Genomic DNA, 115,343 nt, shown 5'->3' with positions numbered 1-115,343 from the left:
GACCGATGGCACGTCTGGGACAACCTGGCCGATGCGGTCGAACGTAGCGTCGCTCAGCACCGCACGGCCCTGCCCGCCGCATCGGCCCCAGACACCGACGACGCAGCCCCGGCCAGCCAGAGCCCTCGCCGCGAGCAGATCAAGCCCGAAAGCTCCGCACCCGTCACCCCAGAGCAGCGGACAGACCGCTGGGCAGTGCGAGCCCGCGAACGACACGGCGCGGTGCATGCCTTGCTCAATGACGGACTCGGAATCAACGAAATCTGTCGGCGGCTGGAGCTCGCGCGCGGCACCGTCCGCCGGTTCGCCCGAGCGGCCACAGTCGAGGAACTGCTGGCTCGCAACGGCACCGGCCGACGTCTCAGCCTCCTGGTAGAGTTCAAGCCCTACCTGCGCCAACGCTGGAGCGCCGGCTGCACCAACGCCACCACGCTCTTCACTGAGATCACCGCACGCGGCTACCGGGGCGGACCGACGCTGGTCCGCGACTACCTGCACCAGTTCCGCACCGCCACGCACATCCCACATCCACCACGCAAACCCCCGTCGGTTCGCCGGGTCGTCGGCTGGATCATGAGCGACCCAGCAACCCTCGACCCGGTCGACCAAACACGCCTTGATGCCATCCTCGCGACTAGTCCGCCGCTAACCGCTTTGGTCAGCCACGTCCGCGCCTTCGCGAGCATGATGTGCTCGCTGCGGGGCCAAAACCTCGAGCAATGGATGAAAGCCATCGAAGCCGACGACCTCCCAGCGCTGCGCTCGTTCGCCAAGGGGCTGCGCCGCGACCAGGATGCGGTCACCGCTGGCCTCACCCTGCCCTGGAACAGCGGAGTCGTCGAAGGCAACGTCAACCGGCTCAAAATGCTCAAACGGCAAATGTTCGGCCGCGCCAAGCCCGACCTCCTCCGCAAACGCGTCCTCCTCACCAACTAAACGAATCACGGAAACCGTGCCAGAACCCGAATTCGGACCCGGCTGTTCCGGGTGAACCGTGACCCACCCTGGTTTGGTTGTTTAGTCGTTGGTCTTCGTGGCCGGTGGGACGCGGCCGAGGGTCTCGGTCTTTGAGGCGGTAGCTGTCTCCCTTCATCGAGATCACCTCGGCGTGGTGGACCAGGCGGTCGATCATGGCCGCGGTTATCTAACCCCTCAGATTGACTGTCCACGATGTACACGGTCGTGGTGGCCGGTCTCCCGAGTATCTGTTGTGGGCGGATTATCTTGCTGCGTCTATGACGGAGTCTGTGAGGGTGCAGCGGGTCGTGATGCCCTCGGGCACGGAGTCGGCGACGGTTCTGGCCGACGGTGTGGTCGTGGATTCGGCGGACCGGTTCCTGGCGCATCTGACGGCGATCGATCGTTCGCCGAACACGGTCCGCGCCTATGCGCACGATCTGCGGGACTATTTCGACTTCCTGACCTGCCGCGGTCTGCAGTGGGATGAGGTTGTGCTGGAGGATCTGGGCCGGTTCGTGACGTGGCTGCGACTGCCGGTCGAGGCCCGCGACGGGCGGGTGGCCATGCTGCCGTGGGTGGAGGCGAACCTCTCCGCGACGACGGTGAACCGGAAGCTGTCGGCGTTGGCGTCGTTCTACGAGTTCCACCAGCGCCACGATGTCGAGCTCGGTGAGCTGTTGACGCGGTGGCGGCCGGGCCGTCGGGGCGGGTCGTGGCAGCCGTTCCTGGCGCACCTGGGCGCCCGGCCGGAGCGGCATCGCGCGATCTCGCTGCGGGCCGAGCGGCGCCCGCCGCGGGCGTTGAGCCAGGCGGAGATGACGACGCTGATCGACTCCTGCGACCGGTTACGAGACAAGTTTCTGCTGAGTTTGTTGCGGGACACGGGGTTGCGGATCGGCGAAGCGTTGGGACTACGACACGAAGACGTTGATGCCCGTCGTCGGCTGGTGGCGGTCCGGCCGCGGGAGAACGTGAATCGGGCGCGTGCGAAGACGTGGTCACGGGAGGTTCCCGCCGACGGCGGTCTGTTCCGTCTCTACAGCGACTATCTGCATGAGGAATATGGGCTGCTGGACTGTGACTACGTGTTCGTCAATCTCTGAGGCGCTCCGGTCGGTGCGCCGATGAGATACGCCAGTGTCGACCGGCTGGTGCGTCGGCTGCGGGAACGCAGCGGGATCGTGTTCTCGCCGCATCTGTTCCGGCACAGTTACGCCACCGGATTGCTGCGCCGCGGGGTCCCCGCCGAGGTCGTGCAGCACCTGCTTGGGCACGCCAGCATCAGCACGACCGTCGACACCTACTCCCATCTGGGCGTCGAAGATACCCGCCGCGCCCTGGTCGCGGCAGGATTCCTCGACCAGCCAGCCACGACGGAGCCGACCTCATGAGCCAGCTGGCGATCGGACGACGAACGGAGAGGGGCACAGGGACGCGGTACGACCTGGCGGTGATCGGCTCGGGCGGGGGCGCGTTCGCAGCGGCGATCGCGGCCCGAAACAAGGGCCGCACGGTGGTGATGATCGAGCGCAACACCGTCGGCGGCACCTGCGTCAACACCGGATGCGTGCCGTCGAAGGCGGTGCTGGCCGCCGCCGAGGCCCGCCATGTCAGCCTGGACGGCCGGTTCCGCGGCATCAGCGTCACCCCGTTCGGCGTCGACCTGCCCCGCCTGATCGACGCGAAGCGGGGCTTGGTCGACTCGCTGCGGGCGGAGAAATACACCGACCTGGCCGCCGAGTACGGCTGGGACGTCCTCGAGGGAACCGCCACCTTCGCCACCGACGAGCACGCCGACCCGGTGTTGCGGGTCGGTCTCGCCGCCAGGGGCACGCAGGCCGTGGTGGCCGAGCACTACCTGATCGCCACCGGCTTGACCCCGTGGGCACCTCCGATCGACGGGCTCGCCGAAGCTGGCTATCTGACCTCCACCACCGCGATGGAACTCGACACGCTACCCGCGTCGATGATCGTGATCGGGGGCAACGCGATCGGCCTGGAACAAGCCCAGCTGTGGAACCGGCTCGGCGTCCAGGTGTTCGTCGTGGAGGCGTTGGATCGGCTGGCGCCGTTCGAGGAAGCCGAGATCTCCGAGGTGATCGCCGAGGTGTTCGCCCGCGAAGGCATCGGCGTGGTCACCGGCGCTACCGTCACCCGCACCGACCGGGACGACACCGGCTACCGGGTGACGCTGACCGGCACCGACGGCCAGCCCACGCAGCTGCGGGCCGAGCAACTGCTGGTGGCCACAGGCCGCCGCCCGGTCACCGCCGGCCTCAACCTGGACGCGGTTGGGGTCCAGACCGGATCACGCGGTGAGGTTGTGGTCGACGAGCACCTGCGCACCGACAACCCCCGCATCTGGGCGGCCGGGGACGTCACCGGCCACCCGCAGTTCGTCTACGTCGCCGGAGCCCACGGCACCCTCGTGGCCGACAACGCATTCGACCACGCCGGACGGACGCTGGACTACCGCCACCTGCCGCGGGTCACGTTCACCAGTCCTGCGATCGCCTCGGCCGGGGTGACCGACGCCCAGGCAGTCGAGCAGGGCTACGCCTGCGAGTGCCGGGTCCTGCCGCTGGAGTACGTGCCGCGGGCGCTGGTCAACCGCGACACCCGCGGCCTGATCAAACTCGTCGCCGACCGCGGCACCGGCCGCCTGCTCGGCGCGCACGTGATCGCTGAGGGCGCCGGGGACGTGATCGCCACCGCCGTGTACGCCCTCGCGAATGACATGACCGTGCAGCAGATGGCCGACCTGTGGTGTCCGTATCTGACCATGGCCGAAGGCATCAAACTCGCCGCGCAAACCTTCACCCGCGACGTGTCAAAACTGTCCTGCTGCGCATCCTGACCGAACGATTCGCCCGCACCACGCCGGGTAGTCACTGCCTGAACGGACGCGACGCATCGGGGAGGAGTTCTTGTGACAAGCACAATCCGGGGCTTGGCCGACGATCTGGCCCTTGGGCCACTTCGGGGTATGCGGCGACGAAGGTGAAGGAACCAGTCAGCATGACGCTCTACCGGTGACGCCTTGTTTCTCGTATCCGGTGACCTGACCGGGTCGGACTTCTCGCGGACCGCGACCGCCGTGTGCTCGTCGGCGCATGGGCGGTCGCGCCACTGGCGGCCGAGTGGATCCACCAGGCCGCCCTGGTCGTCCGCGCCGCCGTTCCCGTCAGCGAGGGATGCTGCTCGTAGCGCTGGACGGCGCGCCGCTGCAGCCACCGCGCGCACCGCAGGCAAACCCGATCTCGCGATGCTGTCCCAGGCGAACCAGCTCCGCCTCGGGGTACTCGGTGCCGCAGCACCAGCACCCGGTCGCCGAAGCCCGTGCCTGTTCAGGCTGCGCCGACACCAGGATCACCTCCAGCCCCGCAATGATGTGCGCTGAGACCACCATCCCACTAGATGCGGCTATCCGGCTGCGGGTCTATGCTGTGCGAACGGACTGGCTCGGCGGTCGTGCCGCAGAGCTCCCGGACATCCTCTCTGCTTCGACGGCGAGCTCTGCGTGCCGCGCCTGCTGTCTACCAGTCGTCCGTCAGGAGACATCTGTTGACCAGCTACAGCGTTCTGCCCTCCGGTCCCCGCGCCACCGTCATTGCCACCTGGCCCGGCGAATGGTCCGACCACAGTGTCAAGGTCACCACCCTCGCCGACACTCACCAGGCCAGCGAACTCGCGCACGTCCTCACCCGCCTCTCGGAAGGGGCGTGGGACGCCGCCGCCTGGCTGGACACGTACTCCGCGATCGAGGCCGGCGTGACCACGCTCATCGACCAACTGCGCGCACCGGCGGACAAGATCAATGAGATCCACCTGCCCGAAGGCGGTTACCGGCACACCGACCAGTGGAGCTTCACTGACGTCAAGGACCTGCTAGCGACCGAACTGCCCGCGTCCGTGAACGCGTTGACCCGCGCCCAGCGGCTCACGATCGCCGACGAACTGTCCTCTGACGCCGCCAGCCGCACGCAGGCGTTGCGTCTCCTGCCGACCGGACAGGATCCCGCCGCGACCTCCCGTGCATGGCAGATTTGCGAGGTCACCCGATCACTGCGCAACGGCCAAACCGGTCCGCTCCCCGAAGGTGCCGCCGCGTGGTTGGTCAGTGGCTGGGGACCTGATCGCTCACCGGCCGAGCGGTGGGCGGCCCGCGATCGGTTGGTGCGTATCGAGCAACTGGTCTCCGCGTGTCAGGCGCACGGCGGCCGGGCAGCGGCGGAAGACGACCCGATGCTCGCCCACCTCGTGGTGCGGTACGCCGTGGAAATGGTCGACGACGAAGTCTTCTATGTTTCCGTGCACGACGGACATCGCAACTCGTGGGATACCAGCCCATACGCACCGATGACCGTCACCCGTGCCGGTAATCACCACCGTGAATCGGAGATCCTCGGCGCGCTCGACCCGACCGACGACGACGGATTCGTCCGGACGCTCGGTGAGTGGACCCGGCTCGTGCCGTACCACCGCTGACCGGCCTGCCATTTCAAACGATCAAGCCGCCAGCGTGCATGCGTCGGAGTCTCTCGGATTCGATCTCGTCCTCGGCCAACTCGACTGTCGCGTCCTCCTCGGCTTCAGAGCGCACAGACCCGCAAGCCGCCGTGCCCTCTCAGCGCCAATTCCGGTCACGTGCGCCGCGTGTCGGCGGAGATCGGCCTCGGGTCGATCGCCGGGTGCTCGGCCCGCCGCGCCTGTCCTACATACGCCGGTTGCCGGGGCTGCGGGAGGGACGTCATACTCGCGTTTGGACGAACTCGAATCCCCGGTGACGGACTTGCTGTCGTAAGCCGACCAGCCGTCAAGGTCGGTGCTGAGCCGGATAAGCCAACCTCGCAATTGACATCGCCGGCAGCGGTGATGTGTCACTGACGCGGCCAGCTTGGATCCATCCCTCGAAGGTCTCAATCCTGCTGGATGCCTGCGGCGATGGCATCTACGTTGGCAAGCAGAGTCTTCACCGCGTTGGTTTGTGCTGCCTCGCGTCGGTAGGCAAGCTGTACGTCGAGCGACCACCGTGGCAACGTGAGCGACAACTCGACGATAGTTCCAGCCCGCAGTGAATCCACTGCCGCGAATTCAGGAATGATTGCCACATAATCCTGTTTGATCGCCAACTCGATCGCGACTGAGGGTAGTCCAAGAAGTTGGACCGGACGTTCCGGCGGTCGTCGCGGATATTCGAAGATCTCGGCAAGTATATCCGCGTCTGGATTCCAGCGATAGACGGCAATCCGTGAGGTACTTAGCGCGTCGATACCTACCGAAGGTTGCTCGGCCAACGGATGTCGGGGATGGCTCACGGTGAGCAGTCTGGAGCGGCACAAGTTGTGCGCCGTGATGCTTGCCGGAAAAGCCTGATTGATGACCAGTCCGATATCCGCTGTTCCATCCAGTAAAAGGTCGATTACTTCACGACTGTGGGCGACTCGGCAGTGCGCTTGTAACGACGAATCGCTCAAGATCTTGAGTACCGGTGGGAAGAGTTCCGTTCCGAGGCTGGCGGGCGCGGCAAGAATGAGCCGGCTGGACGCCTCGGTTCCCACTGCCTGGTGAGCCTCGCCGAGTAAGTCGAGACAGCGACGTGCGTAAGGCACCAGTCGTTCTCCGGCTGGGGTAAGCGTTGACCCGCGGGCTGTGCGTGCGAACAACTGCGTCGTCAGTTTGTGTTCCAGCGTGGCGATGCGTGCGCTCACGGAGGGCGTCGCGAGTCGCAGTTCCCTGGCCGCTGTGCCGAAGCTTCCGGCGCGGGCAACGGTGAGGAATACAACGAGATCGAATGTTTCCAGGCTCTCATGAGCAGCCATAGGCCCAGCCTAACACTGGCGACAGGGAGATGCCACCTACCGCGCCAGCGTACACGCTGCCATGCTGGCGAAACCCGCGCGAAGTCTATATAGGAGCACCTAACGGGCAGATCGGAGACTCCGATGGCAAAGCGTTCTCCTCGATTGAAAACACTGATGGCAGCGGCGCTATCGCTCGCGCTGGTCAGTACGTCCTGCGGGACCAATTCCGGGGCCGTTGGTTCGGACAATTCTGCGGGCCTGCCGACCACTTTGGTGGTCGCTACGGGTGATTACAAGGTTCCGACGAGCTTCTTGAACAAGAAGGGCGAGCTGGACGGGTTGAACGTGGACCTCACCAGGGCGTTGGGCCGTCGGCTCGGCGTCGAGATGAAGCTGGTGGCCGTTCCGTTCGACGCTGTGATTCCCGGTATACAATCCGGCCGGTTTGACACCGCTCTCTTCAATGTGAGCGATACGCCGGAGCGGCGCGCGGTCGTCGACCTTGTCGACTACGCGCCATCGGGCACTGTGATTGTGACACGAAAAAATGATCGTAAGGGAATCACGGCCAACCCACTTACTCTATGTGGCCGGACAGTCGCGGTGAAGGCGGGGCAGACCGAGTTCAATATCCTAAACAAGGACGTGTCGCCGAAATGCAAAGAGACGGGCGAACCTGCGATCAATTTCCAGACTTTCAAGGACGACAACGGCTTGGAATTCGCCGTGGAGACTGGGCGTGCTGACGCCTTCCTCGGGGGCACCACGGTGACGCCCTACTTCGTCAGCAGGAACTCTGACACGTTCGAGATCGTGGGCAAACTGCCGATTGCGCTGGATCCGCTGGGTATGCCGTTCGCGAAGGGGCGCGATGACCTGGTGGGTGCCGTGCTCGCTGCATGGAAGGAGATATGGCAGAGCGGCGAGTACGAGCGGATCGCGAAGAAGTGGTCACTGCAATCAATTGTTCCAAACGATATCTCGTTGTTCACCGTGAACGGGGGCGACAAGTCATGACATCGCTTACCGAAAGCCGGGAGACGTCGCTCGACCGCGATCGGGCTACCGCCGAGGACTTCGAGGTCAAACCGGGCCTGCATATCGTGCGGTGGGTCGTGGCGGGCGTGGTTCTCCTCTTTGCTGCGCAACTGGTATACGGCGCGGCGACCAATCCTCGGCTGTCCTGGGATATCGTGGCCGACTACTTCTTTGACCCGCAGATACTTGATGGCCTGCTCGTCACCTTGGGATTGACGATGGTCTCACAGGTGCTTGCAACTGTCATCGGGCTCACCGTGGCGCTCATGGCGCTGTCACACAATCCGGTGCTCGTGGCGGTCGCTCGCCTCTACGTCGCTGTGTTTCGGACAGTTCCCACGATGGTGCAGATGTTGTTCTGGTACTACCTTGCGGCCGTCGTACCAGTCTTGTCGATTGGCATCCCATTTGGTCCGGACCTTGTCACACTCGACACAAACTCGGTAATGACTCAGTTCGCAGCGGCATTGCTCGGTCTCGCACTTGGCGAGGCAGCGTTCTTGGCGGAGTACTTCCGTGGTGGAATCATCTCGGTACCGCGTGGGCAGATCGACGCAGCTGCGGCTTGTGGACTGAAACCGGCGTGCACATTCCGCCGCATCGTGCTTCCGCAGGCGCTCAGGGTGATCCTGCCTGCCTACGGCAATGCCATGATTATTAACATCAAGAACACCTCGCTAGTCTTCGTAATCGGGGCCGGCGACTTGATGACGCGCGCGCAGCTCATCTACTCCCAGAACTTCCAGCAGATTCCGCTCTTGATTGTGGTCAGTGGCTGGTACATGGTGATCGTCTTGCTGCTCACCTGGCTGCAACGTCGTATCGAGGTTCGGTATTCACGGGGTTACGGAGATCGCCCGGGGCCCGGCAGAGTGCGGTCCTGGCTCCGTGGGAGCCTGAGGACGCGGCCGAGGAGCGTGCGATGAGCGGAAGTATTGTGGTTCGTGCCATTGGCGTTCATAAGTGGTACGGCGATGTGCACGCGCTACGCGGCGTCGATCTCGATGTCCCCCGAGGAAGCGTGGTTTGTCTCCTCGGACCCTCAGGCTCAGGTAAGAGCACCCTTTTGCGTTGTATCAATCGACTGGAAGTACCGACTTCCGGCGGTGTAGAGATCGAAGACCGTTGTATCGGCTACAAGCGCGAGCGGGGACGTCTCCGTCCGTGCAGTTCACGGCGTCTTGCCGCGCAACGTCGCTGCACCGGGATGGTCTTCCAGCAGTTCAACCTGTTCGCGCACATGACGGTTCTGCAGAACGTGATGGAGGGCCAGACAAGCGGTCTGGGTACGCCGAAGGCGCAAGCCCGTGAGCGCGCGTTCGAACTGCTGGATCGCGTTGGTCTTGTGGACAAGGCCGACCATTACCCAGGGCATATCTCCGGAGGTCAGCAACAGAGAGTTGCGATCGCGCGTGCTCTCGCATCGAATCCCAAGGTGCTGCTTTTCGACGAGCCGACCTCGGCGCTTGATCCTGAACTCGTGGGTGAGGTCCTCGCAGTGATGCGATCGCTCGCGCAGGAGGACGTGACGATGATCGTGGTGACCCATGAGATCGAATTTGCGGCAGAGGTCGCGACGGAAGTGCATTTCATGTGCGATGGATCAATTGTCGAGAGCGGAAATCCGCGCCAGGTGATCGACGCGCCACAGCAGGAGCGCACACAGTACTTCCTCGCTCATATGAGGAACCGTCGCAGTGCGGACACAACAGCATAGAAGTCGCGGTGAGGAAATACCACGACAGAAGGGGTTGGAAGCAAGTTGACCATTTCAGATCTGGCGAGTTGGAGCGTTGCGAATTCCAGGGCGCGACGCTGCAAACGGTGGTCGCTATATTCGGCAGAAATCATCGACCTGACCGTCGCCGAGATGGACCTGCCGGTGGCGGAACCGATCATGGCGGCCGTCCGCGACGCGGTTGATCGCCAAGCCTTCGGGTATCCGCTCCCCGGGCACGACAGCGAGTTGCCGGCCGCCGCAGCGGAGTGGCTAACCACACAAGGTCTGCCGGTACAACCTGAACACGTCAACCTCATTTCGGATGTCATCAAGGGGATGGTGCTTGCCCTCAGGCATTTCGCTCCCCCGCATACTCCTATCGTGGTTATCACGCCTACGTACAGTCGTTTTCTGGACGCGGTCGAGGCGGCGCAACGGCAGGTGATAGAGGTGCCGATGCTACTCGGCGAGAATGGCTACATCCTGGATGTTCCGGCGATCGAGAAGGCTCTTCGGCAGGGCGCGCGGACCGTGCTGCTGTGCAATCCGAGTAATCCTGTGGGTCGGGTCTTCAACCATAGCGAGCTAGCTGAGCTCAGCGTGCTCGTAGAGCGGTTCGGCGCACGCGTCATCAGCGACGAGGTGCATTCGCCCCTTCGGTACGGGACGAAGTTCGTGCCTTACGCGAGCGTAAGCTCGGCGGCAGCGGAGCATTCGATAACACTGACAAGTGCTAGCAAGGCGTGGAACATCCCAGGACTGCGTTGTGCGATCATGGTGCTAACGAATCCGGCGGATCAGCTAACCTGGGACGTATTGCCGCGCGCGTCAAAGGGTGGCATCTCGCCTCTCGGGATCGAGGCGTCTACCGCTGCCTTCACACAAGGGCAGCCATGGTTGGACGAAGCGATCAAATTGCTTGACGTCAACCGGCTGGCAGTCGACGACTATCTGAATGCGGCCGGGTTGGGGCGGGTCATGTGTATGCCGGAGGCAACCTACCTCGCCTGGTTCGACCTACGCGAGTTCGGCCTTCCGGACCCACAGCGCTACCTCATAGAGACCGCCGGTGTGGCTACCACTAGCGGTGACGAGCACGGCGTCGGCGGCGCTGGATTCGTCAGGGTGAACTTCGCAACTCCCCAGGCCGTCCTACTGGAGGCGTTGGAACGGATGACAAGCGCGCTACGTAGGTCGCCGACCCGGAACTCGTCCTGATTGCCCGCAGGCTGAATGATTGACCTCCCCCTGGGCTCAGGGTTGTCGGTCGCGGCAATGTCGAGTACCTGTCGACCGGGCTTTGGTGAGTGGCTGGCCCCTGTGTCGGAGCGGTGACGAACAGAGATGAAACTCCGATGGAAGGAACGGTGTGTCGTGGTGGAATCGAATTTTGCCAAATCGGTAATCGGCGATTTGCGGGTGCATCTCGTGCGATTGCCGGGTATGACGAACGTCTTCCGAGAGGAAGCCGCGATTGTCGAAGTCCAGACAGAGGACGGGGTCAGCGGTTGGGCAGAGGCGAATGGCCTGCTGCTCGCGCTCAAGGCGCACGTAGAGGCGGACCGTCCGCATCCACGCGACCGCGGCCCGCGGGCCGCGCTGGTGGGCCAGCAGTTCGCTGATGTCCTTGCCGCGGTAGACGCGCTCCGCAGCAACACCACGTTGTCTGGACGTTCCGGCCTCGGTCGGGTAGCCAATGGCGCGATTGAGACGGCGCTGTTCGATCTCGCCGGTCGACTCGACGGCGTGCCCGCCTGGCAGCTACTTCTAGGACCGGCCGAAGGTCCCGAGCAGCACGTCATTACTCCCTATATCACGATCTTCAATCGCGGCAGCTACCCCGATGTGGTTGCCAAGGCGAAGGACGATATCGATCGTGCCAGGAGCTTCGGGTACCGACATTTCAAAATCGAAGCAACCAGTTACAACACCGACGAACGTCAGGCGGTGACGATTGTTGATGAGGTGCGCTCCCACGTCGGTGACTCCGTGACGTTGTTCGTCGATAATGTTTACCGGTGGGCCGAGTATACCGCGGGTGCGGAGGCCGCGAAGGCGTACAAGTCATTGGGCGCCGAGTTTCTGGAGGATCCTTTTCTGCCGGAGCAGTGGGAATGGTGGCGGCGGCTTCGAGACGAGGTTGGTCTGCCGCTCGCGACGGGCGGCGGTATGGAAACGCTGGAACGCTTCTTAGCGCAGATGGAGTTCGCGAACACGGACATCGTGCAACCAGGCGCGCATGTGGCCGGCTTGCTGGGGGCGCACGAGGTAGCGCAGGCGGCGGCGAAGCGGGCCAGGAGTATCACGCCTTTTGGCGTATCGGCAACAACGCTCGCAACTGGCGGTGCGCTCCACTTGGCCGCCGCAAATCCGAACGTGAAATACATCGAGTACGCTCCGGCGAATCTGTTTCGGGTACTGCGTCTGAGGTCGGACGTAACACCCAACGAGCCGGAATTGCGGCCCGACGGCACGTTCCTGGCGCCCAATACGCCGGGTATCGGAGTCGATTGCGACACGGATGCGATCGACAAGTACCGGGTGTCGGGGTAGGCAGCTGGCGGACGCTAGGGGTAGGGGCTGGGGGTTAATAGCCGCAGGGCCGCCGGGTGTGTCGACACCTGGCGGCCTTTGCGTCCGTACGCCGGTGCGTACCTGGCCGGATCTGCGTCGGACACGGGCCCGAGCGGATCCCAGGAGAGGCAGGGCGTCCGTAGTAGTCGCAGCAATGGCCCTCAGCCTCGACCCTGCGTTTTAACAAGGGGCGGAATCGAGAGGGCGGCTGTCCCGTTCCTGCATCCCGGCGACCACGTTGGCGGTGAGCCGGGAGACCGTTTCGTTGCCCCAGTAGATGGTGCTCCGGCGCCGATTCGGAGATGGGTCCGCGTTGACGTGTGCGGCCAGTCCGCCGGGGTCGGTAAACTTGAGCGCTCAATCCGCCCAGCGTAGCGCGGCACAATCGGCTCGAATTCGTGGTAACGGCTGTCGGAGAGCTCAGGGAGATACCGAAGGGCTACCTGCGTGCCTGGGGCTAGGGCGGTATCCGTCACCCATGAGAATTGGCCGAGGGGCTCACGCGCGGGCAGACCGCAATACGCCTGCGGCCCAGCGTCGTCGCCGAGCTGCACTACGACATCAATCTGCGTGTGTGCTCGGGCGTTGGATGAGCGAACCGACACCCAGCTGGCGCCTTCACCGCCGATCTGGATGCGGCGACAGGTCGCCCTCGGCGCTATCGCCACGTCGCTCGTCGCGGTTGGCCGCTGAGGGTCACGCATACGGGTGGCTGAGCTACTCTGAGGCAGGCCGTGACGGCTCCTTCGACTCGAACGTCACCGTGGTGGACTCCAGCGCGGACCCGTCCTTCGCCCGCCTCGAGCGTCGATCCGATACACCTCATCGGCGAGTACCCGGAAGGAGCTACAGGGTGAGGAAACGGTGCGAGATGCCAGGCCGCCCGCCGCGAGTGGCGCGATCGGATCGTCGGCTGGAGGCGGCACCCTCGCTGCGTAACCCTCAGTAGTTATCCTCCAAGTGTATTAACTCGATGTGGTTAATGCTTGGCTGAGCATTGCCCGCGGCGACAGTGCCAGGTATCCAGAGAGATCAGAGGTGAACCGCATTCTGGGAGACCGATGGTGCTCGGTGGAGCTGTTGAGCTGCGGTTATTGTGTGAACGATGCAGGTGACCGTTGCCACTGTGTCCCGTTGGGTGGCGGGAACAGGTGGTAATCGGGCGGCGGGTCGCCCCACGCTCGGGCGAAGGCGTGGTCGGCGTTGCATCACTGCGGCAATAAGCGAATCTGGCTGTCGAGATAATCGTCCGTTGGTTGCGGGAATCTCGGATCGGTCCCCCTTGGTAAAGGCACGTCTCGCCCAGGCGTGTCGTACTGCTCCGCCGGCGGGTGGAGTCGCGTGTGAACGAGGGGGGAATGTGCGGGCTTTCAACGCTTTTGCGGAGGCGGTGCATCGCTGGCGGAAGTCACGCGGCATGTCTATGGAGGAGGTAGCCCGCCATGCTGGCTACAGCCCCAGCTATCTGTCCAAGATGCTTCACGGCCGTAGGCGGTTGGTGCCAGCAGTGGTCAGCCAGATCGAGACCGTCCTCGAGACCGGAGGTGAGCTCGCTCGTATCGCTCAAGAACAGGAGGGGCTGTGGCCTCCGCTGATGCCGCGGCAGCTACCACCTGCGCCTCCGGACTTCGTTGGGCGTGAGACGTACCTGCATCAGCTGAATGCAGCGCTGCTGGCCCCGACACGACCTGGCGCATCAGTCGTCGCCGTGATCGAAGGCGGGGTATGGGTGGGCAAAACGGCCCTTGCGCTGCACTGGGCCGCTCAAGTCGAGGGCCATTTTCCCGGAGGCGCGCTGTACGCGGACCTGCGCGGGATCGCCCCTGGCGCTCCGGTGGACGGGGGCGAGGTGCTCGATGCGTTTCTGCTCGCGCTGAGCGAGAAGAGCGACTCCCTGCGAGGGACGCTCGACGAGCGCGCGGCCCGTTACCGTTCATTGCTGGGGACCCGGCCGGCATTGGTAGTCCTGGACAACATCGCCGACTACAACCAGGTACGCCATTTGCTGCCAGGCGCGGGCAGCGTGGCGCTTCTGACTAGTCGCGAACACCAAACCGAGGTGCTGTTGCACAGCGGCGGCATACGCCTAGACCTGCCGCCGCTGTCCTCGGACGAGGCTATGACTTTGCTACGGCGGCTCATTGGCGACGCACAAGTTGAGGCTGACCTCGAGTCGGCTACGACACTTGTACGGCGCTGTGGTGGACTTCCGATGGCAGTGTTCATGGCGGCCGAGCGCGTGCAACGGGGACGCCTGGTGAAGGTCGCCGCTGAACTCTCGGGCGAGGAACGGCTGGACCTACTCTCATCCCACTCGGATGCGTCGGTCAACCTGCTTGGTGCGCTTGACCTGTCTTATCTCGCACTGACTCCACGAGCACGACGTGTGTTCAGACTTCTCGGCGTCGTGCCCGCAACACTCAGCGTCGAGGCCACGGGGGCCCTCGCCGCATTGCCGCACGAAACGGTCCGAGAGGTCGTGGACGAGCTGCGCAACGCGTACATGCTTGAGGAATCCCGCGCCGGCCGACTGCTGATGAATCAGCTTCTTCGCGACTACGCCCAGCGGAGGGCTCGTGACGAGGACCGTGCGGTTGAGGTGGAGCGCGCATGTGACCGTGTGCTGCGCTGGTACCTGAACTCTGCGTGGCACGCTGGCAATGCCCTGGCCCCCAATTGGGCGGGCACGGCCTTGGCCGCCCATCTAGATGACACCGGTATCGCGCCGCTGACCTTCGACGATAGTGGCTACGACGGTGCGCTCGCCTGGTGCGAAGCCGAGCTCACCACTGCGCTCTGTATCGCCGACCAGCTCAGGGGGTCAGTGCCTGACGCGGTCTGGCAGCTTCCCACGTTGTTCCTGCCGTACTTCTATGTCGCCAAGCTATGGAACATCTGGCTGACGGCTGCCACCCGTAGTCTCGACGCCGCGCGCCGCAATGGGCTGGTGCACGGTGTTCCGTGGTGTTTGCATAGTCTTGGTCGGGCTCGGTACGAGATCGGCTGGGCCTCAGCGGCTGCGAGCAACCTGGCCGAGGCGCTGCACCTGCACGTCCAACTGGCTGACGATGCCCGCGTTCGCAGCTGGGTCGCTTTCACGCTCGGGTCAGCCTACCGGCGGCTAGGTCGCACGGAGGAGGCTCGCGGCTGCTTTCTGAAGGCTGACGACACCTTCGCACAACAAGATTTCGACTTCGGACGCGCCTTCACATGTGCCGCCCTTGCCAGCATATACCAGGAATCCGGCGACATCTCGCTGGCCATCGACACTGCGCGGCAAGCGGTCGACTTCGCGGCCGAAGTCCCGTCCATACCAGTGCTCAGCCTCGCTCGCCACCACTACGGGATGCTTCTCCTCGAAGGACAGCGTTACCAAGATGCGGTTGAGCAGTTCGATGCCGCGCTCAACCTGCGCCGCAAAAGCGGCGAACGTTGGGGCGAAGCGGAGACAAGCATCGCCCGTGCCGAGGCACTGACCGCGCTCGGTTTCACCAGCCAAGCACGTGCTTGCTATCGCGAGGCCGACGGCATTCTCACCTCTCTGGGGGACCCGAGGGCGCTCGATGTCGAGGCACGTATTGCCGCCCTGGAACTAGACGGTGATGCCTGCGGGGAGGCCGGCGCCTAACTCTCTCTTCAGCCTGCCGTCCGATCTCTTAGGTGCTCGTCGCGTGACATTGAGTCGATACTTGTGAGAGATCGGTCATCGCTCATACATCCGTTCTTGAAAATGATTTTCTGCTGGACAGAAGGGACCTAAAACAGGACAAGAAAAAGGACACAACTGTCCTCGCGGGAGCCTTCCATCGCGTGTGGAGTCAGGTCACAGTGGAGTGATGCGAGTTCACCACGATCGACGCCATCGGCGCAGCCGGGGGGTCGTCGGTGTCCGTCAAGCTCGCATCCGCCATACCTCCGCAGCGGCGATCGCGCATGGGTTTGGTCGCGTCCTTTGCCTTCCGGAGGGGTACAATCGATGGTGCATTTCCTCCTCGTCTGTGCTCACGCACGTCATGTCGGGCACGTCGACGACAGCGTTCTCGGCGAACTGGTCGCCAACCCACAGTCCATTCCGGGCTACGTCTGGTGCGATCACTGTCTCCGATGGCAGCCTGTCAGGGAACTCATTCTCGACAGGTCCACGGTCGCGCCAAGCGATCGTGCTGACGAAGGTGTGTTTACAGCAGACGCCGACCACGCCTCGGAGTGGACCGCGCCCGCTGGCTCTGCGCGCGATAAGCCGAAAGAGTGAATCTCATGATAGTTCGTGCGTCCGCGCGGCACGGGTTATGACAGTCGATTCGTCATTGGCGCCTCGAAGACCGGACGTCTCGCGGTGCGGGCGCGGTCCCGATCAGGCATTGGCGAGGAGGTGCATCGTGTCGCTCATGCCGTGGACGCTCGGTGTCTCGGGTGTGCTGACCGGTCTGGTGGCGGTCTGGGTGGCCGAGCGCTCGGCCGGAGCTCAGGGAGGCTCCGAGGAGCGGCAGCGCAGGGTAATCGCGGTGGCTGCGGCGTCGACGGCGTTGGCCGTGCTTTTCGCGATCGGTCGGGCGCGCTTCGGTGGCACCGTGCCAGTGCTGTTGGCGTGGTGCTGGGTGTGCGCGCTCGGAACGATTCTTGCCCTTGTCGACTTGCGGTGTCGTCGCCTTCCCTTCACTCTGCTCGCGGCGTGGGCGGGTGGTTGCCTGGTGTGCTTCCTGGCGGCCGCTGCCACCACGGGTCAGTGGATGAATCTGCTCTTTGCCGCGACCTCGGGTCTTGTTGTTCTGGTCGCCGCGCTGGTGGCGCAGGGATGGGCGCCGGAGCATACGGGTGGCGGGGATTCGGCACTGTACGGAGCTATCGCGGTATTCGTGAGCTGGTGGGGCTGGGCCGGGCTTCTGCGCGGATTGCTGTGGGCAAGCGTCGCGACGGCTGCGGTGGCGCTTGCTGTCGCCGCAGTGCGGCGGAGCAGAAGGGCACGTTTTCCGGCGGGCCCATCGCTGATCGCTGGCGCTTTGGCGAGCGTGCTGAGTGCGTAAAGGGGCTGGCGTTGAAGCAGACAATGGAGGGTAACCTGATGATCGTCCATGCTCGTCGTTGGTCGCAGCGGCTCGGCACTGCGAGCTTCTTGCTGGCTCCTATACTCGTGATGGGATGCAGCGGTACTGAGGAGTCCCGTCCGCAAGCCCCATCGCCGGAGATGTCGGCGCCGCAGGCGAGCACGCCGTTTTCGTCGGCACCGAACCAGCGTCAGGCGGTCGAGCAGGCGTACATCCAGTTCTGGCCACTCTCGTTGCAGGTGGCGCAGCGGCCGGAAGAGAATTGGCGTGACGCGATGTCGGCTGTTGCCGTGGACCCACAACTGTCCATCACGCTCTCGTCGATGCGCCAGCAGAAGGCCGCGGGGATCACCACCTACGGAGAGGTCACAGTGCGGATCACTTCAGTGGTGGTCACCGGAGACTCCGCGAAGGTTGTGGACTGCCAGGACGGTTCGCGCGCAGGACAGGCTGATGCGGCTACAGGTGACAAGAAAACGGTTGGTGTGGCAAGGATGCCTGTCCACGCAACGCTAGTACGCGATGCTTCAGGTGGGCAATGGAAGGTCTCCAAGATTGATTTTCCGGGGGGTGCGTGCTGATGATGTGCCCCGTCCGACTGGCTGTGCTCACGAGCTGCGCCGTCACGGCTGGCGGGTTCCTGTCACCCAGCCCGGTCGCGGCCGATGAACCGCATGACGATGGACAGGTCATCGTCACTCCGGTCGACCCTTACGGACGCTACTCCCAGCCAGGCGTGGACATGCGGGTGTTGGAGAACCAAGGCCAAGCACCTCTCCGGCCCGGCGGGCCGCGCACGACGCCGAGGGGCTCCGATACGGACAGTCGAGCAGCGACGAGGTCTGTTGGAACGGCGACTTCCCCAACCGGCATCCCGCCGGGGTGCGTCCTGGGCGGGTTTGGAACTGGCGCCGGTTCCGGCGGTATTCAGCCGGGCGGCAGTACGGTCGGACTGCGATGCCTTCCACCGCTGCCGGCGGACGACCTCGCCCCACCTGGTCAGGAGCCCTCACGACGACCGCCGACACCGGCCCAGTTGGCGGCAAGGGCATTTGAACAACTTCGACTACCGCTTCCAGTGCCGCGGCATTCACCGGACATACAATTGCCGGATGGGCGAAGGGCCACGATCGTCGGCGAACACACGTGGATATGGACGGCGCCAGCCGCATGGAAGCCCGCAGTCGAGCGCGTACAGGTCGGCGCGGTGTGGGCCGAAGTGACGGCCGTCCCTACCGGAATGACCTTCGATTCGGGTACAGGCGGTTCGATGACCTGCACGGGTCCAGGAACACCGTATGATCGCTCGTACGGGCTGCATGCTGCCAGCCCAGATTGTGGCTTCGTTTACACCCGCTCTTCGGTGGGACAGCCGAATGATCAGACCAGTGCGGAGTGGGCGATCCAGTGGTCGGTGAGCTGGGTCGGATCGGATGGAACTGTTCCGGTGGGTGGGGACTTCCCGCAGATGCTCTCCCGGGAAACCGCCACGTTCGCGGTCGCCGAGGTTCAGGCGCTGCGCGCGAACTAGCACTGACATAACCGCATTCTGCGACGTATGGGGTTCTCGCATTCTGCGGAAATAAAGGAACCGAATTTCCGGAATGGGGAAGGAACTACCCCTATGGGTACTGCTGCGTCTTTTTCCCGGCTGTCACAACCCGGTGGAAGTGACTCGGTCGTCGCTGAGCAGCCTGAGGACGGCGATGGCCCGAGAGTGCCACGGAGGCGACGCTGGTGGCTGCTGGGCGTCGCGGTGGTGCTGGCTGCCGTGGTCGCCTTCGGCAACTACGCGTTGATCGCGGGACAAGACGAACGAGTCGATGTGCTGGTGCTGACCCGGGATGTCGGGTGGGGCCAGCGGATCGGCGAGGCCGATCTCGGGGTGGCGAAAGCAGTCCCGGACCAGCCATTGTCCTCGATCCCGGCCAGTGACCGAGCCGGGATCGTTGGGCGTGTCGCTCGCTCGAGGCTGCCCGAGGGCAGCGTGCTGGCGCCAGGCCAAATTTCCGCGCAGCCAGTTCCCGGACCGGGTGAACGGTTGATCGGGCTTCCTGTGAAGCCAGGGCACCTGCCTGCACGGGGCTTGTTCCCCGGTGATCTGGTTCAGGTCAGCCCTGTATCGAGCGGCGCAGGGACCGATGCAGGACTAGCGCCGGCGAGCACGGCCGGACCGTTTCGCGCGCGGGTATTGGGCGTCGGCCCGCCAGACTCCACCGGCGCAGTCACCGTCGATGTCGTCGTAGGCGCGGCCGCCGCGCAGGCCGCGACGAGTGCCTCCGCAGGCCAGGTCGTCATGGTCCAGCTCGGCCCCGGCGCTTAGAACAACTGACTGTCTGGAGAGGGCGGTGAGAGAGTTGGCAATGATCACGATCGTTTCGGGCAAGGGTGCGCCTGGCGCGACCACGACAATTGCGGCACTAGCGGCCGCCTGGCCCGCGCCAGCATTACTGGCCGACTGCGACCCGGCCGGGGGCGACCTTGCACTGGGCTGGCTGGGCCAATGGGTTATCGACGGCACTATCCGTACGGACCGCGGTGTCTTGTCGCACGCCACGGTGACACGGCACGCGACAGCTGGTGACCCAGCGACACTGATCGCGCACGTTCAGGCAGTGCCTCCAGCTCGGCATGTTGGACTACTGGCTGGGCTGACTGCGCCGGGCCAGCACACCGCTGTCGGCACCCCGGGGTGGACACGCCTGACCGTGGCGCTGGCCGCGTTCAAGACTGCGGCCGGCCGCCCCGCAGACGCGCTGGTCGACCTCGGCCGCTACAGCGCTGCCACGCCGTGGCCGTTGCTGCTGGCGGCGGATCTGGTCCTGGTGGCGGTGCGCCCGACCCAGCGCCACGTGCTGGCTGCGCGCCCAGTGCTGGCCGAAATCGCCGAACGGATCGCGCCGGAGCGACTGGGACTGGCCGTGTGTGCCGCGACGCCCGCGGGCACCCGTGAAGTCCGAGCGGCATTGGCTCGAGAGGTCGCCGTCGAGGTTCCCGCAGACGAGCGGACAGCGGCGGCGTTCTCCGACGGAGTAGACGGAGGCGCGTTCCCACGTCGCTCGTCGTTGCTGCGCAGCGTGCGTCGCGCGGCGCGCAGACTGCACGGCACCCACCACACCTACTCGCCCGCCGAATTGCGCAATCCGGACCTACCGGCTTCGGAGACCCTGTTCCCCAGAGGCGAACGATGACGATGCCGCACAATGGATACCGCTCAGCCAGCGGCCCTACCGACTACCCGTATCCGGCGACCCTGGCGCTGCGACACGGCCTTGCGATGGGAGCCGGGGCAGCGACGCTGCCAGCACCCGGGGCCCCGCAGAACGACACGCCGGACGGACGACTCGACCCGCAGGCCGTCCGGGCGATCCGGGAATCGGTCGCCGCCCGGCTGGAACGGGTCGCTGCGGGCGAGTCGCATCTGGATACGTCTCTGTCGGCTGAGGAGCAGCAGGTGCGGATGCGCGCCTACGTGGCCGAGGAGGTCGCGGCCTGGGTGCAGCGCCGCGCCAACGCAGGCCAGGCGCCTATGCCGGTCGATGACGAACGCCGGTTGGTCCGTGCCGTGGTTGCCGCCCTGTCCGGGTTGGGCGCGCTGGAGGAGCTACTGGAACGTGACGACGTGGAGAACATCCACGTGCACGGCTGCGACCGTGTGTTCCTGGAGCTGGCGGACGGTTCGGTCGAGCATTCGCCGCACCCGGTGGCCGACACCGACGCCGAGCTGGTGGAGATGCTCGCGGCCATGTTCGCCCGCCAGGGCCAGACCTCGCGCGAGTTCAATGCCGGGCGCCCGTTGGGGAACCTCCGCATCGGGGCTGGTGGCCCGCTGGGTGCCCGAGTTGCGGCGGTGATGGAGGTGTCCGACCGGCCGCGGGTGGCGATCCGCCGCCATCGCCTGGTGGATGTCGGCCTCGACGACCTCGTGGCGAACGGCACCCTTGACCCGCTGCTCGCCTCGTTCCTGCGTTCGGCGGTGAGTGTGGGGTGCAACATGATCGTCTCCGGCGGCCCAGCAGCTGGCAAGACCACCCTGCTGCGCGCGTTGTGCGCCGAGATTCCGGCCTTTGAGCATGTCGTCACCGTCGAGGAGGAATACGAACTCGGCCTCCATATCAGCGCCCGCCCGTTGGTCACACCCCTGGAGGCGCGTCCGGCCAACTCGGAGGGGACCGGGGAGATTTCCTTAGACGACCTACTCAAGCAGACGCTGCGTCACTCGCCGAGCCGCGTGATCGTCGGTGAAGTCCGGGCCGGCGAAGTCACCGCGATGCTCCGTGCCTTGGGCAACGGAGCCGCTGGCGGCATGTGCACGCTGCACGCCACGAGCGCGTCGGCGGTGTTCGACCGGATCGGCGCGCTCGGACAGCTGGCCGATCCACCGCTGGCAATCGAGGCTGCCCATCAGTGGACCGCCTCGGCCATCGACCTCGTCGTACACGTCTCCCGCACCGACCAGGATCACCCTGGAGGGTGCCGCCGGGAGCGGTTCGTCTCCGAAGTGATCGAGGTTGGGCCAGTCGGCGATTCTGGCCGCCCGGATACTACCCGCATCTTCGCACCACGTCCGGCCGATGGGCGTGCAGTTCCGGCCTACGCCCCGAGCCGTGACCTTGTGGAGCGCCTGGAGCGGTACGGCTTCGACCGCAATGAGTTCGACACCGCCGGCGCAGGCACCTGGCAAGGCGCCGGCTTCCCGGACGGAGGCCGACGATGACGAGTGTGTGGTCGGGACTGCTCGGCGTGGCCACGGCGCTGGCGGTCGTCTGCGTGATCGTGGCGTTCCTGCCGCCAGGTGAAGTGAGCGACGCCGCTCGAGGAGCCACACCGCGGCGGGCTGGAAACTGGCGGCATCTCGTGGCGCGGATTCCGTTGCGCCGGGCTCTGCTGGCGCTCGCCGCCGGCGTGACCGTGTGGTGGGCCACCGGCTGGCCGGTTGCCACGATTCTGGCCGTTGCCGCGGCACTGGCTGTGCCGATCCTCGCCCGTGGACATAACGCGCGCTGGGTCATCGTGCGGCTGGACGCGCTCGCGGGCTGGGTACGGCGGCTCGCTGATATTCTTGCCTCCGGCTCAGGTGGTTTAGAACAGGCCATAGCAAGCTCGGCCCGCACCGCCCCCGAAGCGTTAGCCACCGAGATCGAAACCCTAGCGGTGCGGCTGCGCACCCGAGGCCTGGAATCCGCGCTACGCGCCTTCGCCGACGACGTGAGCGACGAAGCCGCCGACGAGGTTGTGCTGGCGCTCATCCTGCGTGCCCGCGCGGGTGGACGCGGGCTGGTCGACATCCTCGACGCCAAGGCCGCGGCCCTGGAACGCGAGGTCGTCGCCCGCCGCGACATTGAAGCCGACCGCGCGAAACCCCGCACCGACGTCCGCGCCATCCTCGGCATCACTGTGGTCTTAATGGCCGGCCTGGTGTTCTTCGCCCACGAGTTCCTGACACCGTTCAACAACCTGCGCGGTCAGCTCGTAATGACCGGGATCGGGGGTCTGCTGGGCGCGGCAGGATGGTGGATGCACCTGCTGACCCGTACCCGCCGCCCGGCCCGATTGTTAGGTGCGGCATCGCGCACGTCGGCCGGTGCAGCGAAATCGAAGCGCACCCTGTTCTCAGCGGCCCGCGCTAAGGCAGAGGTGTCGCGATGAATCCAGGCATCGTCGCCGCCGTGCTCGGTGCACTGGCCGGGCTGGCTGTCTTGTGCGTGATCCTGGCGCTGGTGCGACCGGCGCCAGTCAATGTCGCCGCCGCCGTCGCGCAGCTGGACGACCGCACCAGTCGCCGCGCAGACGGTACTCTGCCACGGGGGCGCTGGTCGACACGAATACAGCGACTGATCGGGTACTCGGCGCGGTCGTCGAATCGCTGGTGGGGAATCCCCGCCGCCGACCTAGACGTGCTCGACCAGACCGCCGACCGTTATGTCGCTCGACGGCTGGCGTGGGCCGGTGGTTGCACGGCGACCGTTCTCGCAGCGGCAGCCTTGGCGTGGTTCGCTGGGGTCGGCTTCTCCGGCATCATCGTGGTGCTGGCTGCAGTGGTGGCCGCTGTGGCGGGGTCGATGGTGCCGGTCCTAGCGGTGCAGGAGGACGCCACCCGCGCACGCGAGGAGTTCCGCCGTGCCATCGCCGCGTATCTCGACCTCGTTGCGCAGGAACGCGCCATCGGGCGTGCCCCCAGCCAAGCACTGGGCGAGGCCGCTGCGGTCGGAGAATCCTGGGTATTTGCCCGGATCAGCCGCACCCTCGGCCGCGCCATGCACGCCGGGCACACGCCGTGGGACGCCTTGTCCCGGCTGGCGAAACGGATGGGAGTGGTCGAACTTGCCGATCTGGCCGACATCCTCGGGACCGCTGCCGACGGAGCTGCCATATACACCACCCTGATCGCCAAAGCGGGTGCGCTGCGCGCTGCCGCGCTGGCTGCGGACAAGGCAGACGCCAACTCGCGCTCCCAACGGCTCGCACTTCCGGTGTCGCTGCTGTTGGTCGCGTTCCTCCTGTTGGTGATGTACCCGGCCATAATCCGACTGATGACGGGTGGTGGCTAGGCGAGTGGATGGTGTCGGAAACCGCTACGACACAAACGCTTCCCGTGCAACAGGAAGGAGGTGAACATCGATGACCAAGACCATGGACCGCTGTGTCAGTTCGGCCCGGAGCCACTCCGCGCAGCTTGCGCTCACGCTGGCTGGAATGGCGATGGTGCTGATCGCCACTGTGGAGAAGCGTTGTGAACGGGTGCGCGCGTCGGGCGATCGCGGATCGGAATCCGTGGAAAAGGCCGTGCTCGTCGCGATCGGCCTGGCGATAGCGATAGGGCTTGGGTTCGCCATCCGTGCGGCAGTGCAGAACTACCAAGGACAGATTAACTGAGGTCGCACACAGCTGCTCAGACCCACCGGGGCCGAGGCTCGCGAACCGGATCTAGTGCGCAACGGAGAAGGAGGCACAGGCCAGGATGGCTACCACTGAGGACATCGAACGCCGTGTCGAAGAGGCCGACGCTGCCCGGAGCGCGAAAAGGTCCGCCGCAGCACAGAGGGTCGGTCAACTCGCATCGCGTCGCGCCGAGATCGCGGAACAGCTCGGCAACATCGAACGCGAACTCGGCGACGTCGTTATGGAGTCCAGCGACGTCATCGAGATCGGTGAGCTCTCCACGTTCACCGACGTACCCGTCGCTGATCTCACCCGATGGCTGGAAAGCCGGAGAACGGTACGCCCCAAGCGAAAGAAGTCCACCGGCGGCTCGCCCAACACAAAGAAGGTCGCGAACCAGAAACCGGCAGCGCCAAGAGCGCCGACGAAGGGCTCCACACCGCAAGATCCTTTCCCAACGCGTGACGGAGCCACGAACCCGGCCGCAGAGATGAGGTGATGGCTCTTATGACTCCTGGCCGCGCGGCAGATCGTTCTGTATGGACACGGATGTGGGCTTTCTGCCAGGCACGAGTAGCTGATGACACCGGGGCGGAGTCGGTGGGACTGGCGGTTCTGTTCCCCGTCGTGCTACTGCTGATCCTCTTGGCTGTGCAGAGCGGTTTGTGGTGGCACGCGCATGCCGTGGCCGCCCAAGCTGCTCAAGCCGGTGTGGATGCTGGCCGCCCGGTCGGTGCTACGAACACGACGGCGGCCGCCGCGGCTCGCTCGTTCACCGACCGCGCCGGACGCAGCGTACTCACCGCACCCGAGGTCCACGCCAAGGTCACCGCGGAAACCGTCCGGGTCGCTGTCTCAGGCACCGCCGTTCGCCTGCTGCCCATCCCGAGTTTGGATGTCCGCGTCCAGGCAAACGCGCAGGCAACGAAGGAGCGTTTCACCGTGCCTGCTCTGACTGCGGGAGGTGGGTCGTGAGCCACGAAACCCGAGCGCACTGCGTCTGGGCGCGGCACTGGAGTGACGTGGGCTCGGTAAGTGTTGAAGCCGCCATCTTGGTACCCGCGGTGATCTTTGTAGGGCTGCTGATTGTTGCAGGCGCCCGGGTCAGTTCGGCGCAGCAAACGGTCGACAACGCCGCCACCGCCGCCGCGCGGGCCGCTTCGCTCGCCCGCGGTCCCGCCGCGGCACAGCAGGCTGGAACTCAAGTCGCCCGCGAACGGCTTGATCAAGAGGGACTCGCCTGCCAGGAATCGAGTGTGTCGGTCTACGCCGCCCAGATCGCTGTCGGCCGCGGGGGGCAGGTCCGGGCCAGCCTTACCTGCCGCGTCCCGCTCAGCGATCTCGCCCTGCCCGTCCCCGGCGGCACGCGAACAATCACCAGTACCTTCACAAGCCCTGTCGACCCCTACCGAGGCATCCCGTGATCATCCGGAGAACACCGCGCGATACCGGGTCGATCAGCCTAATGGCCGCGGTCCTGGTACCCGCGCTGCTGCTAGTCTTGGCTTTGGTGGTCGACGGCTCCGCGCGGCTGCGGGCCATCGCCCGTGCCGATGCGCTGGCCGCCGAAGCCGCCCGCGCGGCCAACACCGCTGTGGACACCCGAAGCTCGAGCGTCGGCATCGACACCGCCACCGCCGCCCGCACCGCGGCCGACTACTTGACTCGCGCCGGGCACCCCGGCCAGGTCACCATCACCGGATCCCGCGCCGTGCGCGTGACGGTCACGGTCACCGAGCCAACCACCACCGGGCTCCTCGGAAGCCGCGCCGAGGCCACCGGCACCGCCCTGGCCGAACTCGGCGTCGGAACCCGCACCGGCGACCTGCCATGACCACCGCACCAGCACAGCGGATTCGCGGGGCATTCGCCGCGCTGGCCTTGCTTGCCTTTATTGTTGGGATACCGTGCGGACTTCTCGCGCTTGGCGCCGATCCCGCCCGCCTGCTTCCCGACCATTGGCCCGACCCGGTTCCGATCGGCCAATGGCCCGAACGGATCTGGAACGCGCTGCGGTGGGCGTGGCTGACCGGCGACCTCGTGCTCTGGCTGGTCGTGGCGGTGGCGTGGGCCGGCTGGTTCTTGCTGACTCTTTCCGTCGTGGTCGAGTTGATTCGCCAGACGGGGCACGGTGTCCGTACCGCCCGCCGTCTGCTGCGCCGAGTACCGCGAGGCCGATGGATCGCCGGACTCGTGGCCGCCGTCCTCGTGGCCACCTCCGCCGGTACCGCAGCGGCATCGACGGCACCAGCAACACCAGTTGCGGCCACCGCGCCGCCATGGCCACACCAACACCCCGTCACGGCCGCACAGGTCTCCGCAACCGATCAGGCCGCGGAGATCGTCGAGAGCGCAACCACACCGGTTCCCGCGGCGGCGCGAACGGACGGCGCCGTGCCCTACACGGTGGTGCACGGCGACACCCTGTGGGACCTGGCCGAACGTCACCTCGGCCGCGGCACGCGCTACCACGAGATCATGCGGCTCAACCCCGTACTGCTCGCCGACAGGCCCGGAGACCTGGAACCGGGATGGACGCTCCTGTTTCCACCGGATGCCGTCGCCTTGCCTCGTCCCGCGGAGATCACCACAGCGAGCGGGCGCACCGTCACCGTCGAGCCCACCGACACGCTCTCGGCCATCGCTGAACGCGAACTCGGCGACCCAGACGCCTGGCACCCGATCTTCGACCTCAACGCCGGCCGCACCCAACCCGACGGCCGCGCGCTGCGCCACCCCGACCAGATCCTGCCCGGCTGGCACCTCGTCCTGCCCGCCCAAGCGGCACCACCACCCGCGCAGCCACCAGAGCAGCCCGCGACGCCACCGAACAGCCCGACACCCGCGCCCGCCCCAGAAGGCCCGGCTACCTCCGCCGAGCAGCCCGCCCCGCCGCACGCACCTCGAGGAGAACAGCCGGACATGCCCAAGGCACAGCCCGGAACCGGTATCGCACTGCCGACCGGCGCGTTCGTCGGCCTCGGACTGGCTGCCCTGATCACCCTCGCGATGATCACCGTCCGACTCCGGCGCCGCCGCTGGTACCACCCCGGCGCACGCGACGACGCTGACCCTGCCGGCCTCCCGGTCGTCCGCGCACTGCGCATCGCCCACGACACCACCGCGCCCCAGCCGGCCGACGACAACCCGGCCGCTGCGCCCGCACCACCTAGACACGCACGATCGGCCGACATCCAGACCCGCGACCGAGCCCAGGCCACGGTCCGCGCTGTGCTCCCGGCACCCCAGGACACCTCGCTCGGTGTACGCGACGGGCACGCCATCGCGCTCGACCTCGCCAGCACGCGGGGACTGGGACTCACCGGTCCCGGTGCCCACGCCGCCGCACGGGCCTTGATCATGACCCTGCTCGCGCAGGCCACCAGCGATGACCTCGACGCCATGATCGTGATGCCCGCCGACGACGCCCGCGCGCTCTTCGGACACGACCTAGCGGATCCCGTCCCGGACCGGCTCCTCGTCGTTGACGACCTGCCCGCAGCGCTGGCGACGTTGGAGGCCGAGCTGATCGCCCGCACCGACACCGGCGACCTCGCGCGGGACGACCCACCAGCGAACACAGCGTTTTCGAGCGGCGACACCGGACCTGCCGTGGTGGTAGCCACGCCCACCGTGGAGACGAACCGGCGTGCGCACGCCGTCCTCGACAACGGCGCGCACCTCGGTCTGGCTGGCGTGTTCCTCGGCCCCTGGCACCCCGGCGGCACCGTGCGCGTGCGCGACGACGGCACCGTCGAAGCGACCAGCCCCACCCTGAGCGATGACTTGGCCGGCACCCGACTGTTCACCTTGCCGGACACCGACGCCCGTGATCTGCTCGCACTCCTGCACGCGGCCGAACCCGGCAGCGACGACCCGATCCGAGACCGCACCGGCGCCAGCAGCGCCGTGGAAACGGGCACACAGCGGCAAAGCCGGGCCGAGAACACGACGGCGAGTGCCGAGCCACCCGTCTTCGAGTACGAGTTCGCTACCGAACCCGACGCCGCAGCCGTGACCCCACCGACGGAGACCGCCAGCGACAACCGCGGCGAGCACCCGACGACCGGACCGTCCGGACCGGCTGAATCGGAAACGACCGAGCCATCCCCGACGGAGGTCAGCAACCACCCACGCCCCTCGGCCGCCCGGCGCGACGACAACCCAACGACCGAGCCGCGCCCGGCCACAGAACCAGCCCCGGCCCCGCCGCTGCACCTGCAGGTGCTCGGCCGGCTGCACCTGACCAGAGCGAACCCCGAACCCCGTGACCTCATCGACGTCCTCGCTCCGCGGCAACGCGAAATCCTGGTCTACCTGGCGCTACACCGTGACGGGTGCCGACGCGAAGCACTCAGCGCCGCGCTTTGGCCGCACGCTCCCGGCGAACGCCCCTACAACAGCTTTCACGCGACCCTGTCTCAGCTACGCCGCGGCCTTCGCCGGGCAAGCAACGACGACACCCTCGACCTCATCGTCAACCAGGACAGCCGCTACCGGCTCGACCAGACGATCCTGACCGCCGACCTCTGGCGGCTCCAAGACGCCATCACCGCCAGCCGCCAAGCCTCGGCAATGGACGCCGTCGCGGCAGCGAACCGCGTCACCGAGCTGTACCGCGGAGACCTCGCCGAAGGCATCACCGCAGATTGGATCGACGGGCCCCGCGAAGCACTCCGGCGCTACGTCCTCGACGCGCTGAGCACCCTGATCCGCAAGACCAGAACCGACAGCCCCGAACAGGCACTCGCCCTGCTGGAACAAGCCCGCCAACTTGACCCCTACAACGAGGCGATCTACCGCGACCTCATGCGCCTACAAGCGCGACTCAACCAGCACGACAGCATCCCGCGCACCCTGGACTTGCTCACCACGTCGCTGGCCGAACTCGACCAACGCCCCGCGCGAAGCACCCTTAGTCTCGCAGACGCCCTACAACAGCCGAGAAATCACATATCCAACCGGCAAGCCAGCTAAGGGAACCTCGCAACTAACAAAGGAAATAGCCTCGATCTTATTGCGACCGACCAGTTTCCGGATCCTGTTCTACACGAGCCAACCTAGTTATACTGAGCTGGTTCCTCGCGGATGCTGAACGCCGTGACGTGAAATCATTCGTGCGTTTCCGCGAAGCAGCGGTGGCAGCCGCGGAGGCGATCCGCAGCACGACCCTAGGCCAGCACTCTGCCGCGTGTACAACCGGCACGGAGTCGGCCGCGAGCCCGTAGACCTGTCGCCCGTCCACGTTCCTATCTGCCTTCCTCTCCGTCTTCCTTTCCGGGCTCCTACTAGAGAGGAAGGGGCGCGTCAAAGCCTTGTTGCAGGCCAACGCTGGGCAACCCCTTCCTCCGTGTCGTCCGACTTCGGTGCCAGGCAGGCAGGTGAACAGTCGGCTTGGGTGGTGTGTTGGCTATCTGATGCTCGCACGACCTTCCGTCCGCAAGCCCTGTTCTGCTGTAGTCAGTCAGCTTCTCATTACCCTCCTTCTTTGCAGCCTTCCTTCCAATCTTCTTTTTGGTCGTAAGTGGTTACATGGCGCTTTCTGTCCCTTTTCTTGCACCGAAGATAAAACTAACGATACAGAAACATGACTCATAGATGTTGACAACCACATAAACGGCGGCTGCAAGTGGTGTGATTCGAAAACCGCAAGATATCAAAAGGGAAATTCGTACAGATTCCAAGCTGTGCGGGCGCGGGCGCGGGCGCGGGCGCGGGCGCGGGCGCTGGCTGCCGCTGTGCGGGTCCTTTTCTTCCTCTGCGTCTTCCCAGCTCAAGGGCCCGACCGGCACTGATCGGCGAAGGTCGACGCCGAGGGTAACGGCGAGATAACGGAACTCGGCTGGAGCTTGAAAGTGTCTAGGTGGTGTGTCAATCTAGACATGTAACCAAGACAGGCCGGCGCGGATGAGGCAGAGAAGGGCGTGAGGACCGGGACACGGCGTCCCGCGAGCGATCTCCTTCCTTTCTTCTCCTCAAAGGTTGGTCGTTGCGAACCATAAGACCCGCATAGCGCGGGCAGCGGCTTGGGCCGCGCGGACAGCAGCGAAACCGTGCAGGGCAGTAGTGGGGAACGACGCGTAGCCAAACGCGCATTTCTAGTCCGAGATGCGTAGTAACTGCGCTTGCAGCCCCGTTATGTGAATCCCTTGCTGTAGAGCGGAGTAGCGCGCATAAAAGGCATGCCTGCCAGAGGTGTGTCCCCAAGATAACTACATGGTGGTCTAGCACCGAAAAACGTCACAACGTGTGGGCGTCCGGATTGTGTAAAGCATTTGCCGACATTGAACGACACTCTCTCAAGTGCGTCGCGCTTTTTCCGTTCATAGCACGCTATGTCTTACGGGCATGGTTCCCTGCGTTGTGCGCTAGACATAACGGCTTCCCTTTTAGGAGGTTCAGGGAATGCGCTACCGGCCGACCGGTTGCTATCGCTCGGTTACGCATCGCACGGACATAGAAGATGGTCCCCTTTGCGTGAATCGCACTCGACGCGTCCACGCATTTCGACCGGTACCAGTTCGCAACTGGCCTGAACCGCCAAACGACATGCAACTACAACACCATTGGAGGATCTGTCATGACACGTAAGGACTTCAAAGAAATTGCTGATGCCGTGCGTCGGGAAGTTGTCGCCGACGACGAAAGAAAAGCGCTCGCCGACGCCTTGCGCACGTACTTCAAATCGGTAAACCCACGATTCGACCGAGAACGCTTCTTTGCCGCTGGCGGTCTGTGACTCGCACTAATCCGCACACACTGGGAGTGTCAATCATGAACAACTCTGAAATTTCGTTTTCCGAAGATGCGCATCTGTATTTCGGGCAGAACTTTCGTTACGGGACATGGGACGGTGAAGACTGCGCCCGAGATAATGACTGGTCCGGCTTCGGGTTCGTGCTCGGATCGGGTGGTGATCCGCTGCCAATTCCCGGCGATTACCTCACCGGGCACCAGTGCGCCCACCTGGCGGACGTGTCCAACGGGCACGCGGCGGTGCGACTCATGGAGGAAGCGGCACCCGGCAAAGCGGCCGAGTGGAACGGCCTTCTTGCCTACGACTACGGCGATTCCGCCGCACGTGAGGCCGCCGACCGTATCGGTGCCGCTCTCGCCGGATACCCGCTGCTCGACGACGAAGACCTGTCAGAGCGGGAATTCGAGAACGCCGCGCGCGTGCTGGTCGACTGCTACGACGTGCCCGAGGAAATCGCGGCGGACGTCGTTTCGGCGCTGTGCGATGACGGACAGACCTTGTGCACCGACTGTCACGGCTGGGATATCGACCCCATCATGTCCGAGCTGGGCTATCGGCAATGCGTCGAGTGTGGCAAGTGGCTCGAAAGCGCTTGTGATCAGCCGCTGCATTACGACTGCGCCGAATACTACGCAGAAGACGACTGTGAATGCGTTTCGGTCATGGTCGACGCATACCGGCATGGCAATCACACCGTAACCATGTCGGACGTTCGCGAAACATTGCGTGGCTGCGAACACTGTTACCCCGTTGTCTACCCCTACGGCAAAAACTGGCGTAACGAACGCGGGGCCGGTCAAAGGGCAATAGGCAAAGGAGACACTGTGGATACCAACAATCTGGCTACTGGAAGCGAGCAGGACCGGCAATACGCGATCTTTCGTGACTACGCCGACCAGCACGGATCGCGGCGCGTACCAAGCATTATCTACCATAGGTGCCCACACCATCATGAACTAGTAGTGATCCTGGTCGTACGTTATCTCGCAGAATCGGGCCCACAAGGGCATGAACAGTCCGACGACGAAACCGTATTCGCCTGCGCTACCGAGCACGGATACGCGCGCGTGATATTTCGCTGGCGCGGACTGTGGCGCGGGTTGGCGTTCTGCCCGGTTGAGCCCGACGAAACCGAGCAATGTCACCGGCATTTCAGCGATGCCGAACGGTGGCTTTCGTAACGTGCTGCACTGAACCGGGCAGAAGAATCTATGCGATCTCATTACCGCAACTAGCCGCACCGTGTTGTGGAGTTTCGGTGCCGCGCGCGTTCGCGTGCGGACGCCGTGACCGCACAACGGTTTCCTTATCACCTCCGATAACGAAAGTGGATTTGTCATGTCCAAAGAAGCCAGCGAATGGCTCAACAATAATGTGTTGATTGGGTTCACCGACAAGCGCGGGCACGCTTGGCACTACCGGGCATCGGCGCAAGGCAGCGAGGCGAACCACTACGCCGGAGCCATTCCGGTCGCCGATGTGCAGCGGCGCTTGTTCCACTGGACCGCCGAACCGGAACCGGTGCTTGTGGCGGGCAAGTTCGGCCTTCGCCGCGTGCCCAACAAGCAAGCCATCACCGCATCGGATACCGGTGATGTCCTCGGGATCTTCGCCGACGGGTACACCGTGCACCAGTACCGGGAATGGCTACTGGACAAGGTCGGCACGATCCTGGATGACGGTCTGTCGATCGGTTCCGCGGGCCTGCTGCGCGACCGCCGACAGGCATGGGTGAGCGTGGAAGTGCCCGAGAACATCACCACCCCGGAAGGCGTGGAGTTCCGGCCGAACCTGGTCGCCTGCACCAGCCACGACGGCAGCCTCGCCACCACCTACAAGCGCACCGTGACCAACGTGGTGTGCGACAACACGATGTCGGCCGGGCTGCGCGAGTACGGCCAGCAGTTCAAGGTCAAGCACTCCAAGAACGGCAAGTTCCGCATTGTGGAGGCCCGCGACGCGCTCGCGATGGTCCACACCGTGGCCGAGGAATTCGCCGCCGAGGTCAAGGCCCTGTGCGAAACGACCGTGACCGACCAGGCATGGCGCGCCTTCCTGGACGCACACACCCCGGTGCCCGAGGAGAAGGGACGCGCCCGCACTACCGCAACGAACGAACGGGCCGCGCTCAACCGGTTGTGGAACACCGACAACCGGGTCAGCCCGTGGCGCGGTACCGCGTGGGGAGTGGTGCAGGCCATCAACACCTACACCCACCACGAAGCGATCGTGCGCAACGCCTCCCGCGCCGAACGCAACATGTCCCGCGCGGTGGACGGAAAAGCCGACGCGCTCGACCAGGACACCGTGACGACGCTCGGCAAGGTGCTGGCCTCGGTCTGAAAAGGCCCGTCGCCGCGTCGGTGCCCGCGCGGCCATGCGCCGCGCGGGTGCCGTGGCCGCGAGATGGCCACAACCGACGCCCGAACCAAGGCCGGCACACACAAATCCGCGACACAGGAAGGAAAACGAACCCATGGACATGCAGGCATTCGCGGTAGCGATGGCAGGGGCGCTCGACGGGACATGGACGGTCGAACCGGGCCACCACGGTCACCGCGACCGGTACCTCATCGGCCCAGACGGGGAAGAGCTTCACGTGTGCTACTCCGACTGGGAGAAGACACCACGGCTCAGGCTCTCCGCCAGCCTCCCGGCCAAACTGGTGACAATCCGGCACCGCCACGGAAACCCAGCGCCATCACACGAGATTACGGTGTCACCGGCCAAGACACCCGAAACCGTCGCCGCGGAGACTGCCCGGCGGCTGCCGCTGGCCGGCACCGCCACGGTGCCCCGCAACTGCAAGCAGGTGGTGTTCGCCTTCTCGGTCGCGTCGGACGGCGCGGCCAAAGTCGCCGCATTCCTCGCGACGTTCCCGCACACCGACCAGCCCACGCAGTCCGAACCGGAGGGGAAACCGACGGACCCGGAGATGCCGCACTTCGCTGGAGACCAGGTTTCCCGCGCCGTCAACGACGGTGCCGATCTCGTGATCGACGAAGTGGCCACGCACGACTGTGACGACGACCTGATCAATCTCGTGGTGAACGCCGCGCTCGCCGACTCGACAACCCCACCGCTGACCTGGACCAGGTCATCACCGAGTGCTACGACACCGAGCCCTCCGAAGTCCGCAGCTGGTGGAGCAACTGGTCCTGACCACCCAGCCCACGACTTCAATCGAGAGAGGACAGAGGAAGCATGAGCAAAGCCACCATGAGCGGCGAGTGCGGAACCCCAGGGTGCGACAACATCGGCACGGGGATTTCCATTGCCGTGTCACGCCCCAGCGTCTACCGGTGCAGCACGTGCCTGGGCTGCATCAACGCGCTGGCCCCGCGCTGGACACCCGGTATGACCGACCGCGACGCCTACGACGCCCGTGCCGACGCAATTGGCGAGATGGACGCGGATACCCTCCGCAGCGAGGCAGCACCGATCCTCGCGCGACTCACCACCGCCCGCGACGCGTACGCCCGGCTGGCCGACCTGATCGGGGCCACCGCTGCACGAGACCTCGTGGCCTCCATCGTCAACGCGGAGACCGCGTCATCGACGTCACGGTCACCAACTGGTGGGCCGCGTACCGCTGGCCCGAACACTACCGGACCACCGCCCCCGAGCATGAGCGGTTCGCCTTCACCCACGCATGGCCGATCACGGTCAACGGACTCGGCATCGGCACCGTCCGCCGCATCACCGAAGGGGACCGCGAGCGCTACACCGCCCGCGATCTCAACGGCGGCAGCATCCGGCCCGACCTGCCCGCCGCCGAGGAACCCACCTACTGCACACCACACGAGGCCGCGCGCGCACTCGCCGCTTGGGCCGCCCGCATGGGTTGGGACCAGGACCACTGACCCGCCCGCGTTCGTCATTCGCCCGCTCTCCGCCCCGCCGCCAACGACGGCGGGGCGGCGAGCACTGCCCAGGAGCCACCAATGAACCACCACACCGACCACGACCCGCTCACCGAGGCCCGCGCCGAGGCAGATCGGCAGCGTGCCCGCGCCGACGCCGCGGAAGGGCTCGCGGCACTGCGCGCTGCCAGCCTCGCCGAACTCGCCGCCTACGCCGAAGAGCTGCGCTGCCAGGTCGCCGACCTCACCGACGACGCGCACACCCTGTACAAGGCCACGCCCTACCCACCGGACGGGCTGCGCGACGTCACCGCGCGCATGAACCGCCTCGCCGACACCATGGCACGCGCCGCCGCCGGATCCACCGGAGCCCGCGCCAAGGACATGGCCTACCCCCGCATTCTCGACGACCTCGCCGCGCACGGATGGGCCGCCCGCCCCGATCACGAACTCGACGGCACCCTGCCGCCGATCCCGTCCGCCGAATTGAGCGAGCGGCGCGGTTACCGACGCGGCTGGGTCCGGGACGGGCACACACTCACGTTGTGGTTCACCGGGCCGCACGCGCTGGCCTACGCCGATTCCAGTGAGCGCGGACGCTTGTTCGAGACCACCGAGGTTCGCGCCGTGATCGCCGGCGAATCCGGTGCCACCGAGCGCGCGCCCGTCAAGCCGGGGCCGCCACCACTCGACGCGAGCTATGCCCAGGTCGCCGAGTTCCTGCACGCAATGGTGTGGACCGGCCCCGCGGACACCTACGCCTGCGATGAGCACGGTGCTCGGTGCGCCACCGGGCCCGGCGTTCACGCCACCTGGACACGCCCCAGCGATCCGCAGGTCGAGCTGTCCGTGTGGGCATCGGCGACGAGCCCGCCCACGCCCACTGCTGGGCCGGGCCCATCACCTCACTCGTCCAGCTCGCCCGCATCACCCGCCACGGCTGACCACCTCGCGCCCCGAGAGCAGCCGCGCAGGTGGGACCGCGTAGCGCAGAAGCACAGGAAAGCCAAGCAACGCAGGAGAAACAGCCATGACCGCATCAACAGAAAGTGACCCCGTCCTAGACATTCTCGGCGACGTCACCAAAATGTTCGGCTCACTGTTCGACCAGATGGACTGGGCCGAGGAGGGAAATCGCACGAGCGATCACCACCAATCCGGCTGAGGCGGACACGCTCTACCACAGTTTTTCGCTGCTCACGCCCACACATGAGCACATGTCCCGCGAATTCGTGTACCGGCCGCACTGCTGCGAAATCCTAAATCGGGTCGTCAACGGCGCAGACACCAGACCGGGCACGGCAATCGAAGCGTGCTGCGCCTGCAGCGAAGTCAGCACGATTGCCCCGATGCGATCCGCTGCCGCCGGACTGTACGCCCGCATGTGGGCCGCTGCCTTCCCCGATGCTCGCGTGTTCGGTGAGCGGCAGTTGCACCACGAAGCGCTGGAGGGCTCGACCATCGACGACCTCGAAGCCGATGCCCGCCGCCGACTCGCGGTCAAAGATCGCACACTCGGCACCATCGAATGCGCCGGACGTCACCACGGCGAAATCGTTCAATGCAAATACGCCGGCGCTTGACCGCCACCCGTGCAACGCGCCGCCATGCGCACGGATTCGTATCTACCTAATTCCACTACTGAGAGCGCATCGTCATGGCCACTGGAGCCGCCGTCAACACGGCAAATCGACTCGACTGCGGACATATTCCGGTGTCCGACGGAATCGGCGCCGCCTCCGGGTGTGCGCTTGGCAAACCGAATTCGGCGACGGTCACCCGCCGCGCTACTGCCACCGGTGCGCAACCCGGCAGGTCAGCAGTGCACCGCACACCCTCTACTGCCGCCAGCACGCCCGTATGGCGCGCGATCTCTATGCCTGGACCACCCAGCCGATCACCCCTACCCGATAACCCTTTTGTGCAAGGAAAGGATCTGCCATGTCCGCACCGAATCTCACCGCGACAGACGGCGGGGTGTACGTCGCCCTCGCCGACACCACACAGGTGTTCCCAGCAACGATCGAAGACGAGCGTTGGAACGGATTCGCTGTGCCTCGGTTCCGGCGCATTGTCGCCGAGTCCATTGCCTTGTGGCTCAACACGATGCACGATCACGGTCCAGACGAATGGCCCGACACCGCCACTTTCGACGGCGACGTGCTGACGGTCCTCGAAACCGAAGAGCACAGGCCGGACCGAGTCGGCCGCAACGGCGCCTGGCTGTCGCTGGTCGGCTCCGTGCACTGGAAAATGCTCGCGGACCTGCTCGGCGTCGCCGACACCACCGCCAGCGCCTGGCACCGAGAAAACGGCGGCGACCGCGCCAGTTACGTCGCCAGCCGCCTGCGACAAGGACAAGACATGGCAGGGCCCGAGTAACCAGCCTCCCGATGCGCGCCGGTGCGTCCGGGCTGCGCCAGGGGCAGGAACGGCTCCAAGTACCCCATGTGGACGGTTTGGACATCGGATTCCTGGATAACGGCTTGACCTTGCCCCGCCGGCATGCTCCTACGTTCGGTCACGCCGTGGGCAGGCACGCCCCTCGGCGGGCGCTGCCTGGTCCGGCACGACAGAGATGTGGCCGAACCGAAGGAGGCTGAGTAATGGCGGTCGCGACCGTGGACGAGACGAACAAGGCGTGCCTGGATGCGTGTGCTTACACCTGCTGTGTGAATGACGGGGAGATGGCGCAGTGCGCCCGCCTGTGCCTGGACTGCGCGGTGATCTGCGCGCTGTGCGTGACGCTGCTGGCGCGCGGATCGCAGTGGGCGGCGCAGGTGTGCCGGTTGTGCGCGGAGATCTGCGAGGCGTGCGCGGCGGCGTGTGAGCGGTTCGACGCCGAGGCGTGCCAGGTGTGCGCGCAGGCGTGCCGCCGGTGCGCCGAGCAGTGCCGGGCGATGGCCACAGCGTGAACGCACGGGCTGTCGTCGCGTCGGACACCGCCTGACATCAGGGTTTTGGGGGTCAGGCGGTGTCGGCGGTCTCGATGATGCGGCAGACGACGGCGTCCTCGCCGCGGCGTTGGCCCTCGCGGGCAGTGCGGCGGGCCTCCACCAGGGTCCGGCGCATCGCGCGCAGATCGGAGAGTTTGCGGTCGATCTCGGCGATGTGGGCGTCGAGCAGGGTGGTGACCCGCCCGCAGGGGGTGGCGCCGCAGCGCTGGAGGTCCAGGATGTCTTTGATCTCGCCCAGGGTGAGGTCCAGCGCTTTGGCTTGGCGGATGAACCGCAGCACGTCCACGTCGTCCTGTGTGAACGTGCGGTAGCCGGCCTCGGTGCGCTCGGCGGGTGGCAGCAGGCCCTTGGACTCCCACAACCGCACTGCCTTGGCGCTGACTCCGGCCGCCTCCGCGGCGGCGCCGACGGTCATTTCCATCACATGGCTCCCTTCTGAACATCCTGCCTTGACCTTACCCCTCGGGCAAGGTTCTAGCCTGGCCGCAACGAGAGAAAGAGCAGTTCAGGAGCGTGGAGGAGCCCAGGATGGAGTGGTGGATGTTGCAGGTTGAGGGAATGTCGTGCAGCGGGTGCGAGCAGCGGCTCGGCACCGTGCTTCGCCGGGTCGAGGGCGTGCGTGGGGTCGTGGCCGACCACACGTGCGGGCGGGTCGAGGTCCGCGTCGACCCGGCCGTGACCGACCGCACCGTGCTGGTGGAGCGGATCGAGGCCGCGGGCTACCGCGTCGCCGAGGAGGTGTCGCGATGAGCCTCGTGACCGAGGAGCGTCGCCAGTTGTGGGCATCGGAGCCCAGCGCGGCGCCGGGGCATGAGCGGATCCGGGCGCGGATCGCCGGGCTGCACTGCTCGCTGTGCACCGGCACCATCGAGAAGGCCCTGGGCCGGATGGACGGCGTCGACACGGTGGCGGTCAGCCTGACCCACGAACAGGCCCTGGTCGACTACGACCCGCAGCGAGTCTCGCCGGAGAAGATCCTCGGCACGTTGCGGGATGTCGGCTACGACCTGTACGACCCGCGCAAGCTGCGCCCGTTCGAGGAGGAGGAACGAGACCTCGTCCGCGAGGGCGCCAGGTTGCTCGCGGCGATCGCGGCCAGCCTGACCGCGATCGGGCTGATCGCCACCGTCACCTGGATCTGGTCGGTGCTGGTGCCGGCGTCGGTGGCGGCGCTGATGGTGCCGCTGTCGTTCGCGCTGCTGCGCCCCGCCGGGAACCTCAAGGCCCTGGCCGGTGCGGTGGCCATCGTGACGCCCGGCGTGGCGGCGTTGGTGCTGCGGGCGACCGGGGTGCTGGCCGAGCCGCTGATCGGGTGGCTGGCCGGGGCGCTGGCGGTCGGGGTGGTGGTCGGGGTGGCCCCGCACATCCTGCGGATGGCCTACCAGTCCGCCCGCCGGGGGATCCTCAACCAGCACGTGCTGCTGGAGGTCGGCGCGTTCGCCGGCATCGCCGGTGGCGTCATCGGCCTCACTGGTGTGCTGCCCGGCTATCCGACCGCGGCGTTCTTCGCCGTCAGCGTGTTGGTGGCGAACTACCACATCTTCTCCGAATGGCTGTCGCTGCTGGTCAAGACCCGCTCCAGCCAGTCGGTCAAGAAACTGCTCGACCTGCAACCCGATCTGGCCCGCCTCGTCGACCCGGACGGCGCCGAATCCGAGGTGCCGGTCGAGGACGTCGCCATCGGACAACTGGTGCGGGTGCGGCCCGGTGAGCGCATCCCGCTGGACGGGCGGATCCGGTCCGGGTCCTCCGCGATCGATCTGTCCCTGGTCACCGGCGAACCGGTACCCGCGGAACGCGGGCCGGGTGAGGAGGTCGTGGGTGGGTCGATCAACGGGACCGGCAGCCTGCTGATCGAGGTCACCGCCACCCACACCGAAGGGTTCCTGGCCCAGGTCGTACGGCACGTGGAAGACGCCCGCGCGCTCAAACCCGGCATCCTGCACCTGGTCGACCGGGTACTGCGCGTCTACACCCCCACCGTGCTCACCATCTCTCCACTGGCCCTGCTCGGCTGGCTGGCCGGCAGCTGGGCCCTGGCCGGGGAGCCGGACGTGCGGCGGGCGGTGTTCGCCGCGCTGTCGGTACTGGTGATGGGCTACCCCTGCGCCGTGGGCATCGCCGCGCCGCTGGCCATCGTGCGCGGCACCGGCGCCGCGGCCGACCGCGGGATCGTGATGCGCACCGGGGAGGCGTTCCAAACCTTCCGGCTCGTCAAGCGCATCGTGCTGGACAAGACCGGCACCCTCACCCAGGGCCGCCCCACCGTCCGCGCGGTCTACGCCCTCGATGGCGACACCGAGACACTGCTCGCGCTGGCCGCCGGGGCCGAGAGCCTGTCGGAGCACTCGCTCGCCCGTGCGGTGGTGACCGCCGCCCACGAGCGCGGGCTGACGGTGCCCGAGGCCGAGGAGTTCGCCTCGGTCACCGGCTCCGGCGTCCGCGCCACCGTGCACGGCCGGGCCGTGCTGGTCGGCCAGCCCGCGTTCTTCAGCGACAACGACCTCGATCTCACCGCCGTGACCGGGCGGATCGACCAGTTGCAGGCCGCCGGGCACACCGTGATCGTGGTCGCTGTGGCAGGCACGGCCTCTGGGTTGATCGCGCTGGGCGACGAGCTGCGCGCCGATGCCGCCGACGCGGTCGCCCGGATGCGGGCCGTCGGAATGGACCCGGTCCTGGTGACCGGGGACAACGAACGCGCCGCCCGCCCGGTCGCCGACCAACTCGGCATCACCCAGGTCCGGGCAGGGGTGCGACCGGAAGGCAAGGCCGAGATCGTGCGCGGGCTGCAGGCCGACGGCACCCGCGTGGCGATGGTCGGCGACGGCATCAACGACGCCCCCGCCCTGATGCAGGCCGACGTCGGCATCGCTGCCGGTGGTGGCACCGACATCGCCGTGGAATCCGCCGACATCGTGCTGCTGCGCAACGAGGTCACCGCGGTGCTCGACGCCCGCGACATCAGCGACCGCTCCTACCGCCGCACCCGCACCAACGTGGGGCTGGCGTTCACCTTCAACGGCATCGGTGTCCCGCTGGCCACCACCGGTCTGGTGTACCCGGTGTGGGCGATGATCGCGATGGCCGCCTCGGTCACCACCATCTTCCTCAACTCCATCGGCACCCGACCCTCCCTACTCTTCCAAGCCATCAGCAGCGTCGGCCGGCAAGGACGTCAACACGACGCCGAACAGGCCGAAACAGAACACCAGCGCGCAGCCGCCTAACGACCACGCGTCGACGGGCGGGTAGGTCCAGCCGGCCTCCCGCGCGCCATGCATACCCTGACAGCGAAGGAGCGAGTCATGTCCTCGTTTCCGATCCTCGCCCACGGCGACGTTGCGGCGGCACCTGGCCCCGAGCCATCGACTCCCTTGATGAGGGATCGTGGTTCGCGACGAGTCGACAGGAATGTGAGGCAGCGACGTGGCGATCGACGAGAACACGGTGCCGGTCCGGTCGACGCGGCCCGCGTCAGTCGTGTTCACCGCCGGCGCAGCAGTGGGCCTGTTGGGCGGCATGATCGGGCTGGGAGGCGCGGAGTTCCGACTGCCGCTGTTGATCGGCATGTTCGGGTTCGCCGCCTCTCGGCGGTCATCCTAAACAAGGCCATGAGCCTGGTCGTGGTCGTCACCGCACTACCCGCCCGGGCTGGCCACCGTCACCGCCACCGAACTGGGCACCCACTGGGCGGTCGCGGCCAACCTGCTCATCGGCAGCCTGCTTGGTGCCTGGGCCGGAGCCGGTTGGGCCGTGCGGATGCGCACCGCCACCCTCTACAAGGTCCTCGCGGCCCTGATGGTCCTCATGGCCACCGCCCTGGTGCTCACGCACGTCACCAGCCTCGGTGCTCTCGATCTGCCGCCTACGGTACAGGTGATCGTCGGGGTCGCCGCTGGGCGCGGCATCGGCGTCGTCGCCGCGATCATGGGCGTCGCTGGCGGTGAGCTGCTGATCCCGACCATCGTGCTGCTCTACGGCATCGACATCAAGACCGCGGGCAGCCTGTCGCTGCTGGTCTCCCTGCCCACCATGCTCGTCGCCTTCGCCCGCTACAGCCGCGACAATAGCTTCGGCGTCCTGCGCCACAACCTGCGCTTCGTCGCCACCATGGTCACCGGCTCCATCACCGGCGCACTGATCGGCGGCCTGCTCCTCGGAGTCGTCCTCGACCTAGTCCTCGTCCCCGCCCTGGTCACGGTGCTGCTGATCTCGGCGGTCAAACTCGCCCGCCACAACTGACCGCCCCTGCGGGCCCTCCAGCAACTCGGCTCAACCGCCCATTGATCGACACGTGCGGTCGGAACTCTGACCTTCATAGCCATGCTTACGTTCGCAAGCCGAACCTCAGCGGAATCACGCGTATGTGACCAGGAGCCACCGCAAGATTGGAGCATTCGGCGCGGACGAGCATTGCTCGTTGCCAGCAAGTGAAGCTGAGCCGGGATCACACCGCGAGCAACGGCCGACGCGAAGCCTACACTTGGCTGCCCATCCACGAGTGGACCGAAACGGAGGTATGGCAACACATTCGCGCTAGCGGTGTGCCCTACCACCCCGCTTACGACGCCGGAATGACGCGGTTGTCGTGCTCTCTGTACATTCTCGGTAACCGCGCCGATCTCCTGCGCGCAGCCCGCCTTCGGCCAGACCTTACGGCCGAGTACGCCCGAATCGAGGACGATCGGGCATCGGTTCCGCAACGACATGTCGATGGCGGAGATCGACACGGCCGCAAATCCTTAGTGGACCGTGCCTGTTCTGAGTGTCCTCCCGAGGTCCAATAGCCCGCTATTTGCGTCACTAACGCTGAGAACGATTGAGGTTCGCCATGCCGGTATCCGATGACATCGTCCGCGCGCGGCTTTTCTTGATGCGCGCGACTGAGCCACCCACGCGATTCGTCGGCGCCAACACCGCGGTTCACGACCCCGTGGACGCCGCCGCCCGCATCCGCGCTGGTTGCGCACCGCCTCCGGGGCTCGCTGAGGTCGCACAGCCTGAACCCGATCTACGCGACGACCTCGCCGCACTCGAGGCGGGGCATGCCAGGCTGCTCACCCCCGAGGACGACGACTGGCCGAACGCGGCGGCGCACGACCTGGCCGCCTCCGGCACGGGAGCGCCGCTGGGCCTGTGGGTGCACGGTGACCCGCAGCTCGGAGTCCTCACCGCTGGCCGGGTGGCCGTGGTCGGCTCGCTGGCGGCCAGCCCGTATGGCGAGTACGTCGCTGCGGAACTCGCGCGAGGCGTCGCCGATCGGGACATCGCCGTTGTCAACGGTGCCGAGGCTCGGCCGCCGCGTCTACGCGGTCCCCGGACCGGTCACGTCGGCGACGTCCGGCGGGACCAACGAGTTGCTGCGTACCGGGATGGCCACGGCCGTCACCTGCGCCGACGAGGTCACCGCCACCCGTGGACTCCGATGACGCGCGGAACCCGTTGGACCAGGTCAGCAGGGGTGTCTCGCGACCAGGAATCGCTGGTCACGACACGCCCCTGCTGACCGCCGGGGCTGTCTCGGTAAGGTGTCTAGGGTGACACTGCAGCAATAGATGGTCAGCCACGCCCAGAGGCCGGTCAACCCCCGGGGCCACGCGAGAGAGGGCCGCAGATGGACAAGGACGAGCACATCGCGCAGCTGCGTGCCCGCCGACAGCGCATCGAAGCGATCGAAACCGCCTTGGAAAGCATCCGAGACGTGGAAAGCTCTCTGCAGGAGATGCGGGAAATCCTGCTCCAGCAGCGGAAGGTCGAACGAACGGAGCGGCTCACCGATATTCGCGAAGCGGACAAGGCCGGTGTGCCGAAGACCAAAATCTCCAAGGAGGTTGGCCTCAGCCGCGCGAACATCTACAACCACCTCAAAGGCACCCCGGCGGACGAGTAGCCGGACTCACGCGGCTGGACGATCATCGGAGAATCAGAGCCATCGCCGGAATGCTCCGGAAATGTCACGCAGGCTCTTCCCTGCGATGCGGCGGATGCGCACCTATCGGCAGAGCTGGCCTCCTCGCTGCCGGTAGAACTCCACCGGGTCGACGGCTTGGCCGTTGGCCTCGATCTGCAGGTGCAGGTGCGCTCCGGTGGAAGCTCCCCGGTTTCCGACCGCGGCGATGGGCTGGCCGGCTTGAACGGATTGCCCTTCGCGGACCAGATTGTGGTCGTTGTGGCCGTAGATCGTCACGATCCCGTCCCCGTGCTGGATGCGGACCCACAGCCCGTAGCCGGACGCCGGGCCGGAGCTGATCACCGTGCCGGAGTTGGCTGCCAGGATCGGAGTACCGATGGGCGCACCGATGTCGAGTCCTTTGTGGAATTCGCTGCCGCGATAGCCGAATGCGGAGGTGCAGGTGCCGCTCGTGGGGGTCGTCCAGCCGCCGGTCGTCGCAGTGGTCGTGCAGGTGGCACCTTGGACAGCCCCGACGATCTGGCGCGCTGTTGGCTCGAATTTCGCGTAGCGGTCAGGAAATCCTGATCGCTGCACGGTCTGGGCGGCAACGGTGACCGGCATGTTCTGCCAGTTCGGCAGCGCCAGCAGATGCCGGTAGAACTGCTCGCTGCTGTAGGTGGGGTCCATGATCTGCGTGACACTTCCCCAGCCTTGGGACGGCCTCTGTTGGAACAGGCCGACGCTGTCGCGATCGCCGTAGTTCAGGTTCTTCAGTTGTGACTCGGTGAGTGCGGTGGCGATCGCGATGACCCAGCCCTGCTCGGGCACGTTCATCCGTTTGCCGACAGCGACGATCGTCGCTGCGTGGCTCATCTCCTGCGGTCCGTACCCGGCTGCCGAGGTCGCGCTTGCCCCGGCGGGGGCACAGTTCATGCCCCCGCCGGAACTGCTGGAACTGCCGAATACGGCTTGAACCACAGCGATGGCGCCGCCACCGATGAAGAGCATGATCACGACGACGAACCCGGCACCGGCGGCGGCCATCTTGCCCATGACGCATCACCTCCACGGATGCGCGGGGTCGGGCGGGGGCATCGGGGAGGGCGGGGCCACCTCTGGATGTGCGGCGGCGGGCGTGGCGGCCGTCGGACGTTGCCCACCGCTGGGGGCCGAGGCGCGCAGGTTCGGCCAGAGGGTGGGCAGGTCAGCCAGTGCCACTCGACCGGCAGTGCCGGACTCGTCGAGCCGTCGCCAGCGCGGCGCGGCCATGTCGAGCGGGTCAGCCGCGGCCTCGCCGCTGCTGGTCGCCACGGGTACGTATGCGGGCCGGTCGAGATCGCGCAGCGCCTCGGTCATCGCCTTGCGTGCGTTGGCCTCGCGCCTGGCGCTGGGCAGCCACACCAGCACGGGTGTGGTGATGCCGGTGGCCTCGGCCAGCCGCTCGTAGCGGGCGAGTTTGCCCGCCAGGCGGGACAGTTGCTCGGTGCCGAAGTCGAACTCGACAAAGAACTCGGCCTCCCGGCCTGCCTCACGCCAGCGGCCGTAGCCGTCCGGGGTGACGATGTCGCCCCAGTGCCGGCCGCACCGGGCGGCCGACCACCACGCCGCGAGTACACCGGCGGCACCGGGCTGACGGGCTCGGCGGATCAGGGTGGTGAACAGTCCGTTGCAGCCCACGGTGTGCGCCAGCTGTAGCGAGAATGCGCGTCCGATCTCGCGTTCACGGCTGTAGCCCAGTTCCTTGGGGTCGATGCCGTCCTCGCGAGCCAGCGCGACCGCTCCGGCGGTGTCGAGGACGTAGTACATCGGGTGCGAGCCGCGGTCGCGGTGCGGCTGGAACCGGTGCAGCACGCCCCACTGGTAGAGGTTGCGCAGGCGCAGGTTCGCCCCGCGGCGACCGGTGAAGGCAATATCGATGATCTGGGTGCTGGTGAGCACGTGGTGCTCGAACAGCATCCGGCACAGCCACCGGTCGCGGTCGGTGAGATGCCGGGCCAGCCACGCGTGATGCTCGGCCGAGTTGAGCACCCGCGCAGCAGGTCGTTCCGGCCGATGTGCACGCAATTGTCGCTGTTGGGTGGGATTGCTCACCATCGTGAAGTGCACCTCCAAGGACGGCAGGACGCGAGAACGCCCTGCGGGCAAACGGAAAAAGCTGAAGGGTCAGGCCGCGCGGCGCGGATCGAACGCCGCCGGCTGGACGTGCTCGGCCGGATCGGGCGTGCTTCGAGGCTCGGTGTTCACGAGCGCGAGCCGACGGATCTCCTTGGCCCGGCCGGGAATCGCGGGCGGAAGCTTCTCGGTGACCGCGGTGAACGGGGGAGCTTCCTCGCTGTCGAGCACCAGCCGCGCGGCGATGTGGAACCGGCCGAGATTGGCGAGATCATGCTCGGAGAGCCGAGGCGCGGTATGCCGGGCCAAATCCCGGGCGTCTTCGGGCGACGCCGAGAAAATGATCTTCGAGCGAGCGTTGGTGCTGATGCCTTCCTCCAGTTCGCGCGGCAGCTGCCGCAGGTACTGGTGCGCGAGCGTCATCGACATCCGGTAACCCCGGGCCTCGGCGAGCATGTCCTCCATCGGGTACGCCAAATTCAAAAAGTTGTGGCATTCGTCGATGTAGAGCGAGGCATCGTGCCGATCGCGCTGCGGTATCCGGGCTCGCCGGGTGGCGGCCTGCCACGTGCGGGCCACGACGATCGAGCCGATCAGCCGCGCGGTGTCCATCCCGAGCGCGTCCTTGCCCAGGCGCACCAGGCAGATTCCGCCGTCGAGCACCGTGTCCATGTCTACTGCGGACTCGCCACCGGCGAGGGATGCCCGCACGAACGGGCGCAGCAGCAGGCCGCGGAGCTTGTTCATCAGCGGCGCGACGACCTGCGCTCGGCTGGCATCGGACAGATCGTCGTACCAGTGCCAGAACCCGGTCAGGACATCGTCGGAGATCTGTTCGAGCGCACGCTGCCGGAAAGCGGGCACCGTCAACAGTTTCGGCAGATCGGTCAGCGTGGGTGTGCCGGGCAGCTCGCGCAGGGTCAGCAGCCCCGAACGCAAGATGTCCTCGGTCCGTGGCCCCCAGCTGGAGGCGTAGACGTGGGAGAAGATCGACACCAGGTTGTCGACAGTGCGGGCGGTGTCGTCGCCTTCGAGCGGGTTGAGCACGGGCGGGCGGGAGCGGCTGTCGGCGTCGAAGAGCACCACCTTTTCCCCGAGCCGTGAGGGCAGCCGCATCAGGGTGTCCGCGACCAGGTCTCCCTTGGGATCGATCACGACCAGGCCGCGGCCGGCGTCGGCGTCGGCGAGGATCATCCGCGCCATCAGCTCGCTTTTGCCGGACCCGGTTGCACCCAGGATGTGCAGGTGATGACGCGCGTCGGCGACGCGCAGCCCCACCGGACGGGAGTGGCCGGAGTCGGTGATCCCGATCGGTTTCACTCCGGCGCCCTCGGTGGCGATTCCCGGTGGCGGCGGCACCGCCTTCGCTCCGGCGCGCTGCAAGCCGGGCACGGCCTCGTCGGTCGGGACGTGCGCGAGCGCGGCCAGCTCGGCGATCGAGAGCAGATCACCGGAGGTGAGGCGTCGTTCGGCCACGGACTGGACCGGACGCGCGAGCCGGACGCGACGGTAGTAGTTATGTTCCCTGTATGCCGCGAACGCGCTGGCGATGGCGTGCCCGCGTCCGCGCAGGTGCTCGCGCACCGGAACCCGCTCCGCGCCGGTCGCGTGCTCGTCGACCAAGGTGGCCACGGCGTACCGGATGCGGGTCTCGTACTGGGAGCTGCGCTGCTTGGCCACGATGACCCGGTCCTGCGCCGAGGTTTCCAGCGAGGTCTGGTGATCGACGACCGGCCGCTTCGTGGTCGTGCCGGGCTTGCGCGATCCGGTGTGCGGAGTGATCAGGTCCAGGAGGCGACCGGCCAGCCGGACCGAACTGCCCGTGCGGACCCGGCGGGCGGCTCGGCGGGCTTTGCGGACACGCGCACCGGTGACCGGGCGCGCAAGGATCTGCACCACGGCCCGTTCATGCGTGGCCATGCCGACCGGAGCACCCAGCAAGGCACGGACCGGATCAGTGGGGAAGTCCGACCGGATGGGCAGTGCCTCGCTGCGGGCCAGGCGCAGTTCGCCACCCACGGCCTCGACCGCCTTGCCCGGCGGGTTGGCCAAGGGGATCGGCGGCTTGGCCGGTGCGGTCCGGGTGTGCGCGCCGGGCCAGGCCGCCTCGATGGCGCGTTCGGCCATGCCGGGCGGCACGACGCCCGGCAGCCACAACCGCAAGGCGACCCCGGCATGGGAAAACGTGTACTCCCACACGATGTGCGGCTGGCCGTGCATCCGCCGTTTCCAGCCGGACCGCAACAGCCCAACCAGGTTGGAGTACAAGGCCGCCGCGCCGTCCGGATCGACCGTGGGCGGAGCCAGCACTGTGACCACCCGGGCGTCGGCGGCCATCCGGTCATGGCACCGGCGCGCCCACCACCGTCGCCCGACCACGACGCCAGCCACCGCAAGCGCAACGGCCGGCCCGACGAGTGGCCCCCAGGTCAGTGCGAATTCCCGCACTGCCGTGACGACAGCGCGCATTGCGGCACCGGGATCGCGGAGGTAGTCCTGCAACGGTGAGGCAAGCGTCCTCGATGACGCGACAACAGATTGAGTGGATGACATCAGAAATCCCCTCTCTCGCAACGAAAAGTCGACAGGACGCGGATTCAGGCCGCGTATCGCTCGGCGTCGCCCGCGCTCGATTGGCCTTCCGGCATCGAGGTAGGCGCGGACGGGTCGTTGGGCACGAGTCGCAGATGACGGCGCCGCTTGCGTGTTCGTTCGGCGTCGATCTCGGCCTGCCACTCCGACAGCCGCCGCCCGCCCATGCGCTTGAGGAACTGCGGGATGCGGTTCGCGGGCACCCCGACCAATCGCGGGCCGAGCACGGCGAGCAGATCCGAGGCTTCCTGCGACGACCACCCGGCCTCGGTGATGGCGTCCTCGTCGGGGAACACGTCGGCGACCCGGTCACGGTCGGGGTCGATGAAGGAGTCTTCGCGACCGCCGTAGCTGTACACCCACAGGAAGTTCTCTGGCGGGTCAGGTTCGATCAGCCTTTTGAATCGGCGAACTTCCTTGGTGTAGCAATAGAAAGTCACCTGCGGGCAGGATCGCATCACGCGACACCACGCCAACGTGTAGGCATCGCTGAAAAAATCGCCTGCATCGTGCACCCTGACAAATTTCCCGATGAAGCGCGGCTCCGACAGTTCGCGGATCATTGCCTCTGTCCAACCGGGAAGATCGTTCAGAACGAACGCGAGATTGGCTGTATGCTTGGCTTTGACCGCAGGGAAGAGATAGGTTCCGTTGCGCGCGTAGCAGATCCGAGTGCACGCGCTCGCCGCCGGGCAGGTCACCTGCGTCCGTCCGTCGGGCAACCGGGCGGCCAGCGCGGGCAAAGTCCAGTTCCAGGCACCGATTGCGCGCATCTCCCGGTTCTGCGTCAGCAACCGGGCTGGTCGCGCCGGAACCGTAGTTACGTGGGCGGAAGAAGACATGCGACACCTCGCAAAGGCAGTCAGTCAGGGTGCAAGAGACGAGCAGAAACGTTGTGGTTGAAGGGATCGATCCGTAGCGGTGGGGCGGGTTACGCAGCGCTGCCGAGGTCGACGTGACCGTCAACGTCCGCATCAAGCGTCAGCTCGGTGTCGTCGACGCCGAGATCGACAAACGCGCCGCCGTCGTCCGTGCTAGATTCGTGTTCCGCGTACTGCGCCAACTCGGCCGGATCTGTTGTGATGAGCGCGTTTTCCTGCGGCGAAGCCAGCGACTGGAACGCGACTCTCTGCGTCCCGGTCGAGAGCAAACCTTGTCCCTTGTCCGCGGAAATCAGGAACTGCTTCTCGCCCTCGGACAGGTTGAAGGTCGCCACGATCTCGTCGATCGCTTGCGGCGCTTGACGTAGAAGGATCTGCGTAGCCGCGTTCGCGATGATCGCCTTGCCCAGGTCTGTCCCGAGGACATCGCCGACATCTTGGGTCGCGATCGTCAAACCCGCCCAGTGTTTCCGGGCTGCTTTGGCCATCCGGTGCAGAAAACGCGCCCCGGCAGGGTCTTGCATGAGCAGCCACGCTTCGTCGACGGTGATCAACCGCGGGCGCCGGATGGCCGGGTTGGACACCCGCCGCCACACCGTGTCCAGCGTGAGCAGCGTCCCGATCGGCCGGAGTTCGTCGGGCAGGTCACGCAGGCTGAACACCGTCAGGTGCCCCTCTGGGCGCGTCGTGGTCGGCCCGGAGAACATCGTGGAGAACGCGCCCTCGACGAACGGGTGCAACCTGGAGCCGAGATCCGTGGCGATCGGATCGCCGGTGGCGGTGAGGATTGCGGCGAGATCCGCCAGCAACGGCGCCTGCCTGCCCCAGGTCCGCGGGTCGCTGGTGATCCCGGCTTGCTGGTAGGTGGCCATGATCGCCCGGTCGAGCACGGCGCGTTGCTGCGCGGACAGTTCGGTGCCGAGCAGCACTCCGATGACGGTGTGCAGGAACAGCGCCCGGCGCGTCAGGGCGTCCTTGGGGGCGGTGCGGCGCCCGTCCGGGCGGATGGCGATCGGCAGGTCGAACGGGCTGATGCGGACATCGGCGTCGCCGAGGTGGATGTAGGTGCCGCCGATGGCCTCGCACAGCCGCCGGTACTCGTCCTCCGGGTCGATGATCGCGACCTCGACCCCGCGGTAGAGGCTGCGCAGGGTTTCCAGCTTCACCAGGTAGGACTTGCCCGCGCCGGAGCGCCCGAGTACCACCGTGTTGTAGTTGTCCGCGGAAAAACGGTCCCAATGCACCAAACCCTGCGATCCGACGTTGAACCCGTACAGCACACCGGCCGGTGCGGCGACACTGGTCGGGTCAGCGGGCGGCAGATCGGGGCTGGTGAAGGGAAACGCCGCGGCCAGCGCACTGGTGTCGAACGTGCGGCGCATCCCGATGAGATCGAGCGCCAGCGGCAGGGTGGACACCCAGCCTTGCAGCGACCGGTAGGTGGTCGGCTGCGCGTTCATCAGCAGCGACGCCGCGAGCGCCCGCACCGCGGCGACCTGCTCGCCGAGATCGGCTTCGCTGGTGGCGTGCACGGTCAGATACAGACCGAGCCGGTACAACTTCCCTTCGCCGCGGGCGACGCGGGCCGAGAGGTCATAGGCGTCCTCGGTGGCGGCCTCGACCATCGGGTCCAGCAACCGCCCCTTCTCGCTGGTGTGTCGCCGTCCCGATTCCAGCTTGGACAGCTGGCGCTTGAGCCGGTTGGCGGCGGTAACCGGGTCGATCGGCTCGATGTGCAGCGACACGTCAACGCGGCCGGGGTAGGACAGCAGCGGCTGCAGCCACCCCGCATGCACCTCGCGCGGGTAGCCGGTGATCGCGAATGAGGAGACCCATTCGCCGCCGATCTCCAGGTGCCGGGGTGCGACCGACAGCGAATCTGGCGTGAACGCACTGGCCCTGCCCAACGGGGCGTTCGTGTGCGGCGCTTTGCGGCCTCGAATACGGCCGAACTTCCTGCTCATAGGTCCCCGCCCTCCCATTCATCCAGGGCCGACGGCTCCGGCGACGCGCTGTCGCGCTCGCCCCGGCTGGCCGTGCTTCGGTGATGGACTGGTGGCTCGTCGTCGGGGTCTGCAGCGGCGGTGGTGATCACCTCGTCCGCGCCGGCCAGACCCGCCGAGGGCGGGATCAGGCTGTCCGGGTTGCACGCGGTGGCCAGCACGGCGGTGGCCTGCCCGGCGTCCAGGGGCGTGATCGTGATCCCGGCCGGGGAGAGCAGTTCGGTGGCTTCGCCCAGCCGCCGCACGAGCCGGGTTTCGGCCGAGCGCCGCGCGGTCTCGGTGACCTCTCCGTCCCGGCTGCGGGCGCGTCGTGCCCGCAGTGCGGCGAGCGGGGACGCGCCGCCGAGCCCGTCGGTCGGCCCCGTGGCGCGGATCGGCTCGCGTAGCACCAGCAGTACCTGGCGGCGCAGCAGATCGGTGGAGCGGCGCAGCTGGTCGAGGTAGGTCGCGTGCTCCCGCGCGGCGGCTTCGAGCATCGGATGTGGCAGACCGGGGGCGGCCTCGCGCAGGTCGCTGATCTGGCGGCTTAGGTCTAGCCGTTCGGCTCGGATGAGCACCTGTACCGGCGCGGAGATCGAATGCAGATACCGGCCGAAGCTGGCGACTAGGGCTTCCTGCTCACCGGGCGTGCGGAGCGCGAAGTTGACGGTGCTGGCCACCGCGACCATCGCGACCCCGTCGGGGCCGAGGTCGACGACACCGGCCTCGGTGACTCCTTCCGCGGGCAGCCGCAGCGCCGCCGGAGATACCTCCGACGTGCTCGCAGCACCGGTGGCATCAGTCGCGGTGATACTGCTGGTCAGCCATTCGGGTGCGGGCTGCACCCCTTCGGGAGCGGCGACCCGGTGTCGAGGTTGCAGCCGCTGGCGGACCGCGGCGAGCAGCAGCCGGTCCAGGCTCATGCCATCGCGCTGCCCCAGCGCCAGGACCGCGGCACTGACCCCGAGAGGAAGAGCGACGATCAGGAAGACCGGCAGCGGCACCACACCGCGGGCCAGCGTCCAGGCGCCGTAGAGCACGATCCCGGTCACCGTGAGGATCGCCAGTTGGCGAGCGGTGAGGTTGGCCAGGACGCGATCCTCGCGATCGACGTCGGACGGGATGCGCACGGGCTGGGTCATGACTTCTCACCTCCACGGGGCGGGGTTCTCGGCACGGATTTCGGCGGCGTCGGTGGCGTGGTCGGCGCCCGGAACGTCACCGGCGGCACGGACGGCGTGCGTGGGCGGGCGTCGCCGATGCGCGGCTCCGGGTGCGCAGTCCGGAACACCGGTGCAGCGGGTGGCACGGCCGCTGGTTTGACCGGTTGGGACACGTGGGGCGGTTCCGGCGTGGGCGGCTGGAACCGCAAGTGCGGCGGTACCGCGGCCACCGCGACCGGTCGAGCCGGGGGCGCGGCACCACCGGCGCGGCGCGGCGCACCGGGAGCTTGGAACCGGGGTGCCGTCGCGGCCTGCCTGCGGCGCCGACCTGCGGGCGGCGTGACCGCCGTCGCGGGCTTGGATGCGGAACTGAATTCGGGCATGACGGGTCCTTGGGTGGCCGGGGTGACGGCCGGGTCGTGGGTGGTCTCCTGCGGACTGGGCTGCAGAAACTCCGGTCGCTGCGAGGGCGGGCGCGGCTGCTGGGCAGCACGGGCGCGGTCGGCGTCGTAGGCCGCCTGCAACCGCTTGTTGACCGCCTCCGGTGTCGGCGCGATCCGCGGCTGAGCAGGCCACGGTGGATCGGCGGCAGCACCGCCGCGGCCCCCGCCGCCCTTGCTGCCTTTTCCGCCACCGGCGACCGCGCCGGCTTTGCCCAGCCCGCCGGACTTCCCGGCGACCATCCCGAAGGTCTTCGCCGCTATGTACGCCTTCGCGAGCCCGCCGAGGAAGGAGCGACCGTTGCCGATCTTGGTGGCCGAGAGGGCCCAGAACGGGATCTTGAACAGGATGTAGAACAGCGCGATCGCGGCGATGAGCATGCCGAGCGCGGACAGCGTGGAGCCGAACAGATGCACTCCGCCGGCCAGGAATGTCCGCACGGCGGTGATCAGCACCAGCGACTGGGCAACCTGGATCGCCAGCGTCGCCCCGAGCGCCTTCCACCACCACCGGGCGATGCCGTCGGTGTGCGGCAGGCAATGACACATCAGAAACAGCGGCCCGGTGACGATCAGGATCAACGTGATGACCACGCGGACGACGTAGACGATCAGCAGGGCGATCCCGACAACCACGAGCACCAGCGCCAGCAGGATCATGAAGAACCCGCCGGAGACCGCGCCCTCGACCGCGTCCTTGAGGGTCGACCCGAGCGACGGCGGATTCACCCCGTCGCCGAGCACGGCGGCGGACAGCGCGTTGGCCAGCCGGATGAACTTCTCCGCGAAGAACAACGACAGCGCGGAGGCGAGGAATCCGATCGGAATCCGCGGGCCGATCTCCTTGATCGAGTACCGGCTCTGCACCGTCTCGTGGGACATCACCACGATCCCGGCGACGAGGATCAGCATCCCGTAGCAGGCCAGCACGATCTGCCACGAGTTGTTCCACAGCTCGCCGATACCGGGAAGCTGATCCAGCGTCGGCGTGGTCAGCGCGGTGTGGCCGAGCAACTCCAGGATCGGCGACAGCGCGGCATTGACCAGATCCTTGAACACCCCGTTGATCGCCTTGGCGATGCAGCCGGTGATGTTGGTCAGTCCGCAGTCCGGATCGCCGTTTCCCGTGCTGGGGCCACCCGGCTGCGGACTCGTGCTCGGTGTCGGGGTGGGCTGCGGGATGCAGTCTTCACCCGTGCACGGCGGGTTCCCAGTCGTGCTCGGCGCGGTGGTCGGGCCACCGGGTGTGCACCCGATCTGGCCGGGGAAGCAACTTGTCGGTGGCGGCAGGGCGGTGATCGGCGGCAGCGGCGTCGCCGGGATCGACGGGCGCGGCGTGCCGGTCGGAAAGTGACACGTCGGGTCCGGCGAGTTCGGCGCACACGTGTCGCTGGGGTTGGGCGGCAGCGGCAACGGTGGTGGCGGTTGCTGCGCCGCGGGCTGCGCCAGCGCCGCCTGCTGCGTGCCCGGCTGCCGGGGTGCACCGGGCGAGGCCCACGCAGTGACAGCCAGCGCACCGCCGAGCACCACGGTCAGCCCCAGAGCCAGCAGCCAGACCAGCCGCCGCCGGGAACCACGTCCGGTGCGCTGCTTGGTGGGCGGGGCGAGCAGGACCCGCTCCCGGCGCACCGTCTCCGCCGGGCGTGCGCCGGTGCCGGGCTCGCCGCGATCGGGCTCGGGCGCGCGGGGGTGTCGGGTCGCGGTCATAGCCTCAGGCCCCGACAATCCCGCGCAGGATTTCCACCACGAGGGGCGCCAGCGCCGCCAACCCGTAGCCCCAGCCCGCCGACTTGAACGACTGCTTGGCCTTCTCGACTTCGCCGGGGTCGCCCCCGGCCATCAGGTACCGGACGCCGCCGATGGTGAGGAACACCGTCGCCAGCCCGGCGAGGATGCCGACCAGCCAGTTGCGGATGTTGTCGAAGACCTGCCCGACGCTGCTCGCGATCGCGAGCACCTGTGTCGAGGCCTGCGCCGCATCCGCGGTGAGCGAGCTGAGCAGGACCGCGCTGAGTACCGCGAAGGCAGCCGAGCGGGTCACCGCGCGGCGCACCGGTCGGGCCGGAGAGGTCCGATGACGTGGACATGCGGCATCCGTGTGCGCTGTCGGCCGCGGGTTGCTGACGACGCCCGTGTGGGGTCGGTTCTGATCGGATGCGCTCGACGCGAAGGAGCGCGGCGGCGCGGTGGTGTGCTGGGTTTGGGGATGGGGTGTCACGCGCATCGGCGCACCTCCGAAGTCGGCTCGTGCTCGGCGGTACGCGGAGAGCTGGGTGGGGTCTCCCCGCACCCCAAGAAGCCGGATTTCCGGTCGTTTTTCGACACCGCCCGTGACGATTTTTTGGAAGCGGTCGGCCAGCCGTTGCGCAGACGACCGCTCACAGCGCGTGACAAGTGCGGCTTTTCCTCGACGGGAGCATCCGGCGAGTCGGCGACCAGAGCGGCGACCGCTGCGTCGGCGACGGGGTCTTCGGAGTCGGTGTCGGCGAGCTGATCGCGCAGCCAGGTGACAAGTCGGTCTTCGGCTCGATCACGGGCCTTGAACGCGGTCTTGAGCGCGGTGCCGCGGGCTTGCGCCCAGTCGGTCACCGAGGTTTCGCCGAGCCGTGTCGCCGAGATCAGTTCCGCTTCGGCGGGGGTGAGAATCTGCTCACCGACCGCACGCGCGAGCACCAAGTCGGGGTGCCCGTACGGCGGGCGCGGCGCCGTGGAGCGATAGCCCGAGCCCACCGGCATCGGGGCGTCCAGAGACGCTTCCAGCGCCGCTTGCCCGGCACGACGAGCGGCGAAGTGCAGCCTGGCGATGATGCCGGGATCGGTCAGATCCACCGTCGCCAACGCTTGGACGAATCCGGCGAGTACAGCCGCGTGGACATCTGCCCGATCGAGCGGATACCGCGCCGCCAGCCACCGGGAACTCGAGGCCAGCGACGGCAGTGCCATCCCGACGCACGCGACTGTCCACGCGCCCCCGTGAGCGCGGGAACGCAGCACCAAATGCGCCCACACGTCGTCCTGGGTGCGATGCGGGCACTGCTTGCTCATCACCCGGTCCCGCAGCTCGTCCAGCGGCACCGGCCGCCGCGGCAATCCGGCGAACCGGGCCCCGTCCACGGCCATCGGCTTCGGCCCGGTGACCAGCCACCCGAAGGCGTCGCGCGCGGTGTCCAGCGGCAACAATTCGTGCCCCTCGTGATCGGGCCGGATAGGTGCGGACACAATCTCGTCGTTCGTCATTGATGTGCTCCTGACTGGAGTTGGTGAATCAGCTCCGCCAGGACGCCAGGGCAGCGACAAGAAAAGAACAAGAAAAGAACAAGGATGATCTTCTTAGTAGATGTACGCGGCTACTAAAGCAGCTACCTTGAAGGATTCAGAAAGGGTGCTCGGGGCAGCCTGAACCGACGGCATCCAGGATCGCCTTAGTAGCGTGCGAACTGGTCTTTTAAGTGATTCTTAGTAAGCAGTCGGCGGTCCGTCGTGGGCTCGCGGCGACTCCGGCCGAGCGCTTTTGATTCGGGTCAGAAATTCTTCTTGACCCGAGCCCGGGTTATTCGACAGCAAGTCAATCCGCACGATGTCGTCCTCGAATACTTCCGGACGCTGGGAAAGCGTCGATGTATTCGGGCTCATGTCTAGATGCGTGGGGCGGTGGGCTTCGAGAGTTCGCAAAAAACTTGGGCGAGCGGTGTCGAAAAACGGCCTCAAAACCGGCTTCTTGGGGTGACTTGGCAGACCACGCCGATCACACCGCGAGGAAGGCCACCGATGACTTCAACACCGCATCCCGAGCCCGGACGCCGTCACCGCCGCTTGCCACATCGCGACACGGCGAGCCTCCGCCGTGGCCGGCACCGCGCGCCACGGACCGCACCTGCTACAGCAGCTGCCCGGGGTCCACGTCCGGCGACGTTCTGGTCGTTCGCCGACGCGGAGATGTTGCCCGGTACCGCCCTGCTTCCCGGCTGGCTCGGACGCACGATCGTCACCCTCGTGACGACCTACACACGCCCCGGCGACCGCGTCCTTCTCCTCACCCCGCCGCCATCCCCGCGCGCTCCTCAGCACGCGGCCGGCAACGCCCGCAGCGCCGAGGCGTACGCCGGTCTCGCCGAGGCAGTCTGGACCGTAGCCCGGCTCGGTCGTGGCGCTGACACCGCGACAACGGCACCCGCCTCCAACGACCCGGCCGAGCACACCGACTCCTCCCGCCCTGCCGGAGCCGAGTCGGGGTCGCGACCCCGACTCGGTCGGCTCGGGCTGCACCCGGTGCCCGAACCGCACCCCGACTCCGCGCGCCCTCGGCATCGAGACGGAGACGGACCGCGCGGTGGCTTCGACCTGATCATCACCGCGCTTGATCCGCACGCCACCGACTGGCTCGCACGCACCGACTGGGACGCCCTACTCACCCCGCGCGGCCTCCTCGCAACAGTCACACACAGTGATAGTCGCGACGGCTGGCTGCGCGATCCGAACGCGACTGTGCTGAACACACTGGGTAGTCGGGGGTTGCGGTGTCTCGATCACATCGCCGTGCTCACCGCGCCCGTCCCGGACACGCCGGACTGCCTCACAACCGCCGACCGGATGGGCACCGCAGTGTCTGCGCCGGACTTCTCGCCGCGCGTGGTCGACGCCATAGCGCCGCCGCTGCGCGCGGTGCACCACGACCTCGTTCTGCTCGGGCGGATGTCGCCGGACGCGACGGACGACGGTGCCCTCGACGCGAAGGAGACCTCGGATGTCTAAGCGCACCGGCACGCAGCTCCCCCGCCCGGCGGGGGAGCGGTCCGAAGGTCCCGTTGTGTCGTCGGTGTGGCCGACCGGGACCGACAGCCTGACGGCCCAGCTGACCGAGGGCGGCTACCACGACGCCACCGGCGCCGACCCCGCCCTGATGGCCCCGGCGATCGCCCGCTACGCCATCGCGGCGCTGACCCGGCCCGGTGATGTCGTGCTCGATCCCGACTGCGGCGCGGGCACCACGATCGTCGAAGCGCTGCGGGCCGGACGGCACGCGATCGGGTTGACCGGACAGCGCCGGTGGTGGCGCTTGGCGCGCGCCAACGTGACCGCCACGAAGGCGCGCGGCGTGTTCGTCGACGGCATGGTCCTCATCCTCGACCGACGCCCCGGAACGGCCGTCGCCGCGGCCACGGCCGGGCTGACCGGGCGGATCGATCTCCTCCTGACCACCCTGCGCCCCGGTCCGGTTGGCGACCTCGATGGTGCGCTGGAGAGGTTGCACGGGCTGCTTGCGCAATACCGGCCGCTGCTGCGTCCGGGCGGGCACGTGGTCATCACCAGTGCCCCGCAGCGCCACCCCGTGCGCCACGACCTGCTCGACGTTCCCAGCCGGATCGCGGCGGTCGCCACCGCGGCCGGGCTGGCACCGGTCGCGCGGTGTGTGGCGCTGACCGCCACGGTGCGACGAGGCCGCACCTACACCCGCGCGTCGCTGGCGCAGCGCCGCGCCGCCACCCGAGCCGAACGGGCTCTCGGGCATCCGGTCGCGCTGCCCGCGCACCACACCGCGCTGGTGCTCCGGGCCGATCCCGACGCCGCCGATCCGGCCCTGAACCAGCCCCTCCCGGCGCTGCACGCACCGCCGCGCCCACACCGCCCCGGGCGCGGGACACGGCCCGATTCGGCCGCCGCCTGAGTGCGCGCCATTTCACCGAGCAGCCGTCGGCGCCTTGCCCGTGGCGCAGCGACGTTGAGCCGACATCTCGCGCGGCTCGCGACCTCAAACCCACCTTGCCGAAGGAGCGAATCTCATGGACCTCACCCCGCAACCGGGTCGCCGCCCGCGCCGGGTCTCACCCCGGATCAATCCTCTGTTCTATCCGTTCGTCAGCTATAGCACGCGCAGGCCTGAGTCACCCACCGGATGGCGGCGGCTGCGCGAAGCCCTCACCGGATACCCGCTGGCTCCGTTCGACGACGATGACCGGCGCGAGTCTGCCGATCTGGGCGTCTACCTATATCAGGTGGAGCTTGCCCGGCGGTCGCGGTTGACGCTGTGGCAGCGCACCCGCGACGGCTGGTGGCTGGGGCCCGCACCGTACGGCTACGCCCTGGAACATCACTGGGTGGAGCCGGAGTCCGCTCGTGCGGGGTGGCGGCACCGGCTGGTCGTCGACGCGCTGCGCGCGCCGGTCGTGCCGCTGATCTTCGCCTGGTCTCGGTACGAGAACCTCAGCGACCGCGCCATCACCCGGCGCCTGACCGAACAGCAGCATCCCCGCCCGGTCGATCCCGTGTCCGGCCGGGCACGCGCGTGGAGCCGCGCGGTAGTGCGCACCATCCTGGCCAACCCCGTCTACCTCGGCTACGTCGTGCGTGATCGCACGCTGCGCGGAGAGGATCAGCCGCCGGAAAACTGGACGTGGTCACGGCAGCGCAGCCACCGGGCGCTGGTCGAACCCGCCCTGTTCTGGACGGTCCACAACCGCCGAGCCCGCTGGGTCTCATCGACCCCGGACACCGACACCACCGGACTCACCGACCAGGGTCGGGAGGCGGCGTGACCCAGCATCCGATGAGCACCGTCCACTACCGCGACGAGACGGTCACGCTCTACACCGGCGACGCCACCACCACCCTCGCCGGCCTGGCGGAGAAGTCGGTGGACTGCGTGGTCACCAGCCCGCCGTACTGGGGGCTGCGCGACTACGGGACCGGAACCTGGGTCGGCGGCGATCCCGGTTGCGCGCACCTGGCCGCGATCGGACGCGGCGGCAACATTCCCCAGTCCAAACACCCCGGTCTTTCCTATCCCGCGTCCGCGGCGCATCGCGGTGGCGTGCCGCAGCGCTGCCGCCGGTGCGGCGCCCGCCGCAAGGACAACCAGCACGGTCTGGAGGCGACCCCGCAGGACTACGTCGACCGGCTGCGGGCGGTCTTCGCGCAATTGCACCGTGTCCTGTCCGACACCGGCACGGTGTGGCTGAACCTGGGCGATTCGTACTCCGCCGAACCGCCCGGCCGCACCGGAGACGCGATGCGGGCGAGCACCTTATCCGGCCGTGGCGCGGCGGCGCCGCTGCGGGAATCGGTGCGCCAGGCCGGGGTGGCGCGTACGCGGTCACTGCCGCGGAAGAACCTGGTTGGCATGCCGTGGCGGGTCGCGTTCGCGTTGCAGGCCGACGGCTGGATTCTGCGCAACGCGATCGTGTGGCACAAACCCAACGCCATGCCCGAATCTGTGCGCGATCGGGTCTCGAACCGGTACGAGATGCTGTTCCTGCTGACCAAACAGCAACGGTATTTCTTCGACCTCGACCCGATCCGCGAACCACTCACCCGCCCGGAGGCGGTCGGGGAGGGCATCGTGATCGGCGGTGCGAACAAGGGCCGTCACGGCGGGATCGATGCGACCGCGCGCCGCCGCGGGCACAGCGTGTACGGCAAATACCGGGATGCCGATCCGTTCGCCGGGAAAGCCCACGGGGACGCGATGCGCCCGACCGGGGCTCGGCACACCGCCGCGCATGCTCGGGGCAAGAATCCCGGGGACGTCTGGTCGATCACCACCCGCCCGTTGCGGGAGGCACACTTCGCCGCGTTCCCCGTCGACATCCCGCTGCGCTGTATCGCCGCCGGATGCCCCGACGGCGGTGTGGTGCTCGACCCGTTCAGCGGCGCCGCCACCACCGGCCTGGCCGCGCGCCAGCTCGGCCGCTCCTACCTCGGCATCGACCTCAACCCGGAGTTTCACGACATCGGCCTGCGCCGCCTCGGCTTGTCCGAGCAGGACATCGGGAGGGCCGCGTGACCACCTTCGCTGCACGCTCCCGTAAGGACGACGCCGTCACGCTGGTGACCGCCGACGCGGAAGCCGGAATCCGAAACCTGGCCGAGGATTCGGTGGACTGTCTGGTCACCAGCCCGCCCTACTGGCGGCTGCGTGACTATGCCCCCGACACCTGGACCGACGGTCGGCCCGGCTGCCACCACCGGCCCGCTGGCCTCGGCGACCGGGGTGCCGGGCGGTGGCGGTGCCGAGGCTGCGGGGCCCGGCGTGAGCACCCCCAGATCGGGCTGGAACCGACCGCGGACGACTACATCGAGACTCTGCGCGCGACGTTCTCTGTGGCCCGGCGGGTGCTCACCCCGCGGGCCACGGTGTGGGTCAACCTGGGTGACAGCTACTCCACCAACTCGGACGGCTACTGGTGCACGACCCCAGGGCAAGCAGGGCAGCCGCACTACCGGCCACGAGCAGACGTGCCGTACAAGAATCTGCTCGGCATGCCATGGCGGCTGGCCTTCGCCCTGCAGGACGACGGGTGGATCTTGCGGTCGGCGATCGTCTGGCACAAGCCCCACGCCACGCCCACCCCGATCTCCGATCGGCTCGCGACCCGGCACGAGATGCTCTTCCTGTTTGTCACGCAGCCGGACTACTACTTCGACCTCGATGCGATCCGGCAGCCCTACACCGGCGACCGTGCCCTGTCCCGCCGCGCCCACTACGGCGGCACCAAGCCGAACACGGCACGTGGAATCTGGCCCCGCACACCCGCCGACGGGCAGCGTGGTCGCAACCCCGGCAACGTGTGGACCATCCCGCCCGACCGCACCCGCGCCGGGCATCCCGCACCGTCTCCAGTGGAGATTCCGCGCCGGTGCATCGCGGCCGGATGCCCGCCCGGGGGCCACGTCCTCGACCCGTTCAGCGGCGGCGGGACCACCGGCGTCGCCGCTCGCGCGCTCGGCCGGCGTTTCACCGGCATCGACACCAACGCCGCCTACCACGACCTCGCACTCCGGCGCATCACCGCAGCCGACCCGGACGCAGGGGGGCCGCGATGACCGACGACGACATCGCCTTCGTCGAACCGGAGATCGTTCACGGCGACGCCCGTGACCTTCCAGTCCCGGACGCCAGTGTCGATCTGGTGATCACCAGCCCGCCCTACTTCGGGCTGCGGACCTACCGCGATGGCGACGCCGCCTACCGCGGACAGCTCGGTGCCGAAGACACCCCGGGCGCCTATCTCGAGAACCTGATCGCCTGTACCCGCGAGATGATCCGCGTCCTCAAACCGTCCGGGTCAATCTTCATCAACCTCGGTGACAAGTACTCCAGCTACAACAACGGCAAAGGCCGCTCCCTGAACGGAACCCGCGGCGCCGGGCAGGTCCCGGACGGCGGCGACCCACACAGCCGCAGCGTTCCGGCGAAGTCGCTGATCGGCCTGCCCTGGCGCTACGCCCTGCGCTGCGTCGACGAACTCGGGTTGATCTTGCGCGCCGAGATCATCTGGTCCAAACCACACGGACTGCCTGAGTCCGTGCGCGACCGGGTCCGCCGCAGCCACGAAACCTGGTTCCACTTCACGCTCAACCCGCGCTACTACAGCGCCATCGACACCATCAGGCTCCCGCACTCCGCGTCGAGTCTCGCTCGTGTGGCGCCACACCGATCCGATCCTGGCCGCGCGGCACGCGATGGCCGGTACTACCCGGGTGCAGAACAGCAGACCCTGAAACGACGGCAGATGTTGCACCCGCACGGCCGTCTGCCCGGATCCGTATGGGAGATCGCACCTCAACCACTGCGGGTGCCTCCGCACCTTGGTATCGCGCACTTCGCGTCGTTTCCTGTGGAGTGGCCTCGGCGACTCGTCCTCGGGTGGTCGCCGCAGAGCGTGTGCGCCGCCTGCGGGCAGGGCCGCCGCCGGGTCCCGGTCGCCTTCGGCCTGGACATCTCCCGGCCACAGACGCGGCGGGCGCTGGAACTGGTGCGCGAGCACGGCCTGACCGAGGCCCATATGGCCGCGCTGCGAGCCGCGGGACTCAACGACACGCCTCGCGCCCTCGACACCCAGGGCCGTACGGCCGTGCACGAGCATCCCGGTGGGCAGCTCGTCGCCGAGGCGCGGGCCGCGCTGGGCGGCTACGCCCGCGAGTTCCTGCTATCGCGGGCCACCGAGTTCGCCGACGCCTGCGACTGCGCCGACCCGAGCGCTGCCAGCGTTCCCGGTGTAGTGCTCGATCCCTTTGGTGGCACCGGAACCACCGCCTTGGCCGCCGCCGTGCACAGCCGGCGCGCCATCTCGCTGGATGCCAGCCGCGACTACTGCCGACTCGCCACCTGGCGCGTCCACGACCCCCGCCAGCAAGCACGAGCCCGCGGCACCCACCAGGCCCCGGAACCGGTTCCACACGCCGCGTGACACCCGCGCTGGCGTGACGCGGACGACAGGCGGGGCCCACTCGTTCGGGGCCTCCGTTTCTCGCCGATCGACGCTACGATCCCAGGCCCGCACCACCCAGCAGGACACTCTGACCAGCTGGTTTTGCGCTGAACGACAGGCGCTTACACGTGGCGCGGAACGAGGAGACCAGGAGGCACGATTCCCATGTCCGCCCCAGCAGCGACCACGGCCACGGACCGGATCAGCGCCGCGTCCGAGCCGATCAGGGCGGCGTTCTACGGACGCAAGAACAGGACCGACACGATCGCCCTGCGCCTCCTACGCCAGCAGTACCAGCTTTGCGAGCGGGTGTTTCGTCGTAGCGTGGTGATAACCCACTGCTTTTACGGCGACGGCGGGTGGCGCGAGCTGGCCGCGTCTCTGTCCAGCCCAGAACCGGGCGACGATCTGATCGTCTGTGAGAATGCGGAGCGGCTGTCGCGCGATCCGTTCGAGATTCTGGATCGCGAGCGCCTCGCCGCGCAGCACTGCGTCCCGATCGCATACGCGACCCGAGCCCTGGGACCCGGTCTTGGACATGCTGCCGCAGGCGCGTGCACTCACCGCGCTCCTCGGCCGCCGCGTCCTGGGCCCCGGCTATTTCACGATCGGAAACCTGTACATGAGCGGACAAGGGGGTGTGAGCGTTGGCAGGGGAACACGAGCGCCGCGACGACGCCACCGGACGTCTGACTCCTGACGAACCACCGGAACTGGTCGCCGAAATCCGGACCGTGGAAGGAAACGAGGCTCAGCGACTGGCCGCAGAACAAGCACGAGTGTTGTGGGAGGTGACACAATGGCAGGCCCGGAACAAGTCCGCGCGTGGGCTGGACAACGCAGCGTAGGACGCGCACGGAGCCCCTACAGCAAAGCGGCAGCGGGTGGCGAGTCGATCAACGCCGCCGCACAGTCACGTCTGTTGCGGTTCGCATGGCTGGGACGTGTGTCTACTCGCGACATGCAGGACCCCACACTGTCCTTGCCACGTCAGCTGGGCTCGTCCCAGCGCGCCCTCCCAGAGAACGGGCTGATCGTTACACACTTCTATGACGTCGAATCAGGGCGTATGGACCTCGACACGCGCGGGGGTGGGAACGCGCACGAACAGTTCGACATCCCGATCACTCGGGACGGCGGCATCCAAGACTTGCTCGCCGAGGTCGAACGTCCCGATCGGCGATTCGACTACGTCATCTGCGAATCCATCGAGCGTGCCGCCCGGCACATGTACTACGGTACTACCATCGAGCATCGCCTAGAGCGTGCGGGAGTTCGCCTGCTGGCAGCCGACGAGCCCTTCCAACTGACTACGGAAGCTGGTCGTAAGCCCAAGACGGCCACACAGTTGCTGACTCGCCGGGTCAAACAGAGTATTTCCGAGTTCTACGTCGTCGACATGTTGGAGAAGTCTTGGGACGGCTTCGCCATCCACACGGAAGCCGGATATAACGTCGGCAAGCCCTGCTACGGCTATCGCGCCCGCCACGTCCCGCACCCGGTCCCCGCCAAACGAGCCAAGGGGATCAAGAAGACCTTTCTCGAACCCGAACCCGCCCAGGCACCGGCTGTCCGCACGATCTTTCACTGGCGTATCAGTGAACGACTTGGCTATCAAGCTATCGCTGACCGCCTGAATCGGGATGTGGGCAGCTACCCGCCTCCCGTGCCCATCGACCCAACCCGCGCGGTTGGCCGCTGGACCTACTCGAACGTGCGTGACCTGCTCGCCAACCCGAAGTACACCGGGCATATGGTCTGGAACCGGAAGGCGCGCAAGACCGGTCACAACCGGACCAACCCCATCACTGAGTGGATCTGGTCGGAGGATCCGGTGCACGAGCCACTTGTCGCTCTCGAGGACTGGCTTAAGTCCCAGGATGTCAGCGGACACCGTTTTGGTTCCCGCAGCACCGACAACACCAACCAGGAACATCCTCAGACCAAACGCTCCTACCTTTTGCGCACCTACTTGTTCTGCGGTTCATGCAATCGGCGCATGTACGGCAAGACGCGTCGCGGTCGCGCTTACTACGTCTGCGCGCCGAAGAAGGGCTACGGTCCTGACAACCACCCCGTGAGTTTCTGGGTGCGAGAGCGCGTCATCGTCGACCAGCTCAACGTCTTCCTCTCCACTCACGTCTTCGGTACCTACCGCCGCGACCTACTCGCAGATAGCGCACGCGACCTTCGCGCTTCCGCCCAACGGGAGCGCGAACAACGCCTCGTCGCCATCCGTAGTGAGATCAGAGACACAGAGCGCATGATCAAGAATGTCGTGCGCAGCTTCGCGCTGATCGACGAGCCAACCGAAGACCTGATGCGCGACATCAACCAGCAGCGGGCTGAGCTGCGCAAACGTAAGGCCACGCTCGAAGCTGACCTCGCCGAAGCTGAGGATGAGCACGAGCAGGCGCCGAACCCGGATCTCCTCGACGTACTGCCCGTGGGTGAGATCCAGATCGAGGAGCTGCCCGAGGGCGTTGCTCGGCGGCTGTTCGAGGCGCTACGGCTAGAGCTGCACTACGACAAGAGCACTAATCAGCTCAGGTGCACCGTGACGCTGACTGCCCAGCTCCTACCGGCAACGCGTCTAGCCGCTCACGAAGCGATCGTGCTGCCTTTCGAGCGACCGGATCGCTCTGAGCAGCGAAAACACCACCAAGTGAACGAGGAGTATGGTATGTCTCACACCGCCACACCCGTTCCCATCCTTGGAGCGCCCCCGGCAGGACTCGAACCTGCGACCTAGAGATTAGAAGGCTCTTGCTCTATCCAGCTGAGCTACGAGGGCCCATGGTGACAACCGAAGGCCATGTCACTCAGCCGCCAGCTTAGTCACCACTGATTACTTGATCGCCGGACACCGGCGAATCGTTTCACCCGTCACCCGGCCTGGTGAGCGAGCTCGCCGTTGTTGGACGATCACGTGTTCAGCCGCTGGTCTGCCAGGTGGCCACGGGTGCGCTGCCCGTGGATCGACAGCGCACCCGCGGCGGGCCGCGCTCGGGGACACGGCCCCCTGGGACACCCCGTCCACGCGTTCCCCTGGCGTGCCGGTGTGGGTGCCCAGCTCGGGCGGCCGCGTTTTTCGGCGGCCGCTGTCCGGGTTCAGTTCCAGATCTGAATCGCCCTCACGACATAAGGCGCCTGCGGGACGAACGTGCCCGGCCCTGGATAGGTACTGAAATCCCCTTCGGTCGCGCAGTGCCGATCCTGATAGACGGTGACCTGACGCTCGAGCCGGTTGGCGAACGAGCGGGCGTCGACGCCCTCCGGCAGCGGCACGCACTCCTCCGGGTTGGTGCCGCGCAGGTCGAACCGGGTGATCTGGCCGCCGTAGAACTCGCCCGTCCAGGCACAGAACTCTCCCGGCTCACAAGCGAATCCGGGTGGGGACGGCTGCTGCCCGCCGACGTCGGCCTGCGCGACACCGGCCGCGCACAGCATTCCCAGCGTGGCCAGCAGAAGGGCCTTCGGGACGCGCCTGCTCAGTACGGAAAAGCGTCGAGACATTTCGTGAATCCCCCTGTGTTCGGGCGAAATCGCCGTGGAATGTGCTGAGCTCCACGATGCCGAAGGCCGGAGGGAATGTCAGCGGGCAATTTCGGTTCTGTGGACAACTGCCCCTTTCCCGCCCGTCGGAGTAGGAGTTGTCCACACTTTCCGGAAAGCCCTTGTGGGAAGGTGCCGGTGCTGCTACGCGGGGCGGGGTCCGGTGGAGTCGCGCACGACCAGCTCCACCGGCAGGGTGACCGGGGGAGGTGCCTTACGCCCCGCGAGCAGCCGCAACGCGAGCTCACCGGCGAGCCTGCCCTTGCGCTGCAGGTCCTGCCGCACGGTCGTCAGCGCGGGCTCGGCCCACGCGGCCGGCGGGGTGTCGTCGAATCCCACCACCGACAGCTCACCCGGCACCCTCAGCCCGCGCTGCCGCGCCGCGGCCAGCGCGCCCAGGGCCAGCTCGTCCGACATGCACAAGAGTGCGGTCGGCCGCGGGTCGCCGTCGAGCAGCTCGCCGGCCGCTTGTCTCGCCTGTTCACGCGAGGTCCCCGACGTTTCCCACACGGGCACGCCGGTGACACCGGCCGTCGCGAGGGTGTCCACATATCCCGCCAGCCGCTCCCGGTTGTCCCGGAACATGCTCTTCGCCGCCTCTTCCGCGGTCATCGGCCCGCCACGGGGTTCCGAGAGGCACTGAGCGGAGAGGATGCCGAATCGCCGGTGCCCCAGGTCGAGCAGATGCCGCGCCGCGGCGATGGCGCCACCGCGGTCGTCCGTGCTGACCCTCGCCGCGCCGGACACGTACGGCTGGTCGATCACCACGAGCGGCAGACCCCGGTCTCGCACGGCGCGCAGTGCCGGGGCGCCGTCCGCCAGCGAGTACGCCACGGCCAGGTCGGCCTGGGCGTTCAGCACCCGGTCCGCGGGCGGGCCGCCGTGGTCCCCGCCGGGCAGCAGGAGCAGCGCGTGCCCCTCGCGGTCGACCTCGGCGGCGAGTGCGTCGAGTGTGATCGACAGCGCCGGGTCGGAGAAGGCCGCCGACACGCCCGTGTCGAGCATGAAGGCGATGGCGCCGACGCGACGGGTCGCGAGGCTGCGCGCCACCGGGTCGGGTCCCGCGTAGCCGAGCCGCTTCGCCGTCCGCAGGACCTCCTCGCGCAACGCAGCCGAGAGCTGGTCGGGGCGGTTGAAGGCGTTCGAGACCGTCGTGCGGGAGACACCCACCTCGTCCGCGACGTCGTCGAGTGTCGGTTGCCTTCGCCGCGTGCTGGCCACCCGCGCAGTCTAATCGGTAGTCCCCCTTGCGCTCTCTGAAGCGCTTAAGACATTCTGAGGCAAGGATTCTCGAGGAAGGAGCCGGCGGCGTGCGGCGGTTCGCGGTGATCATGGTCTTCGCCTTCAACGGTGCGACGCTCGGTTCATGGGCCCCGCGAACACCCGCATTGAGCGACCAGATCGGGATCGGCCCGGGTCCGTTCGGGCTCGCGCTCCTCGCGGCCAGCGTCGGCATGCTCATCGCGGCGAGCGTGTCGGGCCGCATCGTCGAGCGCGTCGGCGCTCGGGCGGTCATCGTGGCTTCGGCGATCGCCGTGTGCCTCGTCCTTCCGCTGGTCGGTTCCGCGCAGTCCGTGCTGTGGCTCGCACTCGCCCTGTTCGGTCTCGGCGCGTCCTCGGGCGTGCTGGACGTGTCCATGAACATCGCGGGCGTCGCGGTGGAACGCGCGGAAGGCAAGCCGATCATGCCGTTGTTCCACGCCGGATTCAGCTTCGGCGCGCTCGCAGGTTCCGGCGGCGCGGCGCTGGCCGCGAGCGCAGGCTGGTCGCCGTTGCGGCATCTCGTCGTGGCGGTGCTGGTGGGCGCGGTCATGCTCGCCGCCGTCGTGCGGGTCCTACCAGGTGTCGCGCCCAGGACCGAGCAAGCGAGCGGCTCGCCGGCCGCGGCGACCCCGCTCGTCCGGCGGCCCGCGCTGTGGCTGCTCGCGGCGATCGCGCTGTGCTCGGCTATCGCGGAGGGCGCCAGCTCCGACTGGTCCGCTCTGCTGTTGGTGAACGAACAGGGCGCGAGCGAGGGTGCGGCCGCGCTCGCCTACGCCGGCTTCTCCCTCGCGATGGCCTTCGCGCGGCTCGCTGGATCCTGGACACAGGCGCGATTCGGTTCGGCGAAGGTGCTCGTCTCCGGTGCCGCGTGTGCGGGCACGGGCCTCGTCGCCGCCGCCGTCGCCGGGATGCCCGCCGTCAGCTACGTCGGCTTCCTGCTGGCCGGGGCGGGGCTCGCGGCGTGTTTCCCCATCGCGCTGGGCCTCGCGGGCGAAGCCGGCAAGCGGTCCGACGACAGTGGCGGCGAGCGTGAGGTGGCGTTCGTCACCGCGATCGCCTACACGGGCTTTCTCGCCGGCCCGCCGGTGATCGGGGGCATCGCGCAGCTGACGTCGCTGTCGGCGTCGTTCGTCGTCGTCGGCCTGGTCGCGGCCGTGATCGCACCGGCCGCCGTCGCCGCCACCCGGTTCGTCGCGAAGGAGCGTGCGAGCCGCGCCTCATCGCACGCGGTCCGCTGAATCGTGTCCACCCACGTCGTCCTACCCTCGTAGCGTGTCCACCGAAGCCGACCCTGCCCAGGACGCCCCCACCCGACGCCGGGCAGGCATGGCTCCACTGCTCGCGATCGGAGCGCTGCTCGCGGTCATCGTCGCCGTGGGGCTCGTCGCGCTCACCGGAGGCGCCGGCGCCGTGGTCGCCGGCCTTACCGATCCCGGCATCGTCACGCGCTACGGCATCACCGTGGTGCGGGTCGGAGCCGACGCCGCGGCGGCCATCTGCATCGGCTCGCTGCTGCTCGCGGCATTCCTCGTGCCACCGCAGAAGTCGGGAACGCTCGCCGCGGACGGCTACGCAGCTGTGCGCACGGCCGGGATCGCGGCGTGGGTGTGGTTCGTCTTCGCGATCGCTTCGGTGCTCTTCAGCGCGGCCGACGGCGCCGGACGCCCGTTCACGGAGGTGCTCCGGCCGGAGGTCCTGCTCAACTTCATCGATGCCATCGAGCAGCCGAAGGCGTGGCTCTGGACGGCGCTCATCGCCCTGCTGCTCGCGCTCGGCTGCCGGCTCGTGCTGTCGTGGGGCTGGACCACGGCGCTGTTCTTCCTGTCGGTCGGGGGCCTGCTCCCTGTCGCGGTGACCGGTCACTCGGCCAGCGGCGGCTCGCACGACCTGGCGACCAACAGCCTGCTCTACCACCTCGTCGGCGCGGCGTTGTGGGTCGGCGGGCTCATCGCGCTGCTCGCGCACGCCAGGCGGCGGGGTGCGCACCTGTCGCTCGCGGCGTCGCGATTCTCCAAGATCGCACTGGTCAGCTGGGTCGTCATGGCCGCGTCCGGCGTCATCAACGCGCTCGTGCGCGTGAGCCCCGGTCAGCTGCTGACCACCGACTACGGCCTGCTGGTGCTCGGCAAGATCGTGGCCCTGCTCGTGCTCGGTGTGTTCGGTCACCAGCAGCGACAGCGCAGCGTGCGTGACCTCAACGACGGCGCGGGCGGTGGACAGCTCGTGCGGCTCGCCGCGGTCGAGGTGCTCGTCATGGCCGTCACGATCGGCCTCGCGACCGCGCTGTCCCGGACCCCTCCGCCCCAGGAGATCCTCGCCCAGCCCTCGACAGTCGAGTTGCTCCTCGGCTACGTCCTGAACGGAGAGCCGACCGCGTGGCGACTGCTCACGGACTGGCGCTTCGACCTCATCTACGGCACGGCGGCGATCGTGCTGGCCGTGCTCTACCTCGCCGGTGCGCGCCGGCTGCGCAAGCGTGGCGACGCGTGGCCGGTCGGGCGCACGGTGGCCTGGGTGGCAGGGTGCGTACTGCTGCTGATCGCCACCTCATCGGGCATCGGCCGGTACGCGCCGGCGATGTTCAGCATGCACATGGTCAACCACATGCTGCTGTCGATGGCGATTCCGGTGCTGTTCGTCCTCGGTGGCCCGGTCACCCTGGCGCTGCGGGCACTGCCCACCGCGGGCCGTAGCGCGCCCCCGGGGCCGCGCGAGTGGCTGCTGGCCTTCGTGCACTCGCCGGTGGCGCGCGTGCTGACCCACCCGATCGTCGCGTTGCTGCTGTTCGTCGGCTCCTTCTACGGGCTGTACTACTCCGGGTTGTTCGACGCCGCGCTGAACCACCACTGGGCGCACCTGGCGATGAACGCCCACTTCCTGCTGGCCGGTTACGTCTTCTACTGGCCGGTGATCGGTGTGGACCCGGCGCCGCGCAGGCTGCCACCGCTGGGCCGGCTCGGGATGGTCTTCGCGTCGATGCCGTTCCACGCCTTCTTCGGTGTGACGCTGATGAACATGCAGACCGTGATCGGCGAGGACTTCTACCGGTCGCTTGATCTGCCGTGGGTGAGCAACCTGCTGACCGACCAGCGGCTCGGCGGCGGCATCGCGTGGGCGTCCGGGGAACTGCCCGTGCTGCTGGTGATGGTGGCGCTGCTCATCCAGTGGGCGAGGGCCGACGAGCGGGAGGCGCGCCGCCGTGACCGCCGCGAGGAGGCGACGGGGGAGCAGGACCTGGCCTCGTACAACGCCATGCTCAAGCAGCTTGCCGAGCAGGGCGAGCCGAGGAAGTAGCCCGTAGCAGAGGGCACTGACGATTTCTCGCGCTCCGCCGCGAGTTGTTCGACTCGCGCGAAGTTGTCCACAGATTCAGTTCGTGTCCGTTCTCGGTCCGTTCGCGGGGGCAGCCTGGAAGCCGGAAGAACGACCACGGCGAAGGTGAGGGCAATGGCCATCGGCGAGACCCTGCTGACGATCGTCGGCAACGTGTGCAGCGAGCTGTCCCGGCGCAAGCTCGCGAACGGCGACGAGGTGCTCAGCTTCTGGCTGCGAAGCAACGAACGGCGTTACGACAAGGAGTCCGGGCAGTGGCGGGACGGCCGGGGGATGGCCGTGCGGGTCACGTGCTGGCGGCGCATGGCCGGCACGGTCGGCGCGTCACTGTCGAAGGGCGATCCGGTGATCGTCAGCGGGCGGCTGTACGCGGCCGAGTTCGAGAGCGGAGGACAGCAGCGCTCCATTCCCGAGCTCGAGGCGCTGGCGATCGGACCCAACCTGTCGTGGTGTACCGCGACCGTGCGACGCCTTGGACGCAACGGTGACCCACCCGCACCGGCGGCGCTGAGCGAGGAGGCGGTGGACCGCGAACGAGAACGAATACCGGCGGCGTGAGCTACTCAGGGTGGCACTGCGCTGGGTAGAGGGGGCATCACCCTGCGAGAAAACGCTCTACGGTCGGTGCCGGGACGGTGACCGGCGTCAGGGAGCCGACGGGCTCGCTCTACGATCGCAGCATGGCCGAGTTCATCTACACCATGAAGAAGGTGCGCAAGACCGTCGGGGACAAGGTCATCCTCGACGACGTCAGCACCGCGTTCTACCCCGGCGCGAAGATCGGCGTGGTGGGTCCGAACGGTGCTGGCAAGTCCACCGTGCTGAGGATCATGGCGGGGCTCGACCAACCGAGCAACGGTGAGGCCTTCCTCCAGCCCGGCGCGAGCGTCGGCATCCTCCTCCAGGAGCCGCCGCTCAACGAGGAGAAGACGGTCAGGGGCAACGTCGAGGAGGGCCTCGGCGAGATCAAGGTGAAGCTCGACCGCTTCAACGAGATCGCCGAGCAGATGGCCACCGACTACAGCGACGCCCTCATGGAGGAGATGGGCAAGCTGCAGGAGGAACTCGACCACGCCGACGCCTGGGAGCTCGACTCGCAGCTGGAACAGGCGATGGACGCCCTGCGCTGCCCGCCCGGCGACGAGCCGGTGACCCACCTTTCCGGTGGTGAGCGCCGCCGGGTCGCGCTGTGCAAGCTGCTGCTGTCGAAGCCCGATCTGTTGCTGCTCGACGAGCCCACCAACCACCTGGACGCGGAGAGCGTGCTCTGGCTGGAGCAGTTCCTGGCGACCTACCCGGGCGCCGTGCTGGCGGTCACGCACGACAGGTACTTCCTGGACAACGTCGCCCAGTGGATCATGGAGCTCGACCGGGGCCGTGTCGTCGGTTACGAGGGCAACTACTCGACCTACCTGGAGAAGAAGCGCGAACGGCTGGAGGTGCAGGGCAAAAAGGACGCGAAGCTCGCGAAGCGCCTGCAGACCGAGCTGGAGTGGGTGCGGTCCAACGCGAAGGCCAGGCAGACCAAGTCGCGGTCCCGTCTCGAGCGGTACGAGCAGATGGCCGCCGAGGCCGAGAAGACCCGGAAGCTGGACTTCGAGGAGATCCAGATCCCGCCGGGTCCCCGGCTCGGCAGCGTGGTGGTCGAGGTCCAGGGTCTGAAGAAGGGCTTCGACGACCGGCTGCTGATCGACGACCTGTCGTTCACGTTGCCGCGCAACGGCATCGTGGGCGTGATCGGACCGAACGGTGTCGGTAAGACCACGCTGTTCAAGACGATCGTCGGCCTGGAGGAGCCTGACGCGGGCAGCGTGAAGATCGGCGAGACCGTCAAGCTGTCCTATGTGGACCAGCAGCGGGCCGGCATCGATCCGGACAAGACGGTGTGGCAGGTCGTCTCCGACGGGCTGGACTACATCCACGTCGGCCAGACGGAGATGCCGTCGCGGGCCTACGTCAGCGCGTTCGGCTTCAAGGGGCCGGACCAGCAGAAGCCGGCCGGGGTGCTCTCCGGTGGTGAACGCAACAGGCTCAACCTCGCTATGACGTTGAAGCAGGGTGGGAACCTGATCCTGCTCGACGAGCCGACCAACGACCTGGACGTCGAGACGCTGGGCTCGCTGGAGAACGCGCTGGAGCAGTTCCCCGGCTGTGCGGTGGTCATCTCCCACGACCGGTGGTTCCTGGACCGCGTGGCGACCCACATCCTCGCGTGGGAGGGCGACGACACCAATCCGGCCAAGTGGTTCTGGTTCGAGGGGAACTTCGAGGGCTACGAGAAGAACAAGGTCGAGCGCATGGGCGCGGAAGCCGCCCGGCCCCACCGGGTGACACACCGGAAGCTCACCCGCGACTGACCGAGGCACTTCTGCTGGAATGTGAATAGCCCTCACAGAGCGGAGTCCCCGTGGTAGCCATCACGCACGCAGGCCGAACCGTGACGAACGGCCGTTCTCCCGTTGTTCGCAGTGGTGCGGATGGGGCGAACGGGCCCGTGGAGCGGCTCGTCGAGCAGGCGACGGCGCTCGAGCTGCGCGCACCCGAGCTGGCGCTCGTCCTCGGCGAGCGGGCCGCCTCGCTCGCCGAGGCCGCCGGTTTCAACGAGCTGTGGGTGCGTGCCGAGAGCGTCGTCGTGCACGCTCGCGTGCAGCTGGGGCACCGCGCGTCCACCGTGGGCAGAGCGGTGGCAGCGCTGCGGGCCGCGGAGGACGCGGGGCTGCCGGTGGTGGCCGCGCAGCTGCGCACGGACCTCGCCGTGTGCTCGCGCAGCGTGGGGGCACCGTTGACGGGGCTGGCCGCGTTGCGGCCCGTGCTCACCGTGAGCGGCCTGTCGGCTACGCAGCGGGCGGCGGCCCTGTGCCACCTCGTCGGCTGCCTCGGCACGCTGGGCCGCAAGGCCGAGCTCGACCGGGTGCTCATGGAGGGCGACCGGCTCGTCACGGGCGACACCGGCCTGGGCGCCGACGACAAACTGCTCGCGCGGGCGCTGATCCGGGTCGCCGTGTCGGCGCACCGGCGCCGCCATGGCGACGTGGTCGGCGCGGCCGACGCGGCGCGTACCGGGCTCGGTTTCCTCGATCACCTGGAGGACAAGGGCACCGACGGCGGGCTCGCGCGTGTGCGGTTGACGTTGGAGCTGGTCTGCGCGCTGCTCGACCGAGGTGAGGGCGAGCTGGCGCTGGAGGCGGCTCAGCCGCTGCTGGCCGAGCCGGAACGGGCGGCGAGCGTCGCTCCCACCGGCTGGCTCCGGCTGGCGCTCGCCACGCGCGTGCTGGCGAGCAACGGCTCCGCCGACGCGGCGGGCCGGATGCTGCGCGACGCGCTGCACAGCGTCGGCAGGCACGAGCTGCACGCGCTGGCGTCGCGGCTCTGGCTGGAGCTCGCGAACATCGAGGAGCGGATCGGCGAGCCGTCGGAGGCCATCGCCTGCCTGCACAACGCCCGCTCCTCCGAGCACTTGCACGCGCGTGCGCGCAGCCAGGCGCGTGCGTCGTTGACCGGGGAGTTCGGCTCGGGGGAACAGGCGCCCGTCGATCTCGCCGACGTGGTGGCCACGGCCGCCGAGGTCACCCCACCCGCCGTCACGCGCAGGCCGGAGCCGGAAGCGGCTCCCGAGCCAGCGGCGACGTCCGCATCCGCCGCGACGGCGGCCGGCCCGATGACTACGGCCACGGCTGCGGCCGATCAGGCGACCGCGCCAGCGAGTGCGGAGGGCGCGGCGTCGGCATCGGCGACGCCGCCCGCCTCGTCCGTCACCGAGACCCCCTCGCCGGCATCCGCCGGAGCAACTGGCGCGTGGGCCGCAGCCGAGCCCGAACCGTTCAACCCGGGCGCGGCCGGTTCCGCGGTGGCGAGTAAGCACTCGGCCGAACCGGCCTCCACTCCGGCTCGCTCCACGCGGCCGAAGGTCGTGTTGCCGATGCTGCGCCTCGCCCCGGAGCTGGAACGGGAGGAGACCACACCGACCGGCGATGTGAACACGGTCGAGACCCTCGCACCCGAACCCGCCGTCGCCGAGGAGGCGCAGGCGACCGCCCCCGAGCCCACCCCAGAACCAGCGCCCAAGCCGGAGTGGCAGGAGGCCGTCGCGCGGCCCGAACCGGAGCCGGTGAGCAGGCCACGGGAACACCAGGCGTCCGGGCGCAGCACACGGCACGATTCCGAGCACGGTTCGGTCGCCGCGCGCTCGGTGCTCGACCGGCTCGGCATCTCGCCGGGCGCGGGCGGCGGCAGGCGCCGCGCCGCGCACTCCGACGAGCGTGAACAGCGGCCGGTGCGGTCCACGGTGGAGTCACCGGCGGCGAGCAGGCCCGAACCGCCTGCGGAGAAGCCCCCACCGGTGGAGAAGCCGTCCAGCGAGGACGCCGCCGAGACCGGCTCGGCGCCGTCGGACGGCTACGGCTGGCTGCCCCGGTTGAGGCTGCCGCCGTCGCTGGCGCCCCTCGACGAGCTGGGGCCCGATTTCGGTTCTGACACCGGCTCGTCCATCGCGGCGGAGCCGAGTTCCCTCGGCTCCGGTCTCCCGCTCGACGAGCCGCCGCCCGACGCCGGGCTCGCGGAGCTGCTCGCGCGGGCGCTCGCCGAGCACCGGGCGGGCACGTCGAGCGCGGCCGCCCTGGTCAAGCAGCTCGGAACGGACGACGACGTGCGGGACGGGTCGCGCCGGGTCAACGGCGGGCCCCACCACGACTTCTGACGCCGGAACCGGGCGCCGCACCGAGCCGCCACAGCCGATTTGCTCAGTCACAGTAAGGTAAAACCTGGATCGGCACATCGTGGTGTCAAGGCCAGGAGTGGAGAGTTGCGTTGCCTGACATGAGCTCGACCGGTGTCTCGACCCGGCCCGTCGGCGGGCCCGAGGACCTCCTCAACGGGCGGAGGACGAAAAGCCCGGAACAGATCCGCGACGAGCTGGTCGACACAGCCGCGCGGCAGGCGCCGGACATCGCCGAGCTGATCCGCCTGTACTACCGGCTCACGCCGGCCGAGGAGATCATCGGCGACGATCCCGTCGACCTCGTCGGTGCCGTTCGCTCGCACCTGGAGCTGGCCCAGCAGCGCGTGCCGGGCCGCCCCGCGGTGCGGCTGCTGAATCCCACCGCCGCACAGGACGGCTGGACGCGGGAGGCCACCGTCGTCCAGCTCGTCACCGACGACATGCCGTACCTCGTGGACTCGGTCGCCGCCGAGCTGTCCCGCGGGGGTGTGCAGGTGCAGCGCATCGTGCACCCGATCGTCGTGGTCGACAGGGACCTGACCGGCGAGCTGCGCGACGTGTTCCCGCAGGCCGACGCCGCGGAGCCGCCGGAGGGCGCCGCCGCGGAGTCCTGGATGTACCTCGAGATCGATCCGATCGGCGATCCGAACCGGGCCCGCGAGCTCGACAACCGGCTCACCGCCGTGCTGGGAGACGTGCGCGAGGTCGTCGAGGACACGCAGAAGATGATCGAGGCCGCGTGTGGAATCGCCGACGACCTCGACACGAACCCGCCGCCGCTGTCCGCGGACGAGGTCCACGACGGGGCCGAGCTCCTGCGCTGGCTCGCCGCCGGGCACTTCACGTTCCTCGGCTACCGGCACTACGAGCTCGTCGAGGACCCGGACACCCAGGAGCCCGCGCTGCGGGCCGCGCTGGCCTCCGGCCTCGGGGTGCTGCGCCAGGACAGCCTCGCCGCCCGCAGCCTCACGGCGGGTCCTGACTCGGTCACGCAGGCGCTCGCGCCGACGCTGCTCGTGCTGACGCAGGCGAGCGCACCGTCCACTGTGCACCGTCCCGTGTACCCGTACTACATCGGCGTCAAGACCTTCGACGAGCGCGGCAACGTCAGCGGTGAGCACCGCTTCCTCGGCATGTTCACCACGTCGGCACTGCACGAGGACGTGCTCGACATCCCCGTGATCGAGGGCAGGGTGCGCGAGGTCATCCACCGCGCGGGCTTCCCGATGGAGTCCTACTCGGGCCAGCGGATGCTGGAGGTGCTGCAGAACTGGCCGCGCGCGGACCTGTTCTCGGCCGACGTCGACTCGCTCTACGCCACCGCGACCGGGGCGATCACGCTCGCCGACCGGCGCAGGCTGCGGCTGTTCCTGCGCCGCGATCCCTACGGCCGCTTCTACTCGTGCCTGGTGTTCCTGCCGCGGGACCGCTACACGACGCGTTCGCGGCTCGCGATGCAGGAGGTGCTGCTGGAGGAGCTGGAGGGCACCTCGCTCGAGTACGGCACGCGGCTCGGCGAGACCCTGCTGGCTCAGGTGCACTTCATCGTCCACACCGATCCGGCCAGCGTCGTGGATCCGGACACGCTGCGCATCCAGGAGCGGCTCAACGAGGCGGTCCGCAGCTGGGACGACCTGATGGTCGAGGCGATACTGGCCGAGCGGCGCGAACGGGCGGGCAACGGCAAGGCGGTCACGTTCGCAGGTGAGGAGTCGGCGACCGAGCAGGGCCAGCGCTTCGCCGCCGTGTTCCCTGAGGCGTACAAAGAGGACTTCACCGCCGAGGTCGCGCTGGCTGACCTGCGGACACTGGAGTCGCTGGACGGCCCCGGCGACGTGCGCCTTTCGTTCTACCTGCCCGACGGCGCCGCGGCGGGGGAGCGGCGCTTCAAGCTGTACCTGCTCGGCGAGGGCGTGACGCTGTCGCAGGTGCTGCCGCTGCTGCAGCGCATGGGCGTCGAGGTGGTCGACGAGCGTCCGTACGAGCTGGCGCGCGAGGACGGCATGCGCTCGTGGATCTACGACTTCGGCCTGCGCATCGAGCCGAGGGTGCTGGAGTCGATCGGCGAGGCCGCCGAGCAGGACCTGCAGGTGCGCTTCCAGGACGCCTTCGCCGCCGCGTGGCGTGGCGACTGCGAGGTCGACGGCTTCAACGCGCTGGTGCTGCGGGCCGGGCTGACGTGGCGGCAGGCGTCGGTGCTGCGTGCCTACGCCCGCTACCTGCGCCAGGCCGGCAGCCCGTACTCCCAGGAGTACATCGAGAACACGGTGCTCGCGCACACCGGCATCGCCACGGAGCTGGTGCGGCTGTTCGAGACGCGCTTCGCGCTGGAGCACTCGAACGGCGAGCGGGCCGACCACGTACAGGCGCAGCTCGACGACATCAACGCGCGGATCGATCAGGTGACGAGCCTCGACGAGGACCGGATCCTGCGCAGGCTGGCGGCGGTGATCGTGGCGACCCTGCGCACGAACTACTGGGTCACCGACGCGGACGGCGCGGTGCGGCCCTACCTGGCGTTCAAGCTCGACCCGCAGCAGGTGCCGGACCTGCCGGAGCCGAGGCCCGCGTTCGAGATCTTCGTGTATTCGCCGAGGGTCGAGGGTGTGCACCTTCGGTTCGGGTCGGTCGCGCGTGGTGGCCTGCGCTGGTCGGACCGGCGGGAGGACTTCCGCACGGAGATTTTGGGCCTGGTCAAGGCGCAGGCGGTGAAGAACGCCGTGATCGTGCCGGTCGGCGCGAAGGGCGGGTTCGTCGTCAAGCGCCCGCCCGCGCCCACGGGCGACCCCGGGCTGGACCGGGAGGCCTACCAGGCCGAGGGCGTGGCCTGCTACCGCATGTTCATCTCCGGGCTGCTGGATCTCACCGACAACCTCGTCGAGGGCAGCACGGTGCCCGCCCCCGACGTCGTCCGGTACGACGGCGACGACAACTACCTCGTCGTGGCCGCGGACAAGGGCACGGCGAAGTTCTCCGACCTCGCCAACGAGGTGGCCACGAGCTACGGCTTCTGGCTCGGCGACGCGTTCGCCTCCGGCGGCTCGATGGGCTACGACCACAAGGCGATGGGCATCACGGCCAAGGGTGCCTGGGAGAGCGTCAAGCGGCACTTCCGGGAGCTCGGCGTGGACACGCAGAGCGAGGAGTTCACCGTCGTCGGCATCGGTGACATGGCCGGGGACGTGTTCGGCAACGGGATGCTGCTCTCCGAGCACATCCGGCTCGTCGCCGCGTTCAACCACCTGCACGTCTTCCTCGACCCGAACCCGGACGCGGCGGCGTCCTTCCGCGAGCGCAAGCGCTTGTTCGAGCTGCCGCGCTCGTCGTGGGACGACTACGACCGCTCGCTGATCAGCGAGGGTGGCGGCGTCTTCCCGCGCAGCGCCAAGACCATCCCCATCACGCCGCAGGTTCGCGAGGCGCTGGGGCTGGCCGAGGGCGTGCAGAAGATGTCTCCGGCCGAGCTGGTGAACGCGATCCTGCTCGCGCCCGTCGACCTGTTGTGGAACGGCGGCATCGGCACGTACGTGAAGGCCGAGACCGAGCGCCACGCCGACGCGGGGGACAAGGCCAACGACGCGGTGCGCGTCAACGGCAGCCAGCTCCGCGTGAAGGTGGTGGGCGAGGGTGGCAACCTCGGCCTGACCCAGCGGGGCCGCATCGAGTTCGCCCGCCACGGCGGCAAGGTCAACACCGACGCGCTCGACAACTCGGCGGGCGTGGACTGCTCCGACCACGAGGTCAACATCAAGATCATGCTTGACCAGCTGATCGGCTCGGGCGAGCTGGACCGCGAGCGGCGCAACGAGCTGCTGCTGGAGATGACCGACGAGGTCGGCGAGATGGTGCTCACCGACAACCGCAAGCAGAACGCGGTGCTCGGTGTCAGCAGGGCACACGCTGAGTCGATGCTGTCGGTGCACCGCAGGCTCGTCAGCGCGCTGGAGGCCAAGGGCGCGGTGGACCGCGAGCTGGAGGCGCTGCCCGCCGACGCGGAGTTCGCGAAGCTGGAGAAGGCCGGCCTCGGCCTGACCTCGCCGGAGATCGCGACGTTGCTGGCGCACGTGAAGCTCGACCTCAAGGACGAGCTGCTCGCCAGCGAACTGCCCGATGTCGAGGTGTTCGCCCGCAGGCTGCCCGAGTACTTCCCGACGCCGCTGCGCGAACACTTCGGCGGCGCGATCGGCCGCCACCCGCTGCGCCGCCAGATCACCACGACGCTGCTGGTCAACGAGGTCGTCGACGGCGCGGGCGTGTCGTACGCGTTCCGGCTCGCCGAGGAGCTCAACGCCACGGCGACCGACGCCGTGCGCGCCTACGCCGTGGTGACCGGCGTCTTCGGCCTGCCGACGCTGTGGGACAGCATCGCCGCACTCGACAACGTCGTGCCCGCGAACGTGGCCGACCACATGGTGCTGGAGACCCGCAGGCTGCTCGACCGCGCGGCCCGCTGGTTCCTCACCAACCGGCCGCAGCCGCTCGCCGTCGGCGCCGAGATCAACCGGTTCGGCTCCACGGTCAGCCAGCTCGTGCCGAAACTCGACGAGCTGCTCCGCGGGCAGGAGGTCGAGGCCGTGCGGGCCAAGGCCGACGAGTTCGTGAGCGAGGGCGTGCCCCGTGAGCTGGCCACCCGCATCTCGCTGCTGCTCTACAGCTACTGCCTGCTCGACATCACGGAGGTCGCCGAGCTGGCCGAGCGCGAGGTCGGGCTCGACACCGAGCGCAGCCCGCTGGAGACCGCGGAACTGTACTACGCGATGTCCGACCACCTGGGGCTCGAGCGCATGCTGACCTCGGTGAACGCGCTGGAGCGCGGCAACCGCTGGCACGCGCTCGCCAGGCTCGCCCTGCGCGACGACCTGTACTCGTCGCTGCGGGCGATCACGCTTGACGCGCTCCAGCACAGCGATCCGGAGGACACCGCACAGGAGAAGATCGCGAAGTGGGAGCAGGCCAACTCCTCCCGTCTCGCCCGCGCGCGCGTGACGCTGGAGGAGATCGAGCGCTCCGGCAGGCTCGACCTCGCCACAATTTCGGTCGCGGCGAGGCAGATCCGCAGTACGGTGCGCTGATGGGCGAGTACGTGACACTGGTCCGGCCGCGCTGGTCGGACATGGACGCCTTCGGGCACGTCAACCACGCGAACATGGTGACCCTCCTCGAGGAGGCGCGGGTGCCGCTGCTGTTCGACGACGCCTCCGCCGAGGGGCTCGGCGATTTCGCCCGTGGCATCGTCGTGGTGCGGCTCGCGGTCGACTACCGTTCGCCCGTGGTGGTGAACGGTCACGACGTCCGGGTGGAGATCACGTTGAGCGAGCTGAAGATGGCTTCGTTCACGCTGGCCTACCGCGTCTACAACGGACCGTCCGAACAGGACAAAGTGGCCGTGGTGGCGAGCACCACGCTCGCGCCGTACGACCTCGCCGCCGCCCGCCCGCGCAGGCTCACCAGCGCGGAGCGGGACTTCCTCGGCGCCCGCATCCCAGGAGCCGAGTCGTGACCGAACTGCGCATCCCCGACGCCGCCGACCGCGAGACGCTCGGCGCCTTCATCGCCAGGGCGGTCCGGCTCGACGGCAACGCCGTCATCCGGCTCCGCACGCGCAGGCCCGGTGTGCTGGAGGCGTGGGCGGCGACGCCGTTCGACGTGCTCGTCACGCGGGCCGTCGAGGGTGACGTGGCCCCTGCCGACGTCACGGTGTCGGGCAGTGAGCTGCTCGCCGCGCTCACCGTGACGCCGGGCGAGGTGATGGATCCCGGCCCGCCGCGCGACCTGCTGTGGCGCTCGGAGCTGCCGGCGGCGACGTCGTGGCAGCAGGTGGACACGCTGCCCGCGGCCGTCGTCGCCGACCTCGCCGACCGGGGTGTGGCGCTCGCGCGGGAGAACGTGGGCCCGCACGGAACGCCGCCCGCGTCGCTGATGGACCAGACCGTGCTGACGGTGTCGGGTGGGAGCCTGGAGATCAAGGTGCCGATGCGGTGCCTGTTCGCGATGTCGGGCATGGGCTTCGTGGACTCGTCGGTGAGCGACGACGTTGTGCGGGTGACCGCGACGGACTCGTGGCTGCGCCTCGACGCCCGCTATGGCGCCGTGCTGCGCCGCAGGCACGCGCTCCTTCCACTCCTGCTCTAGCACCGCCAGCCGCAGTGAAGGCCACCTTCACTGCGTTGAACGAACACAGCGGCGCGGAGCGCCTCCGTTTGGGTGGTGGCGGGAGACGGGTGGGCGCAGGCATGGTGGCCTTCACTGCGGTCACGGAAGGTGCCAGAGTGGGGGCATGACCGAGGACAAGCCCGGTGAGGACCCCACCGCGGAGTTTCTGGACAGCGTGCGTGCCGAGGAGCCGCCGTGGCGCGTCGACCGGCCGCCGGAGGCGGAGCAGGGCACGACCTACGCCGCCGAGGAGCAGAAGCTGAGCCGGGCGCGTCAGGTGGCGAAGGCCGTGGGTGACGCCGCGCCGTTCGTGCCGCTGGCGACCGCGGCCGGCTGGGTGGCCGCGGAGGCGCTCGACGACGTCGGCGACGGTGCCGACCCCGGGCTCGACCCCGGCGCTGGGCTCACCTGACTCACGTGCCGAGCATGCCGCGCATGTGCTCGATCTCGTCGGTCTGGCCGGTGATGATCTCCTGAGCCATCGCGATGGCCCTTGGTTCGATGCCGTGGCCGAGCTGCTGTTCGGCCATCGTGAGCGCGCCCTGGTGGTGCGTGATCATCAGTTGCAGGAACTGCCGGTCGAACTCGGCGCCCCGCGCGGCACGCAGCGCGTCGAGCTGCTCCTGCGTCGCCATGCCCGGCATGAGCGCGTGATCGTGCCCGCCGTGCCCGTCGTGTTCGGCGTGGCCGCCGTGCTGACCCCCGGCGTGCCCGAACTCCCGCAGCCAGGACTCCATCACGGAGATCTCGGCTTCCTGTGAGGCGGCGATCCGGCCCGCGATGCCCTTGACCTGATCGCTCGTGGCGTGCCGCGCGGCGAGGTCGGTCATCGTGATCGCCTGCTGATGGTGGGGAATCATGTTGGTCATGTACTGCCGGTCGGCGTCGTTCGGCCGCACCGCCTTCTGATGCTCCGCCGCCTCACTGCCCGGCACCACGCTCGCCTGCTCGCCCGGCCTGCCGGGCACGATCACGTCCGAGCCGCCCTGTTCGCCCTCCGGAGGAGCCTCCTCGGCCGTGCAGCCCGCCAGTGCCAAGAAGAATATGGCGGCCACACCCGCCACCAGCCGCCGTCCCATGCGCGCAAGCGAACCCGGTCCGCCGGCCGGAAGTCAATATCGAACGCCGTTGCGCCGCTGAAAACCATCCATTCGTCGCTATCAAGCAGAAGACGGCCCGGCGACAATGGTGCGAACCTTGCCGGTCGAGAGGAGAACTCGAGAGTGAAGCCTCGGAGACGTCTTCGGTTGAGCGGGCTCCTCGTCGCCGCGGCGGCGGTACTGGTGGCGGGCAGCACCACCGCCACCGCCTCCGCGCAGAACACGAGCCCCGGGGTGGACGAGATCGTCCACAGCCCCAACATGCGGCAGATCGCCAACCTGCCGAAGGAAGGCCCCTTCGCCACGCAGGAGGCCTTCAACAGCGACATCGCGTTCACGAAGAACCACGCGATCGTCGGCAACTACGACGGTTTCACCATCTACGACATCCGCAAGCCGCACAAGCCGCGCGTCGTCAGCCAGGTGCTCTGCCCAGGCGGGCAGAACGACGTCTCGGTGTCGGGCGACCTGCTCTTCCTGTCGACCGACTACGCGCGCACCAACGACTCCTGCACGAGCGAGCCGTCGGTGGCCTCCGACCCCAATGCGTGGGAAGGCATCAAGGTCTTCGACATCAGCGACCTCGCGAACCCGGAGTACGTCGCGTCCGTGCGCACCGACTGCGGCTCGCACACGCACACGATGGTGCCGGACCAGCAGCGCGAGTCCGTCTACCTCTACGTGTCCTCCTACTCGCCCGCGGCGAACCTGCCGAACTGCCAGCCCCCGCACGACAAGATCTCCATCGTCGAGGTGCCCACGAAACACCCCGAGCGGGCGGCGGTCGTGGCCACGCCGGTGCTCTTCCCTGACGGCGGCAACCCCGGCGGCCCCAACCCGGACGGCACCAACCGCTCGGCGACCACGGGCTGTCACGACCTCACGGCCTACCCGGAGAAGAACCTCTTGGCGGGCGCGTGCATGGGTGACGGCGTGCTGTTCGATCTCTCGGACAAGCTGAACCCGCGCGTGATCGACCGCGTGCAGGACAACGTGAACTTCGCCTTCTGGCACTCGGCGACGTTCAACAACTCCGGCACGAAGGTCGTCTACACCGACGAGCTCGGTGGCGGTGGCCTGCCCACCTGCAACGCGACCTTCGGGCCGAACCGCGGCGCGGACGGCATCTACGACATCACCGGCCGCGGCGACGACCGCAAGCTGGAGTTCCGCAGCTACTACAAGCTGCCGAGGCACCAGACCGAGAACGAGAACTGCGTGGCGCACAACGGCTCGCTGATCCCGGTCAAGGGCCGCGACATCATGGTCCAGGCCTGGTACCAGGGCGGGATCTCGGTGTGGGACTTCACCGACTCGGCCAACCCCAAGGAGATCGGCTGGGAGCGCGGTCCGCTGTCGGACACCCAGCGAATCACCGGTGGTTCGTGGTCGGCGTACTACTACAACGGCCACATCTACTCGTCGGACATCCAGAAGGGCTTCGACGTGCTGGCCATCAACGACTGGCGCACCGCGCCGGCGAAGTCGGTCCGCTACGACGAGTTCAACGCACAGACCCAGCCGAGCTACGGTCGCGGCTGACCGGTCACGGCTGAACCCACAACCACGCGGCGGCGTCTGCCGCCAGCCTTCCCTCCACGAGGGGAGCGCTGGCGAGCAGCACGTCGCCGCGTGGCACGGGCACGGGCGCCGCTGACGTGTTCAGCGCGCAGATGAGGCCACCGGGGCTTCGCCGGTAGGCGAAACAGCCCGGCGGCGCCCCGTACCACTCCACGTCGTCACCCGCGAAGCCCGGATGCTCGCGGCGCAGCTCGATCGCTCTGCGGTACAGCGAGAGCGTCGACTCCTCGTCCTCCAGCTGCGCCTCGACGGTGAACGGCGCCCAGCCGGAGGGGATCGACTCCCAGCCGCCCGGCAACGCGGAGAAACCGAACGGCGGCGCGGTGCCCTCCCATGGGATCGGCGCCCGCGAACCCTCCTCGGTGTCGCCGAGGCCGAGCTCCTCACCTGCCCGCAGGCTCACCGCACCCGGAAGACCCAGCAGGACGAGCGCCATGGACCGCGCCCGGTTCAATCCCCGCGTGCCGCCCCCGTAGCGCGTCACCTGCCTCGGCAGGCCGTGCCCCGCCAGCGCCCAGGCCGGCGGCGCGCCGACGGACGCGACCGTGGCCAGCGAGCGCTCGACGGCTGCCTGCAGCGCGTCGGCATCGAACGGCGTGCGCGCGAGCCGGGGGTGCACGGCGAGGTGCAGCTCACCCGGCCGCAGGTACCGGGCGAAACGCTCGTCGTCGGCGATGTCGAGCCCGCCCAGCGACACCGCGTGCGGGTACTCGTCGATCACCTTGCGGATGGCCTGGTGGATCTCGTGCACGCCGTCGTCGTCGAAACGGGGATCCGTGCGCCCCCGCGGATCGGCGTCGGGCAGGTCGCGGTGCTTGGCCATGCCCGAGGCGGCCGCGAGGTGGATCCCATCGGCGCCGCGGTCGAGCCAGAACCGCAGCGTGCGCTCGAAGTCGGCCCGCACCTCGGGGTTGGTCCAGTTCAGATCCGGCTCATGGGGCCCGAACAGGTGCAGGTACCACTGGCCGTCGGCCACGCGAGTCCAGGCCGGGCCGCCGTCCCGCGCGCGCCAGTCGTTCGGCGGCAGCTCGCCGTGCTCGCCCCGGCCGTCGCGGAAGTGGTAGCGCTCGCGCTCGGGGCTGCCCGGTGCGGCGGAGAGGGCGGCCGCGAACCAGATGTGCTTGTCGCTCGTGTGGTTCGCCACGAGGTCGAGCACGACCCGAAGCCCGGCCGCGTGCGCCTCGGCCAGCAGCGAGTCGACCGTGTCGAGGTTGCCCAGCACGGGATCGACCGCACGGGGGCCCGCGATGTCGTAGCCGTCGTCGGCCATGGGGGAGAGGTAGAACGGCGTCAGCCGCAGCGCGTGCACCCCGAGCAGGTCGAGGTAGCCGAGCCTGCCCCTGATGCCCTCGAGGTCGCCGACGCCGTCTCCGTCGAAGTCCGCGAACAAGCGCACGGGCAGCTCGTAGAAGACTGCGTCCTGCCACCAGCGGGCGCCGGCCGGTGCGGAGGGCCGTGCGGTGTCTCTGCCGGCTCTGCGCACCAGCGGTCACACCCAGCTGTTCATCATCGACTGGGCGGCCATCTCCAGGTACTGCCAGAGCTGGGTGCGGTACGGCTCCTCGATGCCGCTCTCGTCCACGGCGACGCGCATCGCGCGCAGCCACGCGTCCCGCTCGATCGGTCCGATCTTGAACGGCGCGTGCCGCATGCGCAGCCGGGGGTGCCCACGCTGGTCGGAGTAGGTGTGCGGGCCGCCCCAGTACTGCATGAGGAACAGCCGCAGCCGGTCCTCGGCGGGACCGAGGTCCTCCTCCGGGTAGAGCGGGCGCAGCACCTCGTCGTCGGCGACCTCGGCGTAGAAGCGGGCGACGATCTTGCGGAACGTCGGCTCGCCACCCACCGCCTCGTAGAACGTACGGGGATCCGGCGTCTCGCTCACTTCAGCCACCTCTCCATTCTGCCGTGCGTTGCTCACGATCTTCAGTTCGCGGTGCCCGTCGAACCGTTTCCGAAGAAGCGGCCGAGCGGCGGCTCGAAGCCGGCCCGTTCGAAGGCGGGGAGGATCTCCGCGCGCAGGGCTCGCTGCACCGCCCATTGGCGGCCTGGCCGCACCTTGACCGTGAGCCGCAGCTGCGTGCCCTCGGGCGTGACGTTCTCCACACCGAGCACCTCCGGCGGTTCCAGCACGTCCGGCGCGATCGCCGGCCGTGCCGCGGCCTCGGCCGCGACCTCCTCCAGCAGCGTGGTCGCCCGCTGGACGTCGGTGTTGTAGCTCAGCGGGATGTCGACCACGCCCACGGCGTAGCCCTGGCTGGAGTTGCCGACGCGCAGCACCTCGCCGTTACGGACGTACCAGACGGTGCCGTTGAGGTCGCGCAGCGTGGTGATGCGCAGGCCCACCGCCTCGACGGTGCCGACGGCCTCGCCGACGTCGACGACATCGCCGACGCCGTACTGGTCCTCCAGCATCATGAAGATCCCGGAGAGGAAGTCCCGCACCAGGTTCTGCGCACCGAACCCGATCGCCACACCGACGATGCCGGCCGAGGCGAGGATCGGGGCGAGGTTGATGCCGATCTCGCCGAGGACCATGACGAATGCGAGGCCGTAGATCACCACGGTGGTGAGCGACTTCAGCACCGAGCCGATCGTCATCGCCCGCTGGCGGCGTCTTTCGATCACCACGGGACCGAGCACCTCCGGCGCGCGCTCGCGCAGGGGACGCAGCAGCGCGGGCAGCCTGCCCGAGCCGCCGTCGGCGTCGTCGGCAGGCGTTCTGGTGAGCCGGTCGATGAGCTTGCGGACCAGGTACCGCACGAGGACGGCGACCACGACGATCAGCAGGATGCTCAACGGCTTGGCGACGAGCCAGTTCGCCGAGCCCGCCAGCCACTCGTTCCCGGTGAGCCGCCAGATCTGCTGGCACCAGGTGCCAGCCTCGTTGATGCAGGACGGCGGGTCGCTGAGCAACTGCTCCACTTCGGGGAACGCTCCTTCCATGTTTGTGACGCCGCACACTCTCCAGGTCCGGTGAGTCCCCCGATTACGGCATGTTGACCACGTCGAGTCCAACCACAACCGTACTGGGAAGTGACACGTTGCCTAACGCACGTGCGTTCTGGCCCCGGTCTGTGGTCGACTAGGGCAACACCGGTGGAGGTGGTCGCGTGCCAGACCGACAACCGAGCCCCCACGGCGCCCATACCCGGCATCCGGCCGGGCAGGCGCCGGAGGCCAAGCTGTGCGCGCCCGTAGGCGCCGTGATCGGCGGCCCACATGCCAGTGGGCCACAGCCGACCGGACCTCCGGCGCGTGGGGGCCGGATCACTCGCTCGCACGGTCAGCGGCGGTCGAGGGATCCGGGAGGCGGCGGTTCGTCGGGACCTGGCTGGGGCAAGCGGCGTGTGCTGCTGCTCAACACGACGTTCGAACCACTCACCGCGTTACCTCTACGCCGCGCCATCGTGCTGCTCGTGTGTGGCAAGGCGGAGGTCGTGCACGAGGATCCCACGGGGCTGACGCTGCACGCCGCCACCATGGCGGTCGAGGTTCCTTCGGTGATCAGGCTGAGCACCTACGTGCGCGTACCCTATCGTGCCCAGGTTCCGCTCACGCGGGCCGGGTTGATGCACCGGGATCGCTTCCGCTGCGCGTACTGCGGGGCTCGCGCGGAGACGATCGACCATGTGGTGCCGCGCAGCCGCGGCGGTGCGCACTCGTGGCAGAACTGTGTGGCCTGCTGTGCGAAATGCAACCACCGCAAGGCGGACAAGCTGCTGTCGGAGATCGGCTGGCGGTTGCGCGTCGTGCCGACGGCGCCGCACGGTCCGCACTGGAGGCTGCTCGCGCACTCCACGGAGGCCGACCCGCTGTGGCGGCAATACCTCGGCGCCCCGGCCGCGTGATCGTCACGCGGCCAGGGGCGTGCCGTGGTGGGTATTCACTTCGTCGTTACGTCTTCAGGTCGGGCGGGAACGCTGCGTGGACGTTCCGCCTCAGGCGGTGACGCGCGTGCCGCGGGTGACCCTGGTACCGCGGGTGACGCGGGTGCCCGCCGTCACCCTGGTGCCGCGGGTGACTCGGGTGCCCCTCGTGACCCTGGTGCCCGCCGTGACTCGCGTGCCCCTCGTGACCCGAGTCCCGGCCGTGACGCGGGTGCCGCGGGTGACTCGCGTACCGCGCGTGACCCGAGTCCCGGCCGTCACCCGAGTGCCGCAGGTGACGCGTGTACCCCGCGTGACCCGTGTACCACGCTCGGCGGATTCGGCGAAAAGCGACGAAACGGTGTTGTGGTTCGACTCGGCGGGGGTCAGGACGGTGTGCATGGCAAGTCCTCCTGTGACCGGGGTGTGACCTATTGGGGATGGGGGGTGAGGCGCAAGGCCCGTACAGGTGAAAAACGTACGAGCAATCAAGTAGGGGAACAAGATGCGAGAGCCGGGTGCCGCCGCCCGTACGGTGAGTTGCGACCTTTCGCGAACGGCGTTTCGGCTCAACGTGGGATTCCCGGCGTGGCAAGCGGCGGACGGGACCTCTCGAGCGACGGACGGCACTGTCGGTTCGCCGTGGCAGGTGAGGTGTGACCGTGGGCCGTCGGATACCCTGCGGTCGTGAGCATCCTCGAGACGACTCTGGTCTTCGCGGTGATCCCGCTCGCCATCTACGGTGTGTTCGCCTTGGCCACCCTGCGTTCGAGGTTCGCAGGTAGGCCGAGGTACCGGCCGGGGCAGGCGTGGGAGTTCCCGCCGATGTGGTGGAGTGCCAACCCGGCTGGCGCCGGTGATGCGCGCGCGGCTGGTGAGACGGCGAGCCCGTCGAAGGTTCGGGGAGGTGCCCGTGGGAGCTGGTGAGCTGACCACTCAGAGCCCGTCGACCGGGCTCGAGGGAACCGAACTGCAGCCCGGCGCGGCCGTTACCGCCAGCGGACGCGTGTCCGTGGCGCAGATGTACGAGCCCGCTGCTCCGAAAGGCCCATTCACGACCGCCCAACTGGCCCGCCTCGACGAGGCGTTGACGCTGGCCAGCAGGGAGACCGGCCTGGAGTTCAGTATCTACCTCGGCGAGCTCGGAAACGACAGCCGTGTGGGTGCGGAGTCGCTGCACGACAGCCTCGGCGCGCAGGGCGACCACGCCGTGCTGATCGCGGTTTCCCCCGGCGAGCGCGTGGTCGAGGTCGTCACCGGTGGCGAGGCCATGTACCGCCTGCCCGACCGCGGCGCCAAGCTCGCGGTGATGAGCATGGTCGCCTCCTTCAAGGAGGGCGACCTCATCGGCGGCCTCGTCAGCGGGCTGCGCATGCTGGCCGACTCGGCCGGCCCCGCCCCGCACTGACAAGTCACCCCAGAGGCCCCCAAGGCCACCTTTGTTGCGTTCAACGCAACAAAGGTGGCCTTGGGGGCTGTTTGCTGAGCGGGGGTCAGCTCTCGTCGAACTCGCGGGCCGCCAGCGCCCGCACGATGCCGGCCCTGCCCTCCGACACCAGGCGGCGCAGCGCGGGCGAGTGCTCGCCCTCGAGCCACGCGTCGGCGGCGGCGACGCCCTCCCGGTTCACCGCCCACGACGGGTACAGGCCCACCACCGTCGGCTGCGCGCGCTCGCTGGACCGGCGCGCCCACACCTCGTCGATCGCGTCGAAGTACTTCGCGACGTAGTCGCCGAGCAGGTGCTTCTGCGCCGGGTGCGAGAACCCGGCGATGATCGCCTCGTTCACGGCGTTGGGCAGCTCGTCGTCATAGACGGCGCGCTCCCACGCCTTCGCCTTCGCCTCCGCGGTCGGGCGCAGTGCCCGCGACCGCTCCGCGTGCCTGCGGCCCGTCGCCGTGTCGTCGCGCGCCTGCTCCGCGTCGATCTCCGCGTCGCCGGCCTTGCCGTGCGCCACGAGCGCGTGCAGCAGCCGCCAGCGCAGGTCCGTGTCGACCGTGAGGCCCTCCAGCTTCGCCGAGCCGTCCAGCCAGCCCGCCAGCACGGCCGCCGTGTCGTCGTCGAGCACCGAGCCCGCCAGCGAGTTGACGAATGCCAGCTGGTGGTCCGAGCCCGGCTCGGCGCCTCGGGCCAGCTCGAGCAGGCGCGCCGTGAACGACGGCCAGCCGTGCTCGCGCGCCCACTTCTCCTCGGCGTAGGAGTTCAGGGCGGTCTGCGCTTGCAGCAGCAGCCGCTGTACCACGCCGACCTCGGTCTCCGCGTGGATGCCGCGCTGGACGAGCGTGACGAAGTCGCGGGCCTTCAGCTCGGCTTCACGGGTCATCTCCCAGGCCGCCGACCAGCACAGCGTGCGCGGCAGCGGCTCGGTGATGTCGCCGATGCGGTCGATGAGCGTGACGAGCGAGTCGTTGTCGAGCCGCATCGTGCAGTAGGTCAGGTCGTCGTCGTTGACCAGCACGAGCTTGCCGGCCGGCACGCCCACCAGGTCGGGCACCTCGGTCCGCTCGCCGTCGACGTCGAGCTCCACGCGCCGCGTGCGCACGAGCTTGCCCGAGCCGTCGTCGTCGTAGACGCCGACCGCCACCCGGTGGGTGCGCAGCTCGCCCTCGCCCGGCTTGGCGCCGCCCTGCAGCACCGCGAACGACGTGAAGCGTCCCTCGCCGTCGACCTCGAAGCGCGGGCGCAGCGAGTTGAGCCCCGTCGTCTCGAGCCACTGGGCGCTCCACCAGGACAGGTCACGGCCGGACGCCTCCTCCAGCGCGCCCAGCAGGTCCTCGAGCGTCGCGTTGTCCCACGCGTGCTTGCGGAAGTACACCCGCAGGCCCGCGAGGAAGTTCTCGAGCCCGACATAGGCGACGAGCTGCTTGAGCACGCTCGCGCCCTTGGCGTAGGTGATGCCGTCGAAGTTCACCTCGACGGCGTGCAGGTCGACGATGTCGGCCGCGATCGGATGCGTCGAGGGCAGCTGGTCCTGCCGGTAGGCCCACGACTTCTCGATGTTGGCGAAGCTCGTCCACGCACCCGTGTACTCGGTCGCCTCGGCCTGCGCGAGCACGCTCGCGAACGTCGCGAACGACTCGTTCAGCCACAGGTCGTCCCACCAGCGCATGGTCACGAGGTCGCCGAACCACATGTGCGCCATCTCGTGCAGCAGCGTCTCGGCGCGCCGTTCGTAGGCGTAGCGAGTGACCCTGCTGCGGAAGACGTAGTCCTCCAGGAACGTCACGGCGCCGGCGTTCTCCATCGCGCCCGCGTTGAACTCGGGCACGAACAGCTGGTCGTACTTCGAGAAGGGGTACGGGGTGCCGAAGTTCTCGTGGTAGAAGCCGAAGCCCTGCTTGGTCTCGGTGAACAGGCGCTCGGCGTCCATGTACTCGGCGAGCGAAGCCCGGCAGTAGATGCCCAGCGGGATCGTCTTGTGCTCGTCGGAGTACTCGTCGCGCCACTCCGCGTAGGGCCCGGCGATGAGGGCCACCAGGTACGTGGAGATCCGCTCGGACACGGCGAAAACGGTGCGGACCGCGCCTTCCGGAGTGTCCTCTTGGGACTCCACGAGGGCGTTGGAGACGACCTTCCAGTCCTTCGGCGCGATGACCGTCAGCCGGTACGTCGCCTTGAGGTCGGGCTGGTCGAAGCACGCGAACATGCGCTTGGCGTCGGCGGTCTCGAACTGCGTGTAGAGGTACACGCCTCCGTCGACCGGGTCGACGAAACGGTGCAGGCCCTCGCCGGTGTTCATGTACCGGCAGTCGGCCTCCACCACGAGCTCGTTGCTCGCGGCGAGCTCGGGGAGGGCCACCCCGTCGTCCTCGACGTAGCCCGACACGTCCAGCGCCGTGCCGTTGAGCGTCGCGGAACGGACACCCTCGGCCACGATGTCCACCCATGACGTCTCGCCCGGTCGCGCGGCCGAGAAGGTGATCCTCGTCTTGGAGTCGAACGTCTTCTCACCGGGTCGGCCGTGGCCGTCCGTCAGGTCGAGCTCGACGTCGTAGGACTCCACGTCGAGGAGTTCGGCACGCTGTTTGGCTTGGTCGCGGGTCAGGTTTGGGGCGGGCACTGGCACCTCTGTGCTGGTAGCGGTTGTGGGTTTCGATCTGCTCGGGGCATCAAATCATGGGAACGCGGGCCGTCGCGACGGGGAACAAGTCGCGCGCCGACGCTGTTGCGCCGTGGTAGGGGAGTTGCTTACCCGCCGGTGACCGGAACCAATCAGGAGAGCCCATGCCTACAGAGCGGCAAGACGGCAGGACGCGTGTCGATTTCTACTTCGACCCGGTGTGTCCCTTCGCGTGGATCACCTCGCGCTGGATCCTCGAGGTCGAGAAACACCGCGACCTGGATCTGCGCTTCCGGGTGATGAGCCTCGCGGTGCTGAACGAGGGCCGGGACCTGCCCCAGGACTACCGCGAACTGCTGGACAAGGCGTGGGGACCGGTGCGCGTGGCGGTCGCGCTCGCACAGCGGCACGGCGAGGACGTGCTGCGCGATTACTACACGGGGTTCGGTACCCGCTACCACAACCAGGGCAACAAGGACGTCGAGATCGTGCTCAAGGAAGTCCTGGCCGAGGTCTCGGCGCCGGCCGAGCTGCTCGACGCCGCGACGTCGACCGAGTACGACGAGGCGCTGCGCAAGAGCCATCACGAGGGCATGGACCCGGTGGGCATGGACGTGGGCACGCCGACGATCCACATCGACGGCGTCGCCTTCTTCGGCCCGGTGCTCTCCTCGATCCCGAAGGGCGAGGAGGCGCTGAAGATCTTCGACGGCGCGCGGTTGCTCGCCGGCTACCCGGACTTCTTCGAGCTTAAGCGGACTCGGACGGGCGAGCTGAACTTCGACTGAGCGGGCATGACAGATCTGCAGTGAAGGCCACCTTCACTGCGTTCAACGCAGTGAAGGTGGCCTTCACTGCAGAGCGAGCGCGGCGTCGGTGACGTCGGCCGGGCACGGGGACAGCTCCCTGGCCCGGGTCGCGTCCAGCTCGCCGGCCTCAACGGCGGCGCGCAGCGCGGCGAGCCTCGCCAGCGTCTCGCGCGCCGCCTGGGTGAACTCCCGGTCCACCGGCTCGCCGTGTCCCGGCACCACCACACGGGGTGTCAGCGCGAGCACGCCGTCGAGCGCCGAGGGCCACGCGTGCAGCGTCGTGTCGGGGCCGAACGACTCGGCCGTGAACGAACCGCCCGGCGCGTGCTCCACCAGGTCGCCCGCGAACACCACGCCCGCGTCCGGCACCTGCACCACGAGGTCGTGCCCGGTGTGCGCGGGGCCGAAGTGGTCGAGCACCACCCGCCTGCCCCCGAGGTTCAGCTCCGTCCTGCCCGTGACGAGGCGATCGGGCAGCACGATCCGGGTGGCCTCGAGGGCGGCGGCCACGTCGGCCCGTCCCTCGTCGCGGTAGCGCCGGGCCCACCGTTGGCGGTCCCCGGGGCCCTCGGCCGCCAGGACCGCCCGGCAGCCCTCGTGCGCCCACACCTCGCAGGGCTCGAACGCCGCCGTGCCGAAGCCGTGGTCGAAGTGCGCGTGCGTGAGCACGACCGTCCACGGCAGCGTGGTCAGCTCCCGCACGGCGGCGGCCAGCTCACCGCCCTGTGCCGCGTCGCCGCGCGTGTCGACCACCAGGCAGCCGCGCTCGCCCAGCACGAGCCCGGTGGACAGGTCCAGCTCCTCGTGCCGGCGGACGTACACGCCGTCGCCGAGGTTCACCCACCGCCCGTCAGCCACGCTCGTACACCCCTTCCCTGAGCCTCGGCACCACCCGCGACGAGCCCACGGCCACCGCGTGCCCGACGAGCCCGCCGTGACCGTTCTCCCGCAGTTCCCGGCCCGAGGCCGAGCCCGCCACCAGTGCCCCGGCCTCCGGTCCGGCCGCCCGCCACGCCAGCGCCGCGAGTGATGCCTCGGGCGACAGCCGCCGCGCGCCCAGGTCGAGCAGCGCGGCCACGACGGCACCCGCGCCCAGGTGGTCTTCCACGCACGGCCGCAGCGGCCCCGTCGCGCCCGGTCCGGCTCGCAGGTGGACGCCCCAGCGCTCGCCGCAGGGCACCACGCCGACCGGTGCGTCCCCGGCCAGCGCCAGGGCGGCCTCGGCCACGGCGTGCGCGTTGCGCAGGCACGCGGTGAGCACGTGCGCGCCGGTGGCGGCGGCCTCGGCCGACAGCGTCGCGCCGTTGGGGGAGCGCAGCGGCACCTCGGTGCCCTCGGGCGGGTCCTCGCCGAGCCAGTGCACGGGCCGCACCCGGTGCCCTTCCGCCAGCGCAAGGTCCACCCGGGTGGAAAACGACAGCACGTCGACCACGACCAGCACGGCGCACCCGGCGCCGAGCGCGGCAACCCCCTCGGCACCCCACTCGAGGCGCACGTCGTGACCTGCCTGCCGGAAGACGTTCACGGCGTCAGCTTGCCGGGTGGTGCGCGGTCGTGCCCTGCGGGGATGGCACACTCCGTGCCGTGCGTGTCTATCTGGGATCCGACCATGCGGGCTTCGAGCTCAAGAACCACCTCGTCGCTCACCTCGAGAAGCAGGGTCACGAGGTGACCGACGTCGGTCCGCACGTCTACGACGCGGCGGACGACTACCCGGCCTTCTGCATCGAGACCGCGCGGCGCGTGGTCGCCGACGAGGGCAGCCTCGGCATCGTGATCGGCGGTTCGGGCAACGGCGAGCAGATCGCCGCCAACAAGGTGCCCGGCGCGCGGGCCGGTCTCGCGTGGAGCGTCGAGACGGCCAAGCTGACCCGCGAGCACAACCACGCCCAGCTCATCGGCGTCGGCGCGCGGATGCACACCAAGGACGAGGCGACCGAGATCGTCGAGGCGTTCCTGGCCACCCCGCCCGACCTCGACGCCCGTCATTCGCGGCGCGTGCAGCAGATCAGCGACTACGAGACCACCGGAAACCCGCCGGCCCTGCCGGAGGCCTGATGCCCGAAGGGCACACCCTGCACCGGCTCGCGCGGCTGCACCAGCGGCGCTACGCCGGCGCGCCGGTGCGGGTGTCCAGCCCTCAGGGCAGGTTCGGCGCCGAGGCGGCCCGGCTCGACGGGCAGGTACTGCACAGCGCCGAGGCGTACGGCAAGCACCTTTTCCACAACTACGGTCCACAGGGGACGGTGCACGTCCACCTTGGGCTGTACGGCACGTTCACCGAGGCGAAACTGCCGGAAACACCGCCCGTCGGGCAGGTGCGCATGCGGCTGTCCGGACGGACACATTGGACGGACCTGCGCGGGCCGACGCGGTGTGAGCTGCTCTCCGAGCCCGAAGCCGAGGCCATCAAGGCGAGGCTCGGCCCCGACCCGCTGCGCCGGGACGCCGAGCCGGAGCGGGCGTGGGAGCGCATCTCCCGCTCGCGCACGACGATCGCGGCGCTGCTGATGGACCAGTCGGTGCTGGCAGGCGTCGGCAACGTCTACCGCGCCGAGGTGCTGTTCCGGCACGGCATCGCGCCGATGCTGCCCGGACGCTCGCTGGACTCCGTGCTGTGGAAGGACGTCTGGGACGACCTCGTGACGTTGATGCGGGCGGGTGTGCGCACCGGGCGGATCGACACGGTGGCCGACGAGCACCTGCCCGAGGTGACCGGTCGCGCCCCTCGGCAGGACCGCCACGGGGGTGAGGTCTACGTCTACCGGCGGACGGGGCAGCCGTGCCTGGTATGCGGCACACCCATCGCACACAAAGAACTGGCAGGCCGGAACCTGTACTGGTGTCCGACCTGCCAGCCTTCGTGACGGGTTCTCGTCAGTTCACTCAGAAGCCGCCGAAGTCGCCTCCGAAGTCACCCCCGCCGAAGTCACCCCCGCCGAAGTCGCCACCTCCGAAGTCGCCACCGCCGTCGCCGTAATCACCGCCGTCACCGCCGTCACCGCCTTCACCACCGGCGTCACCGGACTCGGCGGCGTCCTCCTGGCCCGCGTCGTAGCCCGCTTCCCAGGCTCCGGCGCTCGCGATGCCCGCCATGCCGGAGAACATCGCGCTGAACAGCAGCATCGAGCCGAGGCCCCAGGCGCCGGCCACGAGCGCGGGCTTCCACCACGGCTCGCTGTACCAGCCCCTCGGCACCGGCCTGCCGGCGACACGGCCGCCGGGGTAGTAGTGCGGCGTGTTCTGGCCGGGCTCGGGCGACGCCTCGTAGTGATGCCCCTCGACCTCCACCGCGCGATGCTCGGTGACCTTGCCCGCACGCTCGCGCTCGGCGTCCTCGGGCAGGGCTGGACCGGGGTCCATGCCCATCGCCTCGCGGGCCGCTCGCACGTAGTACAGGCCCTCGAGCGCGGTCTCCTTGACGAGCCGGGCCTGCTCGGCGGTCTGCGCCTGTTCCATCTGCGAGCCCGCGGCGTTGTAGCGCTCGGCCGCGTCGGCCATCGCCTGCTGTGACGCCGTGTCGGTGCCCGTGAGGTTCAGCACCTGACCGCCGAGCCGCTCGAGCCAGCGGCGAGCCTCTGACTTGGCGTCCTCGAGCTGGCGCCGCTTGGCCTCCTGCTGAGAACGGACCAGGTAGAAGCCGCCGCCGACGACGATCAGTAGGAGCACGATCACGACGATCGCGGTACCCATGGGTCACTCCCGGTTGTTTTGGTTCGTTGAACCGGACAACGCGGACGTTACCCGTCGAGTTCCCGTGGCGTCACCAGGCGCGGCCGACGGTGTAGGACTCGGTGTAGATGTCCTGCTTGCGCACGACGTCGCCCGACTCCGGCGCGGCCCACATCTGGTTGCCACCGGCGTAGATGCCCACGTGGTAGACGCTGCCACCATCGGAGAAGAACAGCAGGTCACCGGGCACCTTGTCGCCCTTGCCGATCTGCGGCACGGCAGCGCGCTGGTCGCTCGACGTGCGCGGCAGGTCGATGCCGACCTTGCTGTGGACGTACTGCGTGAAGCCGGAGCAGTCGAAGCTGTCCGGGCCGCTGGCGCCGTACGAGTACGGCTTGCCCGCCTGGCTCGCCGCCGCGTCGACGATGCGCTGGTTGACCGGCTTGTGTGCCTGCACGGTCTGCTCGGCCGACAGGGAGGGGTCGTGGATCTCGTCGCCCCGGTAGTTGAGCCGCCAGTGCGACGTGCGCTCGACCGGCACGGCGATCGAGGCCACACCGTCGTGGTTGGTCTGCCCGGTCTTCGAGACCGACCACGGCTGGTCCGGCCCGGCTCGCCACTCCAGGTCCACCGGCTCGCCGGGCAGCGGCCGGTCGCCCATGCCGGTGAGCTTGCCGGTGAACGTCACCTGCGAGCCCGGCGCGACGGATTTCGGCGGCGCGTCGATGCTCTGCGAGGTCGGCACGACCGCCGAGGACGTCCCGGCGAAGCCGAGCAGCGTTCCGGCTCCGACGGCGGCGATGATGGCGGACCGTTTCCAGGATGTCGTGGGCACGCGTTTCCTCCACAGAAATTCGGTTCTACGGAATGTGTTCCCCCGACTACCGCCGTGGCTTTCCCGCCATCGGCGACCGGAAACGGTAAACACGCGAATCCGCTGGAAGGCGAGCCCTTCTTTCACTGAAGAAGGTGATGTGGGAAACAAATCGGCGAATGACGTTTAATCCGGGTTCGCGCGTCGACCAGGGAATGTTTCGAACCGTCAGGTGAATGCGACACGTGGTGTTCGGTGTCGCAGATCACAGCCTCAGGGTGGCCTGGCTCACCACTGGCCTCCAGAACTAGAACACGTTATAGTTCTGGCGCATGAAGTTCACACTGTCGGTGGCCCTGAGCCCGCTCGACCAGCTCACCGAGCTCGCCGCGACGGCGGAGGAGTGCGGGTTCGCCTCGGTCGCGCTGCCCGACTCGCTCTTCTACTCGGAGACGGTGTCGGCGGACTACCCCTACACCCCCGACGGCAGCCGGTTCTGGGACGAGGAGACCCCGTGGGTCGACCCGCTGATCGCCGCAGGGGCGATGGGCGCCGTCACCAGCCGGATCCGCTTCTACACGTCCGTGCTCAAGCTCGGCTCGCGCAACCCCGTGCTGCTCGCCAGGCAGGTCGGCTCCGTCGCCAACCTCACCGGAGGCCGCTTCGGGCTCGGCCTGGGCGTGGGCTGGTCGCCCGAGGAGTTCGAGTGGTGCGGCGCGCCCTACGAGCACCGAGGAAAGCGCGTCGACGAGGCCATCGAGGTGCTGCGCCTCATCCTCGGCGGCGGCATGGTCGAGTACCACGGCCGGTTCTTCGACTTCGGCAGGCTACGGATGAGCCCGGCGCCGGAGCGGCCCGTGCCGTTCTACATCGGCGGGCACACCGAGGTGGCGCTGCGGCGCGCGGCCAGGGCCGGTGACGGCTGGGCCTCGGCGATGATGAAGTTCGACGACCTGTCCACGACGATCCAGCGCCTGCGCGAGCTGCGCGCGGAGTACGGGCGCGCCGACGAGCCGTTCGAGATCCAGGCCGTCTGCGTCGACCGCTTCGGCCTCGATGGCTACCGGCAGCAGGCCGAGATCGGCGTCACCGACGTGATCACCGTGCCGTGGGTGTTGCAGGGCCTCGGTTTCGACGCACCGGTGTCGGCGAAGAAGGACGCGATCAAGAAGTTCGCCGACGAGATCATCGACAAGTTCAAGGAGGCCTGAGCCGTGAGTGTCACCGTGTGCTGGGACCCGGAGGCGGAGCAGCCGCCAGCGCGCCTCGCGGCGTGGCGGTCGATGCAGGCCGTCGTGGCGGGGGAGAAGGACCAGTGGCTCACGCTGTTCCACCCCGACGGCGTGATCGAGGACCCGGTTGGCCCGTCGATGTTCGACGAGGAGGGCAAGGGCCACCACGGCACGGACGGCATCTCCGCGTTCTGGGACAAGACGATCGCGAACGTCGAACGGTTCGAGTTCGTGATCAGGGATTCGCACGCGGCGGGCGACGAGGTGGCCAACGTCGGCACGATCACGACGTACCTGCCGGGCAACTACCGCGTCGACACCGACGGCGTGTTCGTCTACAAAGTGGGCGAGGACGGCCGGATCGTGTCGATGCGCGCGTTCTGGGAGACCGAGCGCGCGATGGCGACGGCGCGGCAGGTCTCCGCGTAGACACCGGCGGCGCGCGCGTGAGGCACAGGTTCGCGCCGTGCGTCCGGCGGGGCGACTGGTCGGGGCCGTGCCGACGACGGCGTATGCATGTCGCCTTGTGCTGGGGGCAGGCACTCCCGGCACGAGGTGCCGGGAGTGCCTGGCGGCCCTGCCGTGAGGCGCTTCGACACCCCGCGGGTCAGCGGGTCCAGGTGCGGCAGCTCACCGTCGGACCCGTTGATCCGGGCCCGGTCCTGGAGCTCGGCCGGAATCACTCCCAGTCGTAGCCGCGGTAGCGCAGGGCCTGCCTGCGCGCGAGTGATGCCCGCCCACCGGTTCCCGATCCCGAAGCGACGGGGATCCATGGCTGTGTTCGGCGGAACGGCCGGGTGGCGCGCTCAGTAGTCCCACTCCCAGCCGCCCTCCATGCCGGGAGACGACAGGATCAGCGAACCGTTGGCTTCGGGCACGATCAGCTCGAGAGTGCCGGCGTACTTCTGGTTCGGCCCGAAGTTCTGCATCGTGATGCTGGCGTTCGGGTCCGTGCACATCCCGGACTCCGCGGCGTGGGTGACGCCGTTGGCATCGATCTCGGAGAAGCTGTACGGGTTCAGGACGCCGAGGGCCATGCTCGCGGTCTCGGCGCTGCTGCCGGTCGCGACGCGCACGTGAAGCAACAGCGTGCGACCGCTCTCGGCGGCCATACCGTACTGGTCACACGACGGGTCGACCTCCACCTTGTCGATGGCGAACAGAACGTTGGTGTCGTCCCCGACCTGCCCGCCGAACCCGGCGAACCCGGCCTCCTCGCCGAGCTGCTTGACGATGTTGCCGCGCTCGTTGCGTTCGGGCTCGTCGGCGGCTTGTTCCGCAGTGGCCTCGCTCGCGGTGGCCTCGGTCGTGGCGGCGGGCAGCTCTGGAGCGGAGCCGCTGCCAGCGGTGTCGTTCGAGCAGCCGGCAAGGATGGCGGCAGTTGCGCAGGCAGCAGCGAGGGCGGGGACGGATCTCATGGGTGTTGGTTCCTTACTCTGGTTGTGCGGTGAGGGGTCACCCGCCGACGTCGTAGATGGCGTATCCGGCGGCCACGAGGATCAGGAACAGGATGCGGAAGCCTGTACCGACGGCGCCGGTCACGAGCCGGGAGCCGGGTGGTCCCACCACGCTGGGTAGGGCGGCGGCAGGTACGGCGGTCATCGTGGCGTGGGTCCCCTCCGTGGCGGTGCGCGCGCACCGGTTCAGAGGGAACATCTGAGGGGCTTCGCCGCCCATTACCCGGTGTGCCCTGATCGTTATCGCGGGCACCCAAGCCCGGGGCTGCTTGCGGTATGCGGAGATGAACCGCCGCTGTGCGGCGGCGCAGGATCGAGCCAGCTCCGCGCGGCCCGGACCGTCGCCCTGAATCCCTTTACGTACCAACCACTTGTCGGCGCGGTCGATGCCGGCAAGGACGTTCCATTCCCGGAACTGCCACGTTCGCCGCACTGCCGGTGCTCGTCAAGGCGGGCCTGGTCGGCGGCAAGCGCGTTCCTGACACCGTGGCCGAACATCCATCCGAATGCCCGTGTCGAGCTGCGGCGAGGCGATCGGCCCGACGACGAGCCTGGTGGGGGGGCCGCCGGTGTTCTGGTTCCGGTCGGTTAGTGGCCCGTTTATGGCCCAAGACGGCGAACAGCGGCTCCCCATGATCGGGAACCGCCGCCTTGAAGTGGGTTTGACCTGCGTAAACGTTCTGGAGCGGGCGACGGGAATCGAACCCGCACCACCAGTTTGGAAGACTGGGGCTCTACCATTGAGCTACGCCCGCATGCGACCGGTGACCAGCCGCCCCGGTAGTGTAGCGGTACACGCTAAGGTGGTCGCACACCGCCCAGGCGTGGCGGTCACGGGGTGTGGCGCAGCTTGGTAGCGCATTCGCTTTGGGAGCGAAGGGTCGCAGGTTCAAATCCTGTCACCCCGACAGCGTCAGCCGAAGGGCCACCGCATAGTGCGGCGGCCTTTCGGCGTCTCGTACAGGGGCGTTGTGCTCAGTACAGGGCGTTCATGCCCTGCCAGTCACCGAGTCCCAGCGTGCGCTGCTTGGTGTCGCAGTCGGCGTACGTCGGGTACATCGTCAGGTCGCTCTCGAAGGCGTGGTCCAGGCCGAACGCGTGGCCCCACTCGTGGGTCGCCACGCTCTCCAGGTCCACCAGGCCGACACAGTTCGCGGGCATCACGTCGGTGAAGCCCTTATTCGACGCCAGGTAGATGTCGGCCTCCGCGTAGAAGCCCGTGTCCACGTATGCGGCCAGGCACGTGATCGCCAGGATCTCCGGCGAGTCGGTGGGGCCCCAGCTGATGGTGTTGTAGTTGTTCGGGAACTTGCTCGTGCACTGTCCGGCGCTGTCGATGTTCGCGTACAACGTGTGGTTGCCCTGGTAGGCGCCGCGTGCCGAGAACTGGTGTGTCGGCAGCCCGCAGTCGTTGTCGCCCAGGGTCATGTTCTGGTTCGCCCAGCGCAGGGCCGACAACGTCGTGCTCGCGGGCAGGCCTGCTCGCGAGGCCGTGCTCGAGTTGTACCACCACGCCAGCGTGCGGTTCCACCGTCCGCCGATGAGGACGTAGCTCGACTGCGCACACGGGTCGGCCTGCGTTGCCCGCTGGGTGCCGCCAACCCGGTCGGCCTTCGCGCTCACCATGCCGTCGTCGTTGGTCACCGTCAGGTCGATGCTGCCGGTCCTGGTCAGCGCGCTCACCGTCACCGACATGCCCCGCTCGGGCACCCGGGCACCGACGCCCAGCGCCGCGGTCACCGTCCTGCCCGCCAGCCCGCAGGCCGCGGCCGGCACCGGCGTCGCCAGTTCCGCCGCGTGGATCGGACCCGCGCCGGGACACTCGGGACCCGGTGGTGCGGCCTCGGCCGCCGCGCTCGCCGAACCGACCACCGAGGCCAGCGCCAACAGCACGGACGCGAGCAGGACGGTCGTTCTCCGTGCTTTCCGCATAGGTTCCCCGTTCACCGCGATCGGCGGAATTTCCCCAGTGGCGCAAGGAAAATCGCGCACAGGGGCGCGATTTTCGTACGGAGAATTATCCGGAGGTGGGCCATCCCGCTGACACCGCCGGATGGCCGAACGCCGATGCGGCGCGATCGGTGGGGAACTTCAGGCGTGCTCGCCCGCTATCCGGTCGATCTCCGCCACCAGCTTGTCCACTTCGGACTCCGTGGTGTACGGCGCGATCCCGGCACGCACGGCGCCCGTGTCGCCGAGTCCGAGGTGACGCGCGCACTCCAGGGCATAGAACGTGCCTGCCGGCGCGTTGACGCCGCGCTCGCCGAGTTCGGCGTACACACGCTCCGGCGCGACACCGTCCACTGAGAACAGAACCGTCGGCGTGCGATGCCGCTCGGGCGAGCCGTACAGCACCACGCCGTCGATCGCGCGGAGCCCGGCCTCGAGCCGCCTGGCCAGCGTGTCCTCGTGCTCCTCCAGCGCGCGCAACGAGGTTGTCAGGCGGTCGCGCCGGGACCCCGCGCCGGGCACCAGTTCCGCGATGAAGTCGATCGCTGCCGTGGTCCCGGCCAGCAGCTCGTAGGGCAGGGTGCCGAGCTCGAAGCGTTCGGGGACCACGTTGGTCGAGGGCAGCAGCTTGTCCGGGTGGAGCGTCTCCAGTAGCGCCGGGCTCGCCGCGGCGAAACCCAGGTGAGGCCCGAAGAACTTGTACGGCGAGCACACGTAGAAGTCGGCGCCGAACGAGCGCAGGTCGACCGGGGTGTGGGCGGTGAGATGCACCCCGTCGACGTAGCAGAGGGCCCCGGCCTCGTGTGCCTTCGCGGCGATCGCGGCGACGTCCGGCCTGGTGCCGAGCAGGTTCGACGCCGCCGTCACCGCCACGAGCCGGGTGCGCTCGGAGAGCAGGTCCGCGACGGCGGACACCGCCAGCTCACCCGTGGCCGGATCGAAGTCGGCCCAGCGGACGGTGGCGCCGCGCACCTCGGCGGCCTGGACCCACGGGCGGATGTTCGCGTCGTGGTCGAGCCTGGTCACCACCACCTCGTCGCCGGGTCCCCAGTCCTTGGCGAGTGCGCGGGAGAGGTCGTAGGTCAGCTGGGTCATGCTCCGCCCGAAGATCACGCCCTCGGGTTCGGCGCCCACCAGGTCGGCCGCCGCCCGCCGGGCGTCCACCACGATGCCGTCGGCGCGGCGTTCGGCCGCTGTCACCGAGCCACGGTTGGCGATCGCCGAGCACAACGTCCGCGCCACGGCGTCGCCGACCACGGTCGGCACCTGTGATCCGCCAGGGCCGTCGAAGTGAGCCGCGCCCTCGGTCAGGGCCGGGAAGTGCTTCCTGATCCGCTCCACGTCATAGGACATGCGGCCGAGTATGCCCGGACGCGGGCACGAAAATCAGACCTTGCGATGCCGGGCGCCCGCGTGCTCCGGGTCGGGGAGCAGCAGTTCGTCGAACACGGTCCGGTAGTGGACCATGGCCTCGCGCAGATCCTCCGTGGAGGACTGGCCCGTGCGGTGCCGTTCGACGACGTCGTGTGCCGTGCGGTAGTGGCCGATCGTGCGCGAGTGCTTCACCGACAACGCGGCGGCCTGCTGTTCGTGGTCGCCGGTGGGGTAGCCACGATCGGCCATCAGCGCTGCGAGCAGCCGGTCGGCGTCCACCACGGCGTCCGCGGGACGGTCGACGAACTGCTGCTGGATCAGGTTCCAGCTCTCCGTGTACCGCACGCGTGCCTCGTCGGACAGCGGGCGGATCGAGAGCTGCTCGTGTTCGGCCTCGCGCTGGGCGAGCTCGCGCTCGGCGCGGCGCTTGCTCGGTGCGTGCTCGACCTCGCGGTCGTACTCGGGGCCGAACCGCTCACGCAGGTGCTTGCGCTGCAACTGGCGGCGGACGGCGAGTGCGACCACCACGATGACCAGGACGATGGCCAGCGCGACAAGGGTGATGACTGCTCCAGTCGGCATCAGGTCCTCCTAGGCTCACTCGATCGAGTTACCACTGAGCGGCAAGGGGAAACCTCGACATGCGGAAGGCCCCCGCTGCCGCGCGTTGCAGCGGGGGCCTTGCCGGCGAGCCGCCTAGTGGGTCGACGCCTTCTCGGCGCCCGCTCCGGTGAGTGAGCGGACCTCCATCTCCTTGTACTTCTCCTCGAGGTGCTCCTTCGACAGCACCGTGCCGAGCCAGCCGAGGAAGAACGACACCGGGATGGACACCAGGCCCGGGTTCTGCAGCGGGAACCAGTGGAAGTCGGCGCCCGTGATCATCGATTTCTCCGTGCCCGACACGGCGGGGGAGAAGACGATGAGCACGATCGTCACCGTCAGGCCGCCGTAGATCGACCACAGCGCGCCATTGGTGTTGAACCGCTTCCAGAACAGCGAGTAGAGAATCGTCGGCAGGTTCGCCGACGCCGCCACCGCGAACGCGAGCGCCACGAGGAACGCCACGTTCTGGTCCTTGGCGAGGATGCCGCCGACGATCGCGACGGCCCCGATCACGCACGCGGTGATGCGGGCGACCCTGACCTCGGTGTTCTTGCTGTCGACCTTGCCCTTCTTGATCACGTTGGCGTAGACGTCGTGTGCGAAGGACGCCGACGCCGTGATCGTCAGCCCGGCCACCACGGCGAGGATCGTGGCGAACGCGACCGCCGCGATGAAGCCGAGCAGCACCGGTCCGCCGAGCGCCTCCGCCAGCAGCGGCGCCGCGGAGTTCTCCGCGCCCGGTGCGTTGCTGATGGTCTCGGAGCCGACGATCGCCGCGGCACCGTAGCCCAGCACCAGGGTGAACAGGTAGAACAGGCCGATGAGCACGATGGCCCACACCACGGAGCGGCGGGCTTCCTTCGCCGTCGGCACCGTGTAGAAGCGCATCAGCACGTGCGGCAGGCCAGCCGTGCCGAGCACCAGTGCGATGCCCAGCGACAGGAAGTCCAACTGGGACGTGCCGCTGACGCCGTAACGCTCACCCGGGTTGAGCAGCGCGTCGTTGCCGCCCGCCCGCTCGGAGGCCGAGCCGAGCAGCTCGGAGAGGTTCAGTCCGTACCGGCCGAGCACCCACACCGTCATCGCGAACGTGCCGGCGATCAGCAGCGCCGCCTTGATGATCTGCACCCAGGTGGTGCCCTTCATGCCACCCACGAGCACGTAGGTGATCATCACGACGCCGACCACCGCGATCACCACGGCCTGACCCGCGTCGGCCTCGATGCCCAGCAGCAGCGACACGAGGCCGCCCGCCCCGGCCATCTGCGCCAGCAGGTAGAAGAACGACACGGCGAGCGTGGACGTCGCCGCCGCCGCGCGCACCGGACGCTGCCGCATCCGGAACGCGAGCACGTCGCCCATCGTGAACTTGCCGGTGTTGCGGAGCAGCTCGGCGACGAGCAGCAGCGCCACGAGCCAGGCCACGAGGAACCCGATGGAGTAGAGGAAGCCGTCATAGCCGTAGACGGCGATCGCGCCCGCGATCCCGAGGAACGAGGCGGCCGAAAGGTAGTCGCCCGCGATCGCGGTGCCGTTCTGCGGGCCGGAGAACGCGCGGCCCGCGGCGTAGTAGTCCGACGCGGTCTTGGTGTTGCGCGAGGCGCGGAACACGACCACCAGCGTCGCGACGACGAACAGCCCGAAGATGCTGATGTTGAGGGCGGGGCTGCCGCCCTCGACGCCCTGGGCGAGATTCACTGCGCGCCTCCCTCGATGTCCTCGCGGATCTTGTCCGCGATCGGGTCGAGCTTGCGGTTGGCGTACCGCACGTACAACCACGTGATCAGGAAGGTCGACACGAACTGCAGCAGCCCGAAGACCAGGCCGATGTTGATGTTGCCGATGACCTTGGTGGACATGAAGCCGTGCGCGTAGTCCGCCAGCACCACGTAGAGCAGGTACCAGGCGAGGAAGAGCACGGTCATGGGGAAGACGAAGTTCCGCAGCCTCTTGCGCAGCTGTTTGAACTCCGCGCTGGCGTGGACCTCTGCCCAGGTTTCCGGCCCAGGCGGATGGGTCGGCTCGGTGGTACTCACGGTGACCTCCTCGTCACGGCACGGGGAAAGTGCTGGCCGACACAGTAGGAGGACACAGCGAAACGCCGGAATCGTCAGCGGACCAACCGGCGCGTGATGCGACGAACGGCAGACGAACGGCGGGCCGTCCACGACGAGTGGCCCAGATCACGCGCGACGGCGGAGCGGTCGGCGAAAGGTGACGTGCGGTGCTCGTGCAGGTGCAGCCTGAGCATGGCGGCGGTGGACCACGGCGGCGGCCTGCCGAACAAGGACACCACGATCATGGTCGCGAACGCCAGCGGCACCGACCACGGCGCCGGCTGGACGAGCAGGATCGCCAGCCAGCCGTCGGCGGGCGGGCCCGACACGGTGAGCAGGAACGCGCCCGCCGTCGCGACGAGGCCCACCGCGACTCCGGCGATGGCGCCGGGAGCGGTGAGTCTTCGCCACCAGATGCCGAGCACGAGCAGCGGGCAGAACGTCGAGGCGGCGACAGTGAAGCCCCAGGTCACCAGCGTGCCGGCGTCGAAACGTGCCGCGGGCAGGGCGAGCAGCACAACCGTGACGGCGGCGCCCACCACGGCGACGCGCAGCTGCCGCAGCCCGCCGGGCACGAGGTCGTGGGAGATGGCTCCGGCGACCACGAGCAGGAGGCCGAGTGACGTCGCGAGGAACGCCGCGAACGCGCCCGCCGTGAGCAGCCCGGTGAACAGCGTGCCCGCCGAACCGTCGTCGACCTGGGCGGGCAGCGCCACCACCGCGCTGTCGGTCGCTCCGGACAGGTACAGGTGTGGCACGAGCACCCTGCCCAGCACGCCGTAGATGCCGGGGAACAGGTAGAACACGCTGAGCAGCGCCACCGTGAGCGCCGCGGTGCGCCGGGCCGCCCGCCCGTCGGGGCTCGTGTGGAACCGCATGATCACGTGCGGCAGGCCCATCGTGCCGAGCATCGTCGCGATCAGCACCGCCCACGTGCCGAGCAGCGGGTAGCCCTCGTCGTGCAGATCCAGCAGCGGACGCTCCCAGCCCGCTGCGCCCGGGGCCGCCTCGCCGCGCAGCTCGGGCACCGGGCTGCCGTCCTCGAACACCACCGTGCTGCCCGCCGGGACCTGCCACTCGCCTGGCGGGACGGGCCGCGTGCCGCCGTCCGGCTCCACCACCCGTGCCCCCTCCGGCACGTCGAGCGTGGCGCCGACCCGGAACACGACCTCGGTGTCGTGGTCGAACCGCGTGAACTCGACGGGGTGCACGGCCTCGTCCCGCACGCCGGGGCCCGCCTGCACGAGCAGCCAGATCGCGGGAATGATGAACAGCAGCAACTTGAACACGAACTGGAAGGCCTGCACGTACGTCGCCGCACGCATGCCGCCGAGCGCGAGCGTCGCGCTCACCGCCGCGCCCGAGATCGCCACCCCGACCCAGTACGGCGTGCCGCTGACGACGCTGAGCACGAGCCCCGCCGTGCGGAACTGCGGCACGAGGTAGAGCGCGCCGATCACCAGCACCACCACGGCGGCGAGCCTGCGCAGTGACGGCGACGCCAGCCGCGCCTCGGCGAAGTCCGGCACCGTCAGCGCACCCGAGCGGCGCATCGGCGCGGCCACGAGCGCGAGCATCGCGATGTAGCCGGCGGTGAAGCCGACCGGGTACCACAGCGAGCCGACACCGTCCTTCACGACGAGCCCCGCGACCCCGAGGAACGACGCCGCCGAAAGGTACTCGCCGGACACGGCGGCGGAGTTGAGCAGCGGGGAGACGCGCCGCGACGCCACCAGGAAGTCCGACGTGGTCCGCATCGCGGCCACGCCACGCAGTCCGATGAGGAGGGTCACCAGCACGACGGGAGCGACCGCGAACGCGACGATCATTCGTCCTCCGCGCGCTCCGCGCGGCGCAGGTGCCAGAAGCCCAGCGCGACCATCGCGGGGAACGGAATGAGCACCGGGGCGAGCCACGCCAGCGGGATGCCGAGCACGCGCACGTCCACCAGCTGCGGCCACATGGCCAGCAGCAGTGGCAGCCCGAAGATCAGCGTCAGCAGGAGCCCGAGCGCGAGCGCCGCGCCCCGCAGCTGGACCCGGTACAGCGCGACCGCCCTCGGCGCCTCGGCTGGATCGAGCGTCGTGGGCCGCCACCGGCCGCGGTAGCGGCGGCGCGCGTGGGCGAGCCGCGTCTGCGGACTGGTGACGGTGACCCTGCGGCCGGTCATGGCTGTCCCGCGCTCACGTCTGCTGTTCGAGCTCGCCGCGCTGGGCCGCCCGCAGCAGTCGTTCGCGCAGCTCCCGCGCGTGCCGCCGGCTCACCGGGACGTCGCCGAGTTCGGTGTGGGCCAGCAGGCCGCCCACGGAGTCGCTGCGCAGCTCCCGCACGGCCCCGAGCGCGACGAGGAACCCGCGGTGCGTGCGCACGAAGCCGGCGCTCTCCCAGTACTCCTCGAGCCGCGAGATCGGCATCCGCACCAGGTGCACCCCTGAGCGGGAGTGCAGCCGCACGTAGTCGCCGTGCGCCTCCACGAACAGCACGTCGCGGCGGCGGACGTAGCGCGTGCGGCCGCCCGACTCGACGGGCAGCGCCGCCATGGCGTCGGGCGGGGTGTGGTTGCGCTGGGGCTCCTCGGCAGGCGCCATGCGCGTGACGCGCGCCAGCGCCTCGGCGAGCCGCTCGGCCCGCACCGGTTTGAGCAGGTAGTCCACCGCGCCGATGCCGAACGCGGCCACCGCGTGCTCGTCGAACGCGGTCACGAACACGATCACCGGCGGCTCGGCGAGCTTGCGCAGCAGCGAGCCGAGCTCGAGCCCGTCGAGCCCCGGCATGGAGATGTCGAGGAACACGGCGTCGAACTGGCCGTTCTGGATGAGCTTGAGCGCGGTGAGCGGTGCGCCGGCCGCGGTGACCTCGGTGACCTCGGGCGCCTCGCGCAGCAGGCTGCACAGGTCCTCGAGCGCGGCGGGCACGTCGTCGACCGCCAGCACGCGCAGCCCGGCCGGTGTCCCGCTCACGGCATGACCCCCGGCTGGAACCTCGGCACTCGCACGATCACCCTGGTGCCCTCGCCCTGCGCTGTCTCCACGACCAATCCGAACCACGGCCCGTACACGTTACGCAGCCGCCGGTCGACGTTCGCGAGGCCCATGCTGGTCGACGCTCCTTCCCCGGCGAGCAGGGCCCGGGCCTTCTCGGGGTCCATTCCCACTCCATCGTCCTCGACGCTGATCACGCAGTCAGAGCCCTCGGCCTCGCCGAGGACGTGCACGGTGCCGCCGTCGGACTCTCCCTCGATGCCGTGCCGGACGGCGTTCTCCACGATCGGCTGCAGCACGAGGTAGGGGATCGCCACCGCGAGCACCTCGGGCGCGACCCGGATCTGCACGCGCAGCCGGTCGCCGAGCACGGCGCGCTGCAACGCCAGGTACGTCTCGATCGCGTGGAACTCGTCGGCCACCGTCGTGTACTCGCCGTGGCTGGCGAGGCTGTAGCGGATGTAGTCGGCGAAATCGAGCATCAGCTCCCGCGAGCGCGCGGGGTCGGGCCGTACGAGGCTGGCGATCACGGTGAGGGCGTTGTAGACGAAGTGGGGCGAGATCTCCGCGCGCAGCGCCCGCAGCTCGGCCTCGGCGGCCTGCTCGGCCGACTCCTCGAGCAGGCTCCGCTCCAGCGCCGCGACCAGCACGCTCGCCACCTCGCGCAGTGCCGCCATCCTGGCGGTGCCCGCGACCACGAGCACCCCGGCGAGCTCGTCGTGGACCACGAGCGGCTCCGCCACCACCTCGGCCCGGCGGCAGCGGCTCTCGGTGTGCAGCACCTCGTCGACCATGGCCGCCGTGTCGACGTCCCTCGGCAGCGTGCCCGCGACCACCAGGTTGGCGGAGAGATCGGCGAGGCCAACGCCGTCGGCGGCCAGCAGCCGCCGGATGCCCTTGGCCGCGGCCCGCACGCGTGGCCCGGACAGGCCGTCGGCGAGGTCGTCCGAGACGTGCCTCGTCGTCTCCAGGATCGCGGCGGGGTCGCGCAGGCGTCGTGACCAGAGGGAACCCCTGCCAGGTCCCTCCTCGGCAGGCACTGACATGCGCGCTCCCACCCTCGTCGACGGGTACGCCGAATCTAACGGCACGCGTCGCGCAGCGGGAGGGGCAGGGGCGCCGGATGGTGACAAATCGGGTAAACACCCCACGGCGGGGGTGTCCAGCGGGCCGCCGGAAGCCCATAATGGTCTTGGTGATGCCGCTATGGCACTGCACGACGAAGAGCAGAGACAGCTCGAGGAGATCGAGCGCCGCCTGGCCGAGGACGACCCCCGGCTCGCCCAGCGGCTCGAGAAGCTGCGCCCACTCGGTGTGTCGCGGATCGGCCTGGCCATCTTGGGAATGCTCGCGCTCTTCGTGGGCGGGCTGGTCACGATCGCCATCGGAGCGGAGATCTCCTCGCCGGTGCTGGGAATCGTCGGCGTCGTACTGGCCGTGGGCCTGCCCACGGTGATCATCTGGCGGCTCTGGTTGAGAAGGCTGAGGTAACAAAGCTTTTCTAGACTGGTCCGCGTGAGCTCCCCTTCCACTCCCGCGCGCCCTCGGCTGTTCCGACCGTCGTCCTGGCCCGAACGCAAACGGATTGCCGACATCCTCCGGCTGGAAACGGTTGGCGGGATGCTCCTGCTCGTCGGTGCCGTGGTGGCGCTGGTGTGGGCCAACTCGCCCTGGTCGGACGCCTACGGCTCACTGCGGGACCTCACCTTCGGCCCTTCCGCGCTGCACCTGGATCTGACCCTCTCGGAGTGGGCGGCGGACGGCCTGCTCGCGATCTTCTTCTTCGTCGTGGGGCTGGAACTCAAGCGCGAGTTCGTCGTGGGCGATCTGCGGGACCCGCGCCGGGCAGCCGTGCCCGTCGTCGCCGCGCTCGGCGGTATCGTGCTGCCCGCGTTGATCTACGTGCTCGTCAACTGGGGTGATGAGTCGGCACTGCGCGGCTGGGCCATCCCCACCGCCACCGACATCGCGTTCGCCGTGGCCGTGCTCGCCGTGATCGGCAGGCACCTGCCCTCGGCGCTGCGCACGTTCCTCCTGACGCTCGCGGTGGTCGACGACCTCGTGGCGATCCTGATCATCGCGCTGTTCTACACCGAGGAGCTCTCGCTCCTGCCGCTGCTGCTGTTCGTGCTGCCCGTCGCGGTGTTCGCCGTGCTGGTGCAGCGGCGGGTGCGCTCGTGGTGGCTGCTGCTGCCGCTGGCCGTCACCGCGTGGGCGCTGCTGCACGCCTCCGGGGTGCACGCGACCGTCGCGGGTGTGGTGCTCGGCTTCACCGTGCCCGCGCTGAGCCGCAAGGGCGAGACCACGGGACTGGCGGAGCGGTTCGAGCACCGGTGGCGGCCGGTGTCCGCCGGCGTCGCGGTGCCGATCTTCGCGTTCATGGCCGCCGGCGTGACCGTCGGCGGGCTCGACGGGCTCGGCGCCGCGTTCGGCGACCGGGTGGCGATTGGCATCGTGGCGGGCCTCGTGCTCGGGAAGGCGATCGGCATCTTCGGCTCCACCTATCTGATGGCGCGGTTCACCAGGGCCCAACTCGACGGTGACCTCGCGTGGATAGACGTCTTCGGCATCGCCGTGCTCGCGGGCATCGGTTTCACCGTGTCCCTGCTCGTCGGTGACCTCGCGTTCGGCGCGGGCACCGAGCGGGACGAGCACGTGAAGCTGGCGATCCTCTCCGCCTCGCTCGTGGCCGCGCTGATCGCCGCGGTGATCCTGCGCGTGCGCAACCGCGTGTACTGCCGCATTCACGAGGAGGAGAACCGCGACGAGAACGCCGACGGCATCCCCGACATCCACCAGACCGGCGAGGAGGAAGCCGGCGAGCCGGACCCCGCACCCGACCGTTCCCGTCGGCAGTGAAGGCCACCTTGCCTGCGTTGAACGCAGGCAAGGTGGCCTTCACTGCGGTGAGGGGGCTGTGAGGGGGAGTGGGCGGGGTGTGAGCGCGGACCCGTGCTCGTCCAGCTGGCTCACTGGCCTAGACTCGGACATCGGTCCCCTCCTGACCTGCGGTCGGTGGACCGATCCATATACCGAAACTGTCCCGGCTAGGAGAAAACGTTGAAGAGCACCGTCGAGCAGCTGAGCCCGACGCGCGTGAAGATCAATGTCGAGGTGCCGTTCGACGAGCTCAAACCGAACTTCGACCGCGCCTACCGCAAGATCGCTCAGCAGGTCCGGATTCCCGGCTTCCGGCCCGGCAAGGCCCCGGCCCGCGTTCTCGAGAGCCGGATCGGCCGTGCCCCGGTGCTCGACGAGGTCGTCAACGAGGCCATCCCGGCGAAGTACCTGGAGGCCGTCCGGACCGGTGAGGTCCGCACCCTCGGCCAGCCCGACTTCGAGGTGACCAAGCTCGAGGACCGTGAGGTCCTGGAGTTCAGCGCCGAGGTCGACGTGCGCCCCGAGATCACCCTCCCCGACCTCGACGACCTCGAGGTGAGCGTGGCCGACGTCGAGCTCGAGGACTCGGAGGTCGACGAGCAGCTCGACGAGCTGCGCGCCCGCTTCGGCACCCTCACCGGTGTCGACCGGCCCGCGGAGAACGGTGACTTCGTCTCCATCGACCTCGCGGCGACCGTCGACGGCGAGGAGGTGCCGGACGCGTCCACGTCCGGGCTGTCCTACGAGATCGGCTCCGGTCAGCTCGTCGACGGCATCGACGAGGCGATCATCGGCGCTAACGCGGGCGAGACCAAGACGTTCACCACCAAGCTGGTGGCCGGTGAGCACGCCGGCAAGGACGCCGAGGTCACCGTCAAGGTCAACTCGATCAAGCAGCGCGAGCTGCCCGAGGCCGACGACGAGTTCGCCCAGCTCGCGAGCGAGTTCGACACGCTCGACGAGCTGAAGGACGACCTGCGCGAGCGGCTCGGCCGCATGAAGAAGATGCAGCAGGGCGTCGAGGCGAGGGACAAGGTCCTCGAGGCGCTCTTGGAGCGGGTCGAGGTGCCGCTCCCGGAGAAGGTCCTCGAGGCCGAGATCTCCAACCGCAAGCACGACGCGATCCACCCCTTCGACCACGACGAGGACGCCTTCAAGGCCTCGCTCGAGGCGCAGGGCGGCAACCCCGAGGAGTGGGAGAACGAGGTCCGCACCGAGGCCGAAAAGTCCGTGCGCACCCAGCTCCTGCTGGACACCATCGCGGACGAGAAGAACGTCCAGGTGAACGACTCGGAGCTGACCGAGCGGATCATCTACCAGGCCCAGCGCTTCGGCGTCAGCCCGGACGAGTACGTCCAGCGCGCCCAGCAGTCGGGCCAGCTCGGCGCGATCTTCGCCGACGTGCGCCGCGGCAAGGCGCTCGCGTCGGTCGTGCGCGGTGCGACGGTCACCGACGCGTCGGGTGCCGCCATCGACCTCGAGGAGCTGTTCGGCCCCGAGGAGCAGGCGGAGGCAGCGGCCGAGGACGCCGGCGAGCAGCCGGAGACCGAGGCCGGTGAGACCGGGGTCACGGAGGAGGCGGCCGCGACCCCGAACAAGTGACCCATTCTCATGCTCTGAGCGAACTCGGGCGGTGTCAGGCATTCGGCGCCGCCCGAGTTCGTTAGGGTCGGTTGCAAGATCTGAGACTTCTGAAAAGGCAGGCAGACGTGACGCAGCACATGCCAGAGGGGCGTACCAGCACCGCGGGGCTCAACCTGACCGACTCGGTGTACGAGCGGCTGCTGCAGGAGCGCATCGTGGTGCTCGGGTCCGAGGTCAATGACGAGGTCGCGAACCGCATCACCGCGCAGCTGCTGCTGCTCGCCGCGGAGGACTCCCAGTCGGACATCCGCTTCTACATCAACTCGCCCGGTGGCTCCGTGACCGCAGGTTTCGCCATCTACGACACGATGCAGCTCATCGAGCCGGACGTGGCGACCTACGCGATGGGCATGGCGGCCTCCATGGGGCAGTTCCTCCTGTCCTCGGGCACGCCCGGCAAGCGCTACGCGCTGCAGCACGCCCGCATCCTCATGCACCAGCCTTCGGCGGGCGTCGGCGGCACGGCGTCCGACATCGCCATCCAGGCCGAGGTGTTCGGCAAGTGGAAGCAGGAGCTGGCGCGGATCACCGCGGACCAGACGGGTCAGAGCGTGGAACAGATCCTCGCCGACGGTGACCGCGACCGCTGGTTCACCGCCGACGAGGCCAAGGACTACGGCTTCGTCGACCAGGTGCTCACCCGCGAGAACCCGCACCCGAACACGAACTCGAACTGACCGGGCCGGTAGGAGGAGAAAGACCCATGAACAACTCGTATCTTCCGCAGTCCCGGTACGTGCTGCCCTCGTACGTGGAGCGCACCAGCTACGGCGTCAAGGAGTCCAACCCGTACAACAAGCTGTACGAGGAGCGCGTCATCTTCCTCGGCGTGCAGGTTGACGACGCCTCGGCCAACGACGTGATGGCCCAGCTGCTGCACCTCGAGCACGAGGACCCGGACCGCGACATCACGATCTACATCAACTCGCCCGGTGGCTCGTTCACCGCGCTGATGGCGATCTACGACACGATGCAGTACGTCCGCCCCGACATCCAGACGGTGTGCCTTGGCCAGGCCGCCTCGGCCGCCGCGGTGCTGCTGGCCGCGGGCACCAAGGGCAAGCGGCTCGCGCTGCCCAACGCCCGCGTGCTGATCCACCAGCCCGCCACCGAGGGCACCTACGGCCAGGTGTCGGACCTGGAGATCCAGGCCAACGAGATCCAGCGCGTGCGCCGCCTCATGGAGGTCACGCTGGCCAAGCACACGAACAAGACCGCCGACGAGGTCAAGGCCGACATCGAGCGCGACAAGATCCTCACGCCGGACGAGGCCAAGGAGTACGGGATCATCGACGAGGTGCTCCCGTACCGCAAGGCTTCCGACAGCTGAGTCGACGGCCCGCGGGTGGGTGCGTGTCGGGCGACGACAC

104 protein-coding genes, 3 tRNA genes and 1 pseudogene (1 of these 108 running past the window's edge) are annotated in these 115,343 nt (G+C 68.4%); 71 read left to right on the top strand and 37 right to left on the bottom strand.

Translation table 11 applies throughout. From position 1 onward, the window contains the following. Positions 1-936: the 3' portion of an ISL3 family transposase gene (locus DI005_RS22305; protein ID WP_369973608.1), read on the top strand. It extends 339 nt beyond the left edge of the window; only the last 936 of its 1,275 coding nucleotides appear in the window; the start codon falls outside the window, past its left edge; its stop codon occupies positions 934-936. On the opposite strand, the gene DI005_RS39590 is transcribed toward DI005_RS22305, so the two are convergent. Beyond that, complete coding sequence (locus DI005_RS39590; RefSeq protein ID WP_304481737.1) at positions 926-1,132, bottom strand: ATP-binding protein; 207 nt, start codon at positions 1,130-1,132, stop codon at positions 926-928. The genes DI005_RS22305 and DI005_RS39590 overlap by 11 nt on opposite strands. Positions 1,133-1,235: 103 nt before the next feature. Between DI005_RS39590 and DI005_RS22295 the strand changes: the two are divergent. From DI005_RS22295 to DI005_RS22285, 3 genes and pseudogenes are all read left to right on the top strand, one after another. Then, positions 1,236-2,351: pseudogene (locus tag DI005_RS22295) on the top strand (site-specific integrase). Then, positions 2,348-3,817, top strand: coding sequence for a mercury(II) reductase (gene merA / locus DI005_RS22290; protein WP_113643410.1), 1,470 nt, complete (start codon positions 2,348-2,350; stop codon positions 3,815-3,817). Before DI005_RS22295 ends, merA begins: the two are co-directional and overlap by 4 nt. Positions 3,818-4,524: 707 nt before the next feature. After that, positions 4,525-5,448, top strand: a complete 924-nt coding sequence (locus DI005_RS22285; protein WP_113643409.1) for a hypothetical protein — start codon at positions 4,525-4,527, stop codon at positions 5,446-5,448. Between the two features lie 431 nt (positions 5,449-5,879). On the opposite strand, the gene DI005_RS22280 is transcribed toward DI005_RS22285, so the two are convergent. Further along, a complete protein-coding gene (locus DI005_RS22280; protein ID WP_113643408.1) occupies positions 5,880-6,782 on the bottom strand; it encodes a LysR family transcriptional regulator in 903 nt (300 codons plus the stop codon). Between the two features lie 123 nt (positions 6,783-6,905). On the opposite strand from DI005_RS22280, the gene DI005_RS22275 reads away from it, so the two are divergent. The 29 genes from DI005_RS22275 (at position 6,906) to DI005_RS22155 (ending at position 37,558) form a co-directional block, all read left to right on the top strand. Beyond that, positions 6,906-7,781 (top strand): ABC transporter substrate-binding protein, encoded by an 876-nt coding sequence (locus DI005_RS22275; protein WP_113643407.1) that lies wholly within the window; start codon positions 6,906-6,908, stop codon positions 7,779-7,781. Further along, on the top strand, positions 7,778-8,728 hold the full coding sequence (locus DI005_RS22270) for an amino acid ABC transporter permease (protein ID WP_158559871.1): 951 nt from the start codon (positions 7,778-7,780) through the stop codon (positions 8,726-8,728). Before DI005_RS22275 ends, DI005_RS22270 begins: the two co-directional genes overlap by 4 nt. After that, the gene (locus DI005_RS22265) at positions 8,725-9,519 is read left to right on the top strand and encodes an amino acid ABC transporter ATP-binding protein (RefSeq protein WP_113643405.1); all 795 of its coding nucleotides are present in this window, start codon (positions 8,725-8,727) and stop codon (positions 9,517-9,519) included. The genes DI005_RS22270 and DI005_RS22265 overlap by 4 nt, the downstream gene beginning before the upstream one ends. Positions 9,520-9,564: 45 nt before the next feature. Beyond that, positions 9,565-10,740, top strand: a complete 1,176-nt coding sequence (locus tag DI005_RS22260) for a MalY/PatB family protein (RefSeq protein ID WP_147263900.1) — start codon at positions 9,565-9,567, stop codon at positions 10,738-10,740. A gap of 156 nt (positions 10,741-10,896) precedes the next feature. After that, a complete protein-coding gene (locus DI005_RS22255; RefSeq protein ID WP_158559870.1) occupies positions 10,897-12,075 on the top strand; it encodes an enolase C-terminal domain-like protein in 1,179 nt (392 codons plus the stop codon). A 1,381-nt stretch (positions 12,076-13,456) separates the two neighbouring features. Continuing rightward, positions 13,457-15,724: a helix-turn-helix domain-containing protein gene (locus tag DI005_RS22250; RefSeq protein ID WP_255565738.1), complete on the top strand. Its 2,268-nt coding sequence runs from the start codon at positions 13,457-13,459 to the stop codon at positions 15,722-15,724. 760 nt (positions 15,725-16,484) lie between these two features. Continuing rightward, positions 16,485-17,120, top strand: coding sequence for a methyltransferase (locus DI005_RS22245; protein ID WP_233520271.1), 636 nt, complete (start codon positions 16,485-16,487; stop codon positions 17,118-17,120). A gap of 11 nt (positions 17,121-17,131) precedes the next feature. After that, entirely contained in the window at positions 17,132-17,722 is a 591-nt protein-coding gene (locus DI005_RS38010) for a hypothetical protein (RefSeq protein ID WP_147263899.1), read from the top strand. Between the two features lie 659 nt (positions 17,723-18,381). Continuing rightward, positions 18,382-18,672: a hypothetical protein gene (locus DI005_RS39155; protein ID WP_233520262.1), complete on the top strand. Its 291-nt coding sequence runs from the start codon at positions 18,382-18,384 to the stop codon at positions 18,670-18,672. 225 nt (positions 18,673-18,897) lie between these two features. Beyond that, a complete protein-coding gene (locus DI005_RS22235; RefSeq protein ID WP_233520261.1) occupies positions 18,898-19,464 on the top strand; it encodes an SAF domain-containing protein in 567 nt (188 codons plus the stop codon). Between the two features lie 385 nt (positions 19,465-19,849). Next, the gene (locus tag DI005_RS39150) at positions 19,850-20,332 is read left to right on the top strand and encodes a hypothetical protein (RefSeq protein WP_233520260.1); all 483 of its coding nucleotides are present in this window, start codon (positions 19,850-19,852) and stop codon (positions 20,330-20,332) included. After that, on the top strand, positions 20,329-21,858 hold the full coding sequence (locus DI005_RS22225) for a CpaF family protein (protein ID WP_113643399.1): 1,530 nt from the start codon (positions 20,329-20,331) through the stop codon (positions 21,856-21,858). The genes DI005_RS39150 and DI005_RS22225 overlap by 4 nt, the downstream gene beginning before the upstream one ends. Then, complete coding sequence (locus DI005_RS22220) at positions 21,855-22,790, top strand: type II secretion system F family protein (RefSeq protein ID WP_113643398.1); 936 nt, start codon at positions 21,855-21,857, stop codon at positions 22,788-22,790. The genes DI005_RS22225 and DI005_RS22220 overlap by 4 nt, the downstream gene beginning before the upstream one ends. Then, the gene (locus DI005_RS22215; RefSeq protein WP_113643397.1) at positions 22,787-23,692 is read left to right on the top strand and encodes a pilus assembly protein TadB; all 906 of its coding nucleotides are present in this window, start codon (positions 22,787-22,789) and stop codon (positions 23,690-23,692) included. Before DI005_RS22220 ends, DI005_RS22215 begins: the two co-directional genes overlap by 4 nt. A 70-nt stretch (positions 23,693-23,762) precedes the next feature. After that, positions 23,763-24,017: a hypothetical protein gene (locus DI005_RS22210; RefSeq protein ID WP_113643396.1), complete on the top strand. Its 255-nt coding sequence runs from the start codon at positions 23,763-23,765 to the stop codon at positions 24,015-24,017. Positions 24,018-24,102: 85 nt separating this feature from the next. Continuing rightward, on the top strand, positions 24,103-24,522 hold the full coding sequence (locus DI005_RS22205; protein WP_113643395.1) for a hypothetical protein: 420 nt from the start codon (positions 24,103-24,105) through the stop codon (positions 24,520-24,522). 101 nt (positions 24,523-24,623) lie between these two features. Continuing rightward, positions 24,624-24,998 (top strand): TadE/TadG family type IV pilus assembly protein, encoded by a 375-nt coding sequence (locus DI005_RS22200; protein ID WP_233520259.1) that lies wholly within the window; start codon positions 24,624-24,626, stop codon positions 24,996-24,998. Next, entirely contained in the window at positions 24,995-25,447 is a 453-nt protein-coding gene (locus DI005_RS22195; RefSeq protein ID WP_113643393.1) for a TadE family protein, read from the top strand. The genes DI005_RS22200 and DI005_RS22195 overlap by 4 nt, the downstream gene beginning before the upstream one ends. Positions 25,448-25,488: 41 nt before the next feature. Continuing rightward, complete coding sequence (locus DI005_RS22190) at positions 25,489-25,857, top strand: hypothetical protein (protein ID WP_233520258.1); 369 nt, start codon at positions 25,489-25,491, stop codon at positions 25,855-25,857. Next, positions 25,854-29,000 (top strand): LysM peptidoglycan-binding domain-containing protein, encoded by a 3,147-nt coding sequence (locus tag DI005_RS22185; RefSeq protein WP_113643391.1) that lies wholly within the window; start codon positions 25,854-25,856, stop codon positions 28,998-29,000. The genes DI005_RS22190 and DI005_RS22185 overlap by 4 nt, the downstream gene beginning before the upstream one ends. A gap of 1,603 nt (positions 29,001-30,603) precedes the next feature. Then, positions 30,604-30,762 carry a hypothetical protein gene (locus DI005_RS38290; protein ID WP_158559869.1) on the top strand — a complete coding sequence of 53 codons (159 nt, stop codon included), beginning with the start codon at positions 30,604-30,606 and terminating at the stop codon, positions 30,760-30,762. Between the two features lie 35 nt (positions 30,763-30,797). Continuing rightward, a complete protein-coding gene (locus DI005_RS38005) occupies positions 30,798-31,961 on the top strand; it encodes a hypothetical protein (RefSeq protein ID WP_147263898.1) in 1,164 nt (387 codons plus the stop codon). 157 nt (positions 31,962-32,118) lie between these two features. Beyond that, positions 32,119-33,123: a DUF932 domain-containing protein gene (locus tag DI005_RS22180; RefSeq protein ID WP_113643390.1), complete on the top strand. Its 1,005-nt coding sequence runs from the start codon at positions 32,119-32,121 to the stop codon at positions 33,121-33,123. A 133-nt stretch (positions 33,124-33,256) separates the two neighbouring features. Beyond that, entirely contained in the window at positions 33,257-33,988 is a 732-nt protein-coding gene (locus DI005_RS22175; RefSeq protein ID WP_113643389.1) for a hypothetical protein, read from the top strand. A 736-nt stretch (positions 33,989-34,724) separates the two neighbouring features. After that, positions 34,725-35,696: a hypothetical protein gene (locus DI005_RS22170; protein ID WP_113643388.1), complete on the top strand. Its 972-nt coding sequence runs from the start codon at positions 34,725-34,727 to the stop codon at positions 35,694-35,696. Beyond that, positions 35,674-35,808 carry a hypothetical protein gene (locus DI005_RS39500; RefSeq protein WP_255565737.1) on the top strand — a complete coding sequence of 45 codons (135 nt, stop codon included), beginning with the start codon at positions 35,674-35,676 and terminating at the stop codon, positions 35,806-35,808. Before DI005_RS22170 ends, DI005_RS39500 begins: the two co-directional genes overlap by 23 nt. Positions 35,809-35,860: 52 nt before the next feature. Then, a complete protein-coding gene (locus DI005_RS38285) occupies positions 35,861-36,226 on the top strand; it encodes a hypothetical protein (RefSeq protein ID WP_158559868.1) in 366 nt (121 codons plus the stop codon). 358 nt (positions 36,227-36,584) lie between these two features. Continuing rightward, positions 36,585-37,025 (top strand): hypothetical protein, encoded by a 441-nt coding sequence (locus DI005_RS22160; protein ID WP_113643387.1) that lies wholly within the window; start codon positions 36,585-36,587, stop codon positions 37,023-37,025. Positions 37,026-37,249: 224 nt separating this feature from the next. Then, positions 37,250-37,558, top strand: coding sequence for a four-helix bundle copper-binding protein (locus tag DI005_RS22155; protein WP_113643386.1), 309 nt, complete (start codon positions 37,250-37,252; stop codon positions 37,556-37,558). 52 nt (positions 37,559-37,610) lie between these two features. Here the strand turns inward: DI005_RS22155 and DI005_RS22150 are convergent, their stop codons facing one another. Next, on the bottom strand, positions 37,611-38,021 hold the full coding sequence (locus DI005_RS22150; protein ID WP_113643385.1) for a MerR family transcriptional regulator: 411 nt from the start codon (positions 38,019-38,021) through the stop codon (positions 37,611-37,613). 119 nt (positions 38,022-38,140) lie between these two features. On the opposite strand from DI005_RS22150, the gene DI005_RS22145 reads away from it, so the two are divergent. The 7 genes from DI005_RS22145 to DI005_RS22120 all read left to right on the top strand — a co-directional run bounded on the left by DI005_RS22145 (position 38,141) and on the right by DI005_RS22120 (position 43,493). Further along, positions 38,141-38,350: a heavy-metal-associated domain-containing protein gene (locus tag DI005_RS22145; protein WP_233520257.1), complete on the top strand. Its 210-nt coding sequence runs from the start codon at positions 38,141-38,143 to the stop codon at positions 38,348-38,350. Further along, on the top strand, positions 38,347-40,830 hold the full coding sequence (locus tag DI005_RS22140; protein ID WP_113643383.1) for a cation-translocating P-type ATPase: 2,484 nt from the start codon (positions 38,347-38,349) through the stop codon (positions 40,828-40,830). The genes DI005_RS22145 and DI005_RS22140 overlap by 4 nt, the downstream gene beginning before the upstream one ends. Positions 40,831-41,029: 199 nt before the next feature. Continuing rightward, positions 41,030-41,206 carry a hypothetical protein gene (locus tag DI005_RS38685; protein ID WP_199543097.1) on the top strand — a complete coding sequence of 59 codons (177 nt, stop codon included), beginning with the start codon at positions 41,030-41,032 and terminating at the stop codon, positions 41,204-41,206. Between the two features lie 48 nt (positions 41,207-41,254). Beyond that, positions 41,255-41,845, top strand: a complete 591-nt coding sequence (locus DI005_RS22135) for a sulfite exporter TauE/SafE family protein (protein ID WP_199543113.1) — start codon at positions 41,255-41,257, stop codon at positions 41,843-41,845. 188 nt (positions 41,846-42,033) lie between these two features. Then, positions 42,034-42,390, top strand: a complete 357-nt coding sequence (locus DI005_RS39750) for a phosphoadenosine phosphosulfate reductase family protein (RefSeq protein ID WP_369973611.1) — start codon at positions 42,034-42,036, stop codon at positions 42,388-42,390. A gap of 86 nt (positions 42,391-42,476) precedes the next feature. Then, on the top strand, positions 42,477-43,109 hold the full coding sequence (locus DI005_RS22125; protein WP_158559867.1) for a DNA-processing protein DprA: 633 nt from the start codon (positions 42,477-42,479) through the stop codon (positions 43,107-43,109). A gap of 108 nt (positions 43,110-43,217) precedes the next feature. Further along, positions 43,218-43,493: a hypothetical protein gene (locus DI005_RS22120; protein WP_113643380.1), complete on the top strand. Its 276-nt coding sequence runs from the start codon at positions 43,218-43,220 to the stop codon at positions 43,491-43,493. A 102-nt stretch (positions 43,494-43,595) separates the two neighbouring features. On the opposite strand, the gene DI005_RS22115 is transcribed toward DI005_RS22120, so the two are convergent. From DI005_RS22115 to DI005_RS22075, 9 genes are all read right to left on the bottom strand, one after another. After that, entirely contained in the window at positions 43,596-44,549 is a 954-nt protein-coding gene (locus DI005_RS22115) for a M23 family metallopeptidase (RefSeq protein ID WP_113643379.1), read from the bottom strand. 6 nt (positions 44,550-44,555) lie between these two features. Beyond that, on the bottom strand, positions 44,556-45,590 hold the full coding sequence (locus tag DI005_RS22110; RefSeq protein WP_113643436.1) for a replication-relaxation family protein: 1,035 nt from the start codon (positions 45,588-45,590) through the stop codon (positions 44,556-44,558). Positions 45,591-45,659: 69 nt separating this feature from the next. Continuing rightward, positions 45,660-48,161, bottom strand: a complete 2,502-nt coding sequence (locus DI005_RS22105) for a type IV secretory system conjugative DNA transfer family protein (protein ID WP_113643378.1) — start codon at positions 48,159-48,161, stop codon at positions 45,660-45,662. 44 nt (positions 48,162-48,205) lie between these two features. Then, positions 48,206-49,042 carry a hypothetical protein gene (locus tag DI005_RS22100; protein WP_113643377.1) on the bottom strand — a complete coding sequence of 279 codons (837 nt, stop codon included), beginning with the start codon at positions 49,040-49,042 and terminating at the stop codon, positions 48,206-48,208. A gap of 89 nt (positions 49,043-49,131) precedes the next feature. After that, positions 49,132-51,045, bottom strand: coding sequence for a VirB4 family type IV secretion system protein (locus DI005_RS22095; protein WP_113643376.1), 1,914 nt, complete (start codon positions 51,043-51,045; stop codon positions 49,132-49,134). Continuing rightward, positions 51,042-52,205 (bottom strand): PrgI family protein, encoded by a 1,164-nt coding sequence (locus DI005_RS22090; protein WP_113643375.1) that lies wholly within the window; start codon positions 52,203-52,205, stop codon positions 51,042-51,044. The genes DI005_RS22095 and DI005_RS22090 overlap by 4 nt, the downstream gene beginning before the upstream one ends. Continuing rightward, the gene (locus DI005_RS22085; protein WP_113643374.1) at positions 52,202-54,373 is read right to left on the bottom strand and encodes a hypothetical protein; all 2,172 of its coding nucleotides are present in this window, start codon (positions 54,371-54,373) and stop codon (positions 52,202-52,204) included. Before DI005_RS22085 ends, DI005_RS22090 begins: the two co-directional genes overlap by 4 nt. 4 nt (positions 54,374-54,377) lie before the next feature. Next, positions 54,378-54,890 (bottom strand): pilin, encoded by a 513-nt coding sequence (locus DI005_RS39745; protein ID WP_113643373.1) that lies wholly within the window; start codon positions 54,888-54,890, stop codon positions 54,378-54,380. Then, complete coding sequence (locus tag DI005_RS22075) at positions 54,881-55,903, bottom strand: hypothetical protein (RefSeq protein WP_113643372.1); 1,023 nt, start codon at positions 55,901-55,903, stop codon at positions 54,881-54,883. The genes DI005_RS39745 and DI005_RS22075 overlap by 10 nt, the downstream gene beginning before the upstream one ends. Positions 55,904-56,659: 756 nt before the next feature. Here DI005_RS22075 and DI005_RS22070 point away from each other — a divergent pair. The 6 genes from DI005_RS22070 to DI005_RS22045 all read left to right on the top strand — a co-directional run bounded on the left by DI005_RS22070 (position 56,660) and on the right by DI005_RS22045 (position 62,853). Continuing rightward, positions 56,660-57,418: a hypothetical protein gene (locus tag DI005_RS22070; RefSeq protein ID WP_147263897.1), complete on the top strand. Its 759-nt coding sequence runs from the start codon at positions 56,660-56,662 to the stop codon at positions 57,416-57,418. Beyond that, on the top strand, positions 57,411-58,331 hold the full coding sequence (locus DI005_RS22065) for a DNA methyltransferase (RefSeq protein WP_113643370.1): 921 nt from the start codon (positions 57,411-57,413) through the stop codon (positions 58,329-58,331). The genes DI005_RS22070 and DI005_RS22065 overlap by 8 nt, the downstream gene beginning before the upstream one ends. A gap of 115 nt (positions 58,332-58,446) precedes the next feature. Further along, a complete protein-coding gene (locus DI005_RS22060) occupies positions 58,447-59,199 on the top strand; it encodes a recombinase family protein (protein ID WP_113643369.1) in 753 nt (250 codons plus the stop codon). Then, a complete protein-coding gene (locus tag DI005_RS22055; protein ID WP_199543094.1) occupies positions 59,196-60,446 on the top strand; it encodes a site-specific DNA-methyltransferase in 1,251 nt (416 codons plus the stop codon). Before DI005_RS22060 ends, DI005_RS22055 begins: the two co-directional genes overlap by 4 nt. Beyond that, a complete protein-coding gene (locus DI005_RS22050; RefSeq protein WP_113643368.1) occupies positions 60,443-61,486 on the top strand; it encodes a site-specific DNA-methyltransferase in 1,044 nt (347 codons plus the stop codon). The genes DI005_RS22055 and DI005_RS22050 overlap by 4 nt, the downstream gene beginning before the upstream one ends. After that, on the top strand, positions 61,483-62,853 hold the full coding sequence (locus DI005_RS22045; RefSeq protein WP_113643367.1) for a site-specific DNA-methyltransferase: 1,371 nt from the start codon (positions 61,483-61,485) through the stop codon (positions 62,851-62,853). The genes DI005_RS22050 and DI005_RS22045 overlap by 4 nt, the downstream gene beginning before the upstream one ends. Positions 62,854-63,153: 300 nt before the next feature. Here DI005_RS22045 and DI005_RS38000 read toward each other — a convergent pair whose 3' ends face one another. Next, positions 63,154-63,438, bottom strand: coding sequence for a hypothetical protein (locus tag DI005_RS38000; protein ID WP_147263896.1), 285 nt, complete (start codon positions 63,436-63,438; stop codon positions 63,154-63,156). Between the two features lie 397 nt (positions 63,439-63,835). Here DI005_RS38000 and DI005_RS22040 point away from each other — a divergent pair, with 397 nt between their 5' ends. Further along, complete coding sequence (locus DI005_RS22040; protein ID WP_158559866.1) at positions 63,836-65,626, top strand: recombinase family protein; 1,791 nt, start codon at positions 63,836-63,838, stop codon at positions 65,624-65,626. Here the strand turns inward: DI005_RS22040 and DI005_RS22035 are convergent. From DI005_RS22035 to DI005_RS22025, 3 genes are all read right to left on the bottom strand, one after another. Next, positions 65,595-65,668: transfer RNA gene (locus tag DI005_RS22035), tRNA-Arg, on the bottom strand. The two genes, DI005_RS22040 and DI005_RS22035, sit on opposite strands and share 32 nt — an antisense overlap. Before the next feature lie 317 nt (positions 65,669-65,985). Continuing rightward, complete coding sequence (locus DI005_RS22030; RefSeq protein WP_113643365.1) at positions 65,986-66,390, bottom strand: peptidase inhibitor family I36 protein; 405 nt, start codon at positions 66,388-66,390, stop codon at positions 65,986-65,988. 183 nt (positions 66,391-66,573) lie between these two features. Continuing rightward, positions 66,574-67,650, bottom strand: coding sequence for a LacI family DNA-binding transcriptional regulator (locus DI005_RS22025; RefSeq protein WP_112275354.1), 1,077 nt, complete (start codon positions 67,648-67,650; stop codon positions 66,574-66,576). 110 nt (positions 67,651-67,760) lie between these two features. On the opposite strand from DI005_RS22025, the gene DI005_RS22020 reads away from it, so the two are divergent. The 9 genes from DI005_RS22020 (at position 67,761) to DI005_RS21980 (ending at position 82,307) form a co-directional block, all read left to right on the top strand. Continuing rightward, positions 67,761-68,930, top strand: a complete 1,170-nt coding sequence (locus DI005_RS22020; RefSeq protein WP_113643434.1) for an MFS transporter — start codon at positions 67,761-67,763, stop codon at positions 68,928-68,930. An 88-nt stretch (positions 68,931-69,018) separates the two neighbouring features. Then, positions 69,019-70,986, top strand: coding sequence for a cytochrome c oxidase assembly protein (locus tag DI005_RS22015; RefSeq protein WP_112275356.1), 1,968 nt, complete (start codon positions 69,019-69,021; stop codon positions 70,984-70,986). Between the two features lie 153 nt (positions 70,987-71,139). After that, positions 71,140-71,583 carry a single-stranded DNA-binding protein gene (locus DI005_RS22010; protein ID WP_112275358.1) on the top strand — a complete coding sequence of 148 codons (444 nt, stop codon included), beginning with the start codon at positions 71,140-71,142 and terminating at the stop codon, positions 71,581-71,583. Positions 71,584-71,705: 122 nt separating this feature from the next. Beyond that, complete coding sequence (gene ettA, locus DI005_RS22005; RefSeq protein ID WP_112275786.1) at positions 71,706-73,382, top strand: energy-dependent translational throttle protein EttA; 1,677 nt, start codon at positions 71,706-71,708, stop codon at positions 73,380-73,382. A 137-nt stretch (positions 73,383-73,519) separates the two neighbouring features. Further along, on the top strand, positions 73,520-75,721 hold the full coding sequence (locus DI005_RS22000; RefSeq protein WP_233520255.1) for a hypothetical protein: 2,202 nt from the start codon (positions 73,520-73,522) through the stop codon (positions 75,719-75,721). 119 nt (positions 75,722-75,840) lie between these two features. After that, a complete protein-coding gene (locus tag DI005_RS21995) occupies positions 75,841-80,814 on the top strand; it encodes an NAD-glutamate dehydrogenase (protein ID WP_112275359.1) in 4,974 nt (1,657 codons plus the stop codon). Next, positions 80,814-81,242, top strand: a complete 429-nt coding sequence (locus tag DI005_RS21990) for a thioesterase family protein (protein WP_112275361.1) — start codon at positions 80,814-80,816, stop codon at positions 81,240-81,242. Before DI005_RS21995 ends, DI005_RS21990 begins: the two co-directional genes overlap by 1 nt. Beyond that, a complete protein-coding gene (locus DI005_RS21985; RefSeq protein WP_112275363.1) occupies positions 81,239-81,874 on the top strand; it encodes a hypothetical protein in 636 nt (211 codons plus the stop codon). Before DI005_RS21990 ends, DI005_RS21985 begins: the two co-directional genes overlap by 4 nt. Before the next feature lie 145 nt (positions 81,875-82,019). Continuing rightward, positions 82,020-82,307, top strand: a complete 288-nt coding sequence (locus DI005_RS21980; RefSeq protein ID WP_112275365.1) for a hypothetical protein — start codon at positions 82,020-82,022, stop codon at positions 82,305-82,307. Between the two features lies 1 nt (position 82,308). Here DI005_RS21980 and DI005_RS21975 read toward each other — a convergent pair whose 3' ends face one another. After that, complete coding sequence (locus DI005_RS21975) at positions 82,309-82,974, bottom strand: DUF305 domain-containing protein (RefSeq protein WP_112275367.1); 666 nt, start codon at positions 82,972-82,974, stop codon at positions 82,309-82,311. A gap of 144 nt (positions 82,975-83,118) precedes the next feature. On the opposite strand from DI005_RS21975, the gene DI005_RS21970 reads away from it, so the two are divergent. Further along, complete coding sequence (locus DI005_RS21970) at positions 83,119-84,537, top strand: LVIVD repeat-containing protein (protein WP_113643364.1); 1,419 nt, start codon at positions 83,119-83,121, stop codon at positions 84,535-84,537. A 4-nt stretch (positions 84,538-84,541) separates the two neighbouring features. Here the strand turns inward: DI005_RS21970 and DI005_RS21965 are convergent, their stop codons facing one another. From DI005_RS21965 to DI005_RS21955, 3 genes are read right to left on the bottom strand one after another with little or no spacing between them, the layout of a single operon-like run. After that, positions 84,542-86,059, bottom strand: coding sequence for an alpha-amylase family glycosyl hydrolase (locus DI005_RS21965; RefSeq protein WP_199543092.1), 1,518 nt, complete (start codon positions 86,057-86,059; stop codon positions 84,542-84,544). 6 nt (positions 86,060-86,065) lie between these two features. Next, positions 86,066-86,458, bottom strand: coding sequence for a globin (locus DI005_RS21960; RefSeq protein WP_112275373.1), 393 nt, complete (start codon positions 86,456-86,458; stop codon positions 86,066-86,068). Positions 86,459-86,499: 41 nt separating this feature from the next. Beyond that, positions 86,500-87,498: a mechanosensitive ion channel family protein gene (locus DI005_RS21955; protein WP_113643362.1), complete on the bottom strand. Its 999-nt coding sequence runs from the start codon at positions 87,496-87,498 to the stop codon at positions 86,500-86,502. A gap of 188 nt (positions 87,499-87,686) precedes the next feature. On the opposite strand from DI005_RS21955, the gene DI005_RS21950 reads away from it, so the two are divergent. The 3 genes from DI005_RS21950 to DI005_RS21935 all read left to right on the top strand — a co-directional run bounded on the left by DI005_RS21950 (position 87,687) and on the right by DI005_RS21935 (position 89,850). Further along, the gene (locus DI005_RS21950; RefSeq protein WP_228714100.1) at positions 87,687-88,424 is read left to right on the top strand and encodes an HNH endonuclease; all 738 of its coding nucleotides are present in this window, start codon (positions 87,687-87,689) and stop codon (positions 88,422-88,424) included. A 705-nt stretch (positions 88,425-89,129) separates the two neighbouring features. After that, complete coding sequence (locus DI005_RS21940; protein WP_113643361.1) at positions 89,130-89,369, top strand: hypothetical protein; 240 nt, start codon at positions 89,130-89,132, stop codon at positions 89,367-89,369. After that, positions 89,356-89,850 carry a DUF5130 family protein gene (locus DI005_RS21935; RefSeq protein ID WP_228714106.1) on the top strand — a complete coding sequence of 165 codons (495 nt, stop codon included), beginning with the start codon at positions 89,356-89,358 and terminating at the stop codon, positions 89,848-89,850. The genes DI005_RS21940 and DI005_RS21935 overlap by 14 nt, the downstream gene beginning before the upstream one ends. An 85-nt stretch (positions 89,851-89,935) precedes the next feature. Here DI005_RS21935 and pepN read toward each other — a convergent pair whose 3' ends face one another. Further along, the gene (gene pepN, locus DI005_RS21930) at positions 89,936-92,500 is read right to left on the bottom strand and encodes an aminopeptidase N (RefSeq protein ID WP_113643359.1); all 2,565 of its coding nucleotides are present in this window, start codon (positions 92,498-92,500) and stop codon (positions 89,936-89,938) included. Positions 92,501-92,664: 164 nt separating this feature from the next. Between pepN and DI005_RS21925 the strand changes: the two genes are divergently transcribed. After that, positions 92,665-93,288, top strand: coding sequence for a DsbA family protein (locus tag DI005_RS21925; RefSeq protein ID WP_112275385.1), 624 nt, complete (start codon positions 92,665-92,667; stop codon positions 93,286-93,288). Between the two features lie 63 nt (positions 93,289-93,351). On the opposite strand, the gene DI005_RS21920 is transcribed toward DI005_RS21925, so the two are convergent. Together DI005_RS21920 and DI005_RS21915 are read right to left on the bottom strand one after the other, a co-directional pair. Continuing rightward, the gene (locus tag DI005_RS21920; RefSeq protein WP_113643358.1) at positions 93,352-94,167 is read right to left on the bottom strand and encodes an MBL fold metallo-hydrolase; all 816 of its coding nucleotides are present in this window, start codon (positions 94,165-94,167) and stop codon (positions 93,352-93,354) included. Continuing rightward, positions 94,160-94,834: a 2-phosphosulfolactate phosphatase gene (locus tag DI005_RS21915; RefSeq protein ID WP_113643357.1), complete on the bottom strand. Its 675-nt coding sequence runs from the start codon at positions 94,832-94,834 to the stop codon at positions 94,160-94,162. The genes DI005_RS21920 and DI005_RS21915 overlap by 8 nt, the downstream gene beginning before the upstream one ends. A 59-nt stretch (positions 94,835-94,893) precedes the next feature. Between DI005_RS21915 and DI005_RS21910 the strand changes: the two genes are divergently transcribed. Together DI005_RS21910 and DI005_RS21905 are read left to right on the top strand one after the other, a co-directional pair. After that, positions 94,894-95,367, top strand: a complete 474-nt coding sequence (locus tag DI005_RS21910; RefSeq protein ID WP_112275391.1) for a ribose-5-phosphate isomerase — start codon at positions 94,894-94,896, stop codon at positions 95,365-95,367. Further along, complete coding sequence (locus tag DI005_RS21905) at positions 95,367-96,176, top strand: Fpg/Nei family DNA glycosylase (RefSeq protein WP_112275393.1); 810 nt, start codon at positions 95,367-95,369, stop codon at positions 96,174-96,176. The genes DI005_RS21910 and DI005_RS21905 overlap by 1 nt, the downstream gene beginning before the upstream one ends. Before the next feature lie 19 nt (positions 96,177-96,195). On the opposite strand, the gene DI005_RS38675 is transcribed toward DI005_RS21905, so the two are convergent. Both DI005_RS38675 and DI005_RS39740 read right to left on the bottom strand, forming a co-directional pair. After that, positions 96,196-97,002: a hypothetical protein gene (locus DI005_RS38675; RefSeq protein ID WP_113643356.1), complete on the bottom strand. Its 807-nt coding sequence runs from the start codon at positions 97,000-97,002 to the stop codon at positions 96,196-96,198. A 70-nt stretch (positions 97,003-97,072) separates the two neighbouring features. Beyond that, positions 97,073-97,816, bottom strand: coding sequence for a C40 family peptidase (locus tag DI005_RS39740; RefSeq protein ID WP_369973607.1), 744 nt, complete (start codon positions 97,814-97,816; stop codon positions 97,073-97,075). Between the two features lie 311 nt (positions 97,817-98,127). Between DI005_RS39740 and DI005_RS21890 the strand changes: the two genes are divergently transcribed. Continuing rightward, entirely contained in the window at positions 98,128-99,006 is an 879-nt protein-coding gene (locus DI005_RS21890) for a TIGR03619 family F420-dependent LLM class oxidoreductase (RefSeq protein WP_113643355.1), read from the top strand. Between the two features lie 3 nt (positions 99,007-99,009). Continuing rightward, positions 99,010-99,456, top strand: a complete 447-nt coding sequence (locus tag DI005_RS21885) for a nuclear transport factor 2 family protein (protein ID WP_112275399.1) — start codon at positions 99,010-99,012, stop codon at positions 99,454-99,456. Positions 99,457-99,833: 377 nt separating this feature from the next. Here the strand turns inward: DI005_RS21885 and DI005_RS21880 are convergent, their stop codons facing one another. From DI005_RS21880 to DI005_RS21870, 3 genes are all read right to left on the bottom strand, one after another. Further along, entirely contained in the window at positions 99,834-100,445 is a 612-nt protein-coding gene (locus tag DI005_RS21880; RefSeq protein ID WP_112275401.1) for a hypothetical protein, read from the bottom strand. A gap of 37 nt (positions 100,446-100,482) precedes the next feature. Further along, positions 100,483-100,629 (bottom strand): hypothetical protein, encoded by a 147-nt coding sequence (locus tag DI005_RS38275; protein WP_158559864.1) that lies wholly within the window; start codon positions 100,627-100,629, stop codon positions 100,483-100,485. Positions 100,630-101,165: 536 nt separating this feature from the next. Then, positions 101,166-101,239, bottom strand: a tRNA-Gly gene (locus DI005_RS21870). Between the two features lie 79 nt (positions 101,240-101,318). Here DI005_RS21870 and DI005_RS21865 point away from each other — a divergent pair. Further along, a tRNA-Pro gene (locus DI005_RS21865) sits at positions 101,319-101,392 on the top strand. Positions 101,393-101,459: 67 nt separating this feature from the next. Here DI005_RS21865 and DI005_RS21860 read toward each other — a convergent pair. The 9 genes from DI005_RS21860 to DI005_RS21820 all read right to left on the bottom strand — a co-directional run bounded on the left by DI005_RS21860 (position 101,460) and on the right by DI005_RS21820 (position 110,495). Then, on the bottom strand, positions 101,460-102,416 hold the full coding sequence (locus DI005_RS21860) for a matrixin family metalloprotease (protein ID WP_113643353.1): 957 nt from the start codon (positions 102,414-102,416) through the stop codon (positions 101,460-101,462). Between the two features lie 159 nt (positions 102,417-102,575). Beyond that, the gene (locus tag DI005_RS21855; protein WP_113643352.1) at positions 102,576-103,787 is read right to left on the bottom strand and encodes a cysteine desulfurase-like protein; all 1,212 of its coding nucleotides are present in this window, start codon (positions 103,785-103,787) and stop codon (positions 102,576-102,578) included. A 33-nt stretch (positions 103,788-103,820) separates the two neighbouring features. Further along, a complete protein-coding gene (locus DI005_RS21850) occupies positions 103,821-104,390 on the bottom strand; it encodes a hypothetical protein (protein ID WP_112275519.1) in 570 nt (189 codons plus the stop codon). A gap of 114 nt (positions 104,391-104,504) precedes the next feature. Continuing rightward, complete coding sequence (locus tag DI005_RS21845; protein ID WP_112275521.1) at positions 104,505-106,109, bottom strand: cation acetate symporter; 1,605 nt, start codon at positions 106,107-106,109, stop codon at positions 104,505-104,507. Next, positions 106,106-106,447 (bottom strand): DUF485 domain-containing protein, encoded by a 342-nt coding sequence (locus DI005_RS21840; RefSeq protein WP_112275523.1) that lies wholly within the window; start codon positions 106,445-106,447, stop codon positions 106,106-106,108. Before DI005_RS21840 ends, DI005_RS21845 begins: the two co-directional genes overlap by 4 nt. Before the next feature lie 74 nt (positions 106,448-106,521). Further along, entirely contained in the window at positions 106,522-108,297 is a 1,776-nt protein-coding gene (locus DI005_RS21835; protein WP_113643351.1) for a cation acetate symporter, read from the bottom strand. Beyond that, a complete protein-coding gene (locus tag DI005_RS21830; RefSeq protein ID WP_113643350.1) occupies positions 108,294-108,638 on the bottom strand; it encodes a hypothetical protein in 345 nt (114 codons plus the stop codon). The genes DI005_RS21835 and DI005_RS21830 overlap by 4 nt, the downstream gene beginning before the upstream one ends. Positions 108,639-108,651: 13 nt before the next feature. Further along, the gene (locus DI005_RS21825) at positions 108,652-109,428 is read right to left on the bottom strand and encodes a LytTR family DNA-binding domain-containing protein (protein WP_112275529.1); all 777 of its coding nucleotides are present in this window, start codon (positions 109,426-109,428) and stop codon (positions 108,652-108,654) included. After that, the gene (locus DI005_RS21820) at positions 109,425-110,495 is read right to left on the bottom strand and encodes a sensor histidine kinase (RefSeq protein WP_112275531.1); all 1,071 of its coding nucleotides are present in this window, start codon (positions 110,493-110,495) and stop codon (positions 109,425-109,427) included. The genes DI005_RS21825 and DI005_RS21820 overlap by 4 nt, the downstream gene beginning before the upstream one ends. Positions 110,496-110,655: 160 nt before the next feature. Here DI005_RS21820 and DI005_RS21815 point away from each other — a divergent pair, with 160 nt between their 5' ends. From DI005_RS21815 to DI005_RS21795, 5 genes are all read left to right on the top strand, one after another. Further along, entirely contained in the window at positions 110,656-110,940 is a 285-nt protein-coding gene (locus tag DI005_RS21815; RefSeq protein ID WP_112275533.1) for a DUF3040 domain-containing protein, read from the top strand. A 24-nt stretch (positions 110,941-110,964) separates the two neighbouring features. Further along, positions 110,965-112,308: a Na+/H+ antiporter NhaA gene (gene nhaA, locus DI005_RS21810; RefSeq protein WP_113643349.1), complete on the top strand. Its 1,344-nt coding sequence runs from the start codon at positions 110,965-110,967 to the stop codon at positions 112,306-112,308. 201 nt (positions 112,309-112,509) lie between these two features. Then, positions 112,510-113,931 carry a trigger factor gene (gene tig / locus DI005_RS21805; protein ID WP_112275536.1) on the top strand — a complete coding sequence of 474 codons (1,422 nt, stop codon included), beginning with the start codon at positions 112,510-112,512 and terminating at the stop codon, positions 113,929-113,931. A 107-nt stretch (positions 113,932-114,038) separates the two neighbouring features. Then, positions 114,039-114,650, top strand: coding sequence for a ClpP family protease (locus DI005_RS21800; protein ID WP_255565735.1), 612 nt, complete (start codon positions 114,039-114,041; stop codon positions 114,648-114,650). Between the two features lie 26 nt (positions 114,651-114,676). Continuing rightward, complete coding sequence (locus tag DI005_RS21795) at positions 114,677-115,303, top strand: ATP-dependent Clp protease proteolytic subunit (protein ID WP_110342856.1); 627 nt, start codon at positions 114,677-114,679, stop codon at positions 115,301-115,303. Positions 115,304-115,343: the final 40 nt, after the last annotated feature.

The sequence above is a fragment of the Prauserella sp. PE36 genome (assembly GCF_003311655.1).
Classification (GTDB): Bacteria; Actinomycetota; Actinomycetes; order Mycobacteriales; family Pseudonocardiaceae; genus Prauserella_A; species Prauserella_A endophytica.
Note: the sequence above shows the minus strand (reverse complement) of the source record. Positions and strands in the feature narration are given on the sequence as shown.

What these genes read in the sequence shown, in the direction of transcription:
- DI005_RS39590 (WP_304481737.1), bottom strand. Translation starts at nt 1,132, where the DNA reads ATGATCGACCGCCTGGTCCACCACGCCGAGGTGATCTCGATGAAGGGA.
- merA (WP_113643410.1), top strand. Translation starts at nt 2,348, where the DNA reads ATGAGCCAGCTGGCGATCGGACGACGAACGGAGAGGGGCACAGGGACG.
- DI005_RS22280 (WP_113643408.1), bottom strand. Translation starts at nt 6,782, where the DNA reads ATGGCTGCTCATGAGAGCCTGGAAACATTCGATCTCGTTGTATTCCTC.
- DI005_RS22275 (WP_113643407.1), top strand. Translation starts at nt 6,906, where the DNA reads ATGGCAAAGCGTTCTCCTCGATTGAAAACACTGATGGCAGCGGCGCTA.
- DI005_RS22270 (WP_158559871.1), top strand. Translation starts at nt 7,778, where the DNA reads ATGACATCGCTTACCGAAAGCCGGGAGACGTCGCTCGACCGCGATCGG.
- DI005_RS22265 (WP_113643405.1), top strand. Translation starts at nt 8,725, where the DNA reads ATGAGCGGAAGTATTGTGGTTCGTGCCATTGGCGTTCATAAGTGGTAC.
- DI005_RS22245 (WP_233520271.1), top strand. Translation starts at nt 16,485, where the DNA reads ATGCCGTGGACGCTCGGTGTCTCGGGTGTGCTGACCGGTCTGGTGGCG.
- DI005_RS39155 (WP_233520262.1), top strand. Translation starts at nt 18,382, where the DNA reads ATGACCTTCGATTCGGGTACAGGCGGTTCGATGACCTGCACGGGTCCA.
- DI005_RS22225 (WP_113643399.1), top strand. Translation starts at nt 20,329, where the DNA reads ATGACGATGCCGCACAATGGATACCGCTCAGCCAGCGGCCCTACCGAC.
- DI005_RS22220 (WP_113643398.1), top strand. Translation starts at nt 21,855, where the DNA reads ATGACGAGTGTGTGGTCGGGACTGCTCGGCGTGGCCACGGCGCTGGCG.
- DI005_RS22215 (WP_113643397.1), top strand. Translation starts at nt 22,787, where the DNA reads ATGAATCCAGGCATCGTCGCCGCCGTGCTCGGTGCACTGGCCGGGCTG.
- DI005_RS22210 (WP_113643396.1), top strand. Translation starts at nt 23,763, where the DNA reads ATGACCAAGACCATGGACCGCTGTGTCAGTTCGGCCCGGAGCCACTCC.
- DI005_RS22205 (WP_113643395.1), top strand. Translation starts at nt 24,103, where the DNA reads ATGGCTACCACTGAGGACATCGAACGCCGTGTCGAAGAGGCCGACGCT.
- DI005_RS22190 (WP_233520258.1), top strand. Translation starts at nt 25,489, where the DNA reads ATGGCCGCGGTCCTGGTACCCGCGCTGCTGCTAGTCTTGGCTTTGGTG.
- DI005_RS22185 (WP_113643391.1), top strand. Translation starts at nt 25,854, where the DNA reads ATGACCACCGCACCAGCACAGCGGATTCGCGGGGCATTCGCCGCGCTG.
- DI005_RS38290 (WP_158559869.1), top strand. Translation starts at nt 30,604, where the DNA reads ATGACACGTAAGGACTTCAAAGAAATTGCTGATGCCGTGCGTCGGGAA.
- DI005_RS38005 (WP_147263898.1), top strand. Translation starts at nt 30,798, where the DNA reads ATGAACAACTCTGAAATTTCGTTTTCCGAAGATGCGCATCTGTATTTC.
- DI005_RS22180 (WP_113643390.1), top strand. Translation starts at nt 32,119, where the DNA reads ATGTCCAAAGAAGCCAGCGAATGGCTCAACAATAATGTGTTGATTGGG.
- DI005_RS22175 (WP_113643389.1), top strand. Translation starts at nt 33,257, where the DNA reads ATGGACATGCAGGCATTCGCGGTAGCGATGGCAGGGGCGCTCGACGGG.
- DI005_RS22170 (WP_113643388.1), top strand. Translation starts at nt 34,725, where the DNA reads ATGAACCACCACACCGACCACGACCCGCTCACCGAGGCCCGCGCCGAG.
- DI005_RS39500 (WP_255565737.1), top strand. Translation starts at nt 35,674, where the DNA reads ATGACCGCATCAACAGAAAGTGACCCCGTCCTAGACATTCTCGGCGAC.
- DI005_RS38285 (WP_158559868.1), top strand. Translation starts at nt 35,861, where the DNA reads ATGTCCCGCGAATTCGTGTACCGGCCGCACTGCTGCGAAATCCTAAAT.
- DI005_RS22160 (WP_113643387.1), top strand. Translation starts at nt 36,585, where the DNA reads ATGTCCGCACCGAATCTCACCGCGACAGACGGCGGGGTGTACGTCGCC.
- DI005_RS22155 (WP_113643386.1), top strand. Translation starts at nt 37,250, where the DNA reads ATGGCGGTCGCGACCGTGGACGAGACGAACAAGGCGTGCCTGGATGCG.
- DI005_RS22150 (WP_113643385.1), bottom strand. Translation starts at nt 38,021, where the DNA reads ATGGAAATGACCGTCGGCGCCGCCGCGGAGGCGGCCGGAGTCAGCGCC.
- DI005_RS22145 (WP_233520257.1), top strand. Translation starts at nt 38,141, where the DNA reads ATGTTGCAGGTTGAGGGAATGTCGTGCAGCGGGTGCGAGCAGCGGCTC.
- DI005_RS22140 (WP_113643383.1), top strand. Translation starts at nt 38,347, where the DNA reads ATGAGCCTCGTGACCGAGGAGCGTCGCCAGTTGTGGGCATCGGAGCCC.
- DI005_RS22125 (WP_158559867.1), top strand. Translation starts at nt 42,477, where the DNA reads ATGCGCGCGACTGAGCCACCCACGCGATTCGTCGGCGCCAACACCGCG.
- DI005_RS22120 (WP_113643380.1), top strand. Translation starts at nt 43,218, where the DNA reads ATGGACAAGGACGAGCACATCGCGCAGCTGCGTGCCCGCCGACAGCGC.
- DI005_RS22115 (WP_113643379.1), bottom strand. Translation starts at nt 44,549, where the DNA reads ATGGGCAAGATGGCCGCCGCCGGTGCCGGGTTCGTCGTCGTGATCATG.
- DI005_RS22110 (WP_113643436.1), bottom strand. Translation starts at nt 45,590, where the DNA reads ATGGTGAGCAATCCCACCCAACAGCGACAATTGCGTGCACATCGGCCG.
- DI005_RS22105 (WP_113643378.1), bottom strand. Translation starts at nt 48,161, where the DNA reads ATGTCATCCACTCAATCTGTTGTCGCGTCATCGAGGACGCTTGCCTCA.
- DI005_RS22100 (WP_113643377.1), bottom strand. Translation starts at nt 49,042, where the DNA reads ATGTCTTCTTCCGCCCACGTAACTACGGTTCCGGCGCGACCAGCCCGG.
- DI005_RS22095 (WP_113643376.1), bottom strand. Translation starts at nt 51,045, where the DNA reads ATGAGCAGGAAGTTCGGCCGTATTCGAGGCCGCAAAGCGCCGCACACG.
- DI005_RS22090 (WP_113643375.1), bottom strand. Translation starts at nt 52,205, where the DNA reads ATGACCCAGCCCGTGCGCATCCCGTCCGACGTCGATCGCGAGGATCGC.
- DI005_RS22085 (WP_113643374.1), bottom strand. Translation starts at nt 54,373, where the DNA reads ATGACCGCGACCCGACACCCCCGCGCGCCCGAGCCCGATCGCGGCGAG.
- DI005_RS39745 (WP_113643373.1), bottom strand. Translation starts at nt 54,890, where the DNA reads ATGCGCGTGACACCCCATCCCCAAACCCAGCACACCACCGCGCCGCCG.
- DI005_RS22075 (WP_113643372.1), bottom strand. Translation starts at nt 55,903, where the DNA reads ATGACGAACGACGAGATTGTGTCCGCACCTATCCGGCCCGATCACGAG.
- DI005_RS22065 (WP_113643370.1), top strand. Translation starts at nt 57,411, where the DNA reads ATGTCTAAGCGCACCGGCACGCAGCTCCCCCGCCCGGCGGGGGAGCGG.
- DI005_RS22060 (WP_113643369.1), top strand. Translation starts at nt 58,447, where the DNA reads ATGGACCTCACCCCGCAACCGGGTCGCCGCCCGCGCCGGGTCTCACCC.
- DI005_RS22045 (WP_113643367.1), top strand. Translation starts at nt 61,483, where the DNA reads ATGACCGACGACGACATCGCCTTCGTCGAACCGGAGATCGTTCACGGC.
- DI005_RS22040 (WP_158559866.1), top strand. Translation starts at nt 63,836, where the DNA reads ATGCAGGACCCCACACTGTCCTTGCCACGTCAGCTGGGCTCGTCCCAG.
- DI005_RS22030 (WP_113643365.1), bottom strand. Translation starts at nt 66,390, where the DNA reads ATGTCTCGACGCTTTTCCGTACTGAGCAGGCGCGTCCCGAAGGCCCTT.
- DI005_RS22020 (WP_113643434.1), top strand. Translation starts at nt 67,761, where the DNA reads ATGGTCTTCGCCTTCAACGGTGCGACGCTCGGTTCATGGGCCCCGCGA.
- DI005_RS22015 (WP_112275356.1), top strand. Translation starts at nt 69,019, where the DNA reads ATGGCTCCACTGCTCGCGATCGGAGCGCTGCTCGCGGTCATCGTCGCC.
- DI005_RS22010 (WP_112275358.1), top strand. Translation starts at nt 71,140, where the DNA reads ATGGCCATCGGCGAGACCCTGCTGACGATCGTCGGCAACGTGTGCAGC.
- ettA (WP_112275786.1), top strand. Translation starts at nt 71,706, where the DNA reads ATGGCCGAGTTCATCTACACCATGAAGAAGGTGCGCAAGACCGTCGGG.
- DI005_RS21995 (WP_112275359.1), top strand. Translation starts at nt 75,841, where the DNA reads ATGAGCTCGACCGGTGTCTCGACCCGGCCCGTCGGCGGGCCCGAGGAC.
- DI005_RS21990 (WP_112275361.1), top strand. Translation starts at nt 80,814, where the DNA reads ATGGGCGAGTACGTGACACTGGTCCGGCCGCGCTGGTCGGACATGGAC.
- DI005_RS21980 (WP_112275365.1), top strand. Translation starts at nt 82,020, where the DNA reads ATGACCGAGGACAAGCCCGGTGAGGACCCCACCGCGGAGTTTCTGGAC.
- DI005_RS21975 (WP_112275367.1), bottom strand. Translation starts at nt 82,974, where the DNA reads ATGGGACGGCGGCTGGTGGCGGGTGTGGCCGCCATATTCTTCTTGGCA.
- DI005_RS21925 (WP_112275385.1), top strand. Translation starts at nt 92,665, where the DNA reads ATGCCTACAGAGCGGCAAGACGGCAGGACGCGTGTCGATTTCTACTTC.
- DI005_RS21905 (WP_112275393.1), top strand. Translation starts at nt 95,367, where the DNA reads ATGCCCGAAGGGCACACCCTGCACCGGCTCGCGCGGCTGCACCAGCGG.
- DI005_RS38675 (WP_113643356.1), bottom strand. Translation starts at nt 97,002, where the DNA reads ATGGGTACCGCGATCGTCGTGATCGTGCTCCTACTGATCGTCGTCGGC.
- DI005_RS21890 (WP_113643355.1), top strand. Translation starts at nt 98,128, where the DNA reads ATGAAGTTCACACTGTCGGTGGCCCTGAGCCCGCTCGACCAGCTCACC.
- DI005_RS21880 (WP_112275401.1), bottom strand. Translation starts at nt 100,445, where the DNA reads ATGAGATCCGTCCCCGCCCTCGCTGCTGCCTGCGCAACTGCCGCCATC.
- DI005_RS38275 (WP_158559864.1), bottom strand. Translation starts at nt 100,629, where the DNA reads ATGACCGCCGTACCTGCCGCCGCCCTACCCAGCGTGGTGGGACCACCC.
- DI005_RS21860 (WP_113643353.1), bottom strand. Translation starts at nt 102,416, where the DNA reads ATGCGGAAAGCACGGAGAACGACCGTCCTGCTCGCGTCCGTGCTGTTG.
- DI005_RS21855 (WP_113643352.1), bottom strand. Translation starts at nt 103,787, where the DNA reads ATGTCCTATGACGTGGAGCGGATCAGGAAGCACTTCCCGGCCCTGACC.
- DI005_RS21850 (WP_112275519.1), bottom strand. Translation starts at nt 104,390, where the DNA reads ATGCCGACTGGAGCAGTCATCACCCTTGTCGCGCTGGCCATCGTCCTG.
- DI005_RS21835 (WP_113643351.1), bottom strand. Translation starts at nt 108,297, where the DNA reads ATGATCGTCGCGTTCGCGGTCGCTCCCGTCGTGCTGGTGACCCTCCTC.
- DI005_RS21830 (WP_113643350.1), bottom strand. Translation starts at nt 108,638, where the DNA reads ATGACCGGCCGCAGGGTCACCGTCACCAGTCCGCAGACGCGGCTCGCC.
- DI005_RS21820 (WP_112275531.1), bottom strand. Translation starts at nt 110,495, where the DNA reads ATGTCAGTGCCTGCCGAGGAGGGACCTGGCAGGGGTTCCCTCTGGTCA.
- DI005_RS21815 (WP_112275533.1), top strand. Translation starts at nt 110,656, where the DNA reads ATGGCACTGCACGACGAAGAGCAGAGACAGCTCGAGGAGATCGAGCGC.
- DI005_RS21795 (WP_110342856.1), top strand. Translation starts at nt 114,677, where the DNA reads ATGAACAACTCGTATCTTCCGCAGTCCCGGTACGTGCTGCCCTCGTAC.